At 44.6% G+C, this 113074-nt stretch carries 126 protein-coding genes, 1 tRNA gene and 2 riboswitches (1 of these 129 cut by a window edge); of the genes, 79 read left to right on the plus strand and 48 right to left on the minus strand.

Going from position 1 to position 113074, the window contains the following annotated elements; genetic code table 11:
* A partial coding sequence (locus AM506_RS13465) for a helix-turn-helix domain-containing protein (protein WP_152968527.1) occupies nucleotides 1-196 on the minus strand: 196 nt, incomplete at its 3' end.
* A 70-nt stretch (nucleotides 197-266) separates the two neighbouring features.
* Nucleotides 267-446 (minus strand): H-type small acid-soluble spore protein, encoded by a 180-nt coding sequence (locus AM506_RS13470; protein WP_060673014.1) that lies wholly within the window; start codon nucleotides 444-446, stop codon nucleotides 267-269.
* Between the two features lie 110 nt (nucleotides 447-556).
* On the opposite strand from AM506_RS13470, the gene AM506_RS22800 reads away from it, so the two are divergent.
* The gene (locus tag AM506_RS22800) at nucleotides 557-709 is read left to right on the plus strand and encodes a hypothetical protein (protein WP_160316881.1); all 153 of its coding nucleotides are present in this window, start codon (nucleotides 557-559) and stop codon (nucleotides 707-709) included.
* Between the two features lie 51 nt (nucleotides 710-760).
* Here AM506_RS22800 and AM506_RS22990 read toward each other — a convergent pair whose 3' ends face one another.
* Entirely contained in the window at nucleotides 761-901 is a 141-nt protein-coding gene (locus tag AM506_RS22990; RefSeq protein WP_200908449.1) for a hypothetical protein, read from the minus strand.
* A 174-nt stretch (nucleotides 902-1075) separates the two neighbouring features.
* On the opposite strand from AM506_RS22990, the gene AM506_RS13475 reads away from it, so the two are divergent.
* A complete protein-coding gene (locus AM506_RS13475) occupies nucleotides 1076-2461 on the plus strand; it encodes an esterase/lipase family protein (protein WP_060673015.1) in 1386 nt (461 codons plus the stop codon).
* A gap of 51 nt (nucleotides 2462-2512) precedes the next feature.
* Here the strand turns inward: AM506_RS13475 and AM506_RS13480 are convergent, their stop codons facing one another.
* Entirely contained in the window at nucleotides 2513-2827 is a 315-nt protein-coding gene (locus AM506_RS13480; RefSeq protein WP_060673016.1) for a thioredoxin family protein, read from the minus strand.
* Between the two features lie 128 nt (nucleotides 2828-2955).
* On the opposite strand from AM506_RS13480, the gene AM506_RS13485 reads away from it, so the two are divergent.
* Nucleotides 2956-3996, plus strand: a complete 1041-nt coding sequence (locus tag AM506_RS13485) for an oxidoreductase (RefSeq protein ID WP_060673017.1) — start codon at nucleotides 2956-2958, stop codon at nucleotides 3994-3996.
* Nucleotides 3997-4037: 41 nt separating this feature from the next.
* Here the strand turns inward: AM506_RS13485 and AM506_RS13490 are convergent, their stop codons facing one another.
* From AM506_RS13490 to AM506_RS13505, 4 genes are all read right to left on the minus strand, one after another.
* Nucleotides 4038-5144, minus strand: coding sequence for a Ger(x)C family spore germination protein (locus tag AM506_RS13490; RefSeq protein ID WP_060673018.1), 1107 nt, complete (start codon nucleotides 5142-5144; stop codon nucleotides 4038-4040).
* Entirely contained in the window at nucleotides 5141-6229 is a 1089-nt protein-coding gene (locus AM506_RS13495) for a GerAB/ArcD/ProY family transporter (protein WP_060673019.1), read from the minus strand. The genes AM506_RS13490 and AM506_RS13495 overlap by 4 nt, the downstream gene beginning before the upstream one ends.
* A gap of 17 nt (nucleotides 6230-6246) precedes the next feature.
* Nucleotides 6247-7752 carry a spore germination protein gene (locus tag AM506_RS13500; protein WP_082386366.1) on the minus strand — a complete coding sequence of 502 codons (1506 nt, stop codon included), beginning with the start codon at nucleotides 7750-7752 and terminating at the stop codon, nucleotides 6247-6249.
* A gap of 169 nt (nucleotides 7753-7921) precedes the next feature.
* On the minus strand, nucleotides 7922-8881 hold the full coding sequence (locus AM506_RS13505; protein WP_060673020.1) for an ABC transporter substrate-binding protein: 960 nt from the start codon (nucleotides 8879-8881) through the stop codon (nucleotides 7922-7924).
* Nucleotides 8882-9098: 217 nt separating this feature from the next.
* Here AM506_RS13505 and AM506_RS13510 point away from each other — a divergent pair, with 217 nt between their 5' ends.
* The 5 genes from AM506_RS13510 to AM506_RS13530 are packed head-to-tail and all read left to right on the plus strand — an operon-like array spanning nucleotide 9099 to nucleotide 13021.
* Nucleotides 9099-10085, plus strand: a complete 987-nt coding sequence (locus tag AM506_RS13510; protein ID WP_060673021.1) for a FecCD family ABC transporter permease — start codon at nucleotides 9099-9101, stop codon at nucleotides 10083-10085.
* Between the two features lie 3 nt (nucleotides 10086-10088).
* A complete protein-coding gene (locus tag AM506_RS13515) occupies nucleotides 10089-11144 on the plus strand; it encodes a FecCD family ABC transporter permease (RefSeq protein ID WP_060673022.1) in 1056 nt (351 codons plus the stop codon).
* 15 nt (nucleotides 11145-11159) lie between these two features.
* Nucleotides 11160-11978, plus strand: a complete 819-nt coding sequence (locus AM506_RS13520; RefSeq protein ID WP_060673023.1) for an ABC transporter ATP-binding protein — start codon at nucleotides 11160-11162, stop codon at nucleotides 11976-11978.
* Nucleotides 11975-12730 (plus strand): siderophore-iron reductase FhuF, encoded by a 756-nt coding sequence (gene fhuF, locus AM506_RS13525; RefSeq protein ID WP_060673024.1) that lies wholly within the window; start codon nucleotides 11975-11977, stop codon nucleotides 12728-12730. The genes AM506_RS13520 and fhuF overlap by 4 nt, the downstream gene beginning before the upstream one ends.
* Nucleotides 12731-12757: 27 nt before the next feature.
* Nucleotides 12758-13021, plus strand: a complete 264-nt coding sequence (locus tag AM506_RS13530; protein WP_060673025.1) for a DUF2573 family protein — start codon at nucleotides 12758-12760, stop codon at nucleotides 13019-13021.
* A 135-nt stretch (nucleotides 13022-13156) separates the two neighbouring features.
* On the opposite strand, the gene AM506_RS13535 is transcribed toward AM506_RS13530, so the two are convergent.
* Complete coding sequence (locus tag AM506_RS13535) at nucleotides 13157-13504, minus strand: spore coat protein (protein WP_060673026.1); 348 nt, start codon at nucleotides 13502-13504, stop codon at nucleotides 13157-13159.
* Nucleotides 13505-13521: 17 nt separating this feature from the next.
* Entirely contained in the window at nucleotides 13522-13779 is a 258-nt protein-coding gene (locus tag AM506_RS13540; protein ID WP_060673027.1) for a hypothetical protein, read from the minus strand.
* A gap of 322 nt (nucleotides 13780-14101) precedes the next feature.
* Between AM506_RS13540 and AM506_RS13545 the strand changes: the two genes are divergently transcribed.
* The 3 genes from AM506_RS13545 to AM506_RS13555 all read left to right on the plus strand — a co-directional run bounded on the left by AM506_RS13545 (nucleotide 14102) and on the right by AM506_RS13555 (nucleotide 17135).
* A complete protein-coding gene (locus AM506_RS13545; protein ID WP_060673028.1) occupies nucleotides 14102-15019 on the plus strand; it encodes a proline dehydrogenase family protein in 918 nt (305 codons plus the stop codon).
* Nucleotides 15020-15086: 67 nt separating this feature from the next.
* Nucleotides 15087-15581: a GNAT family N-acetyltransferase gene (locus AM506_RS13550; RefSeq protein ID WP_060673029.1), complete on the plus strand. Its 495-nt coding sequence runs from the start codon at nucleotides 15087-15089 to the stop codon at nucleotides 15579-15581.
* Nucleotides 15582-15671: 90 nt separating this feature from the next.
* Nucleotides 15672-17135, plus strand: coding sequence for a potassium/proton antiporter (locus AM506_RS13555; RefSeq protein ID WP_060673030.1), 1464 nt, complete (start codon nucleotides 15672-15674; stop codon nucleotides 17133-17135).
* Between the two features lie 65 nt (nucleotides 17136-17200).
* On the opposite strand, the gene AM506_RS13560 is transcribed toward AM506_RS13555, so the two are convergent.
* Together AM506_RS13560 and AM506_RS22145 are read right to left on the minus strand one after the other, a co-directional pair.
* Nucleotides 17201-17827 (minus strand): YczE/YyaS/YitT family protein, encoded by a 627-nt coding sequence (locus AM506_RS13560; RefSeq protein ID WP_060673031.1) that lies wholly within the window; start codon nucleotides 17825-17827, stop codon nucleotides 17201-17203.
* Nucleotides 17828-18144: 317 nt separating this feature from the next.
* Nucleotides 18145-18282, minus strand: a complete 138-nt coding sequence (locus AM506_RS22145; protein ID WP_082386367.1) for a YuzL family protein — start codon at nucleotides 18280-18282, stop codon at nucleotides 18145-18147.
* Between the two features lie 431 nt (nucleotides 18283-18713).
* Between AM506_RS22145 and AM506_RS13565 the strand changes: the two genes are divergently transcribed.
* The 30 genes from AM506_RS13565 to AM506_RS22150 all read left to right on the plus strand — a co-directional run bounded on the left by AM506_RS13565 (nucleotide 18714) and on the right by AM506_RS22150 (nucleotide 47428).
* Nucleotides 18714-21098 (plus strand): 3-hydroxyacyl-CoA dehydrogenase/enoyl-CoA hydratase family protein, encoded by a 2385-nt coding sequence (locus tag AM506_RS13565; RefSeq protein ID WP_082386368.1) that lies wholly within the window; start codon nucleotides 18714-18716, stop codon nucleotides 21096-21098.
* A 37-nt stretch (nucleotides 21099-21135) separates the two neighbouring features.
* A complete protein-coding gene (locus tag AM506_RS13570) occupies nucleotides 21136-22314 on the plus strand; it encodes an acetyl-CoA C-acetyltransferase (RefSeq protein ID WP_060673032.1) in 1179 nt (392 codons plus the stop codon).
* A 69-nt stretch (nucleotides 22315-22383) separates the two neighbouring features.
* The gene (locus AM506_RS13575) at nucleotides 22384-24168 is read left to right on the plus strand and encodes an acyl-CoA dehydrogenase family protein (RefSeq protein WP_060673033.1); all 1785 of its coding nucleotides are present in this window, start codon (nucleotides 22384-22386) and stop codon (nucleotides 24166-24168) included.
* Between the two features lie 135 nt (nucleotides 24169-24303).
* A complete protein-coding gene (locus AM506_RS13580; protein ID WP_060673034.1) occupies nucleotides 24304-25083 on the plus strand; it encodes an SDR family NAD(P)-dependent oxidoreductase in 780 nt (259 codons plus the stop codon).
* Between the two features lie 31 nt (nucleotides 25084-25114).
* Nucleotides 25115-25417, plus strand: a complete 303-nt coding sequence (locus AM506_RS13585; RefSeq protein WP_044338179.1) for an ArsR/SmtB family transcription factor — start codon at nucleotides 25115-25117, stop codon at nucleotides 25415-25417.
* Between the two features lie 113 nt (nucleotides 25418-25530).
* A complete protein-coding gene (locus tag AM506_RS13590; protein ID WP_060673035.1) occupies nucleotides 25531-25887 on the plus strand; it encodes an arsenate reductase family protein in 357 nt (118 codons plus the stop codon).
* Nucleotides 25888-26015: 128 nt separating this feature from the next.
* A complete protein-coding gene (gene gcvH / locus AM506_RS13595; protein WP_060673036.1) occupies nucleotides 26016-26399 on the plus strand; it encodes a glycine cleavage system protein GcvH in 384 nt (127 codons plus the stop codon).
* Nucleotides 26400-26492: 93 nt separating this feature from the next.
* Complete coding sequence (locus AM506_RS13600) at nucleotides 26493-26729, plus strand: YusG family protein (RefSeq protein WP_060673037.1); 237 nt, start codon at nucleotides 26493-26495, stop codon at nucleotides 26727-26729.
* Nucleotides 26730-26908: 179 nt separating this feature from the next.
* Nucleotides 26909-27265 carry a toprim domain-containing protein gene (locus AM506_RS13605; protein ID WP_060673038.1) on the plus strand — a complete coding sequence of 119 codons (357 nt, stop codon included), beginning with the start codon at nucleotides 26909-26911 and terminating at the stop codon, nucleotides 27263-27265.
* Between the two features lie 5 nt (nucleotides 27266-27270).
* On the plus strand, nucleotides 27271-27585 hold the full coding sequence (locus tag AM506_RS13610; RefSeq protein WP_200908451.1) for a thioredoxin family protein: 315 nt from the start codon (nucleotides 27271-27273) through the stop codon (nucleotides 27583-27585).
* A gap of 318 nt (nucleotides 27586-27903) precedes the next feature.
* Nucleotides 27904-28254 (plus strand): SCP2 sterol-binding domain-containing protein, encoded by a 351-nt coding sequence (locus AM506_RS13615; protein WP_060673040.1) that lies wholly within the window; start codon nucleotides 27904-27906, stop codon nucleotides 28252-28254.
* A 111-nt stretch (nucleotides 28255-28365) separates the two neighbouring features.
* Nucleotides 28366-28471: riboswitch (SAM riboswitch) on the plus strand.
* 147 nt (nucleotides 28472-28618) lie between these two features.
* On the plus strand, nucleotides 28619-29641 hold the full coding sequence (locus AM506_RS13620) for a methionine ABC transporter ATP-binding protein (protein ID WP_060673041.1): 1023 nt from the start codon (nucleotides 28619-28621) through the stop codon (nucleotides 29639-29641).
* Nucleotides 29638-30306, plus strand: a complete 669-nt coding sequence (locus AM506_RS13625; RefSeq protein WP_060673042.1) for a methionine ABC transporter permease — start codon at nucleotides 29638-29640, stop codon at nucleotides 30304-30306. Before AM506_RS13620 ends, AM506_RS13625 begins: the two co-directional genes overlap by 4 nt.
* Nucleotides 30307-30321: 15 nt before the next feature.
* Nucleotides 30322-31146 (plus strand): MetQ/NlpA family ABC transporter substrate-binding protein, encoded by an 825-nt coding sequence (locus AM506_RS13630; RefSeq protein WP_060673043.1) that lies wholly within the window; start codon nucleotides 30322-30324, stop codon nucleotides 31144-31146.
* A gap of 133 nt (nucleotides 31147-31279) precedes the next feature.
* Nucleotides 31280-31645: a carboxymuconolactone decarboxylase family protein gene (locus AM506_RS13635; RefSeq protein WP_060673044.1), complete on the plus strand. Its 366-nt coding sequence runs from the start codon at nucleotides 31280-31282 to the stop codon at nucleotides 31643-31645.
* A 326-nt stretch (nucleotides 31646-31971) separates the two neighbouring features.
* Nucleotides 31972-32118 carry a hypothetical protein gene (locus AM506_RS22995; RefSeq protein ID WP_167562138.1) on the plus strand — a complete coding sequence of 49 codons (147 nt, stop codon included), beginning with the start codon at nucleotides 31972-31974 and terminating at the stop codon, nucleotides 32116-32118.
* Between the two features lie 301 nt (nucleotides 32119-32419).
* Nucleotides 32420-33205: a Fe-S cluster assembly ATPase SufC gene (sufC, locus tag AM506_RS13640; protein WP_060673045.1), complete on the plus strand. Its 786-nt coding sequence runs from the start codon at nucleotides 32420-32422 to the stop codon at nucleotides 33203-33205.
* Between the two features lie 17 nt (nucleotides 33206-33222).
* A complete protein-coding gene (gene sufD / locus AM506_RS13645) occupies nucleotides 33223-34533 on the plus strand; it encodes a Fe-S cluster assembly protein SufD (protein WP_060673046.1) in 1311 nt (436 codons plus the stop codon).
* Nucleotides 34533-35762, plus strand: coding sequence for a cysteine desulfurase (locus AM506_RS13650; protein ID WP_060673047.1), 1230 nt, complete (start codon nucleotides 34533-34535; stop codon nucleotides 35760-35762). The genes sufD and AM506_RS13650 overlap by 1 nt, the downstream gene beginning before the upstream one ends.
* Complete coding sequence (gene sufU, locus AM506_RS13655) at nucleotides 35752-36192, plus strand: Fe-S cluster assembly sulfur transfer protein SufU (RefSeq protein WP_034763670.1); 441 nt, start codon at nucleotides 35752-35754, stop codon at nucleotides 36190-36192. The genes AM506_RS13650 and sufU overlap by 11 nt, the downstream gene beginning before the upstream one ends.
* Before the next feature lie 38 nt (nucleotides 36193-36230).
* Complete coding sequence (gene sufB / locus AM506_RS13660) at nucleotides 36231-37628, plus strand: Fe-S cluster assembly protein SufB (RefSeq protein ID WP_060673048.1); 1398 nt, start codon at nucleotides 36231-36233, stop codon at nucleotides 37626-37628.
* Between the two features lie 151 nt (nucleotides 37629-37779).
* Entirely contained in the window at nucleotides 37780-38622 is an 843-nt protein-coding gene (locus AM506_RS13665; protein ID WP_060673049.1) for a DUF72 domain-containing protein, read from the plus strand.
* Nucleotides 38623-38643: 21 nt separating this feature from the next.
* Nucleotides 38644-39468: a sulfite exporter TauE/SafE family protein gene (locus AM506_RS13670; protein WP_060673050.1), complete on the plus strand. Its 825-nt coding sequence runs from the start codon at nucleotides 38644-38646 to the stop codon at nucleotides 39466-39468.
* A gap of 27 nt (nucleotides 39469-39495) precedes the next feature.
* Nucleotides 39496-40848, plus strand: a complete 1353-nt coding sequence (locus AM506_RS13675) for a bifunctional metallophosphatase/5'-nucleotidase (protein ID WP_060673051.1) — start codon at nucleotides 39496-39498, stop codon at nucleotides 40846-40848.
* A 56-nt stretch (nucleotides 40849-40904) separates the two neighbouring features.
* Nucleotides 40905-41207 (plus strand): YunC family protein, encoded by a 303-nt coding sequence (locus tag AM506_RS13680; RefSeq protein ID WP_060673052.1) that lies wholly within the window; start codon nucleotides 40905-40907, stop codon nucleotides 41205-41207.
* 427 nt (nucleotides 41208-41634) lie between these two features.
* Nucleotides 41635-42747: an HD-GYP domain-containing protein gene (locus AM506_RS13685; RefSeq protein ID WP_060673053.1), complete on the plus strand. Its 1113-nt coding sequence runs from the start codon at nucleotides 41635-41637 to the stop codon at nucleotides 42745-42747.
* 58 nt (nucleotides 42748-42805) lie between these two features.
* Nucleotides 42806-43570: a sporulation protein YunB gene (yunB, locus tag AM506_RS13690; RefSeq protein WP_060673054.1), complete on the plus strand. Its 765-nt coding sequence runs from the start codon at nucleotides 42806-42808 to the stop codon at nucleotides 43568-43570.
* 79 nt (nucleotides 43571-43649) lie between these two features.
* A riboswitch (Lysine riboswitch) is annotated at nucleotides 43650-43832 on the plus strand.
* Between the two features lie 115 nt (nucleotides 43833-43947).
* Nucleotides 43948-45510 (plus strand): Na+/H+ antiporter NhaC family protein, encoded by a 1563-nt coding sequence (locus tag AM506_RS13695; protein ID WP_060673055.1) that lies wholly within the window; start codon nucleotides 43948-43950, stop codon nucleotides 45508-45510.
* A 282-nt stretch (nucleotides 45511-45792) separates the two neighbouring features.
* Nucleotides 45793-47319: a sodium-dependent transporter gene (locus AM506_RS13700; RefSeq protein ID WP_060673056.1), complete on the plus strand. Its 1527-nt coding sequence runs from the start codon at nucleotides 45793-45795 to the stop codon at nucleotides 47317-47319.
* Nucleotide 47320: 1 nt separating this feature from the next.
* A complete protein-coding gene (locus AM506_RS22150) occupies nucleotides 47321-47428 on the plus strand; it encodes a methionine/alanine import family NSS transporter small subunit (protein ID WP_082386369.1) in 108 nt (35 codons plus the stop codon).
* A 40-nt stretch (nucleotides 47429-47468) separates the two neighbouring features.
* On the opposite strand, the gene AM506_RS13705 is transcribed toward AM506_RS22150, so the two are convergent.
* Nucleotides 47469-48470 (minus strand): M23 family metallopeptidase, encoded by a 1002-nt coding sequence (locus AM506_RS13705; RefSeq protein ID WP_082386370.1) that lies wholly within the window; start codon nucleotides 48468-48470, stop codon nucleotides 47469-47471.
* A 219-nt stretch (nucleotides 48471-48689) separates the two neighbouring features.
* Between AM506_RS13705 and lipA the strand changes: the two genes are divergently transcribed.
* Nucleotides 48690-49607 (plus strand): lipoyl synthase, encoded by a 918-nt coding sequence (lipA, locus tag AM506_RS13710; RefSeq protein ID WP_060673057.1) that lies wholly within the window; start codon nucleotides 48690-48692, stop codon nucleotides 49605-49607.
* Between the two features lie 440 nt (nucleotides 49608-50047).
* On the opposite strand, the gene AM506_RS13715 is transcribed toward lipA, so the two are convergent.
* Nucleotides 50048-50782 carry a YhcN/YlaJ family sporulation lipoprotein gene (locus AM506_RS13715; RefSeq protein ID WP_060673058.1) on the minus strand — a complete coding sequence of 245 codons (735 nt, stop codon included), beginning with the start codon at nucleotides 50780-50782 and terminating at the stop codon, nucleotides 50048-50050.
* A 103-nt stretch (nucleotides 50783-50885) separates the two neighbouring features.
* On the opposite strand from AM506_RS13715, the gene AM506_RS13720 reads away from it, so the two are divergent.
* Nucleotides 50886-51161, plus strand: coding sequence for a YutD family protein (locus AM506_RS13720; RefSeq protein WP_060673059.1), 276 nt, complete (start codon nucleotides 50886-50888; stop codon nucleotides 51159-51161).
* A 43-nt stretch (nucleotides 51162-51204) separates the two neighbouring features.
* On the opposite strand, the gene AM506_RS13725 is transcribed toward AM506_RS13720, so the two are convergent.
* Together AM506_RS13725 and AM506_RS13730 are read right to left on the minus strand one after the other, a co-directional pair.
* Nucleotides 51205-51513 carry a hypothetical protein gene (locus AM506_RS13725; protein ID WP_060673060.1) on the minus strand — a complete coding sequence of 103 codons (309 nt, stop codon included), beginning with the start codon at nucleotides 51511-51513 and terminating at the stop codon, nucleotides 51205-51207.
* Between the two features lie 75 nt (nucleotides 51514-51588).
* Nucleotides 51589-51858 (minus strand): DUF3055 domain-containing protein, encoded by a 270-nt coding sequence (locus AM506_RS13730; protein ID WP_060673061.1) that lies wholly within the window; start codon nucleotides 51856-51858, stop codon nucleotides 51589-51591.
* 135 nt (nucleotides 51859-51993) lie between these two features.
* On the opposite strand from AM506_RS13730, the gene AM506_RS13735 reads away from it, so the two are divergent.
* The 3 genes from AM506_RS13735 (at nucleotide 51994) to AM506_RS13745 (ending at nucleotide 54154) form a co-directional block, all read left to right on the plus strand.
* Nucleotides 51994-52431 carry a DUF86 domain-containing protein gene (locus AM506_RS13735; RefSeq protein WP_060673062.1) on the plus strand — a complete coding sequence of 146 codons (438 nt, stop codon included), beginning with the start codon at nucleotides 51994-51996 and terminating at the stop codon, nucleotides 52429-52431.
* A 123-nt stretch (nucleotides 52432-52554) separates the two neighbouring features.
* Nucleotides 52555-53319 (plus strand): TIGR01457 family HAD-type hydrolase, encoded by a 765-nt coding sequence (locus tag AM506_RS13740; protein WP_060673063.1) that lies wholly within the window; start codon nucleotides 52555-52557, stop codon nucleotides 53317-53319.
* A gap of 583 nt (nucleotides 53320-53902) precedes the next feature.
* On the plus strand, nucleotides 53903-54154 hold the full coding sequence (locus AM506_RS13745) for a helix-turn-helix domain-containing protein (RefSeq protein WP_060673064.1): 252 nt from the start codon (nucleotides 53903-53905) through the stop codon (nucleotides 54152-54154).
* On the opposite strand, the gene sda is transcribed toward AM506_RS13745, so the two are convergent.
* The gene (gene sda / locus AM506_RS22155; protein WP_082386373.1) at nucleotides 54151-54273 is read right to left on the minus strand and encodes a sporulation histidine kinase inhibitor Sda; all 123 of its coding nucleotides are present in this window, start codon (nucleotides 54271-54273) and stop codon (nucleotides 54151-54153) included. The genes AM506_RS13745 and sda overlap by 4 nt on opposite strands.
* A gap of 313 nt (nucleotides 54274-54586) precedes the next feature.
* A complete protein-coding gene (locus AM506_RS13750; protein ID WP_060673065.1) occupies nucleotides 54587-55087 on the minus strand; it encodes a phosphatidylglycerophosphatase A family protein in 501 nt (166 codons plus the stop codon).
* Nucleotides 55088-55321: 234 nt separating this feature from the next.
* Here AM506_RS13750 and yutH point away from each other — a divergent pair, with 234 nt between their 5' ends.
* Entirely contained in the window at nucleotides 55322-56323 is a 1002-nt protein-coding gene (gene yutH, locus AM506_RS13755) for a spore coat putative kinase YutH (protein WP_060673066.1), read from the plus strand.
* Between the two features lie 73 nt (nucleotides 56324-56396).
* Entirely contained in the window at nucleotides 56397-57371 is a 975-nt protein-coding gene (locus AM506_RS13760; protein ID WP_060673067.1) for a 2-hydroxyacid dehydrogenase, read from the plus strand.
* Nucleotides 57372-57409: 38 nt separating this feature from the next.
* Here the strand turns inward: AM506_RS13760 and AM506_RS13765 are convergent, their stop codons facing one another.
* Nucleotides 57410-57646 (minus strand): NifU family protein, encoded by a 237-nt coding sequence (locus AM506_RS13765; RefSeq protein WP_034763763.1) that lies wholly within the window; start codon nucleotides 57644-57646, stop codon nucleotides 57410-57412.
* A gap of 187 nt (nucleotides 57647-57833) precedes the next feature.
* Here AM506_RS13765 and AM506_RS13770 point away from each other — a divergent pair, with 187 nt between their 5' ends.
* A complete protein-coding gene (locus tag AM506_RS13770; RefSeq protein WP_060673068.1) occupies nucleotides 57834-58160 on the plus strand; it encodes a YuzD family protein in 327 nt (108 codons plus the stop codon).
* Between the two features lie 98 nt (nucleotides 58161-58258).
* On the opposite strand, the gene AM506_RS13775 is transcribed toward AM506_RS13770, so the two are convergent.
* Nucleotides 58259-59326, minus strand: a complete 1068-nt coding sequence (locus AM506_RS13775; protein ID WP_060673069.1) for an NAD(P)/FAD-dependent oxidoreductase — start codon at nucleotides 59324-59326, stop codon at nucleotides 58259-58261.
* Between the two features lie 323 nt (nucleotides 59327-59649).
* On the opposite strand from AM506_RS13775, the gene AM506_RS13780 reads away from it, so the two are divergent.
* Nucleotides 59650-59892, plus strand: a complete 243-nt coding sequence (locus AM506_RS13780) for a YuzB family protein (protein WP_060673070.1) — start codon at nucleotides 59650-59652, stop codon at nucleotides 59890-59892.
* Between the two features lie 72 nt (nucleotides 59893-59964).
* Here AM506_RS13780 and AM506_RS13785 read toward each other — a convergent pair whose 3' ends face one another.
* Nucleotides 59965-60663, minus strand: coding sequence for a DUF2225 domain-containing protein (locus AM506_RS13785; protein ID WP_060673071.1), 699 nt, complete (start codon nucleotides 60661-60663; stop codon nucleotides 59965-59967).
* A gap of 217 nt (nucleotides 60664-60880) precedes the next feature.
* On the opposite strand from AM506_RS13785, the gene AM506_RS13790 reads away from it, so the two are divergent.
* On the plus strand, nucleotides 60881-61243 hold the full coding sequence (locus AM506_RS13790) for a HesB/IscA family protein (RefSeq protein WP_060673072.1): 363 nt from the start codon (nucleotides 60881-60883) through the stop codon (nucleotides 61241-61243).
* Nucleotides 61244-61292: 49 nt separating this feature from the next.
* Here AM506_RS13790 and AM506_RS13795 read toward each other — a convergent pair whose 3' ends face one another.
* Both AM506_RS13795 and AM506_RS13800 read right to left on the minus strand, forming a co-directional pair.
* Nucleotides 61293-61937, minus strand: coding sequence for an SDR family oxidoreductase (locus AM506_RS13795; RefSeq protein WP_060673073.1), 645 nt, complete (start codon nucleotides 61935-61937; stop codon nucleotides 61293-61295).
* Nucleotides 61938-62111: 174 nt separating this feature from the next.
* Nucleotides 62112-63110, minus strand: a complete 999-nt coding sequence (locus AM506_RS13800) for an NAD(P)/FAD-dependent oxidoreductase (RefSeq protein WP_060673074.1) — start codon at nucleotides 63108-63110, stop codon at nucleotides 62112-62114.
* Nucleotides 63111-63613: 503 nt separating this feature from the next.
* Here AM506_RS13800 and AM506_RS13805 point away from each other — a divergent pair.
* From AM506_RS13805 to AM506_RS13825, 6 genes are all read left to right on the plus strand, one after another.
* The gene (locus AM506_RS13805) at nucleotides 63614-64831 is read left to right on the plus strand and encodes an NAD(P)/FAD-dependent oxidoreductase (RefSeq protein ID WP_060673075.1); all 1218 of its coding nucleotides are present in this window, start codon (nucleotides 63614-63616) and stop codon (nucleotides 64829-64831) included.
* A gap of 76 nt (nucleotides 64832-64907) precedes the next feature.
* Nucleotides 64908-65393, plus strand: a complete 486-nt coding sequence (locus AM506_RS13810; protein WP_060673137.1) for an NUDIX domain-containing protein — start codon at nucleotides 64908-64910, stop codon at nucleotides 65391-65393.
* A gap of 158 nt (nucleotides 65394-65551) precedes the next feature.
* Complete coding sequence (locus AM506_RS22805; protein WP_159362729.1) at nucleotides 65552-65677, plus strand: YuiA family protein; 126 nt, start codon at nucleotides 65552-65554, stop codon at nucleotides 65675-65677.
* Between the two features lie 208 nt (nucleotides 65678-65885).
* Nucleotides 65886-66203 carry a YuiB family protein gene (locus tag AM506_RS13815; protein ID WP_060673076.1) on the plus strand — a complete coding sequence of 106 codons (318 nt, stop codon included), beginning with the start codon at nucleotides 65886-65888 and terminating at the stop codon, nucleotides 66201-66203.
* A gap of 246 nt (nucleotides 66204-66449) precedes the next feature.
* Nucleotides 66450-67154: a 3D domain-containing protein gene (locus AM506_RS13820; RefSeq protein WP_060673077.1), complete on the plus strand. Its 705-nt coding sequence runs from the start codon at nucleotides 66450-66452 to the stop codon at nucleotides 67152-67154.
* Between the two features lie 152 nt (nucleotides 67155-67306).
* Nucleotides 67307-68197, plus strand: a complete 891-nt coding sequence (locus tag AM506_RS13825; protein ID WP_060673078.1) for a fructose bisphosphate aldolase — start codon at nucleotides 67307-67309, stop codon at nucleotides 68195-68197.
* Nucleotides 68198-68278: 81 nt separating this feature from the next.
* Here the strand turns inward: AM506_RS13825 and AM506_RS13830 are convergent, their stop codons facing one another.
* Together AM506_RS13830 and AM506_RS13835 are read right to left on the minus strand one after the other, a co-directional pair.
* Nucleotides 68279-69070: an ABC transporter substrate-binding protein gene (locus AM506_RS13830; RefSeq protein WP_060673079.1), complete on the minus strand. Its 792-nt coding sequence runs from the start codon at nucleotides 69068-69070 to the stop codon at nucleotides 68279-68281.
* Between the two features lie 10 nt (nucleotides 69071-69080).
* Complete coding sequence (locus AM506_RS13835) at nucleotides 69081-69560, minus strand: divergent PAP2 family protein (protein ID WP_060673080.1); 480 nt, start codon at nucleotides 69558-69560, stop codon at nucleotides 69081-69083.
* Between the two features lie 157 nt (nucleotides 69561-69717).
* On the opposite strand from AM506_RS13835, the gene AM506_RS13840 reads away from it, so the two are divergent.
* The gene (locus AM506_RS13840) at nucleotides 69718-71223 is read left to right on the plus strand and encodes a leucyl aminopeptidase (protein WP_060673081.1); all 1506 of its coding nucleotides are present in this window, start codon (nucleotides 69718-69720) and stop codon (nucleotides 71221-71223) included.
* Between the two features lie 645 nt (nucleotides 71224-71868).
* Nucleotides 71869-73185: a Na+/H+ antiporter family protein gene (locus AM506_RS13845; RefSeq protein WP_060673082.1), complete on the plus strand. Its 1317-nt coding sequence runs from the start codon at nucleotides 71869-71871 to the stop codon at nucleotides 73183-73185.
* Nucleotides 73186-73238: 53 nt separating this feature from the next.
* On the opposite strand, the gene AM506_RS13850 is transcribed toward AM506_RS13845, so the two are convergent.
* Nucleotides 73239-73625, minus strand: coding sequence for a hypothetical protein (locus AM506_RS13850; protein ID WP_060673083.1), 387 nt, complete (start codon nucleotides 73623-73625; stop codon nucleotides 73239-73241).
* Nucleotides 73626-73789: 164 nt separating this feature from the next.
* Between AM506_RS13850 and AM506_RS13855 the strand changes: the two genes are divergently transcribed.
* On the plus strand, nucleotides 73790-74173 hold the full coding sequence (locus AM506_RS13855; RefSeq protein ID WP_060673084.1) for a hotdog fold thioesterase: 384 nt from the start codon (nucleotides 73790-73792) through the stop codon (nucleotides 74171-74173).
* Between the two features lie 75 nt (nucleotides 74174-74248).
* Entirely contained in the window at nucleotides 74249-74617 is a 369-nt protein-coding gene (locus AM506_RS13860; protein WP_060673085.1) for a DUF2188 domain-containing protein, read from the plus strand.
* Between the two features lie 55 nt (nucleotides 74618-74672).
* Here the strand turns inward: AM506_RS13860 and mnhG are convergent, their stop codons facing one another.
* Genes mnhG through AM506_RS13895 form a run of 7 tightly spaced genes read right to left on the minus strand, consistent with a single transcriptional unit; the run spans nucleotide 74673 to nucleotide 80437 of the window.
* Entirely contained in the window at nucleotides 74673-75035 is a 363-nt protein-coding gene (gene mnhG, locus AM506_RS13865) for a monovalent cation/H(+) antiporter subunit G (RefSeq protein ID WP_060673086.1), read from the minus strand.
* On the minus strand, nucleotides 75019-75303 hold the full coding sequence (locus AM506_RS13870; RefSeq protein ID WP_034763802.1) for a Na(+)/H(+) antiporter subunit F1: 285 nt from the start codon (nucleotides 75301-75303) through the stop codon (nucleotides 75019-75021). The genes mnhG and AM506_RS13870 overlap by 17 nt, the downstream gene beginning before the upstream one ends.
* The gene (locus tag AM506_RS13875; protein WP_060673087.1) at nucleotides 75303-75779 is read right to left on the minus strand and encodes a Na+/H+ antiporter subunit E; all 477 of its coding nucleotides are present in this window, start codon (nucleotides 75777-75779) and stop codon (nucleotides 75303-75305) included. The genes AM506_RS13870 and AM506_RS13875 overlap by 1 nt, the downstream gene beginning before the upstream one ends.
* A 6-nt stretch (nucleotides 75780-75785) precedes the next feature.
* Nucleotides 75786-77267 carry a Na+/H+ antiporter subunit D gene (locus AM506_RS13880; RefSeq protein ID WP_060673088.1) on the minus strand — a complete coding sequence of 494 codons (1482 nt, stop codon included), beginning with the start codon at nucleotides 77265-77267 and terminating at the stop codon, nucleotides 75786-75788.
* Nucleotides 77260-77601, minus strand: a complete 342-nt coding sequence (locus AM506_RS13885; RefSeq protein WP_034763810.1) for a Na(+)/H(+) antiporter subunit C — start codon at nucleotides 77599-77601, stop codon at nucleotides 77260-77262. The genes AM506_RS13880 and AM506_RS13885 overlap by 8 nt, the downstream gene beginning before the upstream one ends.
* Nucleotides 77601-78035, minus strand: coding sequence for a Na(+)/H(+) antiporter subunit B (locus AM506_RS13890; protein ID WP_034763813.1), 435 nt, complete (start codon nucleotides 78033-78035; stop codon nucleotides 77601-77603). Before AM506_RS13890 ends, AM506_RS13885 begins: the two co-directional genes overlap by 1 nt.
* Entirely contained in the window at nucleotides 78032-80437 is a 2406-nt protein-coding gene (locus tag AM506_RS13895; RefSeq protein ID WP_060673089.1) for a Na+/H+ antiporter subunit A, read from the minus strand. The genes AM506_RS13890 and AM506_RS13895 overlap by 4 nt, the downstream gene beginning before the upstream one ends.
* Before the next feature lie 302 nt (nucleotides 80438-80739).
* Between AM506_RS13895 and AM506_RS13900 the strand changes: the two genes are divergently transcribed.
* Both AM506_RS13900 and AM506_RS13905 read left to right on the plus strand, forming a co-directional pair.
* Nucleotides 80740-80997, plus strand: coding sequence for a hypothetical protein (locus AM506_RS13900; protein WP_060673090.1), 258 nt, complete (start codon nucleotides 80740-80742; stop codon nucleotides 80995-80997).
* A 161-nt stretch (nucleotides 80998-81158) separates the two neighbouring features.
* Nucleotides 81159-81734: a DUF5366 family protein gene (locus AM506_RS13905; protein WP_060673091.1), complete on the plus strand. Its 576-nt coding sequence runs from the start codon at nucleotides 81159-81161 to the stop codon at nucleotides 81732-81734.
* 51 nt (nucleotides 81735-81785) lie between these two features.
* Here AM506_RS13905 and AM506_RS13910 read toward each other — a convergent pair whose 3' ends face one another.
* Nucleotides 81786-83633, minus strand: coding sequence for a transglycosylase domain-containing protein (locus AM506_RS13910; protein ID WP_060673092.1), 1848 nt, complete (start codon nucleotides 83631-83633; stop codon nucleotides 81786-81788).
* Nucleotides 83634-83649: 16 nt separating this feature from the next.
* Nucleotides 83650-84861: an MFS transporter gene (locus AM506_RS13915; protein WP_082386375.1), complete on the minus strand. Its 1212-nt coding sequence runs from the start codon at nucleotides 84859-84861 to the stop codon at nucleotides 83650-83652.
* Between the two features lie 300 nt (nucleotides 84862-85161).
* On the opposite strand from AM506_RS13915, the gene kapD reads away from it, so the two are divergent.
* The gene (kapD, locus tag AM506_RS13920; RefSeq protein ID WP_060673094.1) at nucleotides 85162-85782 is read left to right on the plus strand and encodes a 3'-5' exonuclease KapD; all 621 of its coding nucleotides are present in this window, start codon (nucleotides 85162-85164) and stop codon (nucleotides 85780-85782) included.
* Between the two features lie 48 nt (nucleotides 85783-85830).
* Here kapD and AM506_RS13925 read toward each other — a convergent pair whose 3' ends face one another.
* Entirely contained in the window at nucleotides 85831-86229 is a 399-nt protein-coding gene (locus AM506_RS13925) for a kinase-associated lipoprotein B (RefSeq protein ID WP_060673095.1), read from the minus strand.
* A gap of 242 nt (nucleotides 86230-86471) precedes the next feature.
* Here AM506_RS13925 and AM506_RS13930 point away from each other — a divergent pair, with 242 nt between their 5' ends.
* The 3 genes from AM506_RS13930 to AM506_RS13940 all read left to right on the plus strand — a co-directional run bounded on the left by AM506_RS13930 (nucleotide 86472) and on the right by AM506_RS13940 (nucleotide 88125).
* Nucleotides 86472-87062 carry a peptidylprolyl isomerase gene (locus AM506_RS13930; RefSeq protein WP_430341074.1) on the plus strand — a complete coding sequence of 197 codons (591 nt, stop codon included), beginning with the start codon at nucleotides 86472-86474 and terminating at the stop codon, nucleotides 87060-87062.
* Nucleotides 87063-87252: 190 nt separating this feature from the next.
* Nucleotides 87253-87453, plus strand: a complete 201-nt coding sequence (locus tag AM506_RS13935; RefSeq protein WP_060673138.1) for a hypothetical protein — start codon at nucleotides 87253-87255, stop codon at nucleotides 87451-87453.
* A 144-nt stretch (nucleotides 87454-87597) separates the two neighbouring features.
* Nucleotides 87598-88125 (plus strand): superoxide dismutase family protein, encoded by a 528-nt coding sequence (locus AM506_RS13940; protein ID WP_060673097.1) that lies wholly within the window; start codon nucleotides 87598-87600, stop codon nucleotides 88123-88125.
* A gap of 57 nt (nucleotides 88126-88182) precedes the next feature.
* Here the strand turns inward: AM506_RS13940 and AM506_RS13945 are convergent, their stop codons facing one another.
* Both AM506_RS13945 and AM506_RS13950 read right to left on the minus strand, forming a co-directional pair.
* A complete protein-coding gene (locus AM506_RS13945) occupies nucleotides 88183-89346 on the minus strand; it encodes a MalY/PatB family protein (protein ID WP_060673098.1) in 1164 nt (387 codons plus the stop codon).
* 123 nt (nucleotides 89347-89469) lie between these two features.
* Complete coding sequence (locus AM506_RS13950) at nucleotides 89470-90378, minus strand: alpha/beta fold hydrolase (RefSeq protein WP_060673099.1); 909 nt, start codon at nucleotides 90376-90378, stop codon at nucleotides 89470-89472.
* Between the two features lie 178 nt (nucleotides 90379-90556).
* Here AM506_RS13950 and AM506_RS13955 point away from each other — a divergent pair, with 178 nt between their 5' ends.
* Nucleotides 90557-91057, plus strand: a complete 501-nt coding sequence (locus AM506_RS13955) for an Lrp/AsnC family transcriptional regulator (protein ID WP_060673100.1) — start codon at nucleotides 90557-90559, stop codon at nucleotides 91055-91057.
* A complete protein-coding gene (locus AM506_RS13960; RefSeq protein WP_060673101.1) occupies nucleotides 91054-92223 on the plus strand; it encodes an aminotransferase in 1170 nt (389 codons plus the stop codon). Before AM506_RS13955 ends, AM506_RS13960 begins: the two co-directional genes overlap by 4 nt.
* A 175-nt stretch (nucleotides 92224-92398) precedes the next feature.
* On the opposite strand, the gene AM506_RS13965 is transcribed toward AM506_RS13960, so the two are convergent.
* Nucleotides 92399-92770, minus strand: coding sequence for a helix-turn-helix domain-containing protein (locus AM506_RS13965; protein WP_060673102.1), 372 nt, complete (start codon nucleotides 92768-92770; stop codon nucleotides 92399-92401).
* Nucleotides 92771-92908: 138 nt separating this feature from the next.
* A complete protein-coding gene (locus AM506_RS13970; RefSeq protein ID WP_060673103.1) occupies nucleotides 92909-94237 on the minus strand; it encodes a sodium-dependent transporter in 1329 nt (442 codons plus the stop codon).
* Between the two features lie 342 nt (nucleotides 94238-94579).
* On the opposite strand from AM506_RS13970, the gene AM506_RS13975 reads away from it, so the two are divergent.
* From AM506_RS13975 to AM506_RS13990, 4 genes are all read left to right on the plus strand, one after another.
* The gene (locus tag AM506_RS13975; protein WP_060673104.1) at nucleotides 94580-94867 is read left to right on the plus strand and encodes a spore morphogenesis/germination protein YwcE; all 288 of its coding nucleotides are present in this window, start codon (nucleotides 94580-94582) and stop codon (nucleotides 94865-94867) included.
* A 336-nt stretch (nucleotides 94868-95203) separates the two neighbouring features.
* A complete protein-coding gene (yugI, locus tag AM506_RS13980) occupies nucleotides 95204-95617 on the plus strand; it encodes a S1 domain-containing post-transcriptional regulator GSP13 (RefSeq protein ID WP_034763847.1) in 414 nt (137 codons plus the stop codon).
* Nucleotides 95618-95794: 177 nt separating this feature from the next.
* Nucleotides 95795-97315 carry an aldehyde dehydrogenase gene (gene adh, locus AM506_RS13985; protein ID WP_060673105.1) on the plus strand — a complete coding sequence of 507 codons (1521 nt, stop codon included), beginning with the start codon at nucleotides 95795-95797 and terminating at the stop codon, nucleotides 97313-97315.
* A 1-nt stretch (nucleotide 97316) separates the two neighbouring features.
* The gene (locus tag AM506_RS13990; RefSeq protein WP_060673106.1) at nucleotides 97317-97649 is read left to right on the plus strand and encodes a DUF779 domain-containing protein; all 333 of its coding nucleotides are present in this window, start codon (nucleotides 97317-97319) and stop codon (nucleotides 97647-97649) included.
* Nucleotides 97650-97774: 125 nt separating this feature from the next.
* On the opposite strand, the gene AM506_RS13995 is transcribed toward AM506_RS13990, so the two are convergent.
* A complete protein-coding gene (locus tag AM506_RS13995) occupies nucleotides 97775-99157 on the minus strand; it encodes a sigma-54 interaction domain-containing protein (protein ID WP_060673107.1) in 1383 nt (460 codons plus the stop codon).
* Nucleotides 99158-99552: 395 nt separating this feature from the next.
* Here AM506_RS13995 and AM506_RS14000 point away from each other — a divergent pair, with 395 nt between their 5' ends.
* From AM506_RS14000 to AM506_RS14010, 3 genes are all read left to right on the plus strand, one after another.
* Nucleotides 99553-100746 (plus strand): ornithine--oxo-acid transaminase, encoded by a 1194-nt coding sequence (locus AM506_RS14000; RefSeq protein ID WP_060673108.1) that lies wholly within the window; start codon nucleotides 99553-99555, stop codon nucleotides 100744-100746.
* A 154-nt stretch (nucleotides 100747-100900) separates the two neighbouring features.
* Nucleotides 100901-102145, plus strand: a complete 1245-nt coding sequence (locus AM506_RS14005; RefSeq protein WP_060673109.1) for a Glu/Leu/Phe/Val family dehydrogenase — start codon at nucleotides 100901-100903, stop codon at nucleotides 102143-102145.
* 213 nt (nucleotides 102146-102358) lie between these two features.
* Nucleotides 102359-103762, plus strand: a complete 1404-nt coding sequence (locus tag AM506_RS14010) for an aldehyde dehydrogenase (protein WP_060673110.1) — start codon at nucleotides 102359-102361, stop codon at nucleotides 103760-103762.
* Between the two features lie 42 nt (nucleotides 103763-103804).
* On the opposite strand, the gene AM506_RS14015 is transcribed toward AM506_RS14010, so the two are convergent.
* Nucleotides 103805-104038, minus strand: a complete 234-nt coding sequence (locus AM506_RS14015; protein WP_060673111.1) for a DUF378 domain-containing protein — start codon at nucleotides 104036-104038, stop codon at nucleotides 103805-103807.
* A gap of 200 nt (nucleotides 104039-104238) precedes the next feature.
* Between AM506_RS14015 and AM506_RS14020 the strand changes: the two genes are divergently transcribed.
* The 3 genes from AM506_RS14020 (at nucleotide 104239) to AM506_RS14030 (ending at nucleotide 107482) form a co-directional block, all read left to right on the plus strand.
* Nucleotides 104239-105402, plus strand: coding sequence for an iron-containing alcohol dehydrogenase (locus AM506_RS14020; RefSeq protein WP_060673112.1), 1164 nt, complete (start codon nucleotides 104239-104241; stop codon nucleotides 105400-105402).
* Nucleotides 105403-105631: 229 nt separating this feature from the next.
* Nucleotides 105632-106981 (plus strand): glucose-6-phosphate isomerase, encoded by a 1350-nt coding sequence (locus AM506_RS14025; protein ID WP_060673113.1) that lies wholly within the window; start codon nucleotides 105632-105634, stop codon nucleotides 106979-106981.
* Nucleotides 106982-107074: 93 nt separating this feature from the next.
* Nucleotides 107075-107482 (plus strand): YugN-like family protein, encoded by a 408-nt coding sequence (locus AM506_RS14030; protein WP_060673114.1) that lies wholly within the window; start codon nucleotides 107075-107077, stop codon nucleotides 107480-107482.
* Here the strand turns inward: AM506_RS14030 and AM506_RS14035 are convergent.
* The 6 genes from AM506_RS14035 to nagB all read right to left on the minus strand — a co-directional run.
* Complete coding sequence (locus AM506_RS14035) at nucleotides 107475-108467, minus strand: potassium channel family protein (protein ID WP_060673115.1); 993 nt, start codon at nucleotides 108465-108467, stop codon at nucleotides 107475-107477. The two genes, AM506_RS14030 and AM506_RS14035, sit on opposite strands and share 8 nt — an antisense overlap.
* Nucleotides 108468-108520: 53 nt before the next feature.
* Nucleotides 108521-109072, minus strand: coding sequence for a GNAT family N-acetyltransferase (locus tag AM506_RS14040; RefSeq protein ID WP_060673116.1), 552 nt, complete (start codon nucleotides 109070-109072; stop codon nucleotides 108521-108523).
* A 112-nt stretch (nucleotides 109073-109184) separates the two neighbouring features.
* Nucleotides 109185-110402: a lactate 2-monooxygenase gene (locus AM506_RS14045; protein ID WP_060673117.1), complete on the minus strand. Its 1218-nt coding sequence runs from the start codon at nucleotides 110400-110402 to the stop codon at nucleotides 109185-109187.
* 161 nt (nucleotides 110403-110563) lie between these two features.
* Nucleotides 110564-111961, minus strand: a complete 1398-nt coding sequence (locus AM506_RS14050; RefSeq protein WP_060673118.1) for a vWA domain-containing protein — start codon at nucleotides 111959-111961, stop codon at nucleotides 110564-110566.
* A gap of 154 nt (nucleotides 111962-112115) precedes the next feature.
* Nucleotides 112116-112188: transfer RNA gene (locus tag AM506_RS14055), tRNA-Ala, on the minus strand.
* Between the two features lie 141 nt (nucleotides 112189-112329).
* Nucleotides 112330-113074 carry the 3' portion of a glucosamine-6-phosphate deaminase gene (nagB, locus tag AM506_RS14060; protein WP_060673119.1) on the minus strand. 14 nt of this gene lie beyond the right edge of the window, so the window shows 745 of its 759 coding nt (coding positions 15-759); the start codon falls outside the window, past its right edge; it ends in the stop codon at nucleotides 112330-112332.

Consider the following 113074-nt stretch of genomic DNA (forward strand, 5'->3'; position numbering starts at 1 on the left):
ATTGAACAGAGTACGCTTTGTTTATTTCTCTTCGCTTTATACCTTCTATTCCTTGTGTTTTATAAGCTCTTACCCAATCTTGTAGTGGTGTCTTAGAGGGTAGGTTATATTTTTTCGCCAATGATTTATATCCAAGATGGCCATCCAGATACTCGGTGACAAGTTTTAGTTTAAATTCCTCACTATATTTAGCCATAAAAACACCCCCAAAAGTTAGTTTTCTACTCTAACTTTTGGGGGTCGATACCGACGTGGTCTTTTCTTACTTATACTTCTTCTAAATCAGAAAGGCTTACTTCTGAACGTTCCTCAAGCGGTCCGCGGAGATGCACAACGGCCGTTTTGCCGTCTTCTGATACAGAGTCGATCCAAACGGATGCATCCTTGTATTTAACTTGGATGTCAGCTGAAGAAGATAATATCTGTTTGACCCGATTTTGATCCATATTCAATTCCTCCTAACGTTTTTCAATGATTAGTGTGTCCAAATTCAGAAGAACCATGACCGCATAATTCCATTGGGGAATTGAAACTCTATTAGTGAAAGGATGATGATATGAAAAAACAGGATGAGAGAATGTCGGCAACTGAAGCCAATATGGAATTAAATGAACGATTATATGGAGAAGGGGAAAGGGAAGACGACCCCCGGAATATTCATGTTGAATCCAACATGACCCCGGTGAATATCTCAAAGGAAGACGAGTGACCCTTTTTCCGAAGCAAAAAACCTGCCTGAAAGGAATCAGGCAGGTTTTGGCTATTTCGTTTTATTTTTCTGATCTTTATTATGCTTATTTCCCTTGCTGTTGTCACCGCTTGTGATTTCATTTGCGAACTCTGTCGTACCTCGTTTTGGTGAGTTTTGGTTTGCACTGCCCCGGTTGTTTTTCTTTGTCAAAGGAATCCCTCCAATTTAGTATGATGATTATTAGTTTTCGATAAGGACATGGAGACTATTCAATGATGTAGAGAATATATGTCTTTCTTCCTGTATTTAACAATCATGATGAAAATGTATCACGACTAAACGATAATGAAGGAAAGAACTTCTTTTTAAAGGGAGGGAAGGGCTGTGCAGGTGAAAGGTGGAAGACAGGTGGAGACAAAACCCGGCCATTGGTTTATAGACGATGACGCAGCGAATACAGATGGGTTTCCGATTTTATTTATACATGGAATTAATACATCATCAGAGACGTGGCTTTCGGATAACGATATGCTTGCCATCACCCGTGGAGCCGGATATCAATCGGTGTTCATCGAGTTGCATCCTGACGAAGATATGTGGAGAAATGGTGAGATACTGGCTGAAAAACTCCGGGAGATGCATGAATACTTCAATGAAAAGATTGTGGTTGTAAGTCACAGTAAAGGTGGAATCGATGCCCAATCAGCACTGGTCCATTATGGTGCTTCTCCCTATGTGGAAAGGGTCATCACACTCTCGACTCCCCATCATGGGTCAGAGCTTGCAGACCTTGCCTTCAGTAAATGGGCGGGATGGCTGACCGATGCGTTGAAAAGTAAGACAAATGCCGTCTTTTCTTTGCAAACCGCTTATATGAAAGGATTCCGGGCTGAGACAGACGAATCCCATCTTACGAAGAATATCCCCATCTATACATTCGGGGGCACCGGCTGGGGCGGTGCCTATTCTGAATTATTTTGGGGAGGGTTGTATTTAAGCCGGTTCGGTCAAAGTGACGGGGCCGTGCTGGTAAAAAGCTCCCGCCTACTTTATGCCAAAGAAGTGGCAGTTAGGGACTGGACACACAGCACGATAAGAAAAGGCAGCGAGGTTTTTCCTTATTTAAAGAATCTATACACGGATGAAGTAGAGGATGTTCCATATGCAGGGGTGAGCGAAATGGCTTCGGATGGAGATATGTCGGTCCTTCACAGGGGGGGAGAATTTGAGGGGACAGGAAGTGAGAGTTTCTTTGTCGAGGAAGGGATAGAGAGTATCACGGTCGACTGGATCAGTGACCAGCGGGATACGGTGTATGAACTGATAGGTCCGGATGGAGGAGTTTACAGGAAGTGGAGTCTGGCTGAAGATGCTACAGGGTATTTCCCTGGAGCGTATCATCATTCCATTCTTCTCACACAACCCATTTCAGGACGATGGGAAGTGAAGGCAAGATCGGCTCAAAAAGAACATTATATGGTCAGCATCCTGTTTCATCAAAAAGGAATGAGTGATGGCGCGGGCACTATGGCAATGGGGGAGCCACCTGTGAAGAAGACCTATACGATTCATCATATCCCAATGAAGAGTGGGAAGAACACGTCAACACTTATTACGTCTGAAGACCTTTCATCTCTGCCGCTGGCGGACTTTGAAGAAGGAATCCACAACATCACCACAGACCTGGAAGGGAAAACGGCGCAGGGAAACGACTTCCAACGGACGATGGTCCAGACCGTGTATGTAGATGGACAGGGGAATGTCTATTAAAGGAAAAACAAAGGTCCGTCCCTCTGCCAAAAGAGGGACGGACCTTTAAAGTTATAGCGTATTCAGGAATTCTGTCACTTGTTCTGGTGATTTGGCGTTTGCGCTGTGGAGGTGGGCGATTTTTTCGCCGTTTTTGTAGACCAGCAGGCTTGGGATCCCCATGACGTCATACTTCTCGGCTATTTCCGGGAATTCATCCTTATTGATGTCATACCATTTATATTGATTGAATTCTTCCATGATTTCATCAATGAACATATCCATACGACGGCAGTCGGGACACCAATCTGCATGGAATTTTACGACGACGGGCTCTGTTGATGTAATAAGATCGTCAAAGGTTTCTTTATTTTTGATTGATTGCATGATGATAACCTCCCTTTCCCACCTATTTTATACAAAACAGTGACGGGTTGTAAAACGAATCATTTTTCGTCCGATCTTGTACATGATAATATGAGAATACATTTTGATAGAAAAAGGTGACATTATTTATGCAACCCATTAAAGTCGGTTTAGCAGGATACGGTTTTTCAGGACAAAGTTTTCATCGTCCATTACTCTCTCACTTAGAGGAATTTCACATTGAGGCGGTACTGTCTTCCAATAAGGAAAAAGTATTGAACGACATTGAAGGGACGACCGTCGTGTCATCTCTTGATGACCTGCTTCAGGAGGAGATTGAATTAGTGGTCATTACGACGCCTAATCATCTTCACTACAGCATGATTAAACAATCCTTATTATCAGGCAAGCACGTCATCGTAGAGAAGCCATTTGTAACGAATAGCAAGGATGGGAGAGAGCTTCTGGCGTTAGCAAAGGAAAAAGGCCTGCATCTCTCTGTCTTCCATAATCGGCGCTGGGATGCTGACTTCTTAACGATTCAGCAGTTGTTAAAAGAAGAGGCGCTTGGCCCAATTTATACATACGAAGCACATTTTGACCGGTTCCGTCCGGCCATCAAGGACAGGTGGAAAGAGAATAAAATCGAAGGGGCAGGCGTGCTTTATGATCTTGGCTCTCATCTGTTGGATCAGGCGCTCACCCTGTTCGGGACGCCAAAATGGGTGCAGGCGGATGTGTTCCCTCAACGAGATCCGGACAAAGCGGAAGATTACTTCCTCATCACACTTGGATACGATGTAATGAGGGTGCAGCTCTATTCACGTTCAATCGTATTGGATCCGGGACCCCGTTATCAGGTACATGGTCTGAAAGGCAGCTATGTGAAGCATGGCATGGATCGTCAGGAGGATGACCTTAAGGCAGGAAAAAATCCTGTTTCTGAAGAATGGGGTATCGAAGACGAAGAAAATTGGGGTATCCTTACAACCATCTCAGGTGAAAATGTGACATCTGAAGTCATTCCATCTGAGAAAGGGGATTACACTCAGTTTTACCTTGGAGTGTACAATTCGGTAAGAGAAAATGCTCCTTTACCCGTCGCCCCTGAAGACGCTTTGCAAGTCATCACCATCATTGAAGCATGCAAAAAGAGTGCAGAAAGTCGACGTGTCATTCACATCGATTAAGAAAGAAAGGCTCCCTAACGTGCTGGGAGCCTTTCTTTCTATTATTCCACCGTCCCTGCTTCCAAAATCTGTATCCTTGCGTCAACATTGAATTTGACCCGTGGATAAATGCTGTCTTCCCATTCCTTGAAATCAAATCCACGTACGCCGTGCTTTTGGATTTGACCGATGCCGACAGGGTCTATGCCTAACTCCTGGAATTCTTTCAGCATTCTCGTCCCGTTTTCTTCAATATCCTTTTTCATCTGTTTCTCCACTTCAACGACTTTATCGGGAGTTAATTTCTTGCCGGTATACTCTCGGATGATTCCTCTTATTTTCACTCGGACCGTCACTTCCACAGGATCGGCGTTATGCTTGACGATGATTTTATTCTTGGATTTGAGACTGGTTACTGAAGCCTCGATGGAATTTTCCACATGACCACGGCTCTTTTCTTTCCCCATCTTGATGACATGACTTCCTTCTGCATATTTATCCACAAGCAGTTTGAAGAAAAACATATCTTTGGCAGGGACTTTTTTGACCATTTTGTCTTTATCAAATAACGCGATGCCCGAAATTGCCACACTTTCATTGGACAGCTGCTTTAAGATGGGCAGATAGGGTGTCTGCCCATCCTGAAAATAATCATAAATGAACATATGAAGGTTGGTTTCGGGAAGTTCTCTCCGGGTGATATTATGCTGGATCAGGTTGGAAAGGTATGTCCCATTTCCTCTTAATCCATAGTTTCCCTTGATGAGCTCTCCTGCTTCTCCTTCCGTAACGGTCAAATAAAGCCTGGCCCCGACACTGGCATCCCTTTGGAGGGAGTCGCCGATATCGATAATTCCCTTCTTTGCAAGCTCTTCCCCGACTAAAACGACGTCCAAACTACCTCGGACAAGAGGCTGCTGAGATCGTCTTTCCAATTTTTCGAGTACTTCCCTGGTAGAGGAGGCTTCTGCTGACAACGTCCCGTTTTGAATCGATTTATCGGCTAAATAGATGGGGAAAAGAGCGGTTCCCCTGATTTTATCCTCCCCTACGTAGTCATAGGCTTTTCCCGTTTCAATATAGAGGTCGTCCAGGATTTCCTTTTCCACACACCCTGTCAAAAATAAGAAACAAATGAGAATAGCTGTGAGCAAACAAGTGCGTTTCATTGTTTATTCCTCACTTTCTTCATGATGATCACCAGCAACAGAAGGGCAGGAATGTAAAAATAATTAATGTAAAATCCGATTTGCCCTGATACGGTATTGAGGAAATTCACTAGCTTCCGGTCAGTGAAAAACGTAAGGGCGGATAAGCATAGAAGACAGATGATCAATAACGTATGCCTGTGTTTCAGAGGAGTCATCCGTTTTAAGATCCTGCTGGCACACCAAACCGCAATACAAACGTTCGGAAGGATGATCAAACACCAATTGGCAATGCCGATATACTCAAAACGCTCTACGAACGGCATTTCGACGATCTTCCACATGGAAAGGGTGGCCCAGACGGTCTTTTCCAGCTGCTTCTGACTGAAAAATGAAAAAGAAATCAAGGCTAGAATCGTGTAAAGGATTGTGGTCGTAAAAAGTGCCCAATGCGCATACCTCTGGGATTTCTTTGCATCTTTTACAAAAGGATATAGAAGTAAAATGGATTCATAGCCTAAATATGTCAAGGACATGTTCTTGGTGGATATCAATAGATCCTTTATCGTATGGTCAAAGACAGGCAGGACATTCCGGAAGTCAGCATATTTAAAAGTGAAGGCAAAGGTCAATACGAGATAACTGGGAAGAAGGATCCCGAAGAAGGCCGTTCCGGTCACCGTCCTTACCCCGCCGTTGACAATATAATAAACGAGTACGAGAAAGAATAAAGAAAAGAAAAACGTACTCAGCCTTGGATACATCCACACTTGTAATACTTCGATATATGTACGCATGATGGTGATCACCAGTAAAGTGAAATAAATGACGAAGAAGAGACTGAATACTTTCCCGATCCACTTCCCAAAGGCCAGAGTATGGGCAGATACAAGATCTCCATCGACCCTATTTAAAATCTGATACATCATGAACATGATAACGTGCGTAAAAATACCTGCAAGGATGACAGAAATCCATCCATCATAGCCTGCATTTTTCGAAATGATACGCTGGAAGCCGAGGACCCCTACCCCGACCTGAATGGAGTGAATGAGAAAGAAGACCATGAATGGCGATATTTTTCTTCTATCCGGAATCGGTTGCATCTGATCACCTCCAACGATTATTCGTCGATATCAAACTTTTTCTTGCCTTCAGACGGGCGGAATCTGGACGGCTTCTGGGTTCGTAAATATTCCGGACGCCCTGATTGTTTATTAAAGGGTAAGCGAATGATCGCATCTTTCAAGTCTTTTACCCTTGGTGGGAAGAGGGGTTCCAAAAACGGTCTGCCTAAAGATGTTAACTGTAACAGGTGACCCATCAAGAGACAGAAGCAGTAGACGATACCCAATAGTCCCCACAGTTGAGCGAACAACAGGAAGGGAAATCGTAATAGACGGATCGTATTACCCATCCGGTACACAGGGGTTGTAAAGGAAGCAAGAGCAGCAAGGGCCACCATTATGAGCAATACGTTACTCGTGATCCCCGCTTCAACGGACGCCGTCCCGATGACGATCCCTCCAACGATACCGATTGTCTGACCTACCTTGGTCGGAAGGCGCGCACCTGCTTCTCGCAGAAGTTCAATCGTCAATTCAAGAAATAATGCTTCAAGGATAGGGGGCAGGGGAATCTCCTGTCTGGAAGTGATGAGAGTCGCCATTAAATCCTTTGGAATCAGTTCGTAATGATACGTCAATGCCGCTACATAAATAGGCGTAATCAATATGGAGAACGCCACAGCGAATACACGGACGAGACGAAGGAATGAGGAAATGGAAAAATTCAAAAAATAATCCTCATAAGCATTAAAAAATTCTACGAGAGTGGTAGGTCCTATCAATGCATGGGGTGATCCATCCACCATGATTGTAAGCTTACCTTCCACAAGGACCGATGCGACCCGGTCAGGCCTTTCTGAATCCAATAATTGCGGGAAAGGGGATAAGCTGTTATCGGCAATCAGCTGTTCTATGAATGAACTGTCCATGATTTGATCGAAGTCGAGATCCCGCAATCGCTGACGGACTGTATCCACGTTGGATTCATCTGCTAATCCATCAATATAAAGTAACGCAACCCGTGTGTGGGTCAGTTTTCCGATATTGAATTCTTCCATAACCAATTCTTTCACGGGCAGACGCTTTCTAAGCAGATTTAAATTATCGCTGAGAGACTCTACAAACGCCTCTTTTGGTCCAACGACGCTGAACTCCACCTCTGGTTGAGAGACTTTCCTCCCCATTTCGTTTTTAGTTGCGATGAAGGCAAATTTCCGATTGGTCGCGTCCATTGTCAACAACGTATATCCGTTATAGAGCTTCTGCTCGATTTGGGTTTCATCAGTGGAAACTTGAATATCTATCACTGGAACCAGTGTTTTTAAATCATCGAATGTATGAAAATCCTTGGAAAGTAATGAAGGGAGGACATCCTCCTGCAGGATCTTTGCATCAATTAACGTCGTGACGAAGTGCAGACTGAATTTTACCCCTGTATGTGGATTTTGGTAAAAAGCCTGTTTATAATCAGCAGATTTCTCCGCTTCTTTTTTCATGCTCTCATATGATTGTTTCTTACTGTTCTTATCGCTCTTTTTCTTGTTCTTAAAGAATGGAAACATACTAATCCCTCATGTCCGATGTATGGTCTATCCTGTAGTGTTACCGAAAAAAGGAGAATTATGAAAAAGGAAGGGAGGAGAGGGAAAAAACGTAAAGCAACCCCTGAAAATCAGCATACAAAAAAAGCCGGAGAGGGACATGCCCTTTCCGGCTTTTCACAACTGACGATTATTCCTGTTCTAAAAAGTATCTCTCGATATCATCAAGCATGGCATTCGCTGCCAGAACACCGCCTGCCGTGTTCCAAATCGCATCACTTACTTCATATACCTTGTCTTGTTTTGCTACTTCAAGGTTTTGAAATAGGGGATCGTTCAGCCACTCCTCAGCAAGTTTGTTCGCTTCGCCATCTCCTGTTTCATAGGTGAAGTAGAATAGAACATCTCCATCCATTGCCGGGATGCGTTCTTTTGTTACACCCTTTTCAGCAAAGTCATCCACATTCTGTCCTTCAGGACGGGCGAAGCCCAGCTGATCCAGGACCACACCTGAGAATGAATCTTTATGGTAAATTCTTACGTCCCCTGCCAGAAAGCGGACCATGGAAACTTTTTGGTTCAGTTTGTCTCCGAGCTTCCCTTTAAGATCTTCGATACGCTGATCATACTCCGCTAAGACTTCCTGGCCTTTTTCTTCTTTATTCAGTGCTTTTGCATATAACTCGAAATTTTCTTTCCAGTTACCGCGTAATGTTTCGGCCATTACGGTTGGAGCGATGTCTTTCAGCTGATTGTACTGCTCTTCTTGACGCATTTTGTTCCCGATAATCAGGTCGGGCTGAAGCTTGGCGATGGCTTCCATATTTAGTTCGCTCTCTGTTCCGACAACTTCCACATCTTTCATCTTGTCAGAGATGTGATCATACCAAGGATCACCTGTCCATGATTGAACGGCACCGACAGGAGTGACACCCATGGAAAGGAGGGCTTCAGTGCCTTCATTTGTAAGAATGACGACTTTATTTGGCGTTCCTTTGATTTCCGTCGTACCCATTGCATGCTTCACTGTATATGTTTCTTCATTCGTATCATTTCCTGCAGACTCATCTTTTTCTTCTTTATTTCCGCAGGCAGCAAGAAAGAGAAGTGTGGAAATCAGCAGTAAAGATAGTAAGCTTTTTAATTTCATATGTAAATCCTCCTGATATATTTTTATCGGTGATAATGATTATCATTTACACTCATAATAGTAGTTGAGAAGGTTTTCATTGTCAATAGCTAAATGATAATGATTTTCAAAGTCATTGACGCTCCTTTCATTCTTCTTTAAAATAGAAAGGGAAGAGCAGTCCGTGATTGTTTAATCGATTTTCCTTTCCTTTAAGGAATAGAAAGGTTAGCACATAATGAAAATTCAAAAAAAGCTCCTTTTATTTATAGGAACATTTCTTTTTCTTATCCTGTGTATCGGGGTCAGTATTGTATACGGATACACGGATACATCCTGGAAAACGGCTGTCGAGGCTTTTTCCAATCCAACGGGATCGACTGAGCATATTGTACTTCAGACGATCCGGCTACCGAGGGCGCTGATTGCGGCGGCAGTCGGTGCATCCCTTGCAATATCAGGGGTATTAATGCAAACTTTGACCAATAACCCCCTCGCTTCTCCAGGGATTTTCGGAATCAATGCAGGCGGAGCTTTTATGGTGGTCGTAGCGGTCACGATATTTGGCATAACCAATCTTCAATCCTTTACGTGGATCGCATTTCTTGGTGCGGCCATTGCAGCGGTCGGCGTATTTGTCATCAGTTCTGCAGGGGATAAAGGCTTGACCCCGATGAAGCTGACCCTTGCAGGAGCCGCCATCACCGCCATGTTTTCCTCCTTTACACAAGGATTGCTTGTACTGAATGAAGCGGCACTGGAGCAAGTGTTATTCTGGCTCGCGGGATCAGTACAGGGAAGAAGTCTGGATATATTGAGCGGGGTCTTTCCATATATAGTGGCTGGATGGATTCTTGCTCTCTTCATTGCCGGCAAGATGAATATCCTCGCCATGGGGGAAGATGTGGCGAAAGGGCTCGGCCTGAAAACGAACTTGATTAAATTTCTTGCTTTGGCGGTTGTTGTCCTCTTGGCGGGTGGTTCCGTCGCCGTGGCCGGTCCCATCGGTTTTATCGGGATTGTCATCCCGCATTTAGCAAGGAAGATCATCGGGGTGGACCACAGGTGGCTCATTCCTTTCTCGGGACTTCTAGGAGCGATCTTATTGTTAGCCGCTGACGTTGGAGCCCGTTATATCATTATGCCCCAGGAAGTGCCCGTCGGCGTCATGACCGCCATAATAGGAGCACCATTCTTCGTGTATGTGGCAAGGAAGGGGTTTTAACCGATGGATCGATTTATAGGAAAACGATGGCTCAAGGACCGTGTGTCCATGCTCGTTGATCTTTCAGCGCTCAAAAAAATAACCATCCTCGGTTTGATTGCATTACTGGTTCTGATTATGAGTACGGGAATAGGGGATTTAAAGATTGCCCCATGGAAGGTGATCAGTGTCTTCTTTGGAGGGGGGACAAGTTTGGAGCAGCTCGTGGTGACGTCATTCCGCCTGCCGCGGATCCTCATTGCACTCCTTTCCGGAATGGCATTGGCCGTTGCCGGGGGAATCCTTCAAGGGATGATACGCAACCCTCTTGCTTCACCGGATATCATCGGGATCACAGGAGGAGCGGGAGCGGCTGTCGTAGCCTTTCTGACCCTTTTCAGCAATGATGATAATACGTTGATGGTCAGCATTAAATGGATGCCTGTTGCTGCTTTCATCGGCGCGACAGTCATTGCCTTTCTCGTTTACTTTTTAGCTTGGCGAAAAGGGGTTTCACCTGTCAGACTCGTTCTTATTGGTATTGGTATCTCGGCTTTGACTCAAGCTTTGACGACATTGTTGATGATCCTCGGCCCGATTTACAGGGCCAGTCAGGCAAATATCTGGATCACGGGTACGGTGAACGGTTCTGACTGGCAGGATGTGTGGATCCTGCTTCCTTGGATCCTGGTCTTTATCCTGTTAAGCTTCTTTATTACCCGGCAGCTGAATATACAGGAACTAGGCGAAGAAATCGCCACCAGTGTAGGAGGGAATGTTCAACGTCAGCGGTTCTTTCTCCTTCTCATGTCAACGGCGTTAGTAGGGGGAGCAGTCGCATTTGCCGGTGGAATCGGCTTTGTAGGCTTGATGGCTCCCCATATGGCAAGGCGGATGGTAGGTTCTTCTTTCGGGGCACTGCTTCCGACTGCATCCCTGATCGGCGGAATTCTCGTCATGGTGGCAGATTTGATCGGCAGGACGCTGTTCCTGCCCCTTGAAGTCCCTGCCGGTGTCTTCACGGCAGCGATCGGGGCACCGTATTTTATCTATCTATTATTTAAAACAAGGAATTCTTAAAGGAGTTGGCCATAGATGAGTGACGTATTACAAACGAAGGATTTGACTCTATCTTACGGGGAACGGACGATCATCGATGAATTGAATATTGATATTCCACAAGGGGAGATTTCGGTCTTCATCGGCGGGAATGGCTGTGGTAAATCCACGCTTCTCCGCTCCATCGCCCGATTGCTTAAGCCGAAGCAAGGAGCGGTCCTGTTGGACGGGGAGGCAATCTCACGTTTATCAACGAAAGAAGTCGCTCGTAAAATGGCCATCCTTCCTCAGTCCCCAACGGCTCCAGAAGGGCTGACCGTCCTGCAGCTCGTCAAGCAGGGACGCTACCCACATCAGACCTGGCTAAAGCAGTGGTCACAGAAAGATGAAGAAATCGTCCAGGATGCGTTGAAAGCAACGAAGATGGAGGAGCTAAAAGATCGGAAAGTGGATGAACTATCGGGAGGGCAGAGGCAGCGTGCGTGGATCGCCCTGACACTCGCCCAGGATACAGACATCATCTTGTTGGATGAGCCAACCACATATCTTGATATGACTCATCAAATTGAGATACTTGACTTGTTATTCGAACTGAATGAAAAAGAGCAGCGTACCATCGTCATGGTCCTTCATGACCTGAATCTCGCCTGCAGATACGCCCATAATATCGTGGCGATCCGTGATAAACAGATTTATGCACAAGGAAAACCTGAGGAAGTGATCAGCTGTGAGCTCGTGAAGAACGTGTTCGATATGGACTGTCAGGTATCCCGGGACCCATTATTCGGTACTCCCTTATGCATCCCATTCGGTAAAGGACGCTGCATCTTGAAGGATCCAGTGGAGACAGGATGAACACCCTGACCGAGCAGCAGTGGGAAACTTTGAAGAAATACCGATTTCATCCATCCACCCCTGTTTTAAAAGGGGAGGAGGCAACGTCATTCCTGGATGGTGGAAAGATGAAAGCCTATTTATCTCATCAGTGCTCCCAGATCGGGACGGACGACCTTAAAGTGGCAGCGTCCTTATTCATGAAGCGCTATGCGTTTGTAGCCGCCATGGGATTAATGGCCATGACTTACTGGAATAAGAAGTTGAATCTCAAGCCTGAGAATCTACTTATGGTGGATGGGGACAAAAATGGATTATGGATGCCGCAATTTCATCTGAAAGATGCATCCGTTGCGGAGTTTACGTCACGTGAGGAAAAAACTGAGTTCATACAATCCATTTTCCGGGATCATCTCGATCACGTAATTCAGTCGATTAAGAATGCGACAAAGCTTTCCAACCTGATTCTTTGGGAAAACATCGCCGTGTACGTATTCTGGATATTTGAGAATGATGACTTCCTTTTGAACGAATGGATGAGGAGCGGGCGTGACGACCAATTCCGGGCTCTTCTGTCAGATGAAAACAGCCATTGGTTCGGAAACTATCATAGAAATCCACTGGCCAGATATTATAGCAGAAAAGTAAATATAGAGGGATTGACGGAAAAGGTACGTGTCAGAAAAACCTGCTGCTTCTCCTATAGATTGGAGCACGGGGAACAATACCGTTGTAAAACCTGTCCGCAGACCTGTCTAGTGAAAAAGACTTAATTCATCATTTGCAAGGAGGCTAACGCAATGAAGGAATTCCCTGAACAATTTGATGCATTGCTTGAAAAGTATACGGAACTGTTGGTCGGTGAAACCGACGCCGCCAAGAAAGAAATGGTGACACAATACGCTCTTTACTCATTCATCGCCAAAAACATGCCGGCACTGGTGAAACATTGGAATTCTCTCTATCCTGAAGGCAAAGATGAGATGAAACGGATCGTCGGTGAGATCAAAGAGATGAATGAAGTACACCGCGGAGAAATGAGCAGGAAGAAAAATGAAGAATGATTCTTGAAAAGTACCCCTTTGATGAGAAGAGGGTGCTTTTTTTATTGAATTCATTCTGGCAAGGGGGAGATGCGGAGGGGGATTCTAAACGACTCTGGGAGATATATAAAGGCAGACCGGAGTCTGCCTTCAACATTATTGTACCTGACCGCCATACCCATATGGGAATTGAGAAGAATACTGCTGATGCTGCTGATAGGACTGCTGGATTTTTTGACTGTCTGCAGCCTCCAGCTTGTACCAGCCTTTGCGGAACATTTCATTGTATAATTCGCGTTGGGCATTTTGCGTTTCATTGAAAATCGTCAGGAGGTCCTGATACAAAGCTTGATGGCTTGCTTCATTCAAAGCCGTACAGTAGGAAGCCGTCATATATTTCTCATGGGACAGGACATCCGTAATAAAGTCGCGATCGTTCATTTGTGGCGTTTCCGGCACTTGTGTTTGCGGGTTTTGGACTTTTTGCTGATTCTGTTGATTCATGGTTTCAAGACTCCTTTCTACATCATAGTTTGATTAGTGGTGTTCAGGTGGGCAAGCAGTTGCTGATAATGGCGCTGATGCATCTGGCCGCACTTGTCCAATTCGGCTTTAATCTCAGTATCCTGACAGTGGGCGGCGGCAAAATGACATTTCTTCATGGCATTCAGATTCCAGGCAAGCATGTCGTTCAAATACAGTGAATCCTTCGTAGTGAGCATGTTCGGCGGTTGTGTGTATGCTTGCTGCTGGCTCCCTTGTTGAGGTTGTTGTTGCATGTTCCATTCCTCCGTTTCCTTTTATAGTCTTCGATACCCTTTCGCTGCTTTCGGATAGGTAATATTACCCTGTATACGGCGTAATAAGAAAGCGGTATCATCAGAAGGCAAAGGTTATTTTTCCTACAATCCAACAGTCTTATTCACGTATGGACAAATTACGATAATATTCTACTAAGAAAGTATTGAAAGTATATTCAAAACGTATAAAAGGTGATAAAATGTTGGTAAATATACTAATAGTGTGAACCTTCTCTTTTTTAGCAATAAGGAAAACGGTTTCATTGTAGGATATATATGTTTTTTTCAGGGGGTAAGCAACATGGAGCAAGCAATGCGTAATTTCTTTTTATTCCTTTCAAAAAATAAGCCGATGACGAAACTTGCTAAGAAATATGGCCTGCGATTTGGTGCCGGCCGGTTCGTTGCAGGGTCTTCCATCCTGCAGGCAGTTGAGGTTATCCGCGAGCTGAATAGTCAGAATCTTGTTGTAACGATCGACTATTTGGGTGAGTTTGTGGACAACGAGCGTGAAGCAAACGAAATGGCCCTTGAATGTGTAGAAGCCATTCGTGCGATCGGGAGAGAGAACCTTAAATCTCAACTATCCCTCAAGATGACTTCAATGGGACTGGATATTTCTGAAGGGGTTGTCATGAAGAATATGAGATTGATTCTTGATGAAGCAACCAAACAGGGCGTATTCGTCACAATTGATATGGAAGACTACACGCGATGCGGAAAGACCATTGATATTTTCAAACGTCTGAAGTCGGAATATGATAATATCGGCACGGTCATCCAAGCCTATTTATATAGAACAGAGAAGGATATCGATGATTTGAATGCGTATTCCCCCAATCTGCGTCTTGTAAAAGGGGCGTATAAAGAGTCACCTGAAGTCGCGTTTCCTGATAAGAAGGATGTAGACGATAATTTCAAAAAAATCATCAAGACTCATCTGCTGAACGGGAATTATACGGCTATCGCCACCCATGACGATGAGATGATCGAATATACGAAAAGACTCGTGGAGGAATATAAGATCCCACGTGAGCAATTCGAGTTTCAAATGCTTTTCGGAATCCGTGTGGAGCGTCAGCATGAACTGGTCAAGGAAGGCTACAAAATGCGCGTCTATGTCCCATACGGCACGGACTGGTACGGATACTTCATGAGAAGACTGGCTGAAAGACCAGCGAACGTCGCCTTTGTTCTAAAAGGGGTCATAAAGAAATAATAGTAAGTAAGAGGAAGACTCTATGGATGCTCATAGGGTCTTATTTGTTTGACGGGAGGCATGGAAAATGAAAATCATTCCTTTTCGGGTGGAAGGAAAGTATTTCAAGAAAATGATTACGTTATATTGCCGCCTATTTCAGGTGGATCCGAGAGGCATGGAAGACCAATTTAAACGGCACTCCACGTATCCGTTTTTCGAAGGGTACCTGGCCATTATCGATGACCAGGTGGCCGGTTATATTTATGGCTATTCTTCAAGGAAAGGGCAGTACTATCACGATTTACTCGCTCGTCATTTACATCCTGAGCGTGAATGGATGAAGGATTGCATGGAACTTGTGGAGCTGGGTGTCGACCCGTCATATAGAGGCAGGGGAATCGGCAAGCTATTGGTTGAGCAATTACTGAAAAATAGAAAAGAAAAACAGGTCCTCCTCACGACTCGAAAAGATAATCATACAGCCATCGCCTTTTATCATGCCGGTGGATTTAAAATCATCCGGGAAGGATTTTATCCGAACGTGCCGCATGAATACATCATCATGGGTAAACATTTATAAGGGGGAAGAAGGAAAGCGTTTTAATTGTTACATAATTCACAATGTTATATACTATAAAGGAATAATCTGCATGAAATTAGAGGCGATACTATGGAAATGACCATTGATAATTTGACCCTGCTCCTTGGCCTCTTGCTACTGGTCGGTGTGATCACCGCTAAATTCTCCACACGACTGGGCGTCCCCTCCCTGATTCTGTTCATCATCGTCGGAATGATCCTTAATACATACTTCTTCTTCGATAACGCCCCTATGACTCAATTCATCGGAACGCTGGCACTCATCATCATTTTGTTCGAGGGTGGCCTTCAAACGAAATGGGGCAATGTGCGGAAGGTGTATAAGCCTGCCCTTTCACTGGCAACCATCGGGGTTGTGGCAACCACCGTATCCATCGGGGTGGCAGCCAAGTACATACTCGGCGTGAGCTGGCTTGAAGGGATGCTATTCGGGGCGATCGTCGGTTCAACCGACGCTGCAGCGGTGTTCTCCGTACTTGGGAACAAAAACATCAAACCGAAGATATCTTCCACATTGGAAGCCGAGTCCGGCAGTAACGACCCCATGGCCATTTTCTTAACCGTTGCGTTTTTACAATTGATTCAATTCCCCGGATTGAATCCTGCTTCCCTGATATTGAGCTTCTTTTGGCAGATGGGAATGGGTTTGGTCCTAGGATTGGCTCTGGGTCTGGCATCCGTGTGGATCATCAATCGAATCAATCTGGATTCGTCCGGACTGTATCCGGTCCTGTCCATCTCCCTTGCCATCTTCACCTATGCCTTTACAAGCATCCTGGAGGCGAGTGGTCTCCTTGCCGTCTATATCATGGCAATCGTCGTCGGCAATAAGGAACTCACCTACCGCCATTCCATTGTCCGCTTCAATGAAGGATTTGCGTGGATGATGCAGATCGTCATGTTCATCCTCCTTGGATTGCTGGTCTTCCCTCAGCACCTGCCGGGGATAGCGTGGCAGGGAATCATGCTTGCGATTCTGTTGATTGTTGTAGCGAGACCTCTCGGAGTCTATCTAAGCTTAGCGCTGGCAAAGAATTTCACCGTTAAAGAAAAATTCTTCATTTCATGGGCAGGCTTAAAGGGAGCGGTCCCGATCGTATTGGCAACGTATCCGATGGTAGCAGGCATTGAAAACAACGAAGTCATCTTCAACGTCGTGTTTTTCGTGGTTCTTCTATCCGCCCTGATTCAAGGGACGACGATTTCTCCTTTGGCAAACTATCTTAAGCTTGCAGGAAAAGAAAAACCTCCGATCGCCCACAGCATCGAACTCGTTTCCATTGGGAAAACAAATAATGAAATGCTTGAGGTGCTCATAAACGATGATGCCTATATTACGAACAAAGAAATCAAAGACATCAATCTCCCTGAAAAAACATTAATTTCTGCCGTCATCCGAAATAGTGAATTGATCACTCCAATGGGTGAAACGATGATCAAAGCTGGAGATACCCTATATGTGCTTGCGAATAAGAGCCAGAGAAAACGTATCAATGAGCTGTTGAATGCTAAAGGGGGAGTGAGTCTTTCTTGAAATCCTCTGCCTAAACATCTAAAAAAGCAACCTTCCACATTGGGAAGGTTGCTTTTTGGTTGGGATCAGTCAGCAGTAACTGCTGCTTTCGCCAATGACTTTTTCTCGAAGAGCTGTTCGAATATCGGGAAGCTGTATTGAACGACGAACCCTAATGTGAGGGTGACAATGATCGTCCCGATTCCGATATCCCCTTTAAAGAGGAAAGCAAGTGATAGGGCAAATCCTTCACTGATGATCCGGGAGTTACGAAGGTTTAATCCGAAACGTGTATGGATCGCCACCATAAGGGTATCCATTGGACTTGCCGGAAACTTCGCCTGAAGGTAAATCGCAATTCCAAGACCCATCGTCAAAATCCCGGAGGCCAGGGTAAACAGCTGATTCATCAACATCCCCGGTGCATAATTATTAAAGACGACGAGCAGCCAAAAATCGATCAACAGGCCAATGACCAGAATCGATCCTGCAGCGAGGACATCAGGCTTCTTTTTCATAATGAGGGCATTGAGACCAATCAAAACAATCCCATTGATAAATACTGCCGTTCCCACAGTGATTCCGAACATATTCGACTCCCCAACGGCGAGGGCATCCCAGGCCGAGGCTCCAAGGCCTGACTTAATGATCAGGGCAACCCCCATCGTCAAAATGAAAAGTCCAATCGTAAAAAACAAAAATCTGCGCTTCATTCACATAGTCTCCTTATCTGTAAACGTTATCATTCGTGTACTTAAAAAAACAGACGAGCTACTTTGATCGTGTTGTTGGTAAAGTAGGAGGTCTGACGTCTTTGAGTTGATAATAATAGTTTACTTCAAAAGGGACGGGAAGGCAAAGTTAATTTTTGTATGGGATTGGGTGAGATGGGGTAGATGTGCTGTAGGTGCGGCGGTGGCAAAACTGGTCGAATGGTCGATAAAAACAGCAAACCCCCATTCAACCCACCAATAACCCATAAAAAAACAACACCCGAACATAGTATTCGGGTGCAGCCTCCAAAACATTTCTATGATTGCTTCTTAAATTGATTGTTTTGACTATTTCTCTTGCCGCCGCCGTCCATCTCTACCGTCGGACCGGCATCCCCCTTCACACTCGCTGCACTAACCCCAGCCTTAGAAGGATCCTTCTTCTGCTTCGCCATATAGAACACCTCCACCCCTAACATTCCCGGATCACTCAGAAAATATGAGGGACGGACCTCCAATTTTCCGTGGGAATGAAGCCGAGAGAGCCGGAAAAGCCCTTTATAACAAGATTTCAATAATAAATGGGAGGAAAAATGGTCGTCTATCCAAGGTCCGTCCCTCAAAATTCACATATATATAATAGGAAAAAATATTTTTACGGTTGTGTATGTCACGTGGACTGGGGTTGTTGAATAGGTTGATTTGGAAGATTGCCCATGGACGTTATGGGAGACAATAGAGAATTTTTTGTAAATTTAACTCTTTAAATATTGCGATATTTTAGAAAATCCGATATATTAGATGTAACAGGAACTCATTCGAGTCTTTTTTTTAAGTAAAAAATGAATGAGTATTCATTCAAAGTGTGTATAAGGGGGAAATACCATTGGTTCGTAGAATTCAGAAAGCCGCAGTGTTAGGATCAGGAGTCATGGGTTCAGGAATAGCCGCGCATCTTGCAAATATCGGCATCCCGACAATGTTATTAGATATCGTACCAAGAGAATTGACCGATGAACATAAAGCGAAGGGGTTTACGGAAGAGAGTAAGGCGTTTCGTAATCAGTTTAGTGAAAACGCTTTAAAAAAGCTCTTCAAGCAAAAACCTGCTCCATTAACATCAAAACAAAACGCTTCACTTATTACGGCAGGAAACTTCGAGGATGACCTTGCAAACATCGGAGATTGCGACTGGGTGATTGAAGTAGTCGTTGAGAATTTAGATATTAAGAAGAAAGTGTTCGAACAAGTGGAGCGCTACCGTAAACCGGGAAGCATCATCAGTTCCAATACGTCAGGGATTTCGATCGAGGCGATGTCGGAAGGACGGTCAGAAGACTTTCAGAAGAATTTCCTTGGAACGCATTTCTTCAATCCGCCACGTTACTTGAAGCTTCTTGAAGTGATCCCGACGAAGAAAACGGATCCGGAAGTCGTAAGTTTCATGAAAACCTTTGGTGAAGACGTCCTCGGTAAGGGTGTCGTCATGGCAAAGGATACGCCAAACTTCATTGCAAACCGTATTGGAACGTATGGCTTACTTGTCACCGTCCAGGAAATGCTGAAGGGCGGCTACTCTGTAGGGGAAGTCGATTCCATCACGGGACCTGTGATCGGAAGACCGAAAAGCGCCACTTTCCGTACGCTCGATGTAGTAGGACTTGATACATTCGCACATGTTGCTAAGAATGTGTATGACCAAGTGGAAGGTGAAGAACAGAAGGTGTTCGAAGTACCGGCGTTTATGCAGAAAATGCTTGAAAACGGCTGGCTTGGCAGTAAGAGCGGGCAGGGCTTCTTCCTGAAGAAAGGGAAAGAAATCCTGGAGCTCAATCCTGAAACGATGGACTATCAACCCCGCCAAAAGCTGAAAACGGCTTCTCTTGAAATGGCGAAAAATGAAAAGGGCTTAAAAAATAAAGTCAAATCACTTGTTTATGCAAAAGATCAGGCAGGGTCACTTCTGTGGAATATCGTGTCACCGGTCTTAACGTATTCAGCCGAGCTACATGGTGAAATCGCCGATGATATCGTGGGCATCGACCAAGCCATGAAGTGGGGCTTCGGATGGGAAATGGGACCATTTGAAACATGGGATGCCATCGGAGTGGAAAAATCGGTAACCCGTATGAAGGAAGAAGGCCGCACTGTACCACAGTGGGTGGAAACGATGCTTTCAGAAGGCAACTCGACTTTCTATAAAGAGGAAAATGGAGAGCGTTATTTCTATCACAATGGCGACTACAAACTTGTAGAGCGGAACCCGAAGGTCCTTGACTTAAAGGCGCTGAAGAACGCAGGAAAACTGATCAAAAAGAATTCCGGGGCCAGTCTGATTGACATCGGGGACGGAATCGCACTTCTTGAATTCCATTCTCCAAACAATGCCATCGGAATGGACATCACCCAAATGATCAATTTTGCCGTTGATGAAGTTGAAAAGAACTTCAAAGGGCTGGTCATCGGAAATCAGGGTAAGAACTTCTGTGTAGGAGCGAACCTGGCGATGATCCTCATGGAAGCGCAGGACGACAATGTATTTGAAATCGATATGGTCGTACGCCACTTCCAGCAGGCGATGATGAAGATCAAATATTCATCTAAACCGGTTGTTGCGGCACCATTCGGAATGACATTAGGCGGAGGAAGCGAAGTCTGCTTACCGGCTGCCCACATCCAGGCGTCCATGGAAACCTACATGGGCTTAGTCGAAGTCGGTGTTGGATTGATCCCTGGTGGCGGCGGAAACAAAGAGCTTTATATGAAGCACTTGGCCAACCTTCCAAACGGAGTGGAATTCGATCTTCAAAAAGTGGCCAATAAAGTATTCGAAACGATTGCCATGGCGAAGGTTTCCACATCCGGGGATGAAGCAAGGGATAATAATTTCTTGAATAAAGCCGATGGAGTCAGCGTGAACAATGATCATTTATTATATGATGCAAAACAGGCAGCTCTTAGCCTATATGAAGCCGGTTACTCGGCTCCGATCCGTAAAAAGGTTCCGGTTGTGGGTGAACCGGGTTATGCAACTCTTCTTCTTGGAGCTCAATCCATGTTCCAGTCAGGCTTTATTTCAGACCACGACCTGATGATTGCGAAGAAGCTGGCTTATGTGATTGCAGGCGGAAAAGTACCATACGGAACAGAAGTCGACGAACAGTATCTGTTGGATCTTGAAAGAGAAGCATTCCTTAGCCTTGTTGCACAGCCTAAGTCTCAGCAAAGAATGCAGCACATGCTTGTAAAAGGAAAACCATTACGCAACTAATCAGCGTTTCAATCATATGAGAAAGCGGGGGAATATCATGCGTGAAGCAGTCATTGTCGCTGGTGCAAGAACACCAGTCGGAAAATCAAGAAAAGGATCATTGGCACAGGTGCGACCAGATGATCTTGGGGCACTTGTAGTGAAAGAAACCCTTAAACGTGCAGGGAATTATGAAGGTAACATCGATGACTTGATCATCGGATGTGCGATGCCGGAAGCAGAGCAAGGGTTGAATATGGCACGGAATATCGGGGGACTCGCAGGTCTTCCTGATTCCGTACCGGCAATCACCATCAACCGCTATTGTTCATCAGGGTTACAATCCATTGCCTATGCGGCAGAAAAAATCATGCTCGGTCACTCTGATACGGCGATCGCCGGCGGAGCGGAATCCATGAGTCTTGTCCCGATGATGGGCCATGTGGTCCGCCCGAATTCGAAGCTTGCTGAAAATGCCCCTCAGTATTACATGAGCATGGGTCATACAGCAGAACAGGTGGCAACGAAGTTTGGCGTATCCCGTGAAGACCAGGATGCCTTTGCCGTAAGAAGCCATCAAAAAGCGGCCAAGGCCATTTCTGAAGGAAAGTTTGACGATGAAATCGTCCCGGTCGATGTGCTTCACCGTTCAGTGAACAGTGAAAATAAACTGGTTGAAAAACCTTTCCAATTTTCAAGAGACGAGGGTGTCAGAGCTGAAACGAGTTCTGAAGTTCTCGCTAAATTACGACCGGCTTTCAATGTGAAGGGCTCTGTAACCGCAGGAAACTCATCACAAACGAGTGACGGAGCAGCGGCAGTCATGGTTATGGACCGTGAAAAGGCAGGATCATTAGGACTGCAGCCGATGGCGAAATTCAGAAGCTTTGCAGTAGCGGGAGTCCCGCCTGAAATCATGGGGATCGGTCCTGTAGAAGCAATTCCGCGGGCGCTTAAGATGGCAGGACTGGAGCTTTCGGATATCGGATTGTTTGAACTGAATGAAGCATTTGCTTCCCAATCAATCCAGGTCATCCGTCAGCTTGGACTGGATGAAGAACGGGTGAACGTGAATGGTGGAGCCATCGCTCTCGGTCATCCACTAGGGTGTACCGGCGCGAAGCTGACCCTTTCACTGGTACATGAAATGAAACGCAGAAACCAGCAATTCGGTATCGTCACCATGTGCATCGGCGGCGGAATGGGAGCAGCCGGCGTATTTGAATTAATCGGTTAATTGGAGGGACGGACCTCGAATCTCGGGGGCCCTCTACTCTTTCAAAATATCATTTTAGGGGGATTCGAAATGGCGAATCAAACAGAAAAGCTAATCAAGGGTGGTAGTTTTTTAATTGAAGATGTAAGCTTTGAGCAAGTTTTCACACCGGAGGATTATTCCGATGAGCAAAAAATGATTGCGAAAACGGCAGAGGACTATGTACTGAAAGAAGTGGTACCTGTCATTGATAATCTGGAAAATCATGAGTTCGATCATTCTGTGCGCCTCTTAAAAGAAGCAGGGGATCTTGGTCTTCTGGGAGCCGATGTACCTGAAGAGTACGGCGGATTGGGATTGGATAAAGTAAGTTCGGCTTTGATTGCTGAAAAAATGTCACGTGCGGGTGGATTCTCCATCTCTCACGGTGCCCATGTTGGGATCGGATCCCTTCCAATCGTTCTTTTCGGTAACGAAGAGCAGAAGCAAAAATATCTTCCTGCACTTTCTACCGGTGAAAAATTAGCAGCTTATGCATTGACGGAGCCAGGTTCTGGATCGGATGCCCTTGGTGCGAAGACGACGGCAAAATTAAACGCAGAAGGTACCCACTACATTTTAAACGGGGAAAAACAATGGATCACGAACTCTGCATTTGCTGATGTGTTCGTTGTGTATGCGAAGATTGATGGGGAGCATTTCTCAGCATTCATCGTAGAAAAAGAATTCCCTGGCGTTTCAACAGGTCCTGAAGAAAAGAAAATGGGGATCAAGAGTTCTTCCACTCGTACACTGATCTTAGAGGATGCTGAAATCCCGATTGAAAATCTACTTGGGGATGCAGGTAAAGGCCATATCATCGCCTTCAATATCTTGAACATCGGCCGTTACAAATTAGGAGTAGGTGCTGTCGGAGCAAGTAAACGTGCTCTTGAAGTAACGGTTCAATACACCAACCAGCGCCAGCAGTTCAAAACACCGATCTCAGGCTTCAACTTAACGAAAGAAAAGCTTGCGACCATGGCGTCTAAATTGTACGCAGCGGAATCTTCCGTTTACCGTACAGTGGGATTATTTGAAGACCGCATGAGCAAACTGACGGATGAAGAAGTAAAGAATGGGACAGAGGTTGCAAAATCCATTGCTGAATATGCAATCGAGTGTTCATTAAATAAATTCTTCGCAACAGAAGTGCTTGACTATATAGTAGATGAAGGTGTTCAGCTTCATGGTGGATACGGATTCATGCAGGAATATGAAATTGAAAGAATGTACCGTGATTCCCGTATCAACCGTATCTTCGAAGGAACGAATGAAATCAACCGACTTCTTGTTCCAGGCACATACCTTCGTAAAGCCATGAAGGGTGAACTGCCATTGCTTCAAAAAGCACAGGCTCTTCAAGAAGAATTGATGATGCTTATGCCTGAAGAAGTGGGCGATGAGCCATTGGCACAAGAGAAATATCTTGTGAAAAATGCAAAGAAAATCGGCTTGATGCTGGCAGGATTGGCTGCACAGAAATATGGTAAAGCCCTAGAAAAAGAACAGGAAATCCTTGTGAACATTGCAGATATCGTTTCACAGGCTTACGCCATGGAATCCGTTGTCCTTAGAACGGAAAAAGCGATTGAAAAAGGTGGAGTAGAGAAAGCGAAACAAAAGCTTCTTTACACACAAATCTTCTGTCAAGAAGCTTTCAACGAAATCGAACAGCATGCAAAAGAAACGCTTGTGGCAACTGAAACTGGTGACACACTTCGTATGATGCTGTCGGCTCTTCGTAAATTCACCCGCCACACACCGATCAATGTGATCGCAGTGAAGCGTGAAGCATCAGAAAAGCTGATCGACGCAGAAAAATATGCACTGTAAGTAAGATAGGGACGGACCTCCGAATCGGAGGTCCGTCCCTTTTTCGTTTCAAGTCTTGACATCGATACGGCAGTGGATTACTATATGTTTAAACGTTTAAGTGTTTAAACATTTAAGAAAAGGTGGTAAGGACAGATGAATAAGACTGTTTTAATTACGGGTGCTTCAAGTGGTATCGGCCTGAATTTCAGCCATAAATTCGCCGGATCCGGGCATGATGTGATTTTGGTAGCCAGAAGTGAGGAAAAGCTGATGGCTTTATCGCAAGAAATCATGAATAAATATGGGGTGAAAGCGTATGTGTTTATTTCTGATCTTTCGAAGCCTGAGGCCTCAAAAAAGCTATATAGTCAAATTAAAGAACAAGGAATCAAAGTCGATATCCTCATTAATAATGCCGGGTTCGGATTATTCGGGGAGTTTGAGGAAACGGAACTTTCCAAAGAGCTGGATATGATCCAGGTGAATATCACGGCTCTGACAGAGCTTAGTAAGTATTTTGGAAATGAGATGGTGAGCCGGAAGAACGGGCGGATATTAAATGTTGCGTCAACGGCAGCTTTTCAGCCCGGTCCATTGATGGCCGTTTACTATGCAACAAAAGCATATGTCCTGTCATTCTCGGAAGCGTTGGCCAATGAGTGGGCAGGCCAAGGGGTGAAAGTGACCGCTCTGTGCCCCGGTGCGACCAAAACCGGCTTCAGCGATGCGGCGGAACTTCAGTCCTCTAAGCTCTTCCAGTCGGGTGTGATGAGTGTGGAAGATGTCGTGGAAGAAGGATATAAACAAATGATGACTAACGACAAAGTCGTGATCGTCCCAGGTATGAAAAATCGAATCCTGACTGGGGCGATTCGATTCATGCCTCGTAAAATGGTCACGAATATTGTTCGGAAGGTACAAGAACGGGTATAATTGAATGTGAATGAGTTGAAGGGAGAAGGCTATGGGTCAAAAAGCAATCGATACATTCCGTGCTTGTATTCCATTATTTCAAGCGCTGAGTGATCCTTATCGTCAGGACATAATTTTACTTCTTGCCGAACAAGAACCTCTTACGGTCAATCAGATAACTGAAAACCTCACACTATCCCGACCTGCTGTTTCCCATCACTTGAAGATCCTGAGAGATCAGCAGCTAGTATCACTGGAGCAAAAAGGAACACAGCGTTTTTATTCCCTTGAGCTGGACAACGCAACGGTCCTCCTCAAAGAATTGGTTGAAACCGTGGAAAAACAATGCGAGTAATGTTCCGGAAAAGAAGGATACTAACGGATATTGTCGAATGTAAGAAATAGCTTCACGGTGACCGGATGGGGAACATACCCTATTCGGTACTTACCAGGAAAGGTGGTGGAATGATGTCATTGACTTTTTATTCTTATCCAAAATGCGGTACATGCAAGAAAGCAAAAAAGTGGTTGGAGGACCAGGGTCTCTCCATAGATGAAATACATATTGTAGAAAATCCCCCGTCAAAAATGGAGCTTAAAAGCCTGTATGAAAAAAGTGGATACCCTCTTAAGAAATTTTTCAATACAAGTGGCAAAAAGTATCGCGAACTGGGCTTGAAAGATAAAGTGAACTTAGCATCTGATGATGAATTATTAGAAATCCTTTCCTCAGACGGAATGCTGATCAAACGTCCGATCACAACGGATGGAAGCAAGGTGACCGTAGGTTTTAAAGAAGAGACGTTCGAGGAAACATGGAAGTAAATATGGGTTCGTGAATTCCAGATTGTGGACGATGAAAAAGTTTCATTATTCACACTTAGTTTTCTTGCTTTTTCGATGAAAAGTGTGTCAATATTAGGTTGTATAACTAGCATTTGGAGGGATAGAGAATGAGTACACCGAAAGAACTTCGTTATTCAGAAGAACACGAGTGGGTCAAAGTTGAAGGGGAAAATGTACGCGTAGGAATCACATCATTTGCACAATCTGAGCTGGGTGATATCGTATTCGTCGAGTTACCTGAAGTTGGAGATGAAATCAAAGCGGACGAGCCTTTCGGCAGTGTTGAATCGGTAAAGACCGTTTCTGAGCTGTACGCACCTGTTTCTGGTAAGGTTGTAGAAGTGAATGAAGAGCTGTCCGACAGCCCTGAGTTCGTGAACGAATCACCTTATGAGAAAGCATGGATGGTCGTTGTGGAACCAACAGACACTGGAGAAGTAGACAAGCTGATGACAGCTGAACAGTACGATAAAATGATTAATGAAGGATAATTTCCAACCTGACACCTTGAGGATTTCTCAAGGTGTTTTGTTATTCTTTTTGGGCATCATATGAGTATTCGTAAAAAGAAAGGATGAATAACTATGGTGCTTGAACCAAAGAAATTAGACGTTACAAGCAGGGTGACAGGCAGGCTTAAAAATGGTGAAGTCGAATTATTCCTCGATGGTCAGTCAATCGGGAGAACTTCCCTGCCCCTTGATGGACTGACAATGGAACCGAACTTCGAAGCAAAAGAAAATAAAATTTATCAAAACTATACTTCCACTGAAGGCCATGATGCAAGGTATACGGATTGTGACGAAGGTGGATGGTGTTAAAGGTGACCCGCGGTGCCAGATTCGTTTATGGATCTGGCACCATTTCTATAAGCCGTTAGGCAAACCACTTGCACTATTTTCCTAAACAAGCGAAAATATGAGTAGAAAGTGGACATCATCTCTTATTATCTGAATATACTATCCTAATCTTATTTCTGAAAGATAAGGTGATGATCATGATGGAACTTGATGAAAAGGTAATCATTGTCGAAGGTACAACCGACAAGCGGAAAGTAAGAGGAATAATTAAAGAACCGATTGAAATTATTTGCACGAATGGAACGATCAGTATCACAAAAATGGACGAACTCATCGATGAGCTGTTTGAAAGGGATGTGTACATCCTTGTCGATGCGGATGATGCGGGGGAGAAATTACGTAAACAGTTTAAGCGTGAATTCCCCGAAGCGGAACACCTTTATATCGACCGGATGTATAAGGAAGTGGCCGCAGCCCCCGAATATCATCTCGCCTCCGTTCTCATTGGTGCAAATATCGATGTGCATAAAGAATATCTAGGAAAAAGGATGATTTAGTTTTGTTGGAGGTAAGCCAGACAGAAGAATTAAACGAATCGATCGAACACCATGCGTTTGAAGCCGTTTATCTATATACACCGATGTGCGGTACATGTCAGGTCGCGGGTAAAATGATGGAAGTGGTCGAGAAACTCCCCCAGTCATTTCATTTTGTGAAGGCTAACCTGAACTATCTGCCCCAATTCGCAGAAGAACAGTCCATTGAAAGCGTCCCCTGCCTTCTTTTATTTAAAGATGGAGTGGAAATGGAGAGAATCTATGCCTTTCAATCCGTGCCATACCTATACGAAACCATCAACAAAATTCAGAACAATTAGTGGGGATAAGAGACCTTTTTTAGATAAGGTCTTTTTATTTTGTCCGGGAAAATTGAGCCCCGAGGAAAGCGAGCATCTGGAGCGAGGGAAATCAACCAGCACGGTGCTGATATAAACAGTCAATTTTCTTTCTACAAACGAGGACATATTTCTCGGGAAATGTTTCGAATCTCATCATTTTTTGACTGGTCATCACCCAATTTCTTACTGTTCGACAAATTAGATAAACTCATTCAAAACATGTCGAGAATGTCTTAAAGGAAAATATACCTAAAAGTGGAATTGATACAATATAGAAGTTTCACTGGGAGGGTATTCATGCGAATATATTTAGAGGAATTAGTAGATCAGTGTCATTCAAGGTATCACTTACGACTCTTGTTTCCAGACAGCGCATTTATTCTTCAGTTTCATTGTGAAAAGGCCGTCTACGGGATTTCTATTTCAAGCGGAGGTTGTGCTGTCATGACCGACCATAGCGGGGAATCACACTTTGTCATCGAGGGAAAAGAGAACGACATGCTATCCCTTCTTTCAGGAGAAGAGCGGTTGTCCCAACTGATCGAGAACAATATCCTGAAAGTCAGAGGAGGATACCGCCAGCTGTTATTTGTAGAGTCCGTCCTTTGGCTGACAAGGTCCAGGGGCAAGGAACCGGTTCAAGTATAAAAAACGTGAGAAAAAAGAATTGACACATTTCTATTTTCGATGATAGAATCTCTCTTGTAGCAAATTTTCAGAGTCTTTAACAATTCGAAAAATTAAATAAATGATACTTTACTCTTATTTAGAGAGGTGGAGGGACGTGCCCTATGAAGCCCGGCAACCGTCAATGAAAATTGAAATGGTGCCAATTCACTCAAAGCTATGCTTTGAAAGATGAGAGAAAGGATAGTCCTATATATGATTATGCCTTTCTGCTTATCGCAGGAAGGCATTTTTTATTGTGTAACGTAAAGGCTTTGGGAATGGCAAGCGCAACGATAATTCTAATTATAAATGTCGTTTTACTCGGAAAGAAGGTGGAGACAGCATGATTACCATTTCAGATGTGAAAAAAATCTATCAATCGAAATCAGGGCCGATTTCGGCCGTTGATGGCGTCAACATCGACATTGCCCAGGGAGAAATTTTTGGAGTGATTGGCTATAGTGGGGCAGGGAAGAGTACGTTGATCCGGATGCTCAATGGACTTGAGGTTCCCACAAATGGAATCGTGAACGTGAATGGACAGATCGTTTCCCAAGTGAAAGGGAAAAATCTTCGGCAGGCGAGACAGTCAATCGGGATGATCTTTCAGCATTTTAATCTCCTGTGGTCACGCACGGTACTTGAGAATATTCAGTTCCCATTAGAAATCGCCGGCGTTTCCAAGAAGGAGAGAATGAGAAGAGCCAATGAATTATTGGAACTGGTCGGATTGGGTGGAAGAGGTGACGCCTATCCGTCCCAGTTGAGCGGTGGACAGAAGCAGAGGGTCGGGATTGCGAGGTCCCTTGCAAATAATCCCAACGTCCTTCTCTGTGATGAAGCCACCTCTGCTTTAGATCCGCAAACAACCGATTCCATCCTTGATTTATTGGTGGATATTAATAAACGTTTAGGTCTGACCATCGTCCTGATCACCCATGAAATGCATGTGATCAAAAAAATATGCCATCGTGTGGCGGTCATGGAACAAGGGAAGGTGGTAGAGCTTGGGGATGTTCTTGAGGTGTTCAGAAATCCTAAAGAGCAGGTGACGAAGCGATTTGTGAGAGAAGTATCTCAAGTGGAAGAAACAGGGGAAGCGTTGGATCACCTCTTAGCTCAGTATCAGGACGGAAAGGTACTGAAATTCACCTTCGTTGGTGAATCGACTGAGCAACCGCTCATTACCAGTTTGATCCGAAGATTCGACCTGGATGTCAATATCCTTCAAGGACAGATTTCCCAAACGCAAAAAGGGGCTTATGGTACGCTATTCGTCCATCTTGATGGAAATGAAGAGACGATTCAGGCAGCCGTTGCCTTCACTGAAGAACAGATGGTCAAAGTGGAGGTGATCAGAGGATGATAGAAAATTTATTTCCGAATGTGGACTGGGAGAAGATGTGGGAAGCGACCATCGAAACCCTTTATATGACGGGGATGTCAGTCTTGATCACCTTCATAGTTGGAATGATTCTTGGGATCCTGTTATTTCTTACATCCAAGGAAAATTTATGGGAAAACAAACTCACTTATACGGTGACCAGTGCAGTGGTCAATGTGTTTCGCTCAATTCCATTCATTATCCTGATTGTATTATTGATCCCATTTACAAAATTCTTATTGGATACCATACGCGGAGCCAACGCGGCACTCCCTGCACTTATCATCGGAGCCGCACCGTTTTACGCCCGCATGGTTGAAATTGCATTAAGGGAAGTGAACAAAGGCGTCATCGAAGCAGCGAAAGCAATGGGGGCGAAGACAAGCACAATTATATGGAAAGTGCTCATCCCTGAATCTCTTCCGGCTTTGATCTCAGGTATCACGGTAACGGCCATCGCCCTTGTGGGATACACGGCAATGGCGGGTGTCATCGGTGCCGGGGGATTGGGGAACCTCGCTTACTTGGATGGTTTTCAACGGAGCAGGGAAGATGTAACCCTGGCTGCGACCATCATGATTTTACTCATTGTATTTGCGATTCAACTACTGGGAGACTACTTCACAAATAAATTAGACAAACGATAAGAGGAGAGAAAACAGATGAAAAAATGGTTAGCAGGAATGGTAGCAGCAACAAGTATCTTTGGATTGGCAGCATGCGGGAGTGATTCCGGCTCTGGAAGCGGCGACGAGAAGGAATTAGTGGTAGGAGCTTCAAATGTTCCCCATGCAGAAATCCTTGAAAAAGTGAAACCGATTTTGGAAGATAAGGGAATCGACCTTCAAATTGAAACGTATCAGGACTATATCCTTCCGAATAAAGACTTGGATAATGGTGATTTGGATGCGAACTATTTCCAAACCGTACCTTACATGGACTTACAGATGAAAGAGAATGAATATGATTTCGTCAATGCAGGCGGAATCCATATTGAACCGATCGGTGTGTATTCTAAAAAGTATAAATCTCTTGAGGACCTTCCTGAAGGTGCCACGATCCTGATGAGTAATTCCGTATCCGATCATGGCCGCATCCTTACATTATTAGAGAAAAAGGGTCTGATTACGTTAAAGGACGGTGTGGAAAATACACAGGCACAGCTGGAAGATATTAAAGAAAATCCTAAAAAACTGAAATTCGATTATGAGTACGAAGCGGCCCTTCTACCGCAAATGTATGAAAACGAAGAAGGAGATGCCGTTGTCATCAACTCCAACTATGCCATAGATGCCGGTTTGAAACCCCTTGAGGACTCCATCGCCATCGAAGACAGCAACTCCCCGTATGTGAACGTAATTGCTGTAAATAAAGGTGACGAAAACAAAGAAGAAGTAAAAGAACTGGTCAAAGCCCTGCGCTCAAAAAAAATCCAGGACTTCATCAATGAAGAATGGGATGGAGCCGTTGTACCTGTAACTGAATAACAATAGGAAAAGCCGGTGCTTATGCATCGGCTTTCTTTCATCTAATCGTAATCGGTAACTTTTTAACATATTCATTTTCAATTTGGCTCATACTATTTCCGATGAATCTATTTTTGAAATGGAGTTGGATGATATGCAGATGGAACCAAGAAATACAACAGAAGCAGCCCTTCATGATTATAAAATGGGACTTGGAATCTTCACTGAGAAAATGCCAGAGCTTGCAGAGCAATATAATACATTTACAGAACACTGCTTCAGAGAAGGGGTCCTTTCCAAAAAAGAAAAACAGTTGATTGCACTTGGAATCAGCCTCTATTCCCAGGATGAATATTGTATCATCTACCATACAAAAGGATGCCTGGATCAAGGATGTTCTGAAGAAGAGGTCCTCGAAACCATCGGTGTCACAGCTGCATTCGGTGGAGGCGCGGTCATGAGTCAGGCTGTGACACTAGTACAGCAGTCGATTCAGGATCTGAATCAATTAAAGCAGTGAGTGTATCGAGAAGGAGAAATCCTTCTCTTTTTAATGGGGAAGTTTAGGATATGCATTCCTTCGAAGGTAATAAATATACACTCCAGCTAATAATATTCCATGTGTACACTATTATTTGGCAGTATAATGGCGGAATTGTGTGAAAACTTAAGGGTAGCCCCCGGGAATCAGGCTGACGGATGAATTTCAGAAAAAATGATGACATACCGGTTTTGTCTTGTGAACGAGGGGGTAGTATAGTTGTAAAGTAATTAAAAACCTGAAAGGAATGATTCATTATCGACTCTCTTGAGAGTATCTCGTACACAAGTGAAATGGAGAAAGCAATGCATGGAGCCCATGGAATAGGTTATGAGGTGTACAAACGAAAGCATGAAGTCAGAATGCAAGTAGAGAAGAAAAGAGAGCAGGATTATAAAGAAAGCAGAAGAATGATTGCGGCCCTTGATCGCAGGGTGCACGCTAATATATAATAAGGAAGAAAAAAGAAACCAGTGTAGACGATGCACTGGTTTTTTGGTTTTTATCGATGATTAAAGTGGTGCGAAGCCGCTATCCGTCCGCCTAAGCAAAACAGGACGTAGGTATCCTACATTTTTCCACATGTTTTGACCAACAATAGAAAAGGATTCTATCGTTCGGTTAACATGAACTGACAACTTGAAAAAGTTGATAATAGCTTTTATTTGTTATAAGATTGTAATGAGAATAAATTGAGAATGATTAAAGAATTATATTCTTAAATTCATTATAAAGTCACGGAGGTAAATATACATGGCAGGTTCTACTTTAACAATTAAAGATCTTCATGTTGAGATTGAAGGAAAGGAAATCCTGAAAGGGGTTAACCTTGAAATTAAAGGTGGAGAAATCCACGCAGTAATGGGACCGAATGGTACAGGTAAGTCAACATTATCTTCTGCTATCATGGGTCATCCAAAGTATGAAGTGACAAAAGGAAGCATCACGTTCGACGGGGAAGATGTACTTGAAATGGAAGTGGATGAGCGCGCCCGCGTAGGTCTATTCCTTGCAATGCAGTACCCAAGTGAAATCAATGGAGTAACGAACGCAGACTTCTTACGTTCAGCAATCAACAGCCGTCGCGAAGAAGGAGAAGAAATTTCTCTTATGAAATTCATCCGCAAGATGGATTCTGAAATGGAATACTTGGAAATGGATCCGGATATGGCTCAGCGTTACCTGAATGAAGGATTCTCAGGCGGAGAGAAAAAGCGTAATGAAATTCTTCAATTAATGATGATCCAACCGAAGATCGCCATCCTTGATGAGATCGATTCAGGTCTTGATATTGATGCGCTTAAAGTTGTTTCCAAAGGGATCAACAAGATGCGTGGGGAAGATTTCGGCTGCTTGATCATCACTCACTATCAGCGCCTTCTTAACTACATCACTCCTGATCACGTTCACGTTATGATGCAGGGACGCATTGTGAAATCAGGCGGCGAAGAATTAGCACAGCGCCTTGAAGCAGAAGGATATGACTGGATTAAAGAAGAGCTGGGAATCAAAGACGAAACTGTCGGCCAAGAAGCGTAAGTGTTAGGGGGATGAAAATGACTGTAGAAACGAAACTACCAGTAGATCAAGACTATGTCAGCTCCTACTCAAAACAACTTGGAGAGCCGGAATGGTTAACAACCCTTCGTACAGATGCCTTTGATAAAGTAAAGGATCTAAGCCTTCCAGTTGCTGATAAAACGAAAATCACAAATTGGAATTTTACTCAATTCCAAAAGCACACAGTGGATAGTGATACGTTCTCATCATTGAGTGAGCTGCCGGATGAAGTAAAAGCATTAGTTGATTTAGAAAGCAAGGATCAAAGCCTTTATATTCAACGGAATAATACACCTGCTTTTCTTTCTCTTTCAAACGAATTAAAAGACAAAGGTGTTATTTTTACGGATATTTTTACAGCAGTGAAAGAGCACAGTGAGCTTGTACAGAAGTACTTCATGACTGAAGGCGTGAAAACGGATGAGCATAAGCTTACGGCCCTTCATGCAGCACTGATGAACGGAGGAGCATTCCTTTACATTCCTAAGAACGTGGAACTCTCTCAACCGATTCAAGCGGTTTATGTTCACGACAACGCAGAAGTGGCTATGTTCAACCATGTATTGGTTGTCGCTGAAGAAAACAGTTCTGTCACATATGTTGAAAACTATGTTTCCACCACGGATGTGGAGGATGGTGTCTATAACATCGTAACGGAAGTGCTTGCGAAAGATAATGCGAAAGTGGCATACGGCGCAGTGGATACCCTCTCAAGCGGAATCACGACTTACGTAAACCGTCGTGGAGTGGCTGCAAGGGATGCACGCATCGAGTGGGCACTGGGATTGATGAACGATGGTGACACCGTTTCTGAAAACGTAACGAACCTAATGGGTGATGGCTCATATGGTGATACGAAAACCGTAGTCGTTGGACGCGGGAAACAGAAACAAAACTTCACGACAAAGGTTGTTCACTACGGTAAGAATTCTGAAGGATACATCCTGAAGCACGGAGTAATGAAAGACGAATCGTCTTCCATTTTCAACGGTATCGGTAAGATTGAACATGGCGCATCGAAGTCAAATGCAGAGCAGGAATCGCGCGTATTGATGCTTAGTGAAAAAGCACGTGGGGATGCAAATCCGATCCTTCTTATTGATGAAGATGACGTAACGGCAGGGCACGCTGCTTCAGTAGGTCGAGTGGATCCACTTCAACTTTACTATTTGATGAGCCGCGGAATTCCTCAGCATGAAGCTGAACGTCTTGTGATCCACGGCTTCCTGGCTCCAGTGGTAAAACAATTACCGATCGAAGGAGTCAAGAAACAGCTGGTTGAGGTTATCGAAAGGAAAGTAAACTAATGGATGTAAAAGAGATTCGTAAACAATTTCCGATTCTCGACCAGGAAGTAAATGGCCATCCACTCGTTTATCTTGATAGTGCCGCAACGTCTCAAAAGCCGGTTTCCGTCATTGAAGCAGTAAACGATTATTATCGAGGATATAACTCGAATGTTCACCGTGGTGTCCACACCCTTGGGACGAGAGCGACAGATGGATATGAAGGGGCCCGTGAAAAGGTCCGCAACTTCATCAACGCTTCCTCAACTCAGGAAGTCATCTTCACCCGTGGAACGACCACCGCGATCAATACCGTCGCTGCAAGCTACGGCAGGGCCAATTTGGGCGAGGGCGATGAAATTGTGATCACACATATGGAGCATCACAGTAACATCATTCCTTGGCAGCAGCTGGCGAAAGAAACAGGAGCAACGTTGAAATACGTTCCTCTGCAGGAAAATGGAACAATAGCGATCGAGGATGTGAGGGAGACCGTCACTTCACAAACAAAGATCGTTTCCATTATGATGGTTTCAAACGTACTCGGTACGATGAATCCAATCAAGGAAATCACCAAGATCGCCCATGAAAATGGCGCCGTCATGGTGGTGGACGGAGCACAGGCTGCTCCACATATGAAGATTGACGTACAAGATTTGGACTGCGATTTCTTCGCCTTCTCCGGTCATAAGATGGTAGGTCCTACCGGGATCGGGGTATTGTACGGCAAGAAAAAGCATCTTAATAATATGGAGCCTGTGGAATTCGGCGGCGAGATGATCGATTTTGTCGGACTGCAGGAATCAACTTGGAAAGAGCTTCCGTGGAAGTTTGAAGGAGGCACTCCGATCATTGCAGGCGCCATCGGTCTAGGAGCTGCCATCGATTTCCTTGAGCAAGTCGGTCTTCATAACATTGAAGAACATGAGCATAAGCTTGCCGCTTATGCCTTGGATAAGATGAACGAAGTAGAGGGTATGACCATTTTCGGACCAAGTGATCCCGGGCAGCGTGCCGGTCTTGTGACATTCAACATAGATGATGTTCATCCGCATGATGTTGCAACGGTGCTTGACGCTGAAGGGATAGCCGTTCGTGCCGGTCATCATTGTGCACAGCCGTTGATGAAGTGGTTGAATGTATCCGCAACGGCACGTGCCAGCTTCTATCTTTACAACACAGAAGAAGATATTGATAAACTTGTTGCCGGCCTGGTAAAGACAAAGGAGTTTTTCAGCGATGTCTTTTAATAATTTAGATCAGTTATATCGACAAGTCATCATGGATCATTATAAGAATCCACGGAATAAAGGTTCTTTAGAGGATGGGAGCTTTACCATCGATATGAATAACCCTACATGTGGAGACCGTATCCACCTTACGTTAAAGGTGGAAGATGGTGTCGTTCAGGATGCGAAGTTTGACGGGGAAGGTTGTTCGATCTCCATGGCTTCTGCGTCCATGATGACACAGGCGGTCAAGGGAAAAGAGATCGAGAAGGCACTCAAGCTTTCCAAGATCTTCTCTGATATGATGCAGGGCAATGATTATGACGACGATGTGGATTTAGGAGATATAGAAGCATTGCAAGGAGTCGCGAAATTTCCGGCACGTATCAAATGTGCAACACTAGCCTGGAAAGCGATGGAAAAAGGAGTGCAGGAAGAAGAGCAGGAATAAGCTCTTTTCCGACTCTATTTAAGAATGGAGGAATCAACATGGCAAAGAAAATGCCTGAGATCGGAGATTATAAATATGGCTTTAGCGATAAAGACGTATCGATTTTCCGTTCTAAACGTGGTTTGACACGGGAAATTGTAGAAGAAATTTCTCGTATGAAAGATGAGCCTAAGTGGATGCTTGATTTCCGTTTGAAGTCACTTGAGCATTTTTATAATATGTCTATGCCTCAATGGGGCGGAGACATGCAGGAACTGAACTTCGATGAGATCACTTACTATGTGAAGCCTTCTGAAAAGTCAGAGCGCAGCTGGGATGAAGTACCTGAAGAAATCAAGCAGACGTTTGATAAATTAGGAATTCCGGAAGCTGAGCAAAAGTATCTTGCAGGGGTTTCTGCTCAGTATGAGTCAGAAGTTGTATACCATAACATGCAATCAGATCTTGAAGATATGGGGATCGTTTTCAAAGACACAGATTCTGCTTTAAAAGAAAATGAAGAACTTTTCCGTGAGCACTGGGCAAAGGTAATCCCTCCGACGGATAACAAGTTTGCAGCCCTGAACTCAGCGGTCTGGTCTGGTGGATCTTTCATCTATGTTCCTAAGGGAATCAAGGTGGATACACCTCTTCAAGCTTATTTCCGTATCAATTCTGAAAACATGGGTCAGTTCGAGCGTACACTGATCATCGTCGACGAAGGCGCAAGCGTGCACTATGTCGAAGGTTGTACAGCACCGGTTTACACAACGAATTCACTTCACTCGGCGGTCGTTGAAATCATCATCAAGAAAGATGCGTACTGCCGATATACGACGATTCAGAACTGGGCGAATAACGTGTTCAACCTGGTTACGAAGCGTGCCGTATGTGAAGCAAACGCAACGATGGAATGGGTGGATGGAAACATCGGTTCGAAACTGACGATGAAATATCCGGCTGTCATCCTTAAAGGGGAAGGCGCCCGTGGTATGACATTATCCATTGCACTCGCAGGTAAAGGTCAGCATCAGGATGCAGGTGCGAAAATGATTCACCTTGCACCTAATACATCTTCCACGATCGTTTCCAAGTCCATTTCCAAGCATGGCGGGAAAGTAACGTACCGTGGAATTGTACACTTTGGCCGTAAAGCGGAAGGCGCACGCTCAAACATTGAGTGTGACACGCTGATCATGGATAATCAATCGACTTCCGATACGATCCCTTACAACGAAATTCTGAACGATAACATCTCGTTAGAACACGAAGCGAAGGTTTCAAAAGTATCAGAAGAACAATTATTCTATCTTATGAGCCGCGGTATTTCTCAGGAAGAAGCAACAGAAATGATCGTAATGGGCTTCATCGAGCCATTCACGAAAGAACTTCCAATGGAATACGCAGTCGAAATGAACCGTCTGATCAAGTTCGAAATGGAAGGTTCAATCGGTTAATCCATCAATCAAACTCCCTTGATATCTCATCAGGGGAGTTTTTTCTGGTTTCAATAGATACCCCTGCCCCCCCTCAGTGAATCCAAACATAAGAATTTCCATTTCCCTTATGATAAAATGGACATGTTCATAATAAAGCAGGTGAATGCGGATGATATACATAGGTGTGACAGGCTGGGGAGATCATGATACCCTCTATGAGAATGTTTCCCCCAGGGACAAACTAAAAGAATACGGAGCTCATTTCCCCATCGTGGAGGTGGACACGACGTTTTATGCTGTCCAGCCTATTCGAAATGCGGAGAAATGGGTAAAGGAAACACCAGAGGACTTTAAATTCATTGTAAAAGCATACCAGGGGATGACTGGTCATCAGCGTGGAGAAATCCCTTTTGAAACAAAGGAAGAGATGTTCAGAGCCTTTAAAGAGTCCCTCACTCCATACGTAGAAGCAGGGAAACTGGCGATGGTCCTTCTTCAATTTCCACCTTGGTACGATTGTAAAAAAGAGAATGTCGATTATATACGGTATTGCAGGGAGCAATTGAAAGATTTCCCTCTATCTCTGGAATTCCGGAATCAAAGCTGGTTCAGGCCGGAGTATCGGGAGAAGACCCTATCCTTCATGGAAAAGGAAGGATGGATCCACAGCATTTGTGATGAGCCTCAAGCTGGTGAAGGCTCTGTGCCCCGGGTGCTGGAAGCGACGCATGAAGATGCCACTCTTATCCGGTTTCACGGCAGAAATCTCTATGGGTGGAATAAACCGAATGGGGAAGATTGGCGGGAGGTCCGTTATTTATATCGCTATAATCGTGCTGAACTCGAGGAATGGATCCCCCATCTTCATCAGTTGCACGAAAGGTCTAAGGATCTGTACATCCTCTTTAACAATAATTCAGGCGGGGATGCGGCTGATAATGCGAAAGAATTGATCGAATTATTGGGGCTTGAGTATGAAGGCCTTGCCCCGAAGCAGCTGGATTTATTTTAGCCGACAGGAGATGAAAGGCAGATGGAATGGATTGTTCTTCTATCAATTGGGCTTTTGGCAGGTGCGATAGGATCACTGGTTGGATTAGGCGGTGGTGTCATCATTGTGCCGGCCCTGATCTATTTTGGTACATATACAAGCCTGGTAGAAGGGGTGAACCCGCAGACGGCTGTGGGTACTTCACTGGTCATCATGATTTTTACAGGGTTATCTTCCACCCTTGCATACTTAAAGCATAAAACCGTCGATTATAAAAGCGGATTGATTTTCTTTGCGGGCAGCGGACCCGGGTCGATACTTGGAGCCTGGGTGAACAAGGGATTGAATATGGAAAGCTTTAATCTTTATTTTGGTATTTTCATGATACTGGTAGCCCTTATTCTGATGGTCCGAAATAAATTAAAGCCTATAGAAAAATTCAGGAATGCTTCTTTCCAGAGGGAATTTACCGATCCAAGCGGAGAAACCTTCCGGTATGGATATCCTCCAGTACTCGGAGTGATGATCGCCTTCGTCGTTGGATTTACATCGGGCTTGTTCGGCATTGGCGGCGGCTCTTTGATGGTCCCTGCCATGATTCTGATTTTTCTTTTCCCGCCCCATGTGGCCGTTGCTACATCCATGTTTATGATTTTTCTTTCGGCATTGGTGAGCTCGGGGACGCATGTACTGTTCGGGAATGTCAAATGGCTATATGCGCTGGCTCTCATTCCGGGAGCCTGGATCGGGGCAAAGGTCGGGGCCTATATCAATACGAAGCTCGAGTCCAAAGTATTGGTGGGCGTATTGAGGATTATTTTGATTTTAATTGGAATTCGATTGATTTATCAAGGAATGACAGGATAACATTCCTCCAATGGGAGTGAACGATTTATGGGAGAAACCATTCATATTTATCATACGAACGATCTTCACAGTCACTTTGAGAACTGGCCTAGAATCAGGGATTTTTTAAAACAGAGAAAACAGAAGCATGTGAATGACGGGGAGACTGTGTATCTATTTGATATCGGTGATCACGTCGACCGCTGGCATCCATTGACGGAAGCGACGTTAGGAAAAGAGAACGTCGCATTATTAAATGAGGCAGGGTTCGATGCTGTAACGATAGGAAACAACGAAGGAATCACATTGGATTATGACGATTTAAACAGCCTGTATGACAGGGCCCGGTTTGACGTGATTGTAGGAAACCTGTTCGATCGTTCCTCGCAGCGCCCGGAATGGTTGGAGACTCACCGTGTTTATCAGACCGGCAGTGGAGTGAGGATTGGCGTCCTCGGTTTAACGGCCAATTTTAAACCTTTTTATAAAGCTCTCGGCTGGAACATTACCTCTCCTTTGGATGAACTGAAGAGGTTGCTTCAGGAGGTTCGACCCAACGTTGATATGATCATACTCCTTTCTCATTTGGGAATAAGGGATGACGAGATGATCGGGGAACAATTCCCTGAAATAGACGTTATTCTGGGTGCTCATACCCACCACGTCTTACCCGAGGGAAAAGAGGTGAATGGCACCATGCTTGGTGCTGCAGGGAAATATGGTCATTATGTCGGGCATATGAAGATTGAGGTGGATACAGCCACAATGCAGGTCAGGGGAAAAACGGCCCGTCTATATGAACAGGGGGAACTCCCGGCTGTTGTGAAGGAAGATGAGGAAAGATATCAATGGTTCCGAAAAGGGGAGGAGCTATTAAAGCAGGAAGTGACCTCCCTGACAAATGCTTTCCCGGTTGATTGGTTTCAGCCATCACCACTTCCTGAAGTGCTTTGTGATGCACAAATGGAGTGGTGTGGAGCTGATTGCGGCTTCCTTAATGCCGGCCTTCTCATAGATGGACTTGACGAAGGAAGGGTGACAAAGCAGGATTTGCATCGCATTCTTCCCCACCCCATCAACCCGTGCATGATCCGGATGAAGGGAGCCGAGCTGAAGGAAATCATTAAGCAGACCCTTAATGAAGACTGGCCTCATCTTGAAGTGAAAGGACTTGGTTTCAGGGGGAAAGTGATGGGGAGGTTCGTGTATTCGAATATCCACTTTGAAGACAATGACATCTTCATCGGAAACCGTCCGATCGAGCCCGGCAAAATATACAAGCTCGCCCTGCCGGATATGTTTACATTCGGTCACTTCTTTCCGGACCTTCAGAGGCTTGAGAAGAAGTACTTCATGCCGGAGTTTTTACGGGATGTCCTTGAATGGAAATTGAAACAGTAAATGTCTCACCGTTTCTGCACTCATGACATACATATGAGTGAAGGGAGCGATGAAACATGATGAATGTATCTCCGATTACCATTGGGGGACATACCTTTACAGCGATTTCTGTTGCACTTCCGAAAACCAATCTCCTCGTCGTGACGAGTGAAAAAGGATATATAATGTGTGGGGCACTTGATGTTGCGCTGCTGAATGAAAAATTAAAGGACAGGGGAATCATCGCAGGAAGAGCAGTTGGTGTGAAAACAATCGATCAGCTCCTCGATGCGCCACTGGAGTCTGTCACATACGAAGCAGCGAATCTCGGTATCCACACGGGAATGGCCGGAAGGGACGCGCTGTTAAAAATGATATAGAAGCTGAGAATGACCAGTCCTCATTATTGAGTGGCTGGTCTTTGTTTTGGGGAGAAATAGAATCATTAGGGGGAATTGTCCTAATGAAATTGTATCCGGAGTTTGAAAAGGGTATTCTTTTATCCGTTCATTTTGCAGTTTTGAAGATAATTGCGTCGAAATCAGGAGTATTTGCGTCATTTTAAAATTTATTGAGTCATAATATTTTTTATTGCGTCAAAATCAGCCTCAATTGAGTAATTTGACAAAATAAGGAAGCTAGACACTGTACTCATCCTACTCCTCATTCATAAAATTCCCTCTGATTCCCTCGATATTCTTTCATGAATATTTAACCAAATACACCTTGCAAGATCATTTTTATCCTTTATAATGGAGATACTAGGAAATTTTGTCGAAAAATGAAAGAATTACATAGGAGAATTCTATGAGGCTTATATCAACACGGGCGTTGAAACCCGGCATGGTTCTAGCTACAACGGTATATAATATGAGAGGTCAAGCGTTGATTCATGATAATGTTCCCATTACAGAACGCATGATTTACAGATTGCAGGAGCTTAGTATTCAGTATGTTTATATTGAAGACTCTCTTTCCAGTGGAATCCATGTGAAGGGGACCGTTTCAAGTAAAGTGAGACAAGAGGCGGTTCAGAATATCGAGATGGCCTTCAATCAATTAAGCACATCCAAAGAGAAGCCAAGTCTCCTCATGATTGAGGATAGTGCCTCTCAATTAAAGCAGGTCATTGATGTCGTCCTGTCCGAGGTAAAGGCGAATCATGATCTTTTGACGATTTTGACAGATGTATTTACATACGACTCCTATATTTTTCATCACTCATTTAATGTTACGTTATATACACTTTCCATCGGCCTTGAACTAAAGCTTTCACAGAAGCAGCTGGAGCAGCTCGGGGTTGGGGCGATCCTTCATGATATCGGTAAGATGCTTGTGCCGGAAGAGATCCTGTTAAAGCCCGGAAAGCTTACGGAAGATGAATTCTGCGAAATCAAGAAACACTCTGAGCATGGTTTTGAAATCCTGAGGCAGCTTCATTCCGTCTCCCTGATCATTGCACACTGTGCCTATCAGCATCATGAGAGGCTCGATGGTTCCGGTTATCCGCGGGGGATAAAGGGTGAAGACATTCATCCATTTGCCAAGATCATCGCTGTTGCCGATGTCTTTGATGCGATGACGTCAAACAGGGTGTACAGGAAAGCGATGCTTCCTCATCAGGCGTTGGAGGTCTTGTATGCGGGATCGGGATCGCTCTTCGACCCACATGTGATCGAAGCCTTCCGGTCATCGGTGGCGATGTATCCTAACGGCATGATCGTGGAACTGAATGATGGACGGAAAGGAATTGTCACCGATCAAAATAAAGGGGTGACAGACCGTCCTCTGATACGGATCATCGAAGAAGATGATCAGGAGTTAGACTCACCTTATCCACTCGATTTAAGCAAGGAATTAGACAAGGTGATCACAGGCTTTGATCCGGATTATGAACCGCAATCTCTTAAGATTAAATAAATTTTTGCGTTAAACCCCTCTTACAATGCATACAAATAGCTTGTAAGGGGGGATTTTTTTGTCAAAGTTCAAAACCTACAAACCCCGAAGAGGAGGTCCACTGCCTTTTCGACATGTCATGATCATTACGTTTCTATTCTTTATGATTTCAACAGGATTCGGATTGTGGATCATTAACAAAGGGTTGAAGCCGACACTCCTTGCTTATGCCGAAACACAAACGAGCAGGATCGGTACCCTGGTGATCAATAAAGCGATCAATAAAAAGATTGCCGATGTTCTGGATATTTCCGATATAACCGAAGAAGTGAAGAACCAGGAAGGCGATATCGTTTCGTTCAAATACAATACGCAAACAATCAACAGGGTCCAGGCAGAAATCACGAATCTCGTACAGCAGAATCTTCAGGAAGCAGAGGCGGGGAATATTGAAAATCTTGAGTTCCTCACTGAGGTGGAAATTGATAAAGGGAAGTCCAAAACATCAAAGGGCATAACCTATTCCGTTCCTTTGGGTCAGGCGACGAACAATGTGTTGCTCGGAAACCTGGGGCCGAAAATCCCGATCCGCTTTCATTCCATCGGTGATGTAAGGTCCGATGTGAAAACGACGGTAGAGCAGTTCGGCATCAATAATGCCGTTGTGAAGGTATTTGTGGAGCTTGAAGTGAATGTGCAGATCATCATCCCGTTTGCGACGAAAACAGAAACGATCAAGCAGGATATCCTGGTTGCGATGGGTACCGTTCATCTCGATGTACCGCAATTTTATAACAATGGTGGAGGGGGATCGAGTCCTTCCATTGAATTTCCCACAAATTAGTCAGGAAAAAAAGTTGTCAAAAGAATGATAGTTTGTTATATTAATAAAGAAAATTTTATAACACACCACATCATCAGTCCGATGGGGTAGAGGCGCAGGGTTCAAGAGTAATCTGTTCGAGGATGACAACTGAGAAAACAGATGAAAGGGAATCTTTGCCGAAGTAAATATGCAGGTCGAAGGTGTATTTGCTGGGGTTATCTTGAAAAAGGATAACACTGTCATTATAGGGAAATCCCTATAATGGGGAGCTACAGATCGTGATGGAGCACTTACGTTACTAACAAAGGTAATGATAGTTTCTCTATCGTTGCCTTTTTTTATTATCCTCTGTCATGCTACGATGGTTCCCCCCTATCAAATAGGAGGAGGACACTATGGAAAACACGATTTACTCATTATTACCACCCCTTTTAGCCATTCTTATGGTTATACTCACGAGACGGGTCCTGCTTTCACTGGGAGTAGGGATCATCGCATCTGCCTTTTTGTTGGCAGACTTCTCAATCACCAAAACCATCAGCTTTATTTGGGACGCTTTCAAGGGCATCTTTGTCGCAGACGGCGGACTTAATACCTGGAATGTCTACATCATTTTCTTCTTACTCATTCTTGGTATCATCACGGCATTTGTGAATATCTCCGGCGGGAGCCGCGCATTCGGTGAATGGGCGATGAAACGTGTGAAGACAAGAAAGGGCGCACAGCTTCTTGCTGCGGTACTGGGTATCATCATTTTTATTGACGATTATTTTAATGCCCTTGCTGTCGGACAGGTTTCAAGACCCATCACGGATCGTCACAGAATCTCACGTGCTAAATTAGCCTATATCATCGATTCAACATCGGCTCCGATCTGTGTCGTTTCCCCGATTTCAAGCTGGGGAGCATACATTATCGGGATCATCGGTTCCATTCTTGCAACTCACAATATCACGGAGTACACGGCATTTTCAGCATTCATTCAAATGATTCCCATGAACCTCTATGTATGGGCTGCCGTCCTGCTTGTCGTCATGGTTGCCTATAAGGGACTCGATTTCGGTAAAATGAAAGAGCATGAAGTGCGTGCCCTTGAAACGGGAGATCTTTATGATCCGGGCAAAGAAATTCCCGGAGAATTGAAAAATGATCTTCCAGTCAGCTCAAAAGGCTCGGTTGGCGATCTTGTCTGGCCGATCGTTGCCCTTGTCATCGGGACGGTTTCCATGATGCTGTGGACTGGATATCAAGCGGTGGGGTCATTTGACCTACTGCCGATTTTTGAAAATACGGATGTAACCAAATCATTATTGTATGGTGGATTATTCGGACTTCTTATATCCCTGATTTTCTTCCTTCGCCAAGTCAGCTTGAAAGGAATTGAAGGGAGTGCCCTCGGGACAGCCGTAGTGGAAGGGATCAAGTCGATGCTTCCTGCTGTTTACATTCTGATCTTTGCATGGACGATCGTAACGCTGATCGATCAACTGCAAACGGGTACGTATCTTGCAGGCCTCGTTGAACAATCAAGCTTACCGATGCAGGCGTTACCGGTCATCTTATTCCTGGTTGCCGGCGTCATGGCTTTCTCAACGGGAACCTCTTGGGGATCATTTGGTATCTTACTCCCGATCGCCGGAGAAATTGCTGCAGCGACAGATGTAAGCATCTTACTTCCTGCCATGGCAGCCGTACTGGCCGGATCTGTATTGGGTGACCATTGCTCACCAATTTCGGATACAACGATCCTTTCATCTACAGGAGCGGGAAGCAACCATATCGATCACGTGCTCACACAACTTCCATACGCGATCCTCGGCGCGGTTGTTGCAGCCATCGGTTACCTTGTATTAGGATTCACCGGCAGCACCATCCTGGGTCTCGCAGTCGTCATCATCTTGATCCTGGCCTTTGCCTTTTTGTTCGGTGAAAAAGCAAAGCCTGCATCTGCAGAGTAATTCATAAAAACCTGAAGCCTATTTAGGCTTCGGGTTTTTTTATGTAATCAAGCCGATTTCCCTTCCTGATCCTATCGCCTCCCATTCTCCAAAATCCGACAAAATCCTTATAGTGAAATAGTACTGTTGAAATTTGGTGTATTTCTCAATAAAACACTAAAATAAAGCTTTGACAATTGTCCCGGAACTAGCTATACTGACTTTAGATTATAAATAATCTGAAAATATAAAAATTTCAAATACCTCACAGCAGGTAGTTGGAAAGAACTAGGGGGGAACAACATGGAGAAGCGTGCACAGTTTGGTACACGGGCTGGATTTATTCTGGCAGCTGTCGGTTCAGCAATCGGATTGGGGAACATTTGGCGTTTTCCGGCAGTAGCGTATGAAAATGGTGGGGGAGCCTTCTTTATTCCTTATTTATTCGCTCTTCTAACAGCAGGTATTCCATTATTAGTACTTGAATTTACAATTGGTCATAAGTATCGTGGTTCAGCACCGCTGTCTTATTTCCGTCTTAATAAGAAAACAGAATGGCTTGGCTGGTGGCAGGTATTGATTGCCTTCGTCATTTCCACCTATTATGCCGTCATTATCGCATGGGCGATGTCGTACAGTGTATTTTCTTTCAATTTAGGATGGGGGAAAGATACGGAATCATTCCTTTTCAGTGATTATTTAAAGCTTTCAGTCGACGCAGGCCAGACGGGAAGCGTGGTCCCTGGGGTATTCATCCCGCTTGTCATCGTATGGGCCGTTACACTAGGTATTCTTTTCAAAGGTGTAAAGAAAGGAATCGAAGTAGCGAATAAAATCTTTATTCCAGCACTTGTTATCTTATTCTTAATTATTGTTGTTCGCGCTTTAACATTACCTGGAGCGATGGATGGTCTGGATGCGTTCTTCAAACCGGACTTCAGTAAAATTGCCGATCCGGGCGTGTGGGTGGCGGCATATGGACAGATTTTCTTCAGCTTATCCATTGCCTTTGCCATCATGATTACGTATTCAAGTTATTTGCCAAAGAAATCGGACATTACGAACAATGCGTTCATTACAGGGTTCAGTAACTCCGGATTTGAATTATTGGCAGGTATCGGGGTATTTGCGGCACTTGGTTTCATGGCACAATCACAAGGTGTGGCAGTGCAGGATGTAGTAAGTGGCGGTGTGGGTCTGGCGTTTGTTGTCTTCCCGCAGATCATTAACGAATTCCCGGCGTTCAATGAAGTCTTTGGTTTCCTATTCTTTGCTTCACTCGTCCTTGCCGGATTGTCATCATTAATTTCCATCTCGGAAACATATGTGGCCGCTGTTTCTGAAAAGTTCGGGATTTCCCGTAACAAAGCCGTTCTATTCGGTGGCGGACTTTCAGCTCTTATCTCCATCCTTTTTGCCACACAGGGTGGACTGCTGTTCCTTGATGTAGCAGATTACTTTATTAACCAATTCGGAGTGGCATTCGTCGGATTAGTGGAAGTAGTCGTGATCGCCTGGTTCCTTCGTAAATTGGGAGCATTCCAATCCCATGCGAATGGAATTTCGGATATCCAGCTTGGTGCCTGGTGGAAAGTATGCCTTGGCGTCATCACGCCGATTGTCCTTGGGTGGATGATGTTCGGATTATTCAAAATGAATCTGTTAAAAGAATTTGATACGGAAACAGGAAACTACGAAGGGTATTCAGATGCCTTCATTCTCTATAGTGGATGGTTCGTTGCAGCCTTCGCCATCATTGTAGGGGTGGCCTTCGGATTTAAACGCTGGCACGCCAAGACAGAAGCCGATAGTTATAAGGAGGTAAGCTAACATGAGTGGTAGCGCGATTGCTATGATGGTTGTAGGAATGGTCATCATCTGGGGTGGATTAGCAGCTAGTATCATGAACGCTGTTTCCAAATCGAAAAAACAGGTATAAAGAAAAGAAGCAGACGATGGAATCTCCATTGTCTGCTTCTTTAATGTTTCCTGCTTTTGATCCTGTCCTGGCGTTCCCACATTCTTAAGTGAGGGTAGGGATCGAAAGACCATTCCGTCAGACCATTATCCTTATACATTCCATAATGCAAATGAGGAGGGAATTTCCCTGACGTCCCCGGAGGTCCGTATCCTGAGCTTCCGACACCGCCGATCACCATTCCCGGTTCCACCACTTGTCCGACTTGAAGACCTTTGGAAAAACCGCTCAAATGGGCATAGTAGTGATACGTATTATTAATGTCACGTATTCCGATGCGCCAGCCTCCATAACGATTCCAGCCTTTCATTTCAATGATTCCGTATGAGGTAGCCCTGACAGGAACCCCATAATCAGCGAATAGGTCCGTCCCTTCATGGATCCGTCTTCCACCCCATCCACGGGCATCTCCCCAGGTGTTTCGGTAACTATAGTTGAATCGCAGGGGGAGTGGAAATGCTTTTTGATTGAGATGAATCGTTCCGTACTGTTTATATATTTTGGCGTTTCCCATAATGATACTGACGGTTTTATCCCGTTTATAATAATCCCAGAGGGCAAGCTTGAAGTTGTCGTGATCAATGCCGTAACGGAGTATAAAGTCGGTTAACGCGGCGAGGATATCTTCATCACTTTTCAGGCTTGCTTTCCCGTCAAAATCCCCATCCCGACCGATTCCATTGAAAAGAGCGATCGTTTCAGGATTGTCATCTTCGAGGTGGGGGTTCAGTGGACCGACCCACTTTTCAGGCTCCATATAAATCGAGATGAAAGAGGATGGTTTATCCCTATCTTTACGGGCAAACCGAAGACTCCGTTCATACTGATCAATGGCAGCAAGGTAGTACCAGGGGATATGGGTCAAGGCCTCGCTCTTTTGAAATAGTTCCATACGCTTCGTGTGTATCTGTTCGTCTGTAAGCTGTTCCGCTGCAAAGCTTTGACTTGGACTGATCGTTAAGAAGAATACGATGCAGAAGATCAATCGTTTGTACAAAATCATCCCTCCATTTTTAGGGGCCTATTAGTAGTTTGTATCGTTCACCGGGAATCATAATCATCAATAAATGGTAATAGGGCATCACATGCTTGTTTTCACTTTTTTAGTATGATAAAGTGACAAAAGAAGTATATTGATGATGGCTTTTTTTACATAGGATGAACGAGACAACGTTTCACTCTTTGCCTAAGTCAGAATTATTTAGGATTGGAGATGAGGGGTATGAGTAAGAAAGATGAACACATTCGTAAACCGGATTGGCTTAAGATTAAGCTGAATACGAACGATAATTATATGGGTCTGAAAAAAATGATGAGGGAAAACAATCTTCATACAGTGTGTGAAGAGGCCCGTTGTCCCAATATTCATGAATGCTGGGGAACAAGACGTACGGCTACGTTCATGATCCTTGGTGACATTTGTACACGTGCCTGCCGTTTCTGTGCCGTTAAAACAGGTCTTCCGACTGAATTGGACTTGAAAGAGCCGGAACGCGTGGCGGATTCCGTACAACTGATGAACTTAAAGCATGTCGTTATTACTGCAGTTGCCCGTGATGATCTGAAAGACGGGGGTTCACAAGTCTTTGCTGAAACCGTCCGTGCCATCCGTCGTAAGAGTCCTTTCACTTCCATCGAAGTGCTGCCTTCTGATATGGGTGGGGTATTCGATAATATCAAGACTTTGATGGATGCAAAACCGGACATCATGAATTACAATGTTGAAACGGTCCGCCGTCTGACTCCGAGAGTTCGTGCCCGTGCGACGTACGATCGTACATTGGAATTCCTGCGCCGTGCGAAAGAATTGAATCCGGAGATCCCTACGAAATCGAGCATTATGGTCGGTCTCGGGGAAACAAAAGAAGAAATTCTTGAAACAATGGATGATCTACGTGCCAATCATGTGGACATCGTGACATTAGGTCAATACCTGCAACCATCGAAGAAGCATTTGAAGGTTCAAAAATATTATCATCCTGATGAATTTGCCGAACTTCGTGAAGCAGCGATGGAAAAAGGCTTCAGCCACTGTGAAGCCGGCCCTCTCGTTCGCTCTTCCTATCATGCCGATGAGCAGGTAAACGCAGCAGCGAAAGCCAAACAAGCTAAAGGTGAGCAGGAAGTACAGAACGCATAATTTTAGAAATACAAAAGGACTGACCTGAAGGAGAAGCTCTCTGACAGTCAGTCCTTTTGGTTATTGAGACGTCTAGCTCCGGCAAAGGCTCGAGGTCATAAGTCAAATCAACCAAAAAGGCAAAGAGCGCCTTTCCGGTTGATTCGTCTTATGCTTGTCGGGTCTGAACGAGCCGCCTCCGTTTTTCGAGATGTCTAGCTCCGGCGGCTAGCCCCTCGAGGTCATAAGTCAAATCAACCAAAAAGGCAAAGAGCGCCTTTCCGGTTGATTCGTCTTATGCTTGTCGGGTCTGAACGAGCCGCCTCCGCTTTTCGAGATGTCTAGCTCCGGTGGCTAGCCCCTCGAGGTCATAAGTCAAATCAACCAAAAAGGCAAAGAGCGCCTTTCCGGTTGATTCGTCTTATGCTTGTCGGGTCTGAACGAGCCGCCTCCGCTTTTCTTTAGTCCATCATGTTATTGGTATCTGTATAGTCATTCCGTTTCTGACGATCCATATTGATTTTGTGGGTATCATCATCACGCATTTCGTACTGATCAGACGTCATTTCGCCGTTGGCGTTTTCACCTGAGTCGACATTTCTACCTTGTGGGGAGTCTTTGAGCATCAGGTTGATGGTATCGTCAATGGCTGTATTTACGTTCTTGCTGTCACTATCCATCTGTGCCAGGTTTTCAACGTTGCGCATCAATGCTTTGTCATCGGTCACATAGACATGGTACCAGCGCGGGATGACAGACATAGCCGTTTTCTTTACTTGATCGGCTACTTGAAAACGTCCGTCTTTATCCTTTTTATCGGTCACATAAGAGACGAGAACCTCTTCGTCCGTGACGAGGGTAGAGCAATCTTTCACGTCAGGAAGGGCTACACTCATTTTGCTGATGCTGTCGGCTACCTGCTCGCGATTGATACTGTACATATCCTTCGTGGAAATGTTTTGACCACCGGTAGGGCTCTTCTGCTGGCGGACATAACCAAAGTCTTCACCGCGGTGTGCCCCTTTTTTGGTCCAGCCATTTTCGTTATACAGGTCTTCCCTGTCACTTACATTAATGGTATTCCCATTGTCGTGGAACATTTCCTCGTTGCCTTTGTCGATGCCATTACAGGCTGTCCCGATTAATGTGATGCCGAGGACTGTTGTACCTAAAAGTAATTTATTCAACTTAAACACCCCCTATTTAGTAGGGTGACCATATCTTATGGTAATTTTTCATAGTAATTAATGGACAATCCGTTATAATTTAAAATAAGGAAACGAAAGTGGGTGGACAGAGTTGATTTGTGTGCAGAACACGTGCTATGAAATCGTCGAGGAATTCAGGGACGGATTCAACGAGGATGCTTTCAAGGAAAGATACAGCGATATCTTAAGTAAATACGATTTTATCCTTGGTGACTGGGGATACGGACAGCTCCGATTGAAAGGATTCTTCGATGATCACAATCAAAAGGCTTCTTTCGACACAAAGGTGAGTACTCATAAGGATTACTTATATGAATACTGTAATTTTGGATGCGCTTATTTTCTCGTGAAGAAAGTCAATAAATAATGATGAAAAGGAACAAACGACGATGATCGTTTGTTCCTTTCTTTTACTTGTTTTCAGTATATGGCGGTTCTTCATTCACATCCGGGTCGGCATGAACTGGATGTGATCCGGGTTCCTGACGAGGTATATCCTGGTGCAGGGATTTATTCTCGTAGTTGAAGGCACTATAATAGCGTTGTCCTTCTTCCCATGGTGTACTCTTGTTCTCAACAGGGCTATGCTTACCTCTCGGAGCTCCGTAAGGGCCTTCCGGAAGTGTTTCGGGAACGAGGAAATTACGGTAGGTTTCTACATTGGAGAAGTCACTGTATACTTCGTCTTCTTTGTCATAGGATTTCCGGTCTTTACTCATTTTAACTCCCACCTTTCATACCATTAGTATGTGAGCGGGAGGCGTAGTTCATTCTCTCGGCGGAACCATTTTGGATCAGAGGATGATTTCCCCTAAGAAGTCCCTTAATTCATCTGCTTCTTCCAAGGTTAATTTAAATACACTCTCAACATAGCCGGGTTCATCAAGGTCATCCCTTCCCATGATGGCAAATCGACTGCCCTGAAGGTCCAGAACCAATGATTTTCCGTAATAGCGTTCCGTTTGGGTAATCGCCAGGTCATACCGCTGATTTTCCCCCATGAAACTCACGAATCGCGTTCGTGTATTTTCTGTATCGTCATATAAATAAAAACGTTCACTCATCACGATGCCCTCCTCTTTTTCTGCTTATTTCATCATATCAGACTGAGACGGGAATTGCAGGATGTACCTGTATGGGTCTGGTGAAATTATGTTAAAATAAGGTGTCACGTATTGTTTAAGAGAGAGGTGAGCATCATGTATTTCGTAGACAGGGAAAAGATTGAAGAAATATTGACCTATATGGATGAGCAGCTAAACCTATTCAGTCGTCAAGAACAGTGGAATGCTACACTGGAAAAGCTGGCGCTTGAAAGGGTTGCCCACGTCATCATTGAATCCATCCTGGACGTAGGGAACAGCATGATTGATGGATTCATCATGAGGGACCCCGGGAGCTATGAGGATATCATTGATATTCTTTTGGATGAAAAAGTGATCACAGACAAGATGAGCGAAGATCTTAAACGCCTCGTCGAACAGCGTAAACCACTTGTCCAGGCATATACAACCGTTGATCACAGGCAATTACATACCATCCTGAAAGAAGTGTTCCAAACACTGAGCCAATTCCCGCAACAGGTCCGGAACTACCTTGAAAATGAACTGGGCCCCGTATCGGCATTTAAAAACTAACCGTATTTGACAGCGCTTTCCTTAATGAGGATGCGCTGTCTTATTTTCTTTAGAGAGTACAACTTCACAGCGAAGCAATTTGAAATTTTCGGACATACTAACTACATTATATGGAGGTAGATGATGAAAGAATATAAAGGCTATTTAATTGACCTGGATGGAACGATGTATAAAGGGAAGGAGAAGATCGAAGAAGCGGGGGATTTCGTGAAGCGGCTGCAGGATAAGGGCTTACCTTATCTGTTCGTAACGAATAACTCTTCAAGAAGACCGGAACAGGTGGCGGAAAAATTGCGTTCCTTTGATATACCCGCAACAAAGGAACAGGTATTTACGACATCCATGGCGACGGCACAGTATTTGGCAAAAGAAAAGCCTGAAGGTACGGCCTATGTCATCGGTGAGGAAGGAATACGCTCAGCACTTGAAGAGAATGGCATTACGCTGCAGGACGATAAACCGGATTTTGTTGTAGTGGGGATTGACCGGGAGATTAATTATGAGAAATTAGCCCTTGCCTGCCTGGGGGTGAGAAACGGGGCAACGTTTATTTCAACAAATGGAGATATCGCGATTCCGACTGAAAGGGGATTGCTTCCGGGAAATGGTTCCCTGACTTCTGTCGTGACTGTCTCCACCCAGACCGAACCGATCTTTATCGGAAAGCCGGAGTCCATAATCATGGAACAGGCATTGTCTGTGTTGGGAGTCCCGAAGGAAGACACTCTGATGGTAGGGGATAACTATGATACAGATATCCTGGCGGGAATAAATGCAGGACTGCATACGCTGCTTGTTCATACAGGGGTTACAACAAAAGAGGCGTTGATTCAAAAGCGCATTCAACCAACCTATACAATCGAAACATTGGATCAATGGGATATATAATAAAAAAAGTGGAGGCTAAACTGCAGCCTCCACATCTTCCATGACCCTGCTGAGTACTCAAATAGAAGAAAATGTCTTTAATTAGTAACATATTCATAATAGACAACACACGTTTGTATAAGTAAAATAGAACTAGTGTGAAAAGAAGTAAATAAAATACTATTTATTCTGGAGGGGTACTTTTGTAATGGGCCCTTTTGATAACAATACCTATGCCTCTATAGATATTGTTTTAAGAATAAGTAGTAGGAACGTACATTATACTCCTAATGAATGATGTGTTTTTTTTCCTCTAACTAACGATACTTTTTCCATGACGCATATTTGAGTACCCAGAAGGACCATGACGACAGAAAGTGAAATAGTGAAATTTTTTTAAGAAATTTTCGAAATTAAGTGTAAAGGTATTCTACTAGGGTAAACATCAAAGGTAGTAGGGGACTATTAGCATTGATACCTTTTCAATTTCTAACTATTCTTTACGAATGCACACAACTTTAAGAATGAAAGTCACTGTTTCTTAGCTTGATTTTCGAAACATTCCACGTCATTTCTAAAGAATTTTTAAAAGGGTAGTGAGGTAATGAGTATTACAGTTACAGGACTTGTCGGAAAGAAAATAAGGCACCATAGAAGAGCGAAAGAAATTACCATACAAGAATTAAGTCGAAAATGTGGATTAACGGTTAATTACATTTCGTTGATTGAAAAGGGAGAAGCGAACCCGTCCCTGAACAAACTATTTGCGATAGTGTGCTCGTTGGAGGTCCAATGGGAAGACATCATGCCGACTTGTGAGGAACACGCAGATCTCTACAATCACACGATTCTTTAATGAACTAATTTTCTTTTTTTAATTTCTTGTTCGATCAGAATGATGAATTCATTACTGAGTTTTAACTGTTTTGCTTTTGTATAGGCATCGATAAGGGCTTTGTCACTCAGGAGTTTAATAAGATCTCACCTCGATCATTTTCAGAACGTATGTAAAATGTGTGATGCGTAGATTCGAAAAGAGTGAATGCCTTTTTTTTGGTGCTTATGTATTTTTGTTTAGCCTTGGGTACAACTATAATGAATATAATTACAACTATATTTGTAATTATATATAACTATTCGTTGATGTGCAAACATTAAGTTGGTTAAAAGGATCTAATTGTTTACACTGTATAATCTTTTAGGGTAGATTGTATCAAATACCTTTTACACTTCTCCAACACTAAAAATCAGACGACCCTGTCGTCTGATTTGGAATACTTATTCACCCTCATTCTGCACCTTTCGCCCGATGAGCCAAACGGCTTGAAGCAGCAGCTGCAATGGCGCCTACAATATCATCAAGGAAAGTATGGCACATACCCGATGATTTATCATTCAACCTCTCAAGGATCCCCGGTTTTTGCTTATCGATATATCCGTAGTTCGTGAATCCGATCGAACCATACACATTTACAATTGAAAAGGCCAGGATTTCATCCACACCGTATAACCCTTCATCTACTTCAACAATCGCCTGTAATGGTTCCTCAAGCATCTTTTTCTCAGCTAATATATCTAGTTGAATGCCTGTAAGTATGGCGTTCTGAACTTCACGCTTCGTCAATACACGTTCAACGTTATAGACGCATTCCTTCAATTCAAGATCAGGATGATACTTCTGTTGGAGGTACATGACTAATTGAGCGATATCTTCTATTTCCACTCCTCTTTCATGCAGCCATTTACGTGCGGTACTCTCTAATAAATCCATTGACTCTTTATCCTTCATCTTATTCACCTTTTTCCTTGAAAGATTATAAAACCCCTATTTCGATTAGACGAAGCCTTGTTTTACTCATATGATACCCAATTGAAAAATAGACATAATAATAGCTTCTGTTCTCATTCTTGCCCATCCCTGGATTTGGATATTCATACACCTTTTGGAAAGATGTTCCCGGGGAGCATATTTAGCACATGAATGATGAAAAAAGAACGGTCATTAAAGATAGGAGAGGTCGGTATGTCTCAAGAGATTCTAATAAACCACTTTGGGCTGCATCCTGAGCGGGCATTCTTCGATGGAATGATGGATCGATATATGGTCGGGGGATTAGTATATAGTATTGTGGGTGTATCGAATATGGAACAGGAAACCCTGGTGGAACTGTATAAACTGGCAGAGCACATGAAAAGCTCCGGGGACCGTCATGTGTCGACCTTTGTCCAAAGCAACGAGGGTAAATTCCTCGTGGTGGAAAAGGATAAAGATTATGTCGTCCTCCGAAATGAAGGCACCGAGTCCCCGCCTAATCATAAGCTCGGCAGAAAGCTAAGCAAATTCCATTTCAGGGGACGGACCTTCGAAGAGAAAGTGGAGAAAATAAATCGGATGGGTCAGTGGAAAAGTCTGTGGGAAAAGAGGCTCTCTCAGTTAGAAAAAGCCTATTATCAGGTCATCCAGGACCAGCCCGCTGACGAGTTTGAACGCCGGTTTGTCGAGAGTTATCCCTATTATAGTGCGCTTTCGGAAAATGCCATCCAATACTTGGTCGATACGGAGCTTGATGAAGACCCGAAGGCCGAGGATGCGGGAACGATCTGTCATGAACGGTTTCTTCAAACCACGTGGGGGACCGAAATGTGCATACACTTTCCGTTTCAATGGGTATTCGACCACTGCAGCCGCGACATAGCGGAGTGGGTGAGGGAACGATACTTCATGAGGAGCCAGACATACCATCCTGAGCTTCAGGAATTCCTGAAAGAGTATGAATCGATTACACCCCTTTCTCCTTTTTCATGGAGGTTGTTGTATTCCCGGCTATTGTTTCCCCTGCATTATTTCGAATGCATCGAAGAGTATTACATTTCCCAATCAGAACAAAAGAAAAAGACAGTCGAGGAAAAATTGGAACGCTATTTGAAGAATTCCCATCAATACGAAGCGTTCCTTTCAGACTTTTACCATATGTCCGAAGTGCCGGTGAAAAAATGGGGAATTCCCCTCATAGCGTGGCTGTAATCCGATCCCCTAAGATAGGATGTGCCTTTCTTTTTATGCTAAACTGAAGAAAAGAAAAGGCAGGGGATTGAATATGAAGCCATTCATCTATATTACGAGGAAACTTCCTGAGGCCATTGTCGCCCCATTAAAGAGAGAGTTCGAAGTGGAGATGTGGGAAAAGGAAGATGCCCCTGTACCGAGGGACATCCTTCTGGAGAAAGCAGAGAAAGCGTCTGCTTTACTTACCATGCTATCGGACAAGGTCGATTCTGAACTCTTACAGAATGCCGCCTCTTTAAAAGTTGTGGCAAACCTTGCAGTAGGATATGACAATATCGATCTTGAAGCGGCAAAAGAAAAAGGTATCACGATCACCAATACGCCAGATGTGTTGACGGAAACGACGGCGGATTTAACCTTCGCCCTCCTGATGGCAACAGCACGACGAATCGTAGAAGCCGACCGGTACATTAAAGAAGGAAAGTGGAAAAGCTGGTCACCCCTTCTCCTTGCCGGAATGGATATTCATCACAAAACGATGGGGATCGTCGGTATGGGAAGCATCGGTGAAGCCGTGGCGAGAAGGGCGAAAGGATTTAATATGGAAGTACTGTACCATAACCGTTCCCGTAAACCAGAAGCTGAAGAGACCCTCGGAGTCCGTTATGTGTCATTCGATGATCTTCTTGCACAGTCTGATTTCGTGGTCGTCCTGGCACCATTAAACAAGGAAACCCAGGGGATGTTCCAGGAAGATCAATTCAGTAAAATGAAGAACACAGCGATCTTCATCAATGCGGCACGTGGGGCCATCGTCAATGAAGCGGCCCTCGAGCAGGCGTTAAAGAGGGGAGAGGTCGCGGGTGCCGGCCTGGATGTATTCGAAACCGAGCCGATAAGCGAGGAACATCCTCTTCTCCAATTGGAACAAGTCGTCGCCATCCCCCATATCGGAAGCTCCTCAAAGGCCACCCGTTATGACATGATGACCCTGTGTGTAGAGAACATACTGGCCGTCCTTAAAGGAGACAACCCGAAAAACAGCGGTGAAATAAAAAAATCCTGAACCCAATAAAGGATTCAGGATTTGAGGTTCAAGATTGATTAGAATACTTGCTCTACTTCAACGATACCAGGAACTTCTTCCACCAATGCGCGTTCGATTCCTGCTTTTAATGTGATAGTTGAACTTGGGCAGCTTCCGCATGCACCAAGCAGGCGCAATTTCACAATGCCATCTTCAACGTCTACAAGTTCACAATCTCCACCATCGCGAAGTAGGAACGGACGTAATTTATCTAATACTTCCTGAACGGGTGCAATCATTTCGTTTTCAGCCATAATTATCTACTCCTTTCCTTACTATCTATTATAATGACATATTCGAAAAAAATCTATCAACCTGCAAATGATTGGGCATTTCTTTTTCAAGAAATGTTTCCCATTCCGTTTCCAGAAAGAAAATGGTTCCAACCCTTCTGCTTTTTTTGTAAAATAAACAAAAGAGGGGAATAAGGGGGAGGATCATATGAATCGCAAGCCGGTTGAACTTTACGTGTATGGGGCAGAAATACTCTGTCCAAGCTGCGTGAACTTACCATCATCGAAAGAAACGTACGAATGGCTGGAGGCTGCAGTGAGCAGGAAATACCCAAATCAGCCATTTGTCATTAAATATGTGGATATCCACAATCCGCCGGAAGAAGAATCGGTGAAACAGTTTGCCTCAAGGGTAGTGGAAGAGGATATGTTCTACCCTATAGTCTTATTGGAAGGCAAGATTGTCGGAGAAGGGAATCCCCGTTTGAAGACGATTTACTCAGAATTAGAGAAGTATGGATATGAACCGGTTTAAACCATCTTAAGGTGAGTGAGGCTTTCTATAGTGGAAGCCTTTTTTTTGATGGGATATTTAGCATAAAAAAGAACCGCACGTCGCGGTTCTTTTCTATATCATCCATTATGATATTTATACATCCACAATACACCGGATTTCAATAAACGGGCAACGCGTCCTGTAATGGAGCGCTCGTTTACCAGTCCGAAACCATGTTTCTTTCCGAGGGATCCGAGGATTCCCTTCAGCTTGATCTTAGGTAACTCTGCCGGAAGCTCCTCGTTATTCCAACGCTTCAGCAAAATGGTTACGATTTGTTCAGCCTGTCCTTCAGCAAGTTGTGCACTTGGAGCTTGAGGTAGACTTGCGCAGTCACCGACCACATACACGTTCTCATCCTGTGGCAAATTATGATACTTTGTCAGGACGACGCGACCGCTTGCATCCTTCTCCACATCCATATCTCGAACGACCTTGCTCGGTTGAATACCGGCAGTCCACACGATGGCATCACAGAAAATCTGTTCTTCATGGTTATGCAGCGTATTCGGTTCCACTCTTGTAATATTGGAATTGTTCACGATTTCTACGCCGTTTTCGTCAAACCAACCGTGAACGTAAGAACTAAGGCGTTCAGGAAAGGCATTGAGAATGCGTGGCCCGCGGTCGAATAATTTAATCTTTAAATCAGAACGACTTTCCCTAAGCTCACTGGCAAGTTCAATTCCGCTTAAGCCGGCGCCGACGATGCCGACAATCGAACCCGCTGGAAGATTACACAGAGTCTGGTAAGTCTTACGTGACCTTTCAATCGTCTGAATTGAAAACGTATGTTCATCTGCACCCGGTACATTATGATATTTATCCTCACACCCAAGACCGATGACAAGATCATCATAAGGTACGGGATCCTGATCTTTCATACGAACGAGTTTATTCTCCATGTCCACGCCTGAGATATCTCCGTATACGTAGGATAACCGGTCATGTTCCGGGAAGGACACGCGTACATGTTGATCTGAAATCGTCCCTGCAGCAAGCGCATAGTATTCTGTCTTCAAACAGTGATAAGGATTTCTGTCAATCAGGGTAATCGATACATCTTCAGGTAATTGATTGGGTAATAAGCGAAGAAGGACGCGCATATTGCCATATCCTCCGCCAAGCAGCACTAATTGTTTCATGAAAATTTCCCCTTTTTGCACTCTACATTATTGTTGAAATAGTGTGTGTGAATATAATTTATATCCCGGTATAAATAGGGACAGGGTTTAAAGGACAGTCGCGGGTGAAGCGGGTCCTGGTAAAGTAAGCATTTTCAATGTGAAGCATAATTCGAGTAAATTCTACATAAATAAACCTATTAACATTAAAAGTATATCGAAATAAAGGTGTTTTCACAACAGAAATAAGCGAAAATGTTCACAATCTGTTATACCATTACATGGAATGCAAATCATTGACGATAATGATAAAAAAAGGTAGCATAACAAAGAGTAGTGAGGTGATGGAATTGAAACCTATTATTGAATTTTGTATAAGCAATCTTGCTAGCGGTGCGCAAAAGGCGCTTGAGATATTAGAAAGAGACCCGAACCTTGATGTCATTGAGTACGGATGCCTGGGATACTGCGGAAAATGCGCCCAAGCGTTTTATGCTCTCGTCAATGGAGAGGTCGTAACAGGCGACACGCCTGAAGAACTGGTGGATCATATCTATCAATTCCTTGAAGATAACCCGATGTTCTAAACAAAAGCCGGCCTGACCGGCTTATTTTTTTTGTGAAAGTACATAAAAAAACCAGTGGGGCTCACTGGTTTTTTACATAGTCTTCATTTCTTTATGCATTTCCCGGATTTCATACCAGCGCTCCCTGGCCATTTCAATGATTTTCGGTTCGTTGGAGAGATGCTGCTTACTGATTACTTTAGAAAGATAGGCTGCTGCTTCCTCGATCTTATCCTGCCTCCTAAGTAATTCAGCGATGATATACAGAAGCTTCGTCTCGGACATCATAGATCCTGAAGCACCATCTGTCACATAGGCATCGATGTATTCATGGGCGGCCAGATTAATGAAGCGTCTTTCCTGTTCTTTATCATCTATCTTTCGATAAAGCCAGGCCGTTCGAAGGTATAACCCTGCTGTGGTCACTTTTTTCTCCTTCTTGATCAGGGCACAGTAGGCAGCCAGCTTATACGTATTGACCGCATCTTCATATGACCTGATTTTCCCGTAATCCTGAGGCTGCCAGTGCAGACTGATTTTCTTTTCAAGCTCTGATTTAAGAACAGGAGGTATGTATGCTGTAAAATCATCGGTATAAGAAAAACCGCACTGCGGACAGACGGATACGTTATAAAGCAAAGGATTCACTTCATCTGACTGGTACAGGGGACAAAAGTCACTGTCATACCCGGCGAGCTTCACAAACCGGGACCGGATCCTTGTCGTACTATATGAATGTTTACACGATAGACACTGGTTTTTCTTATCATAAAAGGGTGTCACAACCGTCATGAATCTCACCTCATAATCGGGACTATTTACCTCATTATACCTTGGAGGTGGTAAAGTGAACCAGTGTTTTTTAGTATTGGTGAGTAAAAAGTTGTATTTAATGAGAATATTCGTATAATTACCTTTCCAATCATTCACCAAAGCCCCATCGGTTGAGTAGTAAAATAGAAAGGAGTATACTAAGTAGTAAGAAATGAAAAGGTTGGGGGTGTAATGAATGAGTGAAGTTGTCATTCTAACAGAAGCTGCTGCCCTTCAGATTAAAGATATGATGAAGGAACATGACGAAACAGATGCCATGTTACGTGTAGCGGTAAAAGGGGGAGGCTGCAGCGGCCTTTCTTACGGTATGGGATTTGAACATGAGGTTCAAGATGGAGATACAACGACAGAGCAGCATGGAATCAAGCTTGTCATAGCAAAAAATGATGCTGCCATCCTGAACGGTACGAAAATAGATTATAAGCAGTCCATGATGGGCGGCGGATTCACCATCGACAATCCGAACGCCATTGCTTCATGCGGGTGCGGATCATCATTCGTGACGGCGACGAATAAAGGTACGCCGGAGGATTGCTAAACATAAAAGGGACGGACCTCAATTTGTGAGGTCCGTCCCTTTTTCAATTTTAATGAATGTTTTTCAGCGCTTCTTCTACGGGTGTGTCACCGCTTAAGATCTCGAATACTTTGTGGTTGGTTTCTTCTATTGTTAAAGAGTCGACAAGCACTTTCGCAACGTCTGCACGGGGAATCTCACGGTTTTTGTCCGTGATGCTTGTAGCCGCTTCAATCTTTCCTGTTGAATCATCGAATGAAAGGGATCCAGGGCGGACGATGGTGTAATTTAAGCCGCTCTCTTTCAAGTGGGCATCCGCAGCACCCTTGGCTTTTAAGTAGAATTGCAATTCATCCGGTCCGCTTGAAGGATTACCCGCACCCATGGAGCTGAGCATCACAAAACGCTCGATACCCATCTTCTTGGCATAATCGACTGCTTTCTTAGCACCCTCCTGGTCGATGGCTAACGTCTTATCGTCTCCTGTCGATCCACCACTGCCGGCAGCGAAAATGACGGCATTCACATTTTCAAGGGCATACGAGAAATCCTGTTCAAGGTCGGCAACAATCGGTCTTGCCCCCAAGTCTTCCATTTCCTTCGCCTGTTCTGTTTTTCGGATCATGGCTCTCACGAAATGTTGACTGCTATTTGAAAGTTCCTTCACTATATGGCGGCCTGTATTGCCGTTCGCTCCGATAACTAACACATTCATTTTACACATCATCCTTTATCTGAAATTTTTTGTCCTACTATTGGTCTACCCATTCATGGTGAAAATAAACAAAGGAGTGGGTAGGGATAAAATGAAGGTCATGATGAAGAGAAGTCAATCTTCTTTAAATAAGAAAAGGTTCAGGATTCGATATCCTGAACCTTCTGAATGGAATTAATCGTTAAACATGGACGTACTGTGCATCGGCTGTACCCTTGCCTTTGGATCCATATAGGCCTTCGCGTTATTCACCGCTGTCGGTGCCTCCCCGAATCCGCTGGCGATAAGCTTGACTTTCCCGTCATACGTACTGATATCACCTGCTGCATAAATGCCCGGGACATTCGTTTCCATTCTGGAATTAACCACGATTGAGTTCTTTTCGATTTCAAGACCCCAGTCTTTGATCGGACCGAGGGAGGAGACGAATCCGAAATTTACAATCAATTCATCAAGGTCGATGATTTCCTTTTCGTCGCCTTTCGTTTCCTCAAGTATCAGCTGATTGATCTTCTCTTCATCGACGACCAGCTCAGATGGGACGTATGGTGTTTTCAATTCAACTTTGGAGTTGTGTAAATTCTCCACGCTGTGCTCATGAGCCCTGAATTTATCCCGTCTATGTACGAGATAAACCTTTTCTGCGATCGGCTCAAGCATAAGAGCCCAGTCAACAGCAGAGTCTCCGCCACCGCAAATGACCACTTTCTTACCTCTGAAATGCTCCAGATTATCGACAAAGTAATGAAGGTTTTTCCCTTCAAACCCGGATGCATGCTCTAGTTCCAGGCGGCGTGGCTGGAAGGCGCCGTTTCCTGCCGTGATGATGATCGTTCTTGAGAAGTGAACTTCTTTATCGGTGGTGAGCTTGAACATACCGTCAGCCTGCTTTTCTACACCTTCTACGGCCTGCTCCAAACAAATGGTCGTTTCGAATTTCGCCATTTGCTCTTTTAAATTATTGACCAGTTCCTGGGCTTTCACTTTAGGAAAACCTGCAACGTCATATATGTATTTCTCAGGATATAGAGTAGCAAGCTGCCCCCCGAGTTGTGGTAAACTCTCGATGATCTTAACTGATGCTTTTCTCATGCCGCCATAGAACGCTGTAAACAGCCCCGTTGGACCGCCGCCTATGATCGTGATATCATACACTTTTTGATCTTCCTTCAACTGGATCCCTCCAACAATTAAGATGTATTCTGTTTTCATTTATTCTATCATACCGGTTTCGATTCTTCACAATAATCGGCAATATTAGTAGGAATAATCAGACTTTTATCCGATTGGATGTAAGACCTTTCGGGTAGACGGAGCTTATATGCTTCCCTGTACTATTATTTAAATATTCATAAGTTTTCAATTTACGATATACATCTTGAAAATACATCACAAAAAGAATATTATGTAATGTAGACATATTGTTAAGGATTTATGACAATTTTCGCAGGGCTATGGAATAGTTCGTGAAAAAGGTCACATACTTTTGTTCTCATATTTTTTATACTCTATTTCCTTTTTCAATGAGGAAAAAACATCGCGTTTGATTTGTTTTAGTTTCCTTTTTATAGGGAAAAAGATAATAGCATCATATTGAACGGGATAAAAACGCATAATGTGGAGGACTCTAATAGTATCCAAAGCAAATTTATCAAAAAAAGGTGGATGTGATTCAGTTGAGAAAGCCAAGAATCGTTGTATTAGGTGCAGGTTATGGTGGATTAATGACGGTTACCCGTCTTCAAAAGCAACTTGGAACAAATGAAGCAGAAATTATTTTAATTAATAAGAACGATTATCACTATGAAACCACTTGGTTACACGAAGCTTCCGCAGGTACGCTTCATCATGATCGTGTGCGCTACGACGTGAAAGATGTTGTTAACACGAGCAAAGTGAACTTCCTGCAAACGACTGTGGAAGATATCAAAGTGGAAGAGAAGAAAGTCATCACGGGTGAAGGCGAAGTAGAATTCGATTACCTGGTCGTAGCACTTGGTGCAGAATCAGAAACATTCGGAATTCAAGGCCTTCACGAGCATGCATTCATGATTTCAAACATCAACTCTGCCCGTCAAATCCGTGAGCACATTGAATTACAATTTGCTACGTATAAGAACGAAGGCGAGTTGAACGATGAACGCTTGACCATCGTTGTCGGTGGAGCAGGTTTCACTGGTATCGAATTCCTTGGAGAACTTGGTAACCGTGTTCCTGAGCTTTGCCATGAATATGATATCGACCGTAAGAAAGTACGAATCGTATGTGTGGAAGCTGCGCCAATGATCCTTCCTGGATTCGATCCGGAGCTTGTGAAATACGCCCGTGCCAAGCTTGAGAAAAAAGGCGTGGAATTCCATATCGGAACTCCACTAAAAGAAGCTAAAGCAGACAGCGTTGTAATCGCCAAAGGTGAAGATGAAGTCGAAGAAATCAAAGCCGGTACGATTGTATGGGCTGCAGGTGTCCGCGGTAACTCCGTCATCGAAAGAGCTGGAATCGAAAACATGCGTGCCCGCGTGAAAATCAACAGAGATCTTCGCGCACCAGGCCACGATAACATCTTCATCATCGGTGACTGTTCACTGATGATCAATGAAGAAACAGATCGTCCTTACCCGCCGACTGCACAGATCGCCATGCAACAAGGTGAAGTTTGTGCCCGCAACATCGCTTCTTTACTGCACGGTAAAGAGGATCTGGAATTATTCACTCCAGACATCAAAGGTACAGTATGTTCCCTTGGTGAAGATGATGCAATTGGTGTCGTTTACGGCAAGAAAATCACTGGTACAAAAGCTTCCTTCATGAAGAAGGTAGTCGACAACCGTGCTCTTTACATGGTTGGTGGACCATCTCTAGTGTTCAAAAAAGGAAAATTCAAGTTCTTTTAAGTCTTGAATGATTGAATGAAAGCAGAGTGGATTCCACTCTGCTTTTTATTATGGGAGAATGTAGAGGGAGGTGCTTATAATGAAAAGGGGTAAGGTATGGTTGGCCGTTGCAGGTCTGGTCATTGATGAACATGGTAGATGGCTGGTGGTCAAGAAGAAATACAGCGGATTGAAAGGGATGTGGTCCCTTCCAGCAGGATTTGTGAACGCCGGGGAAACAGTCGATGAAGCAGTCATAAGAGAAGTGAAGGAAGAAACGGGATTACATACGACCATCAAAGGGATCATCGGTGTAAGATCAGGGGTCATCCAACAGGACATCAGCGACAATATGATGATTTTTCTGCTGGAGAATGAGGGAATTTCTTCTATTGAAAAAGAAGAAGCTGAATTATGGGATGTCCAGTGGAAGTCCCCTCAGGAACTACTGGCAGATGAGAAGACATCCGTGATGGTGCATGAGATGATCAAACGCATGGGCTCTCAACAGAAATTGAATATGATAGAAGGCATCAATCCAGGGGAGCAGTTCGCCTACACAGAATATCATTTATTTTTATAAAATTCTGTAAAATTTACGAAAGAAAGAGATAATGAAAGAAAAACATAAATGTATTCGCTTTCTTAAAGGTACATCCCCTATAATGTCCCTTTTCTTTATTTAGGATAGATGATATATTATCAGAAAATTAAGAAATTAAAGAAAAGGGAGAGGGAAAAATGAGAGCTACTGCGAATGCTAAAACGAAATACTGTCTTTATTGTTCAGGAAAAGGATACTTTCAGTTAGTATTGGGTGGTTCTGAAACGTGTCCGTGCTGCGGAGGCAGCGGGAAACAGAAATAACCCCCTAAAGGATAGAGAATGAAAAGAGACCTAACGAAGGTGGATACTTCCCTTGTGAAGTATGGAAACCGTTGTTGGGTCTTTTTTTATGTCCGGATGAAAATAAGTTTATTTTGTGAATAAGTGACAAATCTTTCCCTGAAAATATTGACGCTTACATTTCACTCGGGGTACACTATTCTTTAGTGTTATGGAGGTGTAATTTGAAATGCCTATACATGTAATGATTATATCGATGCTTCTATTTTTTGTTCTATTTTTCGGAATAGGGTTTTTGTTAAATATGTTATTGCGCATGACGTGGATCATGGCCATCATTTATCCGATTGTCGTTATTTTTATCGTAGACGAAGTGCGTGTTATAGATTATTTCCGAAATGCAGGGGAGTCTTTTTCAGAACTTGGGACAAGACTCAGCCACTTGGCCGTAGCCGATCTCGTCATTCTCGGAAGCGGCCTCGCAGGAGCCATCCTGTCAGGCATCGTAATGAGAATACTAAGAGCAAAAGGATACCGAATGTTCTAACCAAATCCGTTTAACCGGGAACGTAAGTCCCGAGGTTGAACGGATTTTTTATTTTTATCTAAGTAAGTATTTTAGAGGATGGAACATACTAGTTGAAGGAAAGAATCACCCCGCTTTAACGGGGGATTTTCAACGAAAAGTCCACTTCAAATAATTTCCAAATATTGAAACTATTCGATTTTTTTATCAATTTATGCATATATCTCCTCCCGAATGGGAAGTATGTAGGGTGGGAGGAGTGAATACATGAATCTGTTTAAAATTTGGACAAAAAGATTCGTTATGGTCAGTTTGTTTATCCTTGCACTCGCCACGACCTTTCAATCGGTGTCGGGAGTAGAGGCGCAAACCTTGAAAACCTGGATGATGGACAAGGGTGACAATGATCTAAAGAGTCTCCAAGATAAAGAGCATAAGACAAATCCCCTGAATTTGTCATTCAAGTTTCTTAAAAGGTTTACAGGCAATGAGACAAAAGTGTCAGCCAGTGCTTCTGTTAAGCCTGCAACATTGGAAGAATCCATTGATTGGGATCAATATACGAAACATACGGTTGTAGCGACGGGCTATACTGCCGGCGTTGAATCGACGGGGAAGGACCCTGGTCATCCCCTTTACGGCATTACATATTCGGGAGTGAAGGTGAAGCGTGATCTGTATTCGACGATCGCAGCGGATATTTCCGTCTATCCAATCGGTACCATCCTGTTTATCCCGCATTATGGATATGGGGTCGTAGCCGATACAGGGAGCGCGATCAAAGGAAATAAAGTAGACCTGTATTATGAAACAGTGGACGACGTTTATAATGAATGGGGCAAGCAGACCCTGGACGTCTACGTGGTCCAGATGGGTACGGGTGAGTTATCCGAAAAGGATTTGACCGATCTTAATGAGAACAAATCGATGCAAGTCTTCAGGCAGCAGATACTATCACCTGAAAAGGAATAGAGACGGGCACGCAGTCGAACTGCGTGCTTTATTTATGTGCCGCCTGCCTTGGGTAGAGGGGCACATCAGCTAAGAAAAGGTGCAATCAGTTTAGCAACAGTGTAAAAAGGGAAAAAGTAAAGTGAGATTCGAAACCAAAAGGAGTGGAAGATATGAACAAAAGTCAATTCGACAAAATGAAGAACGGAAAGGGATTCATCGCGGCGCTTGATCAAAGCGGCGGCAGTACGCCGAAGGCATTGGCAGGGTACGGCGTGAAGGAAGACTCCTACTCAAATGAAGACGAAATGTTTGATAAGGTCCATGAAATGAGGACGAGAATCATCACTTCCCCATCTTTCAGCCCCGATAGGATCCTAGGGGTCATTCTGTTTGAACAAACGATGGACCGGGAAATCAAAGGTCAATATACAGGGGATTACCTTGCAGATAAAGGCATCGTCCCTTTCCTGAAAGTGGATAAAGGACTGGCGGAAGAGGAAAATGGTGTACAGCTCATGAAACCGATCCCTGACTTGGATGAGACTCTGCGCCGTGCCTCTGAACGGAAGATTTTCGGTACGAAAATGCGCTCAGTCATTCATGAACCGAACACGAGCGGCATCAAAGAAGTCGTAGAACAGCAATTCAAGTTTGGAAAACGCATCATTGCTGCCGGTTTGGTTCCGATCATAGAACCTGAAGTCAACATTCACAGCGAACAAAAGGAAAAATCTGAAGAGATTTTGTGCGATGAAATTTTGAAACACTTGAATGAATTATCAGAAGAGGAAAACGTCATGCTGAAGCTCTCAATTCCGACGAAAGCGAATGCGTATAAAAAACTGGTTGAACATCCACGTGTCGTGCGGGTCGTCGCACTTTCCGGAGGCTACTCCCGCGATGAAGCGAATGAAAAGCTGAAGGAAAATGACGGGGTGATTGCAAGCTTCTCCAGGGCATTGGCTGCTGATCTGTACGCCGATCAATCACAGGAAGAGTTTGATGCAGCGTTGAAAAAGGCTGTTGATTCGATATATGATGCCTCGGTTCATAAGAACTGATGGAATGAGGAATCGTTAAGGACAAAGAAAAAGAACATGCCTGCTCGCCTAAGCGTGAGCAGGCATGTTCTTTTATGTGAATCAGATCGCAGAATCATTATACAAACCAGGATGCAGCAACCGTGCAAGTTTCTCGGCCCCTTTCAACAAAAGAGGGGATGGCCTGCAATAGAGTGCTTCTTCCAGGACAAAAATTCGGTCTTCTTGTACTGCATCAAGTGTATTCCAACCAGGGCGTTTCTTCACGATCTCAGGCTTGACCCTGCTTTGTTGCACACCTACCCATGCCAGGCAGATGTAATCCGGGTTACGCTTTAATACGTCTTCCCATTCGGTTTGAACACTTGCCAAGTCCACATCTTCAAAAAGGTTCCGGGCCCCGACCATTGTGCTTAATTCGGTCAGCCAGTTGACCCTCCCGGGGGTGAAGACCGGTTTAGGCCACCACTCCCAATATAGGGAAGGAGGATTTGAAACCTTGTTTCCGATTGTCTTTAAACGTTCGACAGTATCCATGAATTCCTGTTGCCGTTTTAAGGCATGTTCTTCGATCCCGCACGCTTTTCCCACTGTTAAGAGATCATCGGCAATGTCAGTAAAACTCTGGGGATTCAAGGTGATGTGGGGTATATTTCTTCTTTCAAGTTCTTCTATATTCTTTTCCATACCAGGTACGCTTAAGGATGAAAACACCAGATCCGGCTTCAATGACTCCAATTTATCCATGTTAATCGACAGGTCCGGTCCGAGCTGTGGGAGGGACTTTACCTCCCTGGGATAATCGGAGTAATCATCGACGCCTGCAAGAAGGGGTGTCAATCCCAGATAATCAATGATTTCTGTATTACTGGGGCAAATGGAAACGATTTTCATGCTCACACTCCTAGACGATGAATAAATAATGAAGCAGAAGGGTCAGGATGATTCCTGAAAGTCCGCCAAAGAATACTTCTATAGGTTTATGTCCAAGTAATTCCTTCAGCTCCTTGCGCTTCTCCTGTTCAGGTTTGTTCTGCCAGCCTTTGGCTTCTGACATGAATCGCTGGAAGTCCACCATCAATTGATTGAGGACAATCGCCTGCTCTCCTGCCTGCCTTCTGACACCCGTTGCATCAAACATCGTAATGATGGCAAACATGGCAGATACGGCGAAAATAGGAGAAGAGAGTCCTACTTCAAGGGCGACCCCGGTCGATAATGCAGTCACGGCTGCTGAATGGGAACTCGGCATCCCGCCTGTCGAGGTGATCAATGACCAATTCAATTCCCTCGTCGCGATAAACTGAATGGGAACCTTTACAAATTGAGCAAAAAAGATGGAAAATAAAGACGCCCATAATGGAAAATTATACAATACTTCCATGCTGTGAAATGCCACCCTTTCAATTGATTGAATAAAAATAATGTTCTCATTATATCATACCCTATTCCCCCGTCGTATAACGTTGCCAAGTAGATTGTTAGAAAGTCGAAATAATTGGACATCTCCGCTATAATAGAGAGTGGAGGTGTCTGTGAAAATGAAATTTTCGATCAATCAAAATGAAGTAACCAATGCAAATGGAGAATGCCTGATCGTAGGTATTTACAATCAGCCGACATTCGAAGGAGAGTTGAAAGAGCTCGATCATAAGTTTGAAGGCTATCTTACACAACTTGTGAAGGATGGGGACATTTCTTCCAAGCACAAGAAAGTATCCAAGATACATACGTTTGGAAAACTAGAAGCGAAAAGAATAGTCTTCGTAGGACTTGGAAAACAAAAGGACCTTACGTTTGATCTATTAAAAGAATCATTGGGCTCTGCGTCCAAATCTTTAAAAAATATGAAAGTGTCCTCTTTTTCTGTCGCACTCGACACATTTGTTTCTGAGGAGATGGCGGCAACGGATGTGGCTCATGCCTTCATGGAAGCCTTTACGATGTCTACCTATGAATTCCACGGCTATAAGAAGAAATCAAATGAACCGGAAGTACATGTTGAAGCGATCGAATTTTATACAAATGGAGATTCGAAAGAAGTCGAGACGGCTTTACACATCGGTTCTGCCTTCGGGAATGGAGTGAACTCAGCCCGTACACTGGTGAACACACCTGGTAATCTATTAACCTCGACTAAATTGGCGGAGTACGCTCTGGAACTGGCTGAAAGATACAACTTCGAGGTGGAAATCCTAGACAAGGAAGAAATGGAGCACCTCGGAATGGGCGCACTTCTAGCCGTGAACCAGGGATCCGTTGAACCTCCGAAGATGATCGTCCTTAAGTACAACGGGAAAGAGGACTGGAAAGATGTCATCGGTTTAGTCGGGAAAGGGATCACGTTTGACACAGGCGGCTACTCCCTGAAGCCCAAAGACGGAATCGTCGGTATGAAAACCGATATGGGCGGCGCAGCGGCAGTACTCGGTGCCATGGAAATCATTGGTGAGATCAAACCGGAACAAAATGTCGTTGCCGTCATCCCGTCAACGGACAATATGGTGAGCGGCTCTGCATTCAAGCCGGACGATGTGATTACCTCCATGAGCGGTAAAACCATTGAAGTATTAAATACGGACGCAGAGGGGCGTCTCGCGCTTGCTGACGGAATGACCTATGCAAAGCATCAGGGAGCCAACTATTTAGTGGATGTTGCAACCTTGACAGGTGGAGTCATCGTGGCTCTTGGTGAGGATAAAACCGGTGCCCTTACAAATCATGAAGCATTCTTCGAGCAGGTGCTGGAAGCTTCAGGGGAATCAGGTGAATTTATCTGGCGTCTTCCTTATACGGAAAATGATAAAAAGCGGGTCCGCGGAAGTGATATTGCCGATTTGAACAACTCACCGGGACGTGCAGGCCATGCCATCATGGGTGGAGCCTTCGTCGGTGAATTCGCCGAAGGACTTCCTTGGGTACACCTGGACATCGCTGGTACGGCTACAACGAAAGGAAGCCATGATCTCGGACCTTCAGGGGCCACAGGCGTCATGGCAAGAACCCTTGCCTTACTGGTCGAACGATTTGTGCCTTTAGAGAAATAATGTTATTTGCACGACGGAAGAGTCTTTTTTCAGTGCCAGAGTTTGTGGTGCTGGAAGGAGGCTCTTTTTTTATGTTTGGCAGGAGGTGGGTCGGTGTGAAATGGGGAGGGATTGGGTATAACTGGTAAATGACGCAAATAAAGAAATAATGACGCAATTCCGGTTAGGAATGACGCAATAATTTGAAAATCGACGCAATCACAGTGGAAAATGACGCAATTACCAGGTACCCAGGCCGTTTTATACGTATCTCATCACTTGATGACAACGCAAATACGACGTAATACTAGTGAATCCGGTCGTCGTTGGGGTGGGAATCCAGCACAAAATATGAAAAATCCGGCCATTATTGGTCAAAAACCAGCTGAAGTGACGAAAAATCCAGCCGAAATGGAACTGAATCCAGCCGAAATATGAAAAAAACCAGCCGATTAACATTTAATGGAAACTACTTCCTCCCGGGACGGACCCCCCGCAACCACACACAAACCTATGAAAAAATTCCCACTCCATCTTTCACCCTGCTAAAGTATTGACAAAATCTCTTTATCTTGTTAAAGTTGAAATCGTGATTTTATTACTCTACCAATTTAGCGAACTAAAGTAACGAAACGATAAACGAAGGATCTAAAGGAGGAAGCAGTTATGAACGCAGTTGTGATAGCGGTACTGGTCATGCTCGTATTGAGTCTTGCGCGTGTGAACGTCGTATTCGCTCTGATTACCGGTGCGTTTGTCGGGGGACTGACGGGCGGACTGGGATTGGACGAGACTATATCCGTCTTTACAGAGGGAATTAGCGGTGGGGCGAGCATCGCATTAAGTTATGCCCTGCTTGGTGGATTTGCGGTGGCGATTTCCTATACGGGAATTCCGAATCTACTCGTTGACTGGGTATTGAAGGTCGTCGGGAAAAAAGGGGATTCAAGAAAGACAGCCCTTTCGAAAGCACTTATTGTTATTTCTATTTTAATCATGGCTTGTTTTTCTCAAAATGTGATTCCAATTCACATCGCTTTTATTCCGATTCTGATTCCGCCTTTATTGAAGGTGATGACGGAGTTACGGATCGATAGACGCTTGATCGCATCGGTGCTCACGTTTGGGTTGACGGCTCCGTATATTCTTTTGCCAGTTGGATTCGGACTGCAGTTCCATGAAATCATCGCTCAGAACATGGCATCGAGTGGAATGGAAATCAACATGAGCGATATTCCGAAAGCCATGCTCCTCCCTATAGGAGGAATGGTGATCGGATTACTGATTGCTGTGTTTGTGAGTTATCGCAAGCCCAGGGACTACAGTGAAGCTGAAGAAGTCATTGCTGATGAAAAGGTTGTTTACAATAAAAGGGCGATGGTGTTCGCCATCATTTCAATCGTAGTCGCCTTATACGTTCAGCTTCAGCTGGAATCGATGATCTTTGGGGCGCTCGCAGGTATTGCGGTCCTATATCTATCAGGATCGGTTAAATGGAAGGAAGCAGACGGGTTACTGAATGAAGGAATGAAAATGATGGCCTTTATCGGCTTTGTCATGATCACGGCATCCGGTTTTGCAGCAGTGGTATCGGAAACGGGTGATGTAGAGAAATTGGTAAAGGCGACGGCTGATGTCATCGGCGGAAACCAGGCTCTGGCTGCCCTCATCATGCTCGTCGTGGGGCTCCTGGTGACAATGGGTATCGGTTCTTCATTTGCCACGATTCCAATCATTGCAGCCATCTTCGTCCCACTTGCCGTGGAGCTTGGATTCAGCCCTCTCGCAACGATTGCGATTGTCGGTACAGCAGGTGCACTTGGGGACGCAGGGTCTCCTGCATCAGACAGTACGCTTGGACCTACCGCGGGACTGAATGCCGATGGCCAGCATAATCATATCTGGGATACATGTGTCCCTACCTTTTTACACTATAATATTCCACTGATCCTGTTCGGCTGGATTGCAGCGATCATTTTATAAAGAAAAGAAGCGGGGCTCCCTCGCTTCTTTTTTGTGCATCAGCATTATTCTCTTCACATCCAACGAACGATCACGATTAAGTGGCAGCAATCCACCTGCCCCAGCTTTTCGTCAAATACGAGGCGGACTCCATCGGGATTGAACGATACAATCGGCTGTACCCTTGTACCAATGGTTTGAAGTAGTTTATGTACTTCAGGGACATTCGATTGCTGTGCTGCATTCATAAATTTCGAGGAAAACTCTTTGGATGTGTTGATTTTCTGAAGCACCTTTTGGGCATCTCCCAGTAAGTTCAACGTTTTACCTGCCGAACTCATGAATGTTTTCGTTTCGACAGGAGGGTAGTTCCGATTATGCAATGGAATAGCCTGGGCCCTCGAGTGGACAGGCGAGTAGGGGCGTTGAACAGGTGGATAAAAAGGGTGGTACCGATACATAACTTAAAACCCCTTTCGTTAAAAATGCTCTAAGGATATGTATGAAACTGTTCAACGGATTATTCATCAATCGAAGGCAGGAAGGACGGGACAGGGAAATAGAGGATTTTCACACATTTTTCTCGAAAAGGTAGTAGAGAATACTATGATATGGGGGAATTCACGTGAATACGGAAAATACATTAATCAGTGCATTAGGGATTGAATTTGTAGAACTGGGAAAGGGTAAGGTCATCGCGACGATGCCCGTGAATGAACAGACGAGACAGCCCTTCGGCTTCCTTCATGGCGGGGCTTCGGTTGCACTTGCAGAAACGGTTGCGAGTGTAGGGGCGGTACAATTGATCGACCTGGAGAAAGAAATATGCTTCGGCCTTGAAATCAATGCGAATCACATTAAAGCGAAACGGGAAGGCATCGTCACAGCGACGGGAACGGTCATGCATCAGGGCAGGACCACGATGGTATGGGACATTAAGATCACAGACGAAGAGGATCAATTAATCTGTGTATCACGCTGCACGATGGCAGTGGTCCCGAAACGCTGACGGCAAACTGAAATGTTTAATCAGTGAAGAAATGGGAAATCAATTACTAACCAATACATTAGGAGGCCAATACAAATGAGTTGGACAAGAAATGATTACCCTGATTCACTGAAGAACCTGCCTGCGGACGTACGGAACAAAGCCATCGAGATTGCCAATGCCCTTTTGGATGAAGGATATGAAGAGGGAAGGGCGATTGCCATCGCCACTGACCGTGCTCATCAATCTGAAGAGGGGGATATATCGGATAAGACCGAATATCACATCACGTCACATGACGACGGCTGGCAGTTAAAGAAGGCCGACGGGAAGAGGGCCATCCTGGTTGAGAATACAAAGGACAAACTCCTTTCGAAAGCGAAAGACTATGTGACGGATCATTCCGGGACTCTCGTTGTGCATAAAGAGGACGGAAGCGTTGAAGAGCACTTGTATCAGCGCTAGGAAATAGAAAAAGGCTTGACCCTTTAACAAATCGGGTCAAGCCTTTTTGTGTTCCTTATTGACTGTTCTGACGCTCATATTGTTCTTTATCCTTTAAATCATCCCGTACACTTTTGTCCCACAGTTTGACGCCGGTATTATAGGCGGCACGCGAGATGAGATGTCCGGCAACCGGCGCTGTGACAAAGATGAAGACGATGGCCAGGATCAGTCTTGAATTGAAATGACCATGCTCCAGATAAAAGTAAAGAAATGTGGCGAGCAGGATCGACATGACCCCGAGCGTCGCACTTTTAGAAGCAGCATGATTTCTCGTATATACATCGGGAAGTCTCAATACGCCGAAAGCCGTGACCAGGCTGAGAAATCCGCCAATGACTAAAAAGAATCCAATGAAAAATCTAATGATCTCGCTCACGTTCGATGATCTCCCCTTTCTCCAGAAACTTTGAAAAGGCGACGGTTCCGATGAAAGCAAGGATTCCGAGAAGCAGGATCACTTCTAGAAAAGCGTACGTATCGAGCATCATCGAAACGAGTGCAATGATGGCGATCAAGTTGATCCCGATTGCATCGAGTGCCACTACCCGGTCAGGGATTGTGGGACCTTTCACCACTCTGTAAACGAGGCCTAGCATGGATATGGAGACGCATAATAACGTGATTTGAAAGATCAGATGTAACATTAGCGGCTCACCTCCATGATGGCTTTTTCAAACGAATCCTTTATTTCATTGATGGCTTCATCGACATCCGGCATATCGATGGCATGAACATAAAGAATCTTGTTGTCGTACGACACATCCATGACCAGTGTCCCAGGTGTCAGTGTGATCAGGTTCGCCAAGAGCGTAATCTCCCAATCGGTCTTCAATTCTGTCGGTAAAGCGAAGATGCCCGGCTGGAAGTCCAACTTCGGTTTCAGAACCGTTTTTAACACTGAGATGTTTGCCATGATCAGTTCTTTCAAGAACAGGAAGAATAAACTGATCACGGCAGCCACCCGCAATAAATAAAACCGGGAGTTGAAAAATCTTCTGAATGCAAAGATAACAAGCAATCCTAGTAAAAAGCCAATAAAGAATGACTGAGAAGTAAAGGATACCGAAAGAAACATCCAGACAAAGGCCAGGAAAAAGTTTAATAAAATTTGAAAAGCCATTCTGCATTACTCCTTTAACACTGCGTCTATATAGAGATTCGGATTCACCAGTACTTCGGTTGCTTGTGAAAAGAGTGGACGCATCGCTTCTGCTCCAAGGCCGTAACCTACAGCCAGAACGACGAGTACAGCAGACGTCATCCATAAGTAACGGGCGTCTCCCTTTGACACTCCGTTATATTCCTTCGGGGTTCCCCAAATACCATTCACGAAGATCTTGATGACAGAGTAGAGCACCAAAAGACTGGATGCAAGAACGACACCTGCACCTACGTAGGATTCTGCTGCAAAGCTTCCCCGCAAGATTAAAAATTTACCGATAAAACCGCTTAAAGGCGGGATCCCGGCAAGGGAGAATGCGGCAACAAGGAACGTCCATCCAAGCCATGGATAGTGCTTGATCAATCCGCCCATTTTCTTCAGGTTGGTCGTGCCTGTGATGGCAATCATGACGCCGATCAGAAGGAATAAAGCGGCCTTGATGATCATGTCATGAATAAGGTAATAAATCGCACCCTCCATCGCTTCAGGATTCATGGTCGATACCCCGAATAGAATGACCCCGACGGCAATGATGATGTTATAGATGATGATTTTCTTAACATCCCAATAGGCAATGGCACCGATACAGCCGAGTACGATGGTGAGGATCGCAAGCATGCTCAGGATCTCATGGGTGAAACCGGTATCGTGATAGAAAAATAGTGTGTATGTCCGTATGATCGAATAAACTCCGACTTTTGTAAGCAGTGCCCCAAACAATGCAAGGACCGGTGTCGGAGGAGCACTGTATGAGCCGGGCAGCCAAAAGTACAGAGGAAAGATTGCACCTTTAAGGCCAAAGACTAAGAGGAACAGGATAGCGATGCTCGTGATGATGCCCGGCTGATCCACTTCGGCTATTTTCCTCGAAATATCCGCCATATTCAGGGTTCCAACGACTGAATATAAGTATGCAACGGTAATGACGAATAGGGCAGAGGAGATGACATTCACCAGAATGTATTTAATTCCTTCACGCAGCTGCGCCTTCGTCCCGCCAAGGACCAGCAGTACATAAGAACTCATAAGCATTACTTCGAAAAAGACGAATAGGTTGAAGATATCACCTGTCGTGAAAGCCCCGTTCACTCCAACCAATAGAAACTGAACGACGGGATAATAGTAGAATCGCTCCCTGTCCACTCCAATCGACTTAAACGAGTAGAAGAGAACGACAAGGGCTATGATACTTGTCGTAGTCACAAGTAAGGCAGAGAGCATGTCGGACACGAGGGTGATCCCAAAAGGAGCTTCCCAGCTTCCGAGGTTCACCGTCTGGATTCCGTCATGGTGAACCGTATTGATCAGTACAAGGGATGCTGCGACTGTACCCAGTGTTGACAGAGCTGAAATCCCTCGTTGCAGTTTCACATATTTGCTGATAAACATTAAGATAATCGCCGTGAATAACGGGATTAGAATCGGTAGTATTAATAAGTTAGTCATTTCCTTCGTTACCTCTCATCTGATCCATATTATCCGTGCCAAGCTCCTGATATGCCCGATAAGCGAGAACGAGGAAGAAAGCTGTCACTCCAAAGCTGATGACGATTGCCGTCAGGATCAATGCCTGTGGCAAAGGGTCTACATACGATTCAGCGTGTTCCCCAAGAAGAGGCGCAGCTCCTCCTTTAAGTCCACTGACGGAAAGGATCAATAAATGGGCACCGTGGCTTAATAGGGCTGTCCCGATGATGATCCGGAGCAAGCTCTTGGATAACATTAAGTACACGGCGCTTGTGAATAGAATTCCGACGACGACGGCCATGATGATTTCCATTATTCGCTCACCCCAATCGTTTGAATAATGGTCATGGTGACCCCTATGACCACCAGATACACGCCAGTGTCAAAGAGAACGGCCGTGTGCAGCGATGTCTTCCCTAATAAGGGAAGGTGAAAATAATCGTACGCGTGGGTGAGGAAAGGAACATCGAATAACAATGCCCCGGCACCCGTGGCCACTGAAAAGAACAGTCCGATCGCCGTGATGATCTTGTAATCCACCGGTAAAATGGTGGCGACGGTCTTGATGTCATAAGCGAGTAGCAGTAACACAATGGCTCCCGACGTCATCAAGCCCCCGATGAATCCTCCCCCCGGGGTGTAGTGACCCGAGAAGAAAAGGCGCAACGAGAACAGGATGATGATGAATGCGACCACATTGGTAACGGTCTGCAGGATGACATCATTCGTTTTTACTTTTGTTTTCATCCTTCATCCCTCCTTGTAAGGCGCAATTTAATCATGGAGAATATGCCGAGTGCCGCAATGGCCAAGACGCAGATTTCAAACATGGTATCAAATCCGCGAAAGTCTACGAGGATAACGTTGACCATGTTTTCCCCGCCGGCTTTATCATGGGTATTCTCAATATAATACTTCGAAATGGACTCAAACATTTTCGAGCTGTAGGAAGAGATGGCAAATAATGCGACGACCACCCCGACCCCGATCGAAATGAGGGCATTCCCGAGTTTAAACCGCATACGTTCTTCATGCCTGCTTAATTTAGGCAGATGATAGAAGCAAAGTAAGAACAGGGCCACCGACACGGTTTCGATGACGAGCTGTGTCAGGGCAAGATCCGGTGCACGGAATAACACAAAGAATAATGAAACCGTATATCCTGCAGCTCCAAGCGAAATGATGGACGTCAGCCGTGATTTCGCAAACAGGATGGTGACCGAACTGATCACAAGGAGAAGCGCAATGGCAATCTCATATACTCCGACCGGCGCAAGCTCTTCCGTATTGACGGTGAACGCCCCTTTGAACCACAGTGCAAACAATGATATGGCAATGAAGAAGGAGAAGATGTACACCAGGTACGTACGGATAAAGCCTGTCATATAGCCGCTTGTAAAATTGTGGGCGCCACGCTCGCTCTTGATCAGTCCTCCATCATAGAAAGAATTCAACGTAAAGCGCTCAGGAATCCATGTATATACCTTTTTCCATGAAGGAAGCAGGAGATACAACAGGATTCCGAATAGAATGACCCCAAATGTCATGAATAGTTCAGGTGTAAACCCATGCCAGAATGAAATATGCGTTTCGACGGCATGTCCCTCTTGGATCAGGCTTGGCGTGATTGCCTCCACTGCCGGCGCGATGATCCGCTCTGACAGGATATTCGGAAAGAAACCGAAGATGACCACGAGTGAAGCCAATATGATCGGTGAGATCAACATCCCGAGCGGTGCTTCATGCGGTTTCTTTTCAAGTTTCTCGGGTTGGTGCTTCCCTGTAAAGGTTTTGAAGACCAGGATCATGCTGTAGATAAACGTGAACACACTTCCTACCCAGGCAAGGAGCGGGAAGATCATGCCGAATGTATCCAGGTTGAAAATATCCATGTCAAGCACCCTGACCATTCCTGTGAAGAACATCTCCTTAGAAAGAAATCCGTTGAATGGAGGAAGCCCGGCCATGGAGAAGGCTCCGATGATGGCAATGGTGAACGTGATGGGCATAAAGTTCATCAGTCCCCCAAGCTTCCGGATATCCCGGGTGCCTGTTTCGTGATCGATGATCCCTGCGACCATGAATAAACTTCCTTTGAAGGTCGCGTGGTTGATCAAATGGAATACGGCTGCGAGTGTGGCCACCATATAAATGTTTTCATCCAGTTCCGTGTAGTGAAGAGCCGCTGCCCCCACTCCCAACAGGGACATGATGAGGCCCAGTTGACTGACGGTGGAAAAAGCAAGGATTGCCTTTAAATCCGTATGTTTCACGGCGTTGAAAGAACCCCAGAATAAAGTGAAAATCCCTACGCCGCCAACGAGCCATAGCCAAACGCTTGATTCTGCAAATACAGGACTCAAGCGGGCAACAAGATAAATACCTGCTTTAACCATCGTGGCAGAGTGCAGGTATGCACTGACCGGAGTAGGTGCTTCCATGGCATCCGGCAGCCAGATGTGAAATGGAAACTGAGCGGATTTCGTGAAAGCTCCCAACAGTACAAGAAGCAAGGCAGGAAGGAATAGCGCCTGTGTCATGAGCTGATCAGACTGTCCGACTAATTCCCTGATGCTGAAAGTCCCGCCCATCAGATAGAGGAGCAGGAAACCTCCGAGCATGCTGAGTCCTCCAAATACCGTGATGAGCATCGATTTTTGTGCTCCATATCTTGAACGCTCACGGTGGTACCAGTAACCGATCAATAAGAATGATGAAATAGAAGTGAATTCCCAGAACATATAAAGAACGATCAGGTTGTCGGAAAGGACAACGCCCAACATCGCTCCCATGAACATCATCAAGTATACATAAAAGTTATGTAATTGCTCCTTCTTCTTATCTAAGTAATAAATGGAGTAAAGGACAACCAATGAACCGATCCCCGTGATAAGCATGGCAAAAAGCAATCCAAGACCATCTACGTAAGCGGTGAAGTTGATCCCGAAGGAAGGCATCCACTCCAAGGTTTCCTTGACCGCATCCCCATTTCTCGTAATGGAGATGAATTGAAAAAAGTACGTGAATAAAGCTGCCGGCAGCAATAGTACGAACCAGCCGGTATGTACATTCCGAAATGCTTTATATAGAAATGGAATGAGTATCGCAAATAAAAAAGGCGATACAATTGCCCAATGTAATAAAGTCATTTAAAACCCCCCTCTTATTATAATCGTTTATTCTCAACATGGTCTCATGTCAACCTTATTCAATAATCGGCAACATTCTTCATTACTCGACCGAAGCTGAACCTCAAAGAGCATTATAACGTAAAAAATAAATGCTTGCATGCCTCAGCATCCCATTCATATCACAACTTTCAAGAAGTATTAAATATGAAGATACGTGGAAATGCACGTAGAAAAAATTGTTGGATTTTCTCCTCGAATCTCGATACTTCCAGAATAGTTTCGGTCAAATTGGAGAATCCTATCCATAAGGTGGTGAAGTTATGAAAAAGAAAACAGTAGCGGTTACGACCATATTTTTTGCTTTTTTTGGCTTTGCGTGGATGGTGGAAACCGAAGATCGATTCAATCGGGGTATCATTGAGACCGAAGACCCGACGAGTATGAATATCAAACCGGTTCAATATGGTGAAAATGAAGAAGTGGAAGAGGAAATGACGCAAGAACCCGCTCGCGGGCGACAACCATTTGGATCGAGGGAATATATCAGAGTGGTACCCCATTCTAATTACCTTCAATGAAGCGGCCCTTTCTTCCATAAAAGAAGGGGCGTTTTTTGTTTGTAGGCGTTAAGGATAGATAGGCATATTGTCATTGTTCCTTCTGTTCCTATACCCTTTTCAAGATCTCCATAAACGATTATGATGAGAGTGGATGAAGAATCGTTATGGGAGAGTTTCGAGTGAAAAATACATACTTAACAAGTTATTTACCCCTTTTTTCGATACTATTGTTTAGTCTGACGTTTTCCGTTTATGGAGTGGGGATCTTCGTGGACTTATTTAAAAAAATCGGTGTCTACCCGGGCATGAGGGAGTTTTTATCCGATATACAGCTTAAGCTTGCCATTTTGATCCTGCTAATGGTCGCCTTCTTCATGGTGTTCGCGGCTTTAAAACTGATTGCGGAAACCATCAATGGGGTATCCATGCTGTTTTTTGCCACGGATTCTGATGGGCAGTTGTATAATCTTGTTCGCACAGGTTCTATGATTTACTTCATCGGGGGCTTGATGTCTGTGGTGAGTCTAAAGTCTTTTATAGGGCTTTTCATCATATTTGCACTTAGTTCCCTTGCTTATTTTATCTACTTTGTGTATAAAATAAGTCCGTCCCTCTCGAAATGGGGGATTTTCGGAGTGGTGAGTTTGCAGGTGTTCTCCTGGTCTTCGTTATTTTTGACGATTTTCTTTGTGTTTTTGAAGCTTTATAACGGAGTGATGGCAAGTCTGCCGATTATGTCGAAGGTGAAATTATAAATAGAAAGAGCGTCTTCAGCACATGCTGCAGACGCTCTTTTTGATGTGTGGTCATTCCATGATTTCCTGCCACACTTTGTGGCTTGGACGCTGGCGTTCGATTTCGCTCATATTACGGGGAATATCATGGCCGACCCAAACGCCTGTCGTAAGTGTGTCGGTCAAACCGATCACCCAATAATCATGATAGTTGTTGGTCGTTCCGGTCTTGATTCCCACAAAGGGTTTTGATACGTACGCGGCTCTTCCGGTACCGGCTGTCGCCCCTTCATTGAGCATTTTTCTTATTTTGGCAGTGGTATCTGGTGACCAGACTTCCTTCGGGTCCTTTTTCCATTGATAAAGAATGTTTCCTTTATTGTCACTGACTGAAACGATGGCATGACTCTCCTGATAACGACCGTCAATAAAAGAGGTATAGGCATCCGTCAATTCCAGGGGACTCATCCCATAAGTGAATCCGCCGATGGAAGAGGCAAAGGTTTTATCTTCTTTTATCACCCTTTCAAAGGAAAAAGGGGAGATGGATTGGAAGGCTTTTTCTATACCGGTTTTTTCCATGAGACGAAGCGCCGATCCGTTATAGGATTGCGCCATGGACTGTTTCAATGTCACCGTACCCGGCTGGATCCCTCCGTAGTTGATCGGGCAATAGTCTCCGACACAGTATTGATTGGCATTGACTTTGTCATTGATGCCGGCCTTGAATTTCTCGATATAGGGACCGTATACGAGCAGCGGTTTAATAACCGAACCTGGCTGTCTGAAGGCTTGAAATGCATGATTGAAGTTATACTTCTTGTAATCCCTGCCCCCGGATAAGGCAACGATCCTTCTTGAACTGTTGTCGATGGTGACAGTCGCTCCCTGTAATTCTTCATTCAGATGCTCATTCAAAGCCCGAACACTTTTTTGTTGAAGAGCAGGCTGCAATGCCGTTTGAATCCGGACACCAGATGAAATCACATCCTGGAAGCGGTTCTCGAGCTTCTTGGCGATTTTATTCTTTTCCTCTTCAGAAGCGGCGTTTTCCAGTTCCAGCTTATAGCCTTCGTTTAGAGCGATCAGTTCCTTTAGCTCGTTTTCTACATAAAAGGCATAGTCAGGATAGAGGTCGGTCTTCTTCCGGACATTCAGGGTGATCGGTATCTTCTTTAATTTCTCCGCTTCATCCTTCGATAATTTTGACGTGCTCACGAGAATATCGAGGAGTCGCTCCTGACGAACCTTCGTTTGATCGAAATGGTCAACGGGATCATATTTACCCGGATTATTCGGGATCGAAGCGATGAACGCCATCTCTGCCTGATTAAGGTCGGTGACACTTTTTTGAAAATAGTATTGGGAGGCTGTTTCAATCCCGTATACTCCATTACTGAAGTAAATGACGTTCATATATAACTCCAGTATTTCATCCTTTGATAAGGATTGTTCAATTTGATGGGCATAAAACAATTCAGTCAGTTTGCGATTATACGTTTTTTCCTGTCCAAGATATAAGTTCCGGGCGAGCTGTTGGGTGATGGTGCTCCCGCCCTGCTGGATATGGGTGAACACCAGATTTTTCACGACAGCCCGGAGGATTGCGCCGGCATCGAAACCGACGTGTTCGTAAAAATGCTGATCTTCAGATGCGACGAGTATATCCTTTAGGAATGGTGGGATCTTCTCGTCCGGCACATATAGACGGTAAGGCCGGTTCACTTCAGAAAAGACCTTACCGTCTTGATCAAGTAATAAGCTTGTACGATTCAGGTCGATGGAATCGGTACTCACTGCATGCTCCAATTCCTGTTGAAAACTTTGAACCTTGTTCCATTCACCCGTCGCAAAAAATAACGTGGTGAAAAAGATAAGCATAAAACCAATCACCGTTACATAACCTGCAAAAACTCTCATATGTCACTCTACTTTTCTAGTAATCTTTCACATGGCTTGGGGTTTCAGAATGATGTATACTCCACCATAATAATCCAAATGCCCCCAAGAATAAAGCACCTGTTACATAAAAAACGGAAGAAATGCCAATATATCCGGACACGATGCCACCAAAGGCCGGGCCGATAACATTTCCAAGAAACCGGAAGCTCTGATTATATCCAAGGACTTCCCCCTGCATACTCAAAGGTGCTTCCTGACGGATATATGCCGTCACACAGGGAATCATGCCGCCGATCGCGATTCCGAACAGGAACCGGAAAAGGACAAGCTGCCAAAGCTCGACAGCCAGGGCCTGAGGAACGATGAAGATGGCAGCGAGAACGAGAAGGATGGATAACACTTTTTCATACCCGATATCGTCCCCGAGCTGTCCCCATCGTCTAGTTGCAATCAAATTTCCGAATCCTGTTGCAGAAAAGGAGATTCCTGCTAAAAATGCCAGGTTACTAGAAGAAGTGAGTTCATCAACATACAAGGCGAGAAGCGGTTGTATGCTGAAGTTTGCGACTTGAATCAGGCAGGAAAGGATCAGAACCGTCACGAGTAATTTATGACTGAAGATATGCTGCAGCACTTCTTTACTCGAGTACTTGTTTCGTTGATCCCGTTGTTCCCTGCTTCTCTGTTCATCGATTCCGAGAAGTACGACGGTCGCAGCAGTGGCAATGGCGATGGAAGTGAAGATGAACGTGTAGGAAAATCCTACATTATCCGCCAACAGTCCTCCAATCACCGGTCCGAATAAACCGCCTGATACGGTTCCCATCTGAAGGGTGCCAAGGGTGCGTCCCGCTTCTTCCTTAGGAGTCTGGGAGGAAATGAGTGCCATGGAGGTAGGGATGAACCCTGTCACTGCACCCATGATCCCCCGCAGAATGAATAGTCCCCCGACGGAATGCATAAACCCCATTAAGAAGATGGAGGTTGCAATCCCGTATCCTGTGATGAGGAGGATCGGTTTATATCCAAAACGATCCCCGATCCGACCCCATAAGGGAGATATGAAGAACGCCGTTAAAAATGTAACCCCAAAGACAAAACCTGACCAGCGCTGTACATATTCGTGACTATAAGTGCCAAAGGTTTCGATGTAAAGGGATAAAAAAGGCAGCACCATTGTTGCGCTGGCTGCTACCAGAAAATTGGCCATGAGCATGATGGTTAGATTCTTTCTTTTTTGTGAAATGATTAACACCTTCTATATGTTTTTTTATTTCGTATACCTAAATATTCATTTTATTAAAGATTTTGTCCTTAGTCCACTGAATAACATTTATTCGCATGGAAAACCGGTAATTAGTCATAATTTCGGGACTTAGCATGATATAATGTAAGAATAAGAAGTATGGAGAAATGAGGCGCATGTCTATTTTTTGATTCATGCCGTTCTCCTTTCGGATGAAGCAATGAAAATAGAATTATCCTGAATAAATTCTTTATTATAGATGAATTGGGGTCTTATCTACATTTTGAGGAGGGAGTTTACGTGGCGAAAGCGGAACAGCTTGTGTTTATAGATTTTGAGTTTTCTATGCCGGAACGACATAGGGTGCCCAAAGGTTTCTTCCCTGAAATCATCGAAGCCGGGGTAGTAGTGGTAGAGTATGGGAAAGTGTCAGATACGTTTTCCTCTTATGTGAAACCGACTGCATTCCCCAAATTGACCAACCGCTGCAAACGATTTTTATCGATCAGCCAGAATGAAGTCGATTCAGGGATATCGTTCCAATGTCTGATTGATTATTTTACAGGGCTGAATGACTTGGGAGTCGCGAAGGTAGTGACGTGGGGAAATATGGATATGAAGGTACTGCGCGATAACTGCGCCCAGTCCGGCATACCATTTCCTTTCCAAGCTCAATTCGTCGATTTATCCATGGAATATAAGCGCTTCTTCGGTGATCAGAATCAGACGGGGCTGTGGAAAGCCGTCCAGGAATATGGAAGGGAAGGTGTGGGAAAGCACCATAAAGCGTTGGATGATGCCCTCACCACCCAGCACATCTACAACCTCGTCGAAAAAGACAAAAAATACCTCGATAAAGCCGAGCCCACCACCATCGGAGACAGAATCGACCTCTCCAAATTCTACAACCAGCTTGCATGAAAAGACGGGGGACGGACCTTCATAGGAAGGTCCGTCCCCCGTCTTTTATTAAAATGTGAGGTTATACATCAGTTCGTATTCCCTTTGAATCGATTGCAGTGTTTCAAGGCTCTTTTGTGCGTGGGGGGAACCGTCTGCATCAAGTTCCTGCTTCAATTTTACGTATGAATGGATGAGTGTTTCATTGTAATCCGGGATCTCTCCGTCATATGGCTTGACCATTTTCTCCGGCATGTTGGCACGCTCGCCGTAGGCAAGTGCTTTCCGTTCATGAAACAAGGGAACATCCACAGATGCAGGGTTGTGCAGGTCGCCTTGCCTTGGATGCTTTAAGACAGCATGAATCTTCACGACAAAGGCACCAGGGCGCTCTCCCGTGACCTCCCCGACGTATTTTCCCGTTTTATAAAAAGCTGTGACATAATCACCAATTTGAATGTTTTTCATAAAAAACCTCCTCTAATACATCAATCTCTATTATAATGTAAGCAGAATGAAACTGAGAAATAACTACTATAAAGGTAACATGTGGAGGTACATATATGAAGCGTTTAATGATCGTTACCCTCTGTTTACTAGGTTTAGTTCTTGCCTCTTGTGGACAAACAGAAAAGGGAGATACCACTGAAGACAAGCCGAAAGCATCCGAGAAGCAGAAAACGACAGAAGAAACCAAAGGAGATGAAGATATGACCTATCCTCAGCTGACAACAGAAGTTGCTGAAAACGAAAAATTAGTAGAAATGAAAACATCCATGGGAACCATCAAGATCAAGTTATTCCCCGAGCAGGCTCCTAAAACTGTGGAGAACTTCATCAAACACAGTAAAGATGGTTATTATGACGGTTTGAAATTCCACCGGGTCATTAAGGACTTCATGATCCAGGGTGGAGACCCGAATGGAAACGGAACGGGTGGGGAAAGCATCTACGGAGAATCATTTGAAGATGAATTCTCACCTGAATTATTCAATCTCCGTGGTGCCCTTTCGATGGCGAATGCAGGACCTGATACAAATGGCAGCCAATTCTTCATTGTACAAAAAAGTGACATCGACCCTCAGTTGGAAGACCAGATGAAATCTGCCGGTTTCCCGGAACAGATCGTCGATGCCTACATGGAGAATGGTGGAACGCCATGGCTTGATCAGAAGCACACTGTGTTTGGACAAGTGGTTGACGGGATGGACATTGTGGATAAGATCGCTAACGTAGAAGTCGGGGCGAACGATCTTCCAAAAGAAGACGTCATCATTGAAAATATCAAGGTTGTAAAATAAAAGCTTAAAAAGCTGTGAACCTCATAAGTAGGGTTCGCAGTTTTTTTGGAGAGAAAAAAAGAGTATTTCCTCGGAAATTGTCGCGTGGACGTTCAATAAATCGTTAAAAAAGGTGACGATATGAAGTTGGTTTGTCCTTATGAGAGTTGTTATAATGGACAAAGAGTTTGTTTTTCGAAAGGAGCGTACCATGCTTTCTTCATTTGTATTAAATTTATTTCTCTACTTTCCCGAAGATAAGACAGAATATATCCCGGCCGGCATCACGATGGCCATCTTCATGATCGCTGCCCTGCTCACATTCCGGATCATCCAGAAAGCTTCAAAACGCGAAGAATTGAAAACAAAGAAAATGGAAGAAGAAGCAAGGGTTCAGAGGAGAACAGAATAGAAAATCGAAACACGCCTCCTGAGCGTGTTTTTTTTCGTCCTGATAGATGTCCTTCATACAGCAGCTCTTCATGGAAATAGGAATAATTTTCACCATGGGAGTCAACAATGGTGAAAGAGTATGAAGAGATGGAGGAAGAGCGATATGAAAAAATTATCCCTATTATATATGGTCATGATCACACTCCTTGCAAGCGGATGTGCCATCGAAAATCCCCAAAAGTTAGAAGTGGAAATGAAAAATGAGAACGGTGATTCACTGGGGAATGCCACCCTTCAGGAGCAATCTGACGGAGTGGAAGTCGCATTGGATCTCGAAGGACTTCCTCCCGGGGAGCATGGAGTCCATATTCATGAAAAAGGAGTTTGTAAGCGCCCGGATTTCGTATCGTCAGGTAATCACTTCAATCCTGATGACAAGAAGCACGGACTGCTTCATCCTGAAGGGGCACACGGCGGAGATCTGCCCAACCTCATCGTGGGGGATGACGGCACGGTGAAGGTGAAGCTCATAGCACCGATGGTTACCTTATCAAAGGGGAAGACATCCCTCTTCACTAAAGAAGGGACTTCACTCATCATTGATGAAAACAAAGACGACGGGATGACACAACCCTCGGGGGATTCAGGTAAACGCATTGCCTGTGGTGAGATCAAGAGCGATAAAAAATAGTGGTTAAAAAAATGTACCAGGTAGAATCGTATTATTCGTCCCTGGTACATTTTTAATTCAGCTTAATGCGGACCTCAATCTTTCCAGCCCGTCCATCAACGTCTCTCTTGGACATGCAATGTTCATCCGCACAAAGCCTTCCCCGCCGGGACCATATTTCTTACCCGGTTCCAATGCGAGTTTCCCTTTATCCAATAGTCGATTCTTCAGTTCATCATCGGATAGGTTCAACTTCGTGCAATCGATCCAGAGCAAATAAGTCCCTTCTGCTTCCACCACTTGCAGTTCAGGTAGATGCTCTTCAATGAATTTTTTCGTGACGGTCACATTTCCCTGCAGATAATCCAGGATTTCTTCTAACCATTGTTCTCCGTGGCGATAGGCTGTTTCCATTCCAATGATGCCGAGTGTATTAAGAGTAAAGAAGCCTTGCTTTTTATGAACACCTGCGATCTTTTCCCTGATCTCAGCATTGGGAGTGATCATGGCTGAAGCCTGTAACCCGGCCAGGTTAAAGGTTTTGCTCGGTGCAATGCATGTAATCGTCATATCCCGGAATGTCTCATGTAGAGAGGCGAGGGGAGTATGCGTATGATTTTTATAAACCAGATCTGAATGGATTTCATCTGAAACGATCAAGACGTTGTATTTATGACATAATTCAGCCATTTTGGTCAGTTCTTCCTTCGTCCACACCCGTCCGCTCGGATTGTGAGGGTTGCACAGAAGGAATAGTTTCACACCTGTTTTAAGGGATTCTTCAAAGGCATCAAAGTCGATGGAGTATCTTCCTTCGTGGTACTGCAGTCGGGCATTGACAATTTCCCTGTCATTATCCTCCACCAGGCTGAAAAAAGGAGTATAGACGGGAGATTGGACAAGTACTTTGTCGCCGGGAACAGTGAGTGCCTGAATGATCGTTGATATTGCGGGAACGACTCCGGGACTGTATTGAAGCCAGGTTGTCTCGATTTCCCAGCCGTGGCGTTTTTGAACCCAATCTTTAATGCTGGCAGCCGTTTCATCCCCTACAAATGTGTAGCCGAAGATTCCGTGCTTCAGTCTGTTCCCGAGCGCTTCCAACACGGCGTCAGGGGGAAGGAAATCCATATCCGCCACCCACATAGGAAGAACATCTTCTCTTCCAAACACGGTTTTTGTGAGGTCCCACTTAACGGAGGATGAGCCTTTCCGGTTGATGATTTCTTCAAATCTACTCATAATTTATTCCCCTTTCGTTTATGTATTTGTAAGTATAATCATATGATGGAAACGAAAAAGATGAAAATGATACGTCTTACCGTCACTCACTTTATCCAAACACAAGAAAAAAGGGACTTCTCCCTACGGTTCAATTAGAAGCGTCTGGGAAAGTCCTTTTTGAAATAGAGGCTCAGTCCTCGCCCCGTCCGATACTTCTTCTGTGGCAGCGGAAACAAATGTTTGAATATTCTCCAATACTTCCCGTGGTTTTTCTTCCGGTACAAGATGCCCCGTCTCTTTCAGTACCACGAGTTGCGAGTCCGGGATATCCTGATTCAGCCTCTCCCCTGTTGATAAAGGCACCACCCTGTCATGCTCTCCCCACACGAGGAGGCAGGGGGTTTGAATATTCCGCAGATCATTCACTGATAGATCTCCTTCGCGGTCCCGTATCATCCTTGTCAGCGCTTTGAAAATATCATCCTCCAGGAAAGGTCTCAAATAGCCGAACATCATTTCATCGTCGATCATTGTAGAGTCATGCACGACGTTTTCAAGGTTATTCCGGACCCCTGAACGGGTAAGCCACAGTTTCACGTAAAGATGGAAGAAAGGGATGCGGCTCAGCATCGTGACGGGCCAATTCATCCGTTTGAGATATCCGGAACTGCATAGGAGGACGCCTTTTTCCACCAGGTCAGGGGCTTTTTTCATCACATTCAAGGCGATCTGGCCACCCATTGAATGACCGGTCAAGTGGATATTGCTGACTTTCAGGTGGTCCAGTAGATCGATGACCGTATTGGCAAGGTTGTCGTATGAATAAACGAAGCTGTTATGTTTCCCGCTGTTTCCAAAGGGAGGAAGGTCGATGGAAATGACATTATAATGTTCTTTCAAAAGGGGTGTAAGCCGTCTGAAGCTGAAGGTGGATGACAGGAATCCATGAAGAAGGACGAACGTTTCTGAGGCAGTGGGATGCTCGTGATATTCAAAGTAAACATCGGTACCGTTCACCTCCACCACTCTGGAGAAATCGTTTTCTTGCATTTTCCTCACTCCTCTCTGATTAATGTATAGATATTTTACCCTCAATTACACATTTAACACCCTGATTCGATAGTTCTGACATATCGAATCCCATTGAAGGGGAAAATAGGTTGACTCTTTTCATATACGTGACTTCTGATATAATGAAACCATTTAGTGGTGATGAGGAGGAAGCAGAATGCAACTGAGAGAAATGGAGCTTGATTTAGTAAGGATTTTACAGAAGGATGCAAGAATTTCGACAGAAGATTTAGGGAAAATGCTTCAAGTGCCGGCAAAGGAAATTGAGGAAGCGGTTGAAAAGCTTGAAAAAGCGAATATTCTTGTCAGATACAGCTCGATTGTGGACTGGTCGAAAGTGGATGGCCATGAAGGGGTGACCGCCATGATTGATGTAAAAGTCGTTCCGAAAAGAGGTGTGGGCTTTGATGAAGTGGCTCACAGGATCTACCGGTATAAAGAAGTGAAAAGCGTCTACCTGATGTCAGGAGCCTACGATTTGTCCGTGACGGTTGAAGGGCGGTCCATGCATGAAGTGGCGACATTTGTGTCAGAAAAGCTCTCGACCCTTGATTCTGTCTTATCAACGACCACACATTTTCAATTGAAAAAATATAAGCATGATGGAACGATCTTCGGTGATCATGGCGAAGATAGAAGAATCGTGGTGTCACCATGACAACCAAGACATCATACATAGCTCAATCCGTTAAGAATTTAAAGCCTTCAGGGATCAGGAAATTCTTTGATCTTGCTGCCAATATGGAAGGAGTCATCTCCTTGGGCGTAGGGGAGCCGGATTTCGTCACCTCCTGGACGGTGAGGGAAGCGGCGATTCTATCCTTGGAACAGGGGTATACCTCCTATACTGCAAATGCAGGACTTCTCGAGTTAAGGGAAAAGATTGCCCGGTATATGAAAGAGGGATACTCGGTTGACTATGATCCGAAAACGGAAATCATCGTGACGGTCGGGGCTTCACAGGCCCTTGATATCAGTATGAGGGCCATCATCGATCAGGGTGATGAAGTGATCATCGTGGAACCGGGATTCGTTTCGTACGTTCCTCTCGTCCAATTGGCGGGAGGAGTGCCGGTAACGGTCGAAACCAAACCGGAAAATGGCTTCAAGGTCACAGCTGAAGAACTCGAAGCAGCCATCACGCCAAAGACAAAAGCTGTGCTGCTTTGTTCCCCTAACAATCCGACAGGGACGGTCCTTGAAAGGGGAAACTTAGAGAGTCTGGCTGAAGTGATCCGTAAGCATGACCTCGTCGTCTTTTCAGATGAAATTTATGCGGAGCTTGCCTATGACCATCACCATGTATCAATCGCTTCATTAGAAGATATGAGAAAAAGGACCATCGTCATCAACGGCTTCTCGAAAGGGTTCGCCATGACGGGCTGGAGGCTCGGCTATATATGCGCCCCTGAAGAGATTGCTTCATCCTTATTGAAAATCCATCAGTACGCCATGATGTGTGCGTCGACGCCTGCTCAATATGCAGCAGTCGAGGCACTGGATAAAGGGATGGACGATGTGATGGAAATGAAGAGAAGCTACCGTCACAGACGTCACTATTTCGTCGACTCCCTGAACGAATTTGGGTTAACATGCCATACCCCGGGAGGAGCCTTCTACGCCTTTCCTTCCATTCAAAAAACGGGAATGTCCTCCGAGGAATTTGCAGAAAAACTCCTGATGGAAGAAAAAGTGGCGGTCGTGCCCGGTAACGTGTTCGGTAAAGGTGGAGAAGGATTTATCCGTTGTTCTTATGCATCAAGCATGGAACAGCTGCAGGAAGCTGTGAAACGGATGAAACGGTTTGTGGAGAATCACACATAAGGAAAGGGTGCCGGAACCCAATTGGTGGTACCGGCACCCTTAAAAAATGCACAAAAAAATAGGACGATACAATGATCGTCCAACAAATGAAAACAAAAGGGGGAATACTTAGAAAGCTTATTTTCAGTATGACCCCTTTTATTTTTCTCTATACATCATTTTTTAAAAAAAGTTTTTAAGATTGGTTTTTTTCATATTTCAGTTCATATAGCATTTGCATCACCCGTAAAAAATCTTCTTCGGTGAATTCCTTGGCTTTGCGGAGAATGAGCTTCGTCCGCTTGGGCCCCAATTCTCTGATCAGCTGCTCCATTTCGGCATCGACGCCTGCAGAAGGATGCTCTTTCATTTCCCGTTCCATAAGTTCGGAAGCAGGGATATCAAGAACCGTGGAAAGCTTAAGAATGGTCTGGGTGTCGGGTATCTGCAGATCAGATTCATATTTCTCAATCGTTTTCGTGCCCAATCTTGCCCGTAGAGCCAGTTCCTGTTGAGATAATTTACGCTCTTCTCTTACTCGTTTCAAATTTTCACCAAAATGAGACATAACCAAATCCCTCCTCATGAATTACCTTCCTTCTATTTTTAGTTTATCACCAATTGGAAAAAATTAGCCCGGTAACCCGTGAACAAAATGTTACATAAATAAAAGGTCCGTCCCTGATGAGGGACGGACCTTTATGAATCACGATATGAAAACGAGTATGATCGCTACTGGTACGATGTAGCGAAGCAGGAAGATCCAGCTGTTGAATAAGCCCCTGGAGATGGATGAACCGGCTTGAAGTTCATGCCAGACGTCCTCACGTTTCAATCGGTAGGATACGAAGATGGAAATAAGTAAAGCACCTACAGGCAATCCGAAGTTACTCGTAATATAATCGGCGAAGTCGAAGAAGTTCTTTCCTCCGATAAGAAACTCATCGAATACTCCAAATGATAGGGCACTCGGAATTCCCGCAATGAAAACCAGGATCCCGATCAGCCAAGTAAACGGCACCCGTTTGTTCTGATTCCCCTTGGACAATGCAGCGACACCGATTTCAAGGATGGAGAAAGCGGATGTCAGGGTGGCAAACAATAACAGGATAAGGAACACAGTTAGGAATATCCCGCCGAATGCAATTTCATTGAACACGGCAGGAAGGACCACGAAGGCAATCCCGGGACCCTCATCCGGCTTAAAGCCGAGTGCATATACGGCGGGGAATATCACCAAACCTGCCAGTAGGGAAATGAAGATATTCAGACCAGAAACACTGATGGCGGACCTTGGCATGCTGTCCTCTTTAGATAGATACGATGCATACGTCACCATGACGGATAGACCGACCGTTAAAGCAAAGAATGCTTGTCCCAGTGCGAGGAGGACCGTCTCTCCATTCAAATAACTCCAATCCGGCAGTAACAGGAAGCGTACACCTTCCATCGCGCCATCCAACGTCAGGGACCGGATCACCAGAATAATAAATAAAATGAATAGTGCAGGCATCATATAGCGACTGGCACGTTCGATCCCTTTTTGTATCCCGCCCTGTACAACAAGAATGGTAATAACGATGAAGGCGAACTGAGCGATCAGCACTTCTATTGGATTCGCTATGATGCTTTCGAACAAAGCGCCATATTGTTCTTGCGATTTTCCTATCAGAGAGCCTGTCACACTTCTTGCCAAATAGGAAAGGATCCATCCTCCCACCACACTGTAAAAGGATAAGATGATGAATGACACCACCGTTCCTAAATAACCGATCCAGTGCCAACGGGAATGAGGGGCCAGTATTTTATAAGAAGTAACAGCATCCGCTCCGGCACGCCTTCCTATGACAAATTCAGCGAGAAGGATGGGGGTCCCAATTAAAACGGTAAAAAGTATAAAGAGCAAGAAGAAAACACCCCCGCCATTCGCTCCAGCCATATAAGGGAATTTCCAAATTGCGCCCAGGCCGATGGCAGAACCTGCCGCTGCCAGAATAAAGCCTATCTTAGAAGTCCATTGATCTTTCTTGGCCATACGTAAGATCCTCCTTTCAAAAAATAAGATTTTTCAATCGTACTATGTTTTAGTACCTCTGTACACCGGATTTTTAAATTTTCAATAAATGGGGTAAAGGGAAGGTAAAGGGATTCAATGAAGGAAGTAATCAGAATGTCAGCATCTCATTTCCATTTATTATGGATGAAAACGCTTAAAAACATTACTTTTCAACTAATTTTTAGAAAAGAAGTTAAAAACAAGGCAAATAGACTGGAAATTTTCTGAATATGTAGTATACTAATTGTAACAAAACGTTCACAAATTATTCTTTTTTTCGCCACAATTGAAAGCGTTTACTACAGAAATGGAGGAATTGAAATGGATGTCTTTCTAGTATACCTATTCGTCGCAACGGCAACTCCACTTTTTCTTTGGGTCGAACATCGTAAATGGGCGGTTCTTCATATCCCATTTGTTATAGCCTTATGGTCAGTGTTTATCTATTATGTAGCGGTACCTGAACTCGGAGGCTGGGGACATGTAACCCTGTGGAGTCTGTTCGTGGCAAATCTTGCATTCGCACATATCGCAGCTTTCATGTTATATGCCGTTCCTTTTATCCAAAAGCAAAGAAAGAAAAAGTCAACGACTGTCCGGAACTTTTAGTCTGACCCATATTTGATTGGGTCGGCTTTTTTTTTTGCAAAGTCGGCATGATTTCAAAGGATAGAGAGCTGACATATTATAGTAGATACTGGTAAATTCGTGAAGCTGGTATTCTGTATCCCCAACAGCCTTTCATAACAAAGGGATCCTGATGCATTCTGTTTTAATAATATGAATAATTGGGAAGCATAACTAGTGAGAAAGCAATTATAGACGGAGAGTAGGATGTTAATGAAGGAAGGCAAAGAATTTCCCTTTGCCGAATTCCCGATTCTATGATATAATCTACAATTGCGTGTAAAGACGAAAAATAATATATATACTAGGAGTGTTACCATGACTACAAAATTCGAAACAGGAACTGTTGTAACAGGTAAAGTTACAGGCATTCAACCATACGGTGCGTTCGTTGCACTTGACGAAGAAACTCAAGGATTAGTCCATATCTCTGAAATCACTCACGGATTTGTTAAAGACGTTAGTGAGCACCTTTCAGTAGGCGACGAAGTAAAGGTTAAAGTATTATCAGTGGACGAAGCAGCTGGTAAAATCAGCCTTTCTATCCGTGCTACAGAAGAAGCTCCTGCTCAACAAGCAAAACCTGCAGCTGCGAAAAAGCCTCGCCGTCAAGGTCAAGGAAGTGTGAAGCAAGCTAACGAAGAAACAACACCAGCTGGCTTTAACACTCTTAAAGACAAGCTTGAAGAGTGGATCGAGCAATCAGAACGTGAAGATCTAATCAAGAAATAATAGATGTATAAACAGACCGGCCTTCTATGAGGGCCGGTCTTTTCTTTGTTTATAAATAAATTAACAAAAAATAATGAATTTTGAAACAATATACTTGTCCGTACCTCCTAAATGACATATAATAAAAAATGAAAGCGCTTAACTTTTTGAAAATACATAAAATCAGGAGGAACTTAGATGCTTTATAATAATCCGAATACGGAAGGTTCGTTGGTCCAATTCAAAGACAAATATGAGAACTTTATCGGTGGGGAATATGTTCCGCCGGCAAGCGGGGAATATTTTGAAAATGTATCTCCTGTAACGGGCAAAGTATTCACCAAAATCGCCCGTTCAAACAAAGAGGATGTAGAAAAAGCATTGGACGCGGCGCATGCAGCGAAAGACGCATGGGGGAAAACGTCTGTAGCAGAGAGAGCCAATATCCTGAATAAAATCGCCGATCGCATGGAAGAGAACCTAGAAATGCTTGCGGTAGCCGAGACATGGGATAACGGGAAGCCGGTTCGTGAAACGATGGCTGCGGACTTACCTCTGGCAGTCGATCATTTCCGCTACTTCGCCGGATGTATCAGAGGTCAGGAAGGATCACTTGGAGAAATTGATAACGATACGGTTTCTTATCACTTCCATGAACCAATCGGGGTTGTGGCACAGATCATCCCTTGGAACTTCCCGATCCTGATGGCCGTATGGAAGATCGCCCCTGCCCTTGCTGCAGGAAACTGTGTGGTACTGAAGCCAGCAGAGCAGACGCCTGCATCCATCATGGTACTGGTTGAACTGATTGAAGACCTGCTGCCAAAAGGTGTATTGAATGTGGTACAAGGATTTGGGGTGGAAGCAGGGAAGCCGCTTGCTCAAAGCAAGCGCGTCGGCAAAGTAGCCTTCACGGGTGAAACGACAACCGGCCGCCTCATCATGCAATACGCTTCACAGAACATCATTCCTGTTACCTTGGAGCTTGGCGGAAAATCACCTAATATCTTCTTTGAAGATGTCATGGACCAGGATGATGACTTCCTTGATAAAGCCGTCGAAGGGTTCGTCATGTTTGCCTTGAATCAGGGAGAAGTGTGTACATGCCCTTCAAGAGCCCTGATCCAGGAATCCATTTACGATAAGTTCATGGAGCGTGCGATTGAACGTGTGAAGCAGATCAAGCAGGGGAACCCGCTGGATACAGATACGATGCTCGGCGCCCAGGCCTCTCAAGAACAATTGGAGAAAATCCTCTCTTATATTGAAATCGGAAAAGAAGAAGGAGCAGAAGTACTGATCGGTGGAGAGCAGAATAAACTCGAAGGCGATCATGAAACAGGGTTCTATGTGAAGCCGACCGTATTCAAAGGCGACAATAAGATGCGTATTTTCCAGGAAGAAATCTTTGGACCGGTTGTTTCCGTGACAACGTTCAAGACGAAGGAAGAAGCACTTGAAATCGCCAATGACACTCTTTATGGACTTGGGGCGGGTGTGTGGACACGTGACATGAACACGGCTTACCGTTTCGGCAGAGAAGTTCAGGCAGGACGCGTCTGGACCAACTGCTACCATCAATATCCTGCACATGCAGCATTCGGGGGCTACAAAATGTCCGGTATCGGACGTGAAAATCATAAAATGATGCTGTCACACTATCAACAAACAAAGAATCTGCTAGTCAGCTATAGTCCGAAAGCGTTAGGATTCTTCTAAAATGGAACAGCGACTAGAGGCGACAGAACAAGCCCTCCAGCTGATTGAAACGTTAAAGGGAAAGCACGGTGCCCTCCTGTTTCATCAGTCCGGTGGATGTTGTGATGGCAGTTCCCCTATGTGTTTGAGTCAAGATGATCTGATCATCGGTGACAGTGATGTATTGGTAGGTACTGTAGACGACTGTCCTTTTTATATGAACGAACAACAGTATGAATATTGGAAGCATTTCCGGATCATATTGGATGTGAGAGAAGGTAGAGGGGGAGTATTCTCCCTCGAATCCACGGAAGGTGTACGCTTCATTACGGATTCGAAATTGATGAAAGTGTAAATACTTTTAGAGGCAGCCTGTTTTTACAGGTTGTCTTTTTTTGCGGTTTGCCCCGCGGCCGACCGCCACCCCACAACCCGCAAAAAAACCACTTCCCCCAAAAAGAGAAAGTGGCCTCCAGCAAATCAAAACGAATTCCGCTCAATCCCGTACTTCCTTATCCGGTACTGCAGGTTCTGTCTGCTCATCCCGAGTGATTTCGCGGTCTTGGTAATATTGAATTCATGGTATTTCAATGCTTTCTGAATATAATAGGTTTCGGCTTCCTCTATGAAGAGCTCCAACGGTTTGATTTCCGTGCCTGATTGATAGAGGAATTCCGTTCCATCCCGGCTTTCGTCACCTGTTGCCGTATGATGGATCCTCTGCCTGAATCCGAATGGAAGATGCTTGAACCCTATTTCCTCCTCGAAGCCTACGAGATTGAATGCCCCTTCCAGGACATGCTCGAGCTCCCGAACGTTCCCCGGCCAGTCATACTGTTGGAAAATCGAACAGACTTCGTCGGAGATCTCCTTAATATTCATGGCGAAGTGATGGTTGAACTGATTGATGAAATAATCCACAAGCTCAGGCAGGTCTTCTTTTCTCGAACGGAGAGAAGGAATGAAGACAGAAACGATGCTGAGACGATAATAAAGATCCTTTAATAACCGTCCTTCTGCAATGGCGTCGATCGGATCTTCGTTCACCGTCGCCATCACCCTCACGTCGAATGGGAGGTCCGTCCCTCTTGAAAAGAAGTTTAGCAGTTTCTCCTGGAGGGAAGGGGTTAATGAGTTGATTTCGTCGAGGAGGAGTGTTCCTCCCTGAGCCTGACGGAAGAGAGAGGGACGGCGGTCTTCAGGAACTTTATCCTCACCCTTGTCGTTAAAGAGAATTTCTTCGAGCGTCTCATCGCGCAGTGAAGAGCAATTCTGGGTGATGAAAGGACGATTGCCACGGGCGCTGTCGTTGTGAATGCTTTGGGCGAACAGTTCCTTCCCTGTCCCGATTTCACCACAGATCAAGACAGGGGAAGAGGTCCGCGTCGCCTGCTTTCCTGTTTCGACAGCGTCCTTGAGGCGGGGGTTGTGCCCGATGATACTGTCAAACGTGAAGAAGCTGCTGGGCTTTTTATGTATATGATCCCTCATCACCTTCTCGAGTTTGGTGATATCCCTGGCAATTTCGATGGCTCCGATCAGTACCTCATCGTGAAAAATCGGGAATGTGTCATTCATCGTCGTGATTTCGATTCCGTTCATATTGAAATAGGTCTGCTTTACATTAAGGGTAGGTCTACTTGTTTTCAGGACCTTTAACAGGGTGCTCTCTTCCTCGGAGTGAAATTGAAAAACATCCAGCAGGTTTTTATCGAGGACGTCTTCGATTTCCATTCCTTCGATTTCACGCATTTTGCGATTGTAGATGATGGTTCTCCCGGTAGAATCGATGACATGGACGCCTGATTCGAGATGTTCAGCGACTTTTTCATACATATACAATCGTTTTTCAGATTCCAGCATGCTGTTTCTCTCCTCTTTTTAAACATAGGTTCTTACTGTAAAAGGTACAATTTATATTATTTATGGTGAAGATTTTCCATATTGACATGAATGGGTACATGCCTTCATCTCAGCGGAAATCACAAAAAGAATGGGATTATAAAAAATTTTTAAAAAACTCTTGAAAAACGCAACTATCTTTTGCATTATTATAAGTGTAAGGGTTTTCTAAATGCAAATTTTTTTTGCACATTTGAATGAGGAAAAATAAAATCTTTGTTTAAAGGGGGCAGACCGGATGATCTTCTGCTCCACCTTCAAACAAAAAACAGTGAAAACGGGAGGTGCCTTGATACAGGGGCTCCATCCTTTTATAAAAAATGATAAAGTTTTAAAATTTGTAAGGAGGAATCAGTATGACAGTAAGTACGCATTCGATTATTGAACAAACAGAAAAGTATGGTGCCAAGAATTATCTGCCACTTCCAATCGTTATTTCAGAAGCAGAAGGTGTATGGGTAAAGGATCCTGAAGGCAATAAGTATATGGATATGCTGAGCGCTTATTCAGCGGTCAATCAGGGACATCGTCATCCAAAGATCATCCAGGCGCTGAAGGATCAGGCAGACCGTGTGACACTGACATCACGCGCGTTCCATAATGATCAATTGGCACCTTGGTATGAAAAAATCTGTCAGCTGACAGGTAAAGACATGGCACTTCCGATGAATACGGGGGCTGAGGCTGTGGAAACGGCGATCAAGACGGCTCGCCGCTGGGCATACGATGTAAAAGGCGTTGCCGAAAACAGTGCAGAAATCATCGCATGTAACGGAAACTTCCACGGAAGGACGATGACAGCTGTTTCCCTTTCTTCAGAAGAGGAATACAAGCGCGGTTTCGGTCCGATGCTTCCGGGTATCAACCTGATTCCTTACGGGGACCTTGATGCGTTGAAAGAAGCCATCACACCAAACACAGCTGCGTTCCTCATCGAACCGATCCAAGGGGAAGCAGGGATCGTATTCCCTCCAAAAGGCTTCCTGAAAGCGGCTTATGAATTATGTAAGGAAAATAATGTCCTGTTCATTGCAGATGAAATCCAGGCAGGGCTGGCCCGTTCCGGAAAGATGTTTGCATGTGAATGGGAAGATGTCGATCCAGATATGTACATCCTTGGAAAAGCACTTGGTGGGGGAGTATTCCCGATTTCATGTGTGGTTGCAGATGAAGAAGTACTGGGCGTATTCAATCCAGGGTCCCATGGATCAACGTTCGGAGGGAATCCGATGGCATGCGCGGTGTCTGTCGCCTCCCTTGATGTATTGATCGATGAAGATCTTGCTGGCCGTTCCCTTCAAATGGGAGAATACTTTATGAGTAAACTTCGTGAGATAGATAATCCTATGATTAAGGAAGTTCGTGGCAGCGGATTATTTATCGGGGTGGAACTGACAGAACCGGCCCGCAAATACTGTGAACAACTGAAAGAAGAAGGACTGCTTTGTAAAGAAACGCATGATACAGTCATCCGTTTTGCCCCGCCGCTGGTCATTTCACAAGAAGACCTCGATTGGGCCATCGAAAGAATCAAAAAAGTATTATCTTGATATCACCAGCGGGCTGAGAAGTTTTTTTCTTAAATCGGGCTTGAAAACGCTTGAAAATAAAAATTATTTCTTTCCCAAGTCAATGGTTTAAGATACGGTAATATGTTACAATAACAACGTTTCAGATCACATAATAAAGAGGCGAATGTTTACAATGGGAGAAAACCTTAATCTGTTTACTTCTACACAGCATGTCATCAATGATGCTTTATCGAAGCTTGGATATACGGAAGAAATGTATGAACTTCTGAAAGAGCCGATCCGTATGTTGACCGTCCGGATCCCTGTTCGAATGGACGATGGCAGTATTAAAGTATTTACAGGCTATCGTGCACAACATAACGATGCAGTGGGGCCGACAAAGGGCGGCGTACGATTTCATCCTGAAGTGGATGAAGAGGAAGTTAAGGCTTTGTCCATGTGGATGAGCTTGAAATGCGGCATTGTGGATCTGCCATATGGTGGAGGGAAAGGCGGGATCATCTGTGATCCGCGTACGATGTCCTTCACTGAACTGGAAAAGCTGAGCCGCGGCTACGTACGTGCCATCAGTCAGATCGTTGGGCCGACAAAGGATATCCCGGCACCTGATGTGTACACAAACTCTCAGATCATGGCTTGGATGATGGATGAATACAGTCGTCTTCGTGAAAATGACTCACCAGGATTCATTACAGGAAAACCGATTGTCCTCGGTGGCTCCCAAGGTCGTGAAAAAGCAACGGCTCAAGGTGTGACCATCTGTATCGAACAAGCAGCAAAAAAACGCGGCATCGATATTAAAGGGGCACGCGTCGTCATCCAGGGCTTTGGTAATGCCGGAAGTTTCCTTGCGAAATTCATGAATGATGCCGGTGCGAAGGTCATCGCGATTTCCGATGCCCATGGTGCTCTCCATGATCCGGCCGGTTTGGATATTGATTATCTGTTGGATCGCAGGGACAGCTTCGGTACCGTAACGACTTTATTTGAAAACACGATTTCAAATAAGGAATTACTGGAACTCGAGTGTGACATCCTTGTACCTGCAGCAATTTCAAACCAGATCACGGAAGAAAATGTCTATGATATTAAAGCATCCATTGTGGTAGAAGCTGCAAACGGTCCTACTACCTTCGAAGCAACCCGAATCCTGTCGGAAAGAGGGATCCTCCTCGTGCCGGACGTACTTGCAAGTGCCGGAGGAGTAACGGTTTCTTATTTCGAATGGGTTCAGAACAATCAAGGGTACTACTGGACAGAACAAGAAGTAAACGAGAAGCTTTATGCTAAACTTGTCGAAGCTTTCAACAATGTATACGAAACATCTCAGAATCGTCGAGTGAATATGCGACTAGCCGCATACATGGTCGGCGCACGCAAAATGGCTGAAGCCTCAAGATTTAGAGGTTGGGTGTAACGATCGCATGAATAAGAAGAACGTATTCTCATTTTGTATGAGGTGCGTTCTTTTTTTATTTAAAGGAGTTCCCGAAATGAATGTAGAAATGATTAGGAAGCGGTGGTTTAGGGTAAAATCACTGAAAATGGGTAGAGGTATATCTACATTATTGCATGGAAGTTTTGTTCTTATGTTTAAACTTATAAACATTAAAGATTCGGAGGGAAACAAATGTCTACTGAATTGTTCATAGAGGAAGCTTCTCTCGATGCGATAGAAGCAAGCCTTCAACAGCATAAGCAATTTTTTAAGTCCGGGGTGACCCGTCCCCTTCAATACAGAAAAGATTTGTTGGAGAAATTCTCCACCGTTATAAAAAATCATGAAAAAGAAATCATCAGTGCCCTCAAACAAGATTTGAATAAATCCGAGATGGAAGCGTATGTGACAGAAATCGGCATCCTACTGGAGGAGATTCGTTTCGTCCTTAAGAATATAGATGAGTGGGCAGAACCGAAAAAAGTGAAAACGGCGAAAACCCATATTGGATCGAAGGCCTATACGGTGCCGGAGCCATACGGAGTCACCTTGATCATCGCACCGTGGAATTATCCCATCCAGCTCGCCCTGGCACCGGTCATCGGAGCGATTGCAGCAGGGAATACGGCGATCATAAAACCGTCTGAGCTCACCCCGACTACTTCTGCACTGCTCGCTCAAATGATCAATATGCATTTTGATCCAAGGCAGTTGTTTGTCATAGAGGGCGGGGTGGAGACGACCCAGAATCTTCTCAAACAGCCTTTTGATTATATTTTTTTTACCGGGAGTGTGCCTGTCGGGAGAGTGGTCATGGAAGCGGCGGCCAAGCAGTTGATCCCGGTAACTCTTGAACTCGGTGGGAAAAGCCCGTGTATTGTCGATGAAACGGCGGATATCCCTCTTGCCGCCAAGCGTATTGCTTTCGGGAAAGTGACAAATGCAGGACAGACGTGCATCGCACCGGATTATTTATTTATTCATAAAAGCAAGAAAGATGAATTCATCACTGAATTTAAGAAAACCGTGATTGACTTTTATGGAACAGAACCGCTGATCAGCGATAAATTCGGCCGGATTGTCAACGAGAGACATTTCGATCGTTTGACCGGCTATTTGGAAGACGGGGAAATCCTCTTGGGGGGCAATGTGGATCCCGGCACCCTGAAAATCGAACCGACGTTAATGGAGCCGAGGGATTTTTCTGTGCCTGTGATGCAGGACGAAATATTCGGACCGATTTTTCCTGTCATAGAGTATGAAGATCTCGATGAAGTCATCGATTTTGTAACGGAGCGGCCGAAACCCTTGGCGCTTTACCTGTTCACGGAAAACCCCATCACGGAAGAGAGAATCAATGGATCGATTTCCTATGGGGGCGGATGCGTTAACGATACCCTCATGCACATCGTAACGCCTTATCTTCCTTTCGGCGGGGTAGGGGAGAGTGGAATAGGAAATTATCACGGGGAATCGAGCTTTTCAACCTTTTCCCATTATAAGAGTATCTTGAAGCAGACGACGAAATTCGATATGAGCTTCCGATATCCAAGCGCACGATTCGGGATGCAGATTCTTAAGAAATTATTGAAATGACAAAAGGTGACCCTGGCCGGGTCACCTTTTGTGTTAATTCTTTTATCTGGTTGGTTCTGTACGAGGTTCTCTTTCAAGCTCTTCCGTCGGTTTGAATAACAGACCAAGATTGATGAGGCCTGCAATCCCTACTAAACCGTAAACGATCCTGGATAGGGCAGCATCCTGACCGCCGAAAATCGCTGCAACAAGATCGAATTGAAAGAAACCGATAAGTCCCCAGTTGATAGCACCAATGATCGTAAGAACCAAAGCAATACGCTGAATACCACTCATGTTGTTTTCCTCCTTCTATTCAATGGCTCATTTATAAGTTTCCCTCTTAGCCCATTCCTATTCAAAATGTCCATAGTAAAATTTCCTTGTGCAAGTTCTTTGCAATTTGGGGATGATATATTCGATAATAGAAAATGTGCTAAGAACCTTTTGGGTAACGAAATAAATCGGCCCTTACACAATAAAAGGAGGTAACAAAAATGAATGATTTTACATTTTACAATCCAACTAAATTGATTTTTGGTAAAGGACAAGTAGAACAATTGAAAGAATTGGTACCTCAATATGGGAAAAAAGTGCTTGTCGTTTATGGCGGGGGAAGCATCAAGCGTAACGGCTTATACGATCAAGTGATGTCAATGCTGAAAGGGATTGACAGTGAAGTATTTGAATTATCCGGAGTTGAGCCGAACCCACGTCTTTCTACTGTTAGACGAGGAGTGGAAATCGCTAAGGAAAAGAACATCGACTTTATACTAGCCGTCGGTGGCGGGAGCGTCATCGATTGTACGAAAGCAATCGCTGCAGGCGCAAAATATGATGGAGATGCATGGGATCTTGTAACGAAGAAAGCTTTCGCGAAAGAAGCCCTTCCATTTGGAACGGTTCTTACTCTCGCTGCGACGGGTTCTGAAATGAACGCCGGATCGGTTATCACGAACTGGGAAACAAATGAAAAATATGGTTGGGGAAGCCCGGCGACATTCCCTCAATTCTCCATCCTGGATCCGGAAAATACGTTTACCGTACCAAAGGATCACACAATCTATGGCATGGTGGACATGATGAGTCACGTGTTTGAACAATATTTCAATAACGCGACAAACACACCGCTTCAAGACCGCATGTGTGAATCTGTTTTGAAAACAGTGATCGAAACGGCTCCGAAGTTGATCAATGATCTTGAAAACTATGAGCTTCGTGAAACGATTCTGTACTCAGGTACGATTGCACTTAACGGAATGCTGCAAATGGGTTATAACGGTGACTGGGCAAGCCATAACATCGAACATGCCGTGTCAGCTGTATATGACATCCCACATGCCGGTGGACTTGCAATCCTGTTCCCGAACTGGATGAAGCATAACCTGAAAGTGAACCCTTCACGTTTTGCCCAAATGGCCGAACGCGTATTCAACGTCGATCCAGCCGGTAAATCAGAAGAAGAAGTGGCCCTTGAAGGGATCGAAAAGCTTCGTGAATTCTGGTCAAGCCTCGGTGCACCAACCCGCTTGGCGGATTATGATATCGACGACAGCCAAATTGACCTGATGGCAGACAAAGCCATGGTCAACGGCGAATTCGGTAACTTCAATAAACTGAACAAAGACGACGTTCTTGCGATTTTAAGAGCATCACTATAATGTAAGGAGAGGGACGGACCTTGGCGAGCAAGGTCCGTCCCTCTATATTTCCACTGGTTCCCGAAATATAGGGTTTTCTTCCCAGTAATTAGGGGAACATAAACAGGTGAGGCCTGGCATAAATAAAAAGTTTATCATGGACGCGTTTTCATAAAGAGAGCGTTCTTGATTCTCGGGTCAGCTTTCGATAAAGTGAGATAGAAGAAAATATTTTAATCGGAGGATGGTTATGACACACATTCGTTTTGATTATTCAAAAGCGTTATCGTTTTTTGGAGAACACGAACTTACATATTTAAGTGATGCGGTTAAGGTTGCCCATCATTCACTTCATGAACAAACAGGTGCCGGGAGTGACTTCCTTGGTTGGATCGACCTGCCAGTGGATTATGACAAAGAAGAATTTTCACGCATTCAGAAATCAGCGGAGAAAATCAAAAATGATTCCGATATCCTTCTTGTGATCGGTATCGGTGGATCTTACCTCGGGGCCCGTGCAGCGATTGAAATGCTGAATCACAGTTTCTACAATGCTCTGCCGAAAGAAAAGCGTTCCACTCCACAAGTATTATTTGTCGGGCAAAATATCAGCTCCACATACATGAAAGACTTAATGGACCTTCTTGATGGAAAAGACTTCTCCATCAATGTCATCTCAAAGTCGGGTACGACGACTGAACCTGCGCTTGCCTTCCGTATCTTCCGCAATATGCTGGAAGAAAAGTACGGAGTGGAAGAAGCCCGCACGCGTATTTATGCGACGACGGATAAATCGAAGGGTGCATTGAAGACACTGGCAACGGACGAAGGCTATGAAACATTCGTCGTTCCAGATGATATCGGGGGGCGTTATTCTGTCCTGACAGCAGTAGGATTACTGCCAATTGCCGTCAGCGGAGTGGAGATCGAAACGATGATGAACGGTGCCGCACAAGCCCGTGAAGATTTCAGCAAATCCGAGCTGACTGAGAATGCTGCTTATCAATATGCCGCGGTTCGAAACGCCCTTTACAACAAAGGCAAAACCATTGAAATGCTCATCAACTATGAGCCGGGACTTCAGTACTTTGCTGAATGGTGGAAGCAGCTGTTCGGGGAAAGTGAAGGAAAAGACCAAAAAGGCATTTATCCTTCTTCTGCAAACTTCTCAACGGATCTTCATTCTCTTGGACAATATGTTCAGGAAGGACGCCGTGACATTTTCGAAACAGTCATCAAGGTTTCAGAGCCCCGTCATGAGCTGAAAATCGAGAAAGCGGACAGTGACCTGGATGGATTGAATTATCTTGCTGGTGAAACTGTGGACTTCGTGAATAATAAAGCATTTGAAGGTACACTGCTTGCCCATACAGATGGAGGGGTACCTAACCTGATCGTGGAAATTCCTGCAATGGATGCCTACACATTCGGTTACCTTGTGTACTTCTTCGAGAAAGCATGTGCCATGAGCGGATACCTTCTTGGTGTGAATCCATTCGATCAGCCGGGAGTGGAAGCATATAAAGTGAATATGTTTGCCCTTCTTGGTAAACCAGGCTTTGAAGAGAAGAAAGCCGAGCTTGAAAAACGTCTGAAATAATGAACAGGAGCACTGAGTAAATCTCAGTGCTCTTTTTACATTTTTCTTTTCTTTTAGGAGAAACTATCCCTAAAAGAAAGGGGATGCATCTACGTGATTGAGCTTTCATCAAGCATTGAAGGACAGCATTATCAACTGTATAAACTGGAACAGCTTTTAAAGCCGCTTGGATATTCGATAGGCGGTAACTGGGATTACGATCACGGCTACTTCGATTATAAAATTGATGACGAGGTCGGGTATCAATTTTTAAGAGTGCCGTTTACCTCAGTGGACGGTCAACTGGACTCAAGGGGGGCTACCGTTGAATTCGGTAAACCGTTCCTTCTTTCCCATAAATATCAGATCGGTTTGGATGATTTTGCGTCAACGGGAAGCTTCTCCGGTTCCGTCAACCAATTCTCTGAGCCACAGGATCCCGATGCGAGCTTTCCTGAAGAGTACATTGCTGTGGGGAAAGAACTTGTGAAAGAACTTGAGAGCACATTGTTTTCTAGTTAGAAATTACAAGAAGCTCGTCTGATGCTTCAACAATCGTCGTTAAAGGAGGATTCACGGAAGTGTGTTCTCCTTTTTTAATGCCTAAAAGGATGATGTTGTTCTTTAAGAGATGGGAGCTTAAAGAGTGGAAATTTTCATGGATGTATTCATCAGAAACGGGAATCAGTTTCAGATTATTTCCTTTAAGGTGATTCAACAGCTTTAAGATCGTTTTAGACATCCCTTGGGAGATAATGCTGTTCATCATCACGTAGCTTGTCTGCATATTCGTTTGAATGACCTCATCGGCACCTGCCCGTTTGGCATTTGCGACCTGGTCCTTCTGAAGAATTTCGACCACGGTATATAATTCCGGATGATTTCCTTTAATGGCAAGGAGCGTCAGGACGGAATTCATATCAGATGTCACTTCATCTTTATTTTGGTCTGCGGTGATGATGGCAATGGATGCTTCCTGAAGGTTGACTTTCTTCAGGATGGCGTCCTTAAATGGGGTTCCGCGGACGAAATGAATATGGTTATTTTTGTAGGGATTCTTGTGAAGGGTTTCGTCGACCAGAATGATATCACATTTGGAGTGAAGGGAGGTGAGCTGATTGATCACCTCACGGGTCCGTTCATTCCAGCCTACGATGATGACATGCTCTTTTCCTTTAAATGCTGCCTTTCCTTCCAGGTAGGCATTTTGTGTCATGACAGTTTCCGCTGCGAGAGTGACAAAATAGGTTGAGAGAAAGCCTGCACCAACAAGGATCAGGACAATTCCGAGAAATCTTCCTTCCATTGTTTTTGGAACAAAATCTCCATACCCTACAGTGGATGTTGTAATGATGGCCCACCAAATCCCATCAAATAAAGAGGGGAAGGTATCAGGCTCTATAAAGTGAATGATCGTGCCGAACGAAATCATCAGCGTAATGGCGATCGTAAATATTCGAATAACTAAAGGCCAGCGCAAGAACCCATGAAACATTTGCTGTACCATTCTACCAGCTCCTTTTTCATCTGCACTGACCATTATTTCCTTTTCAGGTTCGTCTAAAACTCGGAAAGCCATTCTTTCTTTAACAAACTGTACATATTTGCGTCAAATGCATGGTCATCCTGAAGGATATATTCCCTCAGTAAACCTTCCTGCTTGAACCCAAGCTTCTCAACCACCCGTAATGACGCCATATTATAAGGAACGATCACTGCTCCTATGCGATTCATTCCTTTTTCTGAGAACAGGTAACGAAGTAAAGGGGAGAGCGCTTCACCCATGATTCCCTTACCCCATTGGCCGGGATGAAGGTCATATCCGATTTCACAGCGTTTATAAGCCTTCGAAATGCCATGAAACCCGCATGTCCCGATCATTTTGCTGGAATCTTTCTCCACGATGGCCCAGCGCATGGGCCCCCCTGATTCCAGGTGTTTCTCATAGTTTTCCACCATGCTTACAGCCACGCCTTTCGATTCAATCGGACTCATGCCGAAATAGCGGAGAACGTCGACGGACGTATAGAGTTCATAAAGAAAATCGACATCTTCCATAGTAATCTGTCTTAGAACCAATCTTTCTGTTTCAAATACTGGATATTTTTCCATATTTATCAACCCCTTTGTAGAAGAAAGTATACCATGGAAAAAGCCTTGGCAAGGGGCCAAAAAATTCATTTACACGAAAAAGCCTCTGGCGGTTTAGACAGAGGCTCCTTCATTATGACTTGAATCCTGCAGTTTGCTGTACCTTCCACCCTTTCTTCGAATGAAATGAACCGTCCTTCACGTCCGTCAGAAGGGAGGGATCACATTCGGAAATGGAGGATTGACCTGAAAGGGCCAAGGTTAAATCGAGATCGGCCAGTATATTCCGGATCACGTCTTTCACCCCTTGTTCACCTGCAAGGGTCAGTCCGTACATATAGGGCCTGCCTATGAGAACGGAATCCGCTCCAAGGGCCAGGGCTTTTACTACATCGGCTCCACGCCGGATGCCGCTGTCAAAGAGCACCGGGATGCGGCCGTTCACAACGTCGCATATCACCGGAAGGGAGTCTAAAGCTCCAATGGCCCCGTCAACCTGTCGTCCACCATGATTGGATACGATGATTCCATCCATTCCCCGGTCGACTGCAAGCTTGGCGTCGTCGGGATGGAGGATTCCTTTCAGCAGGATCGGCAGGCGTGTATGTTCACGAAGAAAGTCCAGGTCATCCCATGTCAAGGAAGCATTGCCAAACACTTGGGACCAGAGGATGGCAGCTGCATTCCCGTCAACTTCAGGGGGGTCTTTAAGCTTGGAACGGAAGACGGGATCGCTCACGTAATTACCGACTCCTTCGCCCGACAGAAAGGGAAGATAGGCGTTTTCAAGGTCATATTCACGCCACGCCATCATCGGGGCATCAAGGGTCACGACGATAGCGGAGTATCCTGACGCTTCAGCCCTTCTAAGCATACTGGCAGCAATCTCAAGATCATTACTCCAATACAGTTGGAACCATCTTGGGGAGTCCCCCATGACGGAAGCGATTTCCTCCATGGAGTAAGTGGACGCTGAACTTGCAATGAACGGGACATTCATGGATGCCGCCGCGCGTGCAGACGCCAGCTCCCCATCAGGATGGACGATGGATTGAACTCCGATCGGTGCAAGGAGGAGGGGAGAGGAATAGGTCTCTCCAAATAACGTCACCTTCAGGTCGCGATTCCGGACATTATTCAGCATACGGGGGACAATCTGCCAGCGGTCGAGGGCACTTCTGTTGGCGCGCATAGTCTCCTCGCCGCCGGCACCTCCCGCCACATAATAAAAAGGGCCATCTTCAAGCTTTTCCCGTGCCATTTGTTCGAGCTCTTCAAACCGGAATGGGATTGAGGGACGGACCTTCTTCTGATAAATTTGATTTTGGACATGGTTTCCATACTGATTCATGATCTTTCTCCTTTCATCTTTGCCGGAAGAAATGCAAATCGTAAAAAGGAAGCGTATGTAATCGGCGTGCTTTTCCTTATAAGGAAAATGGTACTTACAGTATTCAGAAAAGTCAATCAAATCATTTGAAAAAGAGACCCGTCATATGACCGGCCGCCGGTTTATATCCCAACCTGCTTTTTAATCGCATCCAATCGTTTATCCAGCTCATCAGAAACGGTTTTCACTTCTTTGTGCTTCGTTGATTCCAGGTCATTCAGGTAGTTCCTGATTTTCTCTTGACGCTCATCGAGGAGAGAAGAGATGGCAGAGCGTTTCTCTGAATCAATGAGCTCCTCTTTTTCGAGGGTGTTGAGTGTCTGGATCATTCTGTTTTCTTCATTCCGGATCATGCTTTGATAAGTAGAGACGATATCCCTTAAGGCATTATAATGATCGACTGTCGTCCAAACATTGTCACTGAAACGGTTGACCGCCCACCACCTCCACGTATTTTTATTAATGGCTTCTTTCCACACATTTTCGATTTCAGACAATTGCTGTTTCGTTTTCACCGAGGAATACTCTCCGCCACCGGCATCGGCGACCTTCTTCAATTGTTCGTCGGCTTCAGAGTCCACATCGAATCCGATGATATTGATTTTGACATCGGTATTGTCCGCCTTTACCTTTGTGGCCGTGGCCACGGGATCCCCGTCGCAGGTTTCGATTCCGTCGCTCACGACATAGATGAAATTCTCCGTCTTTTCGTCACTTTGGGAAGAAAGTTGTTCGTTGGCTAATTCGATGCTTGATGCCAGTGGGGTCCAGCCCTTGGGATCGAATTTTGTCAGTGATTCCGAGAAGGCACCCTCATCATATGGTTGAAGGGGGTAGAGGGACTCGACTGCCTTGCACGACATCTCTTTATCGGCATCACTTCCTGTTCCCTTATGTCCGAACGCGATCAGGGAAACATTCACGGATTCGGGCAGCTCCTTTGCAAGAGTTTCCAGGCTCTCTTTGGCAAGGGACATCTTGCTTTTACCATCCACGTCTGCTTTCATACTCCCGCTCGAATCGATCAACAAGGCGACATTCACCTTTTTGTCTTCTTTCTCGGTGATTTCATCCATCGGGACATCCTGCAGGAGTCTGCCGTCGGGAAGCTTCATTTCATCGTACACAACCTCATAGTTTTCAAGCTCAGAGGCAATACCCCCGTATCCCGTCTGGAGACTTGAGAGAATGGACTGTGTCCACTTTTCGTCACTCCATTTACCCGTTTCTTTCTGTCGGACATCTTCCACGTATTCATCCACGGCTTTATCTGAAGCTTCTCTATATGCCTCAGGATCTTTGGCCCCGTTCTTATTTTCTATGTATTGTTGGTAGAGGTCACCTGCCTCCTGGTTGATCCACTCTAGGGGTGTGATGCTTAATGGATCTACTTCCTTAGAGGCTGTGCCCGGTTCCTGGACGTTTTTCTTTTTGATGGAAACGTCTTCAGCATGATCCTGACATCCTGCTAAAAGGAAGAACAGGGAGGATAAGATCAAAAGTGGTTTCATGTGTCTCATATCATTCTCCTTTTTAAAATTCTACAACGCACTATTTTATCCATAAATTTACTTTTTATTCACTACCCTTAGAACCAGGACGATAAACCCATAAAGCGCACAATAAAAAAAGCGCCCTTATTGTATAAATAAGGACGCCTTTGTCATTTCGGTATGGAGCATAGCGGGATCGAACCGCTGACCTTTTGGCTGCCAGCCAAACGCTCTCCCAGCTGAGCTAATGCCCCGTGAATCGGTCAAGATTTATTATAAGAAAGTTCAGAGTGTTCGTCAATGCTTTTTTATCATATTCTTACGTTTATTTTTTAATCTATTGGAAAGCGGCGAGCCACCCGCCGCTTTTTGGAATATTGGTTGATCTTCATTCTTCACTTCGCATCTTTATTTGCAAACTCCAACCCTTTTACGAGTGCCGAAGCTTCTTCATCAGCGATCACCGTTACATGGTCATGGTGATTCAGAATCGAAGCTGGGAAGCTTTCAGAAATGGTGCCTTCTACTAATTTTTTTAATGCTTCCTGTTTCGCTTCGCCTGAAACAAGGAGGAGAATTTCCCTGCTTTTCATGATCGACGAGATTCCCATCGTAATCGCATGTGTCGGTACTTCATCGATAGAATCGAAATAGCGGGCATTCGCCTCGCGGGTTGACTGTGCAAGTTGCACCACATGGGTGTTGGATTCAAAAGATGTCCCTGGTTCATTAAATCCGATATGACCGTTGCTTCCGATCCCAAGTACTTGAATATCGATGCCGCCGTGGGAACGGATTTTTTCATCATACGCCTTGGATTCCTTTTCGGGATCGGCTGCATCTCCTGAAGGGATATGAGTGTTTTCCGGATCGATATCAATGTGTTTGAATAGGTTCTCATTCATGTACTGGTAGTAGCTGTTCGGGTGTTGACGGGATAGTCCGATGTATTCGTCCAGATTGAAGGAAGATACATGTCGATAAGACGTTCCGTTTTGTTCATGGTCCTCAATCAGCACCTCGTAAAGCCCTTTTGGGGTGCCTCCGGTGGCAAGTCCCAGGGTCAGCTTTTCGGATGTTTTCACTTTGGATAATAGGTAGTCTGCAGCGACTCGACTCATTTCCTGGTAGTCTTTTACT

This window comes from Rossellomorea vietnamensis, from assembly GCF_001305855.1.
Lineage (GTDB): Bacteria > Bacillota > Bacilli > Bacillales > Bacillaceae_B > Rossellomorea > Rossellomorea vietnamensis_A.

What these genes read in the sequence shown, in the direction of transcription:
- AM506_RS13470 (WP_060673014.1), bottom strand. Translation starts at nt 446, where the DNA reads ATGGATCAAAATCGGGTCAAACAGATATTATCTTCTTCAGCTGACATC.
- AM506_RS22800 (WP_160316881.1), top strand. Translation starts at nt 557, where the DNA reads ATGAAAAAACAGGATGAGAGAATGTCGGCAACTGAAGCCAATATGGAA.
- AM506_RS13480 (WP_060673016.1), bottom strand. Translation starts at nt 2,827, where the DNA reads ATGCAATCAATCAAAAATAAAGAAACCTTTGACGATCTTATTACATCA.
- AM506_RS13485 (WP_060673017.1), top strand. Translation starts at nt 2,956, where the DNA reads ATGCAACCCATTAAAGTCGGTTTAGCAGGATACGGTTTTTCAGGACAA.
- AM506_RS13490 (WP_060673018.1), bottom strand. Translation starts at nt 5,144, where the DNA reads ATGAAACGCACTTGTTTGCTCACAGCTATTCTCATTTGTTTCTTATTT.
- AM506_RS13495 (WP_060673019.1), bottom strand. Translation starts at nt 6,229, where the DNA reads ATGCAACCGATTCCGGATAGAAGAAAAATATCGCCATTCATGGTCTTC.
- AM506_RS13500 (WP_082386366.1), bottom strand. Translation starts at nt 7,752, where the DNA reads ATGTTTCCATTCTTTAAGAACAAGAAAAAGAGCGATAAGAACAGTAAG.
- AM506_RS13505 (WP_060673020.1), bottom strand. Translation starts at nt 8,881, where the DNA reads ATGAAATTAAAAAGCTTACTATCTTTACTGCTGATTTCCACACTTCTC.
- AM506_RS13510 (WP_060673021.1), top strand. Translation starts at nt 9,099, where the DNA reads ATGAAAATTCAAAAAAAGCTCCTTTTATTTATAGGAACATTTCTTTTT.
- AM506_RS13515 (WP_060673022.1), top strand. Translation starts at nt 10,089, where the DNA reads ATGGATCGATTTATAGGAAAACGATGGCTCAAGGACCGTGTGTCCATG.
- AM506_RS13520 (WP_060673023.1), top strand. Translation starts at nt 11,160, where the DNA reads ATGAGTGACGTATTACAAACGAAGGATTTGACTCTATCTTACGGGGAA.
- fhuF (WP_060673024.1), top strand. Translation starts at nt 11,975, where the DNA reads ATGAACACCCTGACCGAGCAGCAGTGGGAAACTTTGAAGAAATACCGA.
- AM506_RS13530 (WP_060673025.1), top strand. Translation starts at nt 12,758, where the DNA reads ATGAAGGAATTCCCTGAACAATTTGATGCATTGCTTGAAAAGTATACG.
- AM506_RS13535 (WP_060673026.1), bottom strand. Translation starts at nt 13,504, where the DNA reads ATGAATCAACAGAATCAGCAAAAAGTCCAAAACCCGCAAACACAAGTG.
- AM506_RS13540 (WP_060673027.1), bottom strand. Translation starts at nt 13,779, where the DNA reads ATGCAACAACAACCTCAACAAGGGAGCCAGCAGCAAGCATACACACAA.
- AM506_RS13545 (WP_060673028.1), top strand. Translation starts at nt 14,102, where the DNA reads ATGGAGCAAGCAATGCGTAATTTCTTTTTATTCCTTTCAAAAAATAAG.
- AM506_RS13550 (WP_060673029.1), top strand. Translation starts at nt 15,087, where the DNA reads ATGAAAATCATTCCTTTTCGGGTGGAAGGAAAGTATTTCAAGAAAATG.
- AM506_RS13555 (WP_060673030.1), top strand. Translation starts at nt 15,672, where the DNA reads ATGGAAATGACCATTGATAATTTGACCCTGCTCCTTGGCCTCTTGCTA.
- AM506_RS13560 (WP_060673031.1), bottom strand. Translation starts at nt 17,827, where the DNA reads ATGAAGCGCAGATTTTTGTTTTTTACGATTGGACTTTTCATTTTGACG.
- AM506_RS22145 (WP_082386367.1), bottom strand. Translation starts at nt 18,282, where the DNA reads ATGGCGAAGCAGAAGAAGGATCCTTCTAAGGCTGGGGTTAGTGCAGCG.
- AM506_RS13570 (WP_060673032.1), top strand. Translation starts at nt 21,136, where the DNA reads ATGCGTGAAGCAGTCATTGTCGCTGGTGCAAGAACACCAGTCGGAAAA.
- AM506_RS13575 (WP_060673033.1), top strand. Translation starts at nt 22,384, where the DNA reads ATGGCGAATCAAACAGAAAAGCTAATCAAGGGTGGTAGTTTTTTAATT.
- AM506_RS13580 (WP_060673034.1), top strand. Translation starts at nt 24,304, where the DNA reads ATGAATAAGACTGTTTTAATTACGGGTGCTTCAAGTGGTATCGGCCTG.
- AM506_RS13585 (WP_044338179.1), top strand. Translation starts at nt 25,115, where the DNA reads ATGGGTCAAAAAGCAATCGATACATTCCGTGCTTGTATTCCATTATTT.
- AM506_RS13590 (WP_060673035.1), top strand. Translation starts at nt 25,531, where the DNA reads ATGTCATTGACTTTTTATTCTTATCCAAAATGCGGTACATGCAAGAAA.
- gcvH (WP_060673036.1), top strand. Translation starts at nt 26,016, where the DNA reads ATGAGTACACCGAAAGAACTTCGTTATTCAGAAGAACACGAGTGGGTC.
- AM506_RS13600 (WP_060673037.1), top strand. Translation starts at nt 26,493, where the DNA reads ATGGTGCTTGAACCAAAGAAATTAGACGTTACAAGCAGGGTGACAGGC.
- AM506_RS13605 (WP_060673038.1), top strand. Translation starts at nt 26,909, where the DNA reads ATGGAACTTGATGAAAAGGTAATCATTGTCGAAGGTACAACCGACAAG.
- AM506_RS13615 (WP_060673040.1), top strand. Translation starts at nt 27,904, where the DNA reads ATGCGAATATATTTAGAGGAATTAGTAGATCAGTGTCATTCAAGGTAT.
- AM506_RS13620 (WP_060673041.1), top strand. Translation starts at nt 28,619, where the DNA reads ATGATTACCATTTCAGATGTGAAAAAAATCTATCAATCGAAATCAGGG.
- AM506_RS13625 (WP_060673042.1), top strand. Translation starts at nt 29,638, where the DNA reads ATGATAGAAAATTTATTTCCGAATGTGGACTGGGAGAAGATGTGGGAA.
- AM506_RS13630 (WP_060673043.1), top strand. Translation starts at nt 30,322, where the DNA reads ATGAAAAAATGGTTAGCAGGAATGGTAGCAGCAACAAGTATCTTTGGA.
- AM506_RS13635 (WP_060673044.1), top strand. Translation starts at nt 31,280, where the DNA reads ATGCAGATGGAACCAAGAAATACAACAGAAGCAGCCCTTCATGATTAT.
- AM506_RS22995 (WP_167562138.1), top strand. Translation starts at nt 31,972, where the DNA reads ATGCATGGAGCCCATGGAATAGGTTATGAGGTGTACAAACGAAAGCAT.
- sufC (WP_060673045.1), top strand. Translation starts at nt 32,420, where the DNA reads ATGGCAGGTTCTACTTTAACAATTAAAGATCTTCATGTTGAGATTGAA.
- sufD (WP_060673046.1), top strand. Translation starts at nt 33,223, where the DNA reads ATGACTGTAGAAACGAAACTACCAGTAGATCAAGACTATGTCAGCTCC.
- AM506_RS13650 (WP_060673047.1), top strand. Translation starts at nt 34,533, where the DNA reads ATGGATGTAAAAGAGATTCGTAAACAATTTCCGATTCTCGACCAGGAA.
- sufU (WP_034763670.1), top strand. Translation starts at nt 35,752, where the DNA reads ATGTCTTTTAATAATTTAGATCAGTTATATCGACAAGTCATCATGGAT.
- sufB (WP_060673048.1), top strand. Translation starts at nt 36,231, where the DNA reads ATGGCAAAGAAAATGCCTGAGATCGGAGATTATAAATATGGCTTTAGC.
- AM506_RS13665 (WP_060673049.1), top strand. Translation starts at nt 37,780, where the DNA reads ATGATATACATAGGTGTGACAGGCTGGGGAGATCATGATACCCTCTAT.
- AM506_RS13670 (WP_060673050.1), top strand. Translation starts at nt 38,644, where the DNA reads ATGGAATGGATTGTTCTTCTATCAATTGGGCTTTTGGCAGGTGCGATA.
- AM506_RS13675 (WP_060673051.1), top strand. Translation starts at nt 39,496, where the DNA reads ATGGGAGAAACCATTCATATTTATCATACGAACGATCTTCACAGTCAC.
- AM506_RS13680 (WP_060673052.1), top strand. Translation starts at nt 40,905, where the DNA reads ATGATGAATGTATCTCCGATTACCATTGGGGGACATACCTTTACAGCG.
- AM506_RS13685 (WP_060673053.1), top strand. Translation starts at nt 41,635, where the DNA reads ATGAGGCTTATATCAACACGGGCGTTGAAACCCGGCATGGTTCTAGCT.
- AM506_RS13695 (WP_060673055.1), top strand. Translation starts at nt 43,948, where the DNA reads ATGGAAAACACGATTTACTCATTATTACCACCCCTTTTAGCCATTCTT.
- AM506_RS13700 (WP_060673056.1), top strand. Translation starts at nt 45,793, where the DNA reads ATGGAGAAGCGTGCACAGTTTGGTACACGGGCTGGATTTATTCTGGCA.
- AM506_RS22150 (WP_082386369.1), top strand. Translation starts at nt 47,321, where the DNA reads ATGAGTGGTAGCGCGATTGCTATGATGGTTGTAGGAATGGTCATCATC.
- AM506_RS13705 (WP_082386370.1), bottom strand. Translation starts at nt 48,470, where the DNA reads ATGATTTTGTACAAACGATTGATCTTCTGCATCGTATTCTTCTTAACG.
- lipA (WP_060673057.1), top strand. Translation starts at nt 48,690, where the DNA reads ATGAGTAAGAAAGATGAACACATTCGTAAACCGGATTGGCTTAAGATT.
- AM506_RS13725 (WP_060673060.1), bottom strand. Translation starts at nt 51,513, where the DNA reads ATGAGTAAAGACCGGAAATCCTATGACAAAGAAGACGAAGTATACAGT.
- AM506_RS13730 (WP_060673061.1), bottom strand. Translation starts at nt 51,858, where the DNA reads ATGAGTGAACGTTTTTATTTATATGACGATACAGAAAATACACGAACG.
- AM506_RS13735 (WP_060673062.1), top strand. Translation starts at nt 51,994, where the DNA reads ATGTATTTCGTAGACAGGGAAAAGATTGAAGAAATATTGACCTATATG.
- AM506_RS13740 (WP_060673063.1), top strand. Translation starts at nt 52,555, where the DNA reads ATGAAAGAATATAAAGGCTATTTAATTGACCTGGATGGAACGATGTAT.
- AM506_RS13745 (WP_060673064.1), top strand. Translation starts at nt 53,903, where the DNA reads ATGAGTATTACAGTTACAGGACTTGTCGGAAAGAAAATAAGGCACCAT.
- AM506_RS13750 (WP_060673065.1), bottom strand. Translation starts at nt 55,087, where the DNA reads ATGAAGGATAAAGAGTCAATGGATTTATTAGAGAGTACCGCACGTAAA.
- yutH (WP_060673066.1), top strand. Translation starts at nt 55,322, where the DNA reads ATGTCTCAAGAGATTCTAATAAACCACTTTGGGCTGCATCCTGAGCGG.
- AM506_RS13760 (WP_060673067.1), top strand. Translation starts at nt 56,397, where the DNA reads ATGAAGCCATTCATCTATATTACGAGGAAACTTCCTGAGGCCATTGTC.
- AM506_RS13765 (WP_034763763.1), bottom strand. Translation starts at nt 57,646, where the DNA reads ATGGCTGAAAACGAAATGATTGCACCCGTTCAGGAAGTATTAGATAAA.
- AM506_RS13770 (WP_060673068.1), top strand. Translation starts at nt 57,834, where the DNA reads ATGAATCGCAAGCCGGTTGAACTTTACGTGTATGGGGCAGAAATACTC.
- AM506_RS13775 (WP_060673069.1), bottom strand. Translation starts at nt 59,326, where the DNA reads ATGAAACAATTAGTGCTGCTTGGCGGAGGATATGGCAATATGCGCGTC.
- AM506_RS13780 (WP_060673070.1), top strand. Translation starts at nt 59,650, where the DNA reads ATGGAATTGAAACCTATTATTGAATTTTGTATAAGCAATCTTGCTAGC.
- AM506_RS13785 (WP_060673071.1), bottom strand. Translation starts at nt 60,663, where the DNA reads ATGACGGTTGTGACACCCTTTTATGATAAGAAAAACCAGTGTCTATCG.
- AM506_RS13790 (WP_060673072.1), top strand. Translation starts at nt 60,881, where the DNA reads ATGAGTGAAGTTGTCATTCTAACAGAAGCTGCTGCCCTTCAGATTAAA.
- AM506_RS13795 (WP_060673073.1), bottom strand. Translation starts at nt 61,937, where the DNA reads ATGAATGTGTTAGTTATCGGAGCGAACGGCAATACAGGCCGCCATATA.
- AM506_RS22805 (WP_159362729.1), top strand. Translation starts at nt 65,552, where the DNA reads ATGAGAGCTACTGCGAATGCTAAAACGAAATACTGTCTTTATTGTTCA.
- AM506_RS13815 (WP_060673076.1), top strand. Translation starts at nt 65,886, where the DNA reads ATGCCTATACATGTAATGATTATATCGATGCTTCTATTTTTTGTTCTA.
- AM506_RS13820 (WP_060673077.1), top strand. Translation starts at nt 66,450, where the DNA reads ATGAATCTGTTTAAAATTTGGACAAAAAGATTCGTTATGGTCAGTTTG.
- AM506_RS13825 (WP_060673078.1), top strand. Translation starts at nt 67,307, where the DNA reads ATGAACAAAAGTCAATTCGACAAAATGAAGAACGGAAAGGGATTCATC.
- AM506_RS13830 (WP_060673079.1), bottom strand. Translation starts at nt 69,070, where the DNA reads ATGAAAATCGTTTCCATTTGCCCCAGTAATACAGAAATCATTGATTAT.
- AM506_RS13835 (WP_060673080.1), bottom strand. Translation starts at nt 69,560, where the DNA reads ATGGAAGTATTGTATAATTTTCCATTATGGGCGTCTTTATTTTCCATC.
- AM506_RS13840 (WP_060673081.1), top strand. Translation starts at nt 69,718, where the DNA reads ATGAAATTTTCGATCAATCAAAATGAAGTAACCAATGCAAATGGAGAA.
- AM506_RS13845 (WP_060673082.1), top strand. Translation starts at nt 71,869, where the DNA reads ATGAACGCAGTTGTGATAGCGGTACTGGTCATGCTCGTATTGAGTCTT.
- AM506_RS13850 (WP_060673083.1), bottom strand. Translation starts at nt 73,625, where the DNA reads ATGTATCGGTACCACCCTTTTTATCCACCTGTTCAACGCCCCTACTCG.
- AM506_RS13860 (WP_060673085.1), top strand. Translation starts at nt 74,249, where the DNA reads ATGAGTTGGACAAGAAATGATTACCCTGATTCACTGAAGAACCTGCCT.
- AM506_RS13870 (WP_034763802.1), bottom strand. Translation starts at nt 75,303, where the DNA reads ATGTTACATCTGATCTTTCAAATCACGTTATTATGCGTCTCCATATCC.
- AM506_RS13875 (WP_060673087.1), bottom strand. Translation starts at nt 75,779, where the DNA reads ATGGCTTTTCAAATTTTATTAAACTTTTTCCTGGCCTTTGTCTGGATG.
- AM506_RS13880 (WP_060673088.1), bottom strand. Translation starts at nt 77,267, where the DNA reads ATGACTAACTTATTAATACTACCGATTCTAATCCCGTTATTCACGGCG.
- AM506_RS13885 (WP_034763810.1), bottom strand. Translation starts at nt 77,601, where the DNA reads ATGGAAATCATCATGGCCGTCGTCGTCGGAATTCTATTCACAAGCGCC.
- AM506_RS13890 (WP_034763813.1), bottom strand. Translation starts at nt 78,035, where the DNA reads ATGAAAACAAAAGTAAAAACGAATGATGTCATCCTGCAGACCGTTACC.
- AM506_RS13895 (WP_060673089.1), bottom strand. Translation starts at nt 80,437, where the DNA reads ATGACTTTATTACATTGGGCAATTGTATCGCCTTTTTTATTTGCGATA.
- AM506_RS13900 (WP_060673090.1), top strand. Translation starts at nt 80,740, where the DNA reads ATGAAAAAGAAAACAGTAGCGGTTACGACCATATTTTTTGCTTTTTTT.
- AM506_RS13910 (WP_060673092.1), bottom strand. Translation starts at nt 83,633, where the DNA reads ATGAGAGTTTTTGCAGGTTATGTAACGGTGATTGGTTTTATGCTTATC.
- AM506_RS13925 (WP_060673095.1), bottom strand. Translation starts at nt 86,229, where the DNA reads ATGAAAAACATTCAAATTGGTGATTATGTCACAGCTTTTTATAAAACG.
- AM506_RS13930 (WP_430341074.1), top strand. Translation starts at nt 86,472, where the DNA reads ATGACCTATCCTCAGCTGACAACAGAAGTTGCTGAAAACGAAAAATTA.
- AM506_RS13935 (WP_060673138.1), top strand. Translation starts at nt 87,253, where the DNA reads ATGCTTTCTTCATTTGTATTAAATTTATTTCTCTACTTTCCCGAAGAT.
- AM506_RS13940 (WP_060673097.1), top strand. Translation starts at nt 87,598, where the DNA reads ATGAAAAAATTATCCCTATTATATATGGTCATGATCACACTCCTTGCA.
- AM506_RS13945 (WP_060673098.1), bottom strand. Translation starts at nt 89,346, where the DNA reads ATGAGTAGATTTGAAGAAATCATCAACCGGAAAGGCTCATCCTCCGTT.
- AM506_RS13950 (WP_060673099.1), bottom strand. Translation starts at nt 90,378, where the DNA reads ATGCAAGAAAACGATTTCTCCAGAGTGGTGGAGGTGAACGGTACCGAT.
- AM506_RS13955 (WP_060673100.1), top strand. Translation starts at nt 90,557, where the DNA reads ATGCAACTGAGAGAAATGGAGCTTGATTTAGTAAGGATTTTACAGAAG.
- AM506_RS13960 (WP_060673101.1), top strand. Translation starts at nt 91,054, where the DNA reads ATGACAACCAAGACATCATACATAGCTCAATCCGTTAAGAATTTAAAG.
- AM506_RS13965 (WP_060673102.1), bottom strand. Translation starts at nt 92,770, where the DNA reads ATGTCTCATTTTGGTGAAAATTTGAAACGAGTAAGAGAAGAGCGTAAA.
- AM506_RS13970 (WP_060673103.1), bottom strand. Translation starts at nt 94,237, where the DNA reads ATGGCCAAGAAAGATCAATGGACTTCTAAGATAGGCTTTATTCTGGCA.
- AM506_RS13975 (WP_060673104.1), top strand. Translation starts at nt 94,580, where the DNA reads ATGGATGTCTTTCTAGTATACCTATTCGTCGCAACGGCAACTCCACTT.
- yugI (WP_034763847.1), top strand. Translation starts at nt 95,204, where the DNA reads ATGACTACAAAATTCGAAACAGGAACTGTTGTAACAGGTAAAGTTACA.
- adh (WP_060673105.1), top strand. Translation starts at nt 95,795, where the DNA reads ATGCTTTATAATAATCCGAATACGGAAGGTTCGTTGGTCCAATTCAAA.
- AM506_RS13990 (WP_060673106.1), top strand. Translation starts at nt 97,317, where the DNA reads ATGGAACAGCGACTAGAGGCGACAGAACAAGCCCTCCAGCTGATTGAA.
- AM506_RS13995 (WP_060673107.1), bottom strand. Translation starts at nt 99,157, where the DNA reads ATGCTGGAATCTGAAAAACGATTGTATATGTATGAAAAAGTCGCTGAA.
- AM506_RS14000 (WP_060673108.1), top strand. Translation starts at nt 99,553, where the DNA reads ATGACAGTAAGTACGCATTCGATTATTGAACAAACAGAAAAGTATGGT.
- AM506_RS14005 (WP_060673109.1), top strand. Translation starts at nt 100,901, where the DNA reads ATGGGAGAAAACCTTAATCTGTTTACTTCTACACAGCATGTCATCAAT.
- AM506_RS14010 (WP_060673110.1), top strand. Translation starts at nt 102,359, where the DNA reads ATGTCTACTGAATTGTTCATAGAGGAAGCTTCTCTCGATGCGATAGAA.
- AM506_RS14015 (WP_060673111.1), bottom strand. Translation starts at nt 104,038, where the DNA reads ATGAGTGGTATTCAGCGTATTGCTTTGGTTCTTACGATCATTGGTGCT.
- AM506_RS14020 (WP_060673112.1), top strand. Translation starts at nt 104,239, where the DNA reads ATGAATGATTTTACATTTTACAATCCAACTAAATTGATTTTTGGTAAA.
- AM506_RS14025 (WP_060673113.1), top strand. Translation starts at nt 105,632, where the DNA reads ATGACACACATTCGTTTTGATTATTCAAAAGCGTTATCGTTTTTTGGA.
- AM506_RS14035 (WP_060673115.1), bottom strand. Translation starts at nt 108,467, where the DNA reads ATGGTACAGCAAATGTTTCATGGGTTCTTGCGCTGGCCTTTAGTTATT.
- AM506_RS14040 (WP_060673116.1), bottom strand. Translation starts at nt 109,072, where the DNA reads ATGGAAAAATATCCAGTATTTGAAACAGAAAGATTGGTTCTAAGACAG.
- AM506_RS14045 (WP_060673117.1), bottom strand. Translation starts at nt 110,402, where the DNA reads ATGAATCAGTATGGAAACCATGTCCAAAATCAAATTTATCAGAAGAAG.
- AM506_RS14050 (WP_060673118.1), bottom strand. Translation starts at nt 111,961, where the DNA reads ATGAGACACATGAAACCACTTTTGATCTTATCCTCCCTGTTCTTCCTT.